General features: G+C 47.8%; 83 protein-coding genes, 2 tRNA genes, 3 rRNA genes and 2 pseudogenes (2 of these 90 running past the window's edge). 44 read left to right on the forward strand and 46 right to left on the reverse strand.

Annotated features, from left to right (window positions below; genetic code table 11):
• A protein-coding gene (locus OXH18_RS04815) for an alpha/beta hydrolase (RefSeq protein WP_268611275.1) crosses the window boundary here: on the forward strand, positions 1-613 show its final stretch. 1,256 nt of this gene lie to the left of the window's left edge; only the last 613 of its 1,869 coding nucleotides appear in the window; its start codon lies off the left edge, out of view; its stop codon occupies positions 611-613.
• On the opposite strand, the gene OXH18_RS04820 is transcribed toward OXH18_RS04815, so the two are convergent.
• Entirely contained in the window at positions 610-993 is a 384-nt protein-coding gene (locus OXH18_RS04820; RefSeq protein ID WP_268611276.1) for a hypothetical protein, read from the reverse strand. The genes OXH18_RS04815 and OXH18_RS04820 overlap by 4 nt on opposite strands.
• A gap of 256 nt (positions 994-1,249) precedes the next feature.
• Between OXH18_RS04820 and OXH18_RS04825 the strand changes: the two genes are divergently transcribed.
• Positions 1,250-2,377 carry a hypothetical protein gene (locus tag OXH18_RS04825; RefSeq protein WP_268611277.1) on the forward strand — a complete coding sequence of 376 codons (1,128 nt, stop codon included), beginning with the start codon at positions 1,250-1,252 and terminating at the stop codon, positions 2,375-2,377.
• A 17-nt stretch (positions 2,378-2,394) separates the two neighbouring features.
• On the opposite strand, the gene OXH18_RS04830 is transcribed toward OXH18_RS04825, so the two are convergent.
• The gene (locus tag OXH18_RS04830; protein WP_268611278.1) at positions 2,395-3,132 is read right to left on the reverse strand and encodes a dienelactone hydrolase family protein; all 738 of its coding nucleotides are present in this window, start codon (positions 3,130-3,132) and stop codon (positions 2,395-2,397) included.
• Positions 3,133-3,424: 292 nt separating this feature from the next.
• On the opposite strand from OXH18_RS04830, the gene OXH18_RS04835 reads away from it, so the two are divergent.
• From OXH18_RS04835 to OXH18_RS04845, 3 genes are all read left to right on the forward strand, one after another.
• Entirely contained in the window at positions 3,425-4,414 is a 990-nt protein-coding gene (locus tag OXH18_RS04835; protein WP_268611279.1) for a GntR family transcriptional regulator, read from the forward strand.
• Positions 4,415-4,559: 145 nt separating this feature from the next.
• Positions 4,560-5,351, forward strand: coding sequence for a hypothetical protein (locus OXH18_RS04840; protein ID WP_268611280.1), 792 nt, complete (start codon positions 4,560-4,562; stop codon positions 5,349-5,351).
• A gap of 446 nt (positions 5,352-5,797) precedes the next feature.
• Positions 5,798-7,228, forward strand: coding sequence for a LuxR C-terminal-related transcriptional regulator (locus tag OXH18_RS04845; RefSeq protein WP_268611281.1), 1,431 nt, complete (start codon positions 5,798-5,800; stop codon positions 7,226-7,228).
• A gap of 142 nt (positions 7,229-7,370) precedes the next feature.
• On the opposite strand, the gene OXH18_RS04850 is transcribed toward OXH18_RS04845, so the two are convergent.
• Complete coding sequence (locus OXH18_RS04850) at positions 7,371-8,468, reverse strand: potassium channel family protein (RefSeq protein WP_268611282.1); 1,098 nt, start codon at positions 8,466-8,468, stop codon at positions 7,371-7,373.
• 380 nt (positions 8,469-8,848) lie between these two features.
• Between OXH18_RS04850 and OXH18_RS04855 the strand changes: the two genes are divergently transcribed.
• A complete protein-coding gene (locus tag OXH18_RS04855; protein ID WP_268611283.1) occupies positions 8,849-10,186 on the forward strand; it encodes a ferredoxin reductase family protein in 1,338 nt (445 codons plus the stop codon).
• A gap of 50 nt (positions 10,187-10,236) precedes the next feature.
• A complete protein-coding gene (locus OXH18_RS04860; protein ID WP_268611284.1) occupies positions 10,237-10,377 on the forward strand; it encodes a hypothetical protein in 141 nt (46 codons plus the stop codon).
• 27 nt (positions 10,378-10,404) lie between these two features.
• Here OXH18_RS04860 and OXH18_RS04865 read toward each other — a convergent pair whose 3' ends face one another.
• The 4 genes from OXH18_RS04865 to OXH18_RS04880 form a co-directional block, all read right to left on the reverse strand.
• Positions 10,405-11,712: a TldD/PmbA family protein gene (locus tag OXH18_RS04865; RefSeq protein WP_268611285.1), complete on the reverse strand. Its 1,308-nt coding sequence runs from the start codon at positions 11,710-11,712 to the stop codon at positions 10,405-10,407.
• A gap of 30 nt (positions 11,713-11,742) precedes the next feature.
• A complete protein-coding gene (locus tag OXH18_RS04870; protein WP_268611286.1) occupies positions 11,743-12,288 on the reverse strand; it encodes an outer membrane protein assembly factor BamD in 546 nt (181 codons plus the stop codon).
• Between the two features lie 139 nt (positions 12,289-12,427).
• Complete coding sequence (gene argB / locus OXH18_RS04875; protein ID WP_268611287.1) at positions 12,428-13,321, reverse strand: acetylglutamate kinase; 894 nt, start codon at positions 13,319-13,321, stop codon at positions 12,428-12,430.
• Positions 13,322-13,792: 471 nt separating this feature from the next.
• Positions 13,793-13,990, reverse strand: coding sequence for a hypothetical protein (locus OXH18_RS04880; RefSeq protein ID WP_268611288.1), 198 nt, complete (start codon positions 13,988-13,990; stop codon positions 13,793-13,795).
• A gap of 248 nt (positions 13,991-14,238) precedes the next feature.
• Here OXH18_RS04880 and gloB point away from each other — a divergent pair, with 248 nt between their 5' ends.
• Positions 14,239-15,012, forward strand: coding sequence for a hydroxyacylglutathione hydrolase (gene gloB / locus OXH18_RS04885; protein ID WP_268613127.1), 774 nt, complete (start codon positions 14,239-14,241; stop codon positions 15,010-15,012).
• A 41-nt stretch (positions 15,013-15,053) separates the two neighbouring features.
• Here gloB and xth read toward each other — a convergent pair whose 3' ends face one another.
• A complete protein-coding gene (xth, locus tag OXH18_RS04890; RefSeq protein WP_268611289.1) occupies positions 15,054-15,848 on the reverse strand; it encodes an exodeoxyribonuclease III in 795 nt (264 codons plus the stop codon).
• 296 nt (positions 15,849-16,144) lie between these two features.
• Between xth and OXH18_RS04895 the strand changes: the two genes are divergently transcribed.
• Positions 16,145-16,549, forward strand: coding sequence for a YkvA family protein (locus OXH18_RS04895; protein ID WP_268611290.1), 405 nt, complete (start codon positions 16,145-16,147; stop codon positions 16,547-16,549).
• A 50-nt stretch (positions 16,550-16,599) separates the two neighbouring features.
• On the opposite strand, the gene OXH18_RS04900 is transcribed toward OXH18_RS04895, so the two are convergent.
• Positions 16,600-19,026, reverse strand: coding sequence for a ribonuclease R family protein (locus OXH18_RS04900; RefSeq protein WP_268611291.1), 2,427 nt, complete (start codon positions 19,024-19,026; stop codon positions 16,600-16,602).
• A 475-nt stretch (positions 19,027-19,501) separates the two neighbouring features.
• The gene (phoU, locus tag OXH18_RS04905; protein WP_268613128.1) at positions 19,502-20,113 is read right to left on the reverse strand and encodes a phosphate signaling complex protein PhoU; all 612 of its coding nucleotides are present in this window, start codon (positions 20,111-20,113) and stop codon (positions 19,502-19,504) included.
• 382 nt (positions 20,114-20,495) lie between these two features.
• Between phoU and psaM the strand changes: the two genes are divergently transcribed.
• Together psaM and OXH18_RS04915 are read left to right on the forward strand one after the other, a co-directional pair.
• The gene (gene psaM / locus OXH18_RS04910) at positions 20,496-20,591 is read left to right on the forward strand and encodes a photosystem I reaction center subunit XII (protein WP_268611292.1); all 96 of its coding nucleotides are present in this window, start codon (positions 20,496-20,498) and stop codon (positions 20,589-20,591) included.
• A 354-nt stretch (positions 20,592-20,945) separates the two neighbouring features.
• Complete coding sequence (locus tag OXH18_RS04915) at positions 20,946-21,428, forward strand: slr1601 family putative cell division protein (RefSeq protein ID WP_268611293.1); 483 nt, start codon at positions 20,946-20,948, stop codon at positions 21,426-21,428.
• Positions 21,429-21,625: 197 nt separating this feature from the next.
• Here OXH18_RS04915 and OXH18_RS04920 read toward each other — a convergent pair whose 3' ends face one another.
• From OXH18_RS04920 to OXH18_RS04930, 3 genes are all read right to left on the reverse strand, one after another.
• Complete coding sequence (locus tag OXH18_RS04920; RefSeq protein WP_268611294.1) at positions 21,626-22,651, reverse strand: ABC transporter permease; 1,026 nt, start codon at positions 22,649-22,651, stop codon at positions 21,626-21,628.
• A gap of 41 nt (positions 22,652-22,692) precedes the next feature.
• Entirely contained in the window at positions 22,693-24,366 is a 1,674-nt protein-coding gene (locus tag OXH18_RS04925) for an ABC transporter substrate-binding protein (protein ID WP_268611295.1), read from the reverse strand.
• 224 nt (positions 24,367-24,590) lie between these two features.
• Positions 24,591-25,004, reverse strand: coding sequence for a VOC family protein (locus OXH18_RS04930; RefSeq protein WP_268611296.1), 414 nt, complete (start codon positions 25,002-25,004; stop codon positions 24,591-24,593).
• A gap of 184 nt (positions 25,005-25,188) precedes the next feature.
• Between OXH18_RS04930 and OXH18_RS04935 the strand changes: the two genes are divergently transcribed.
• Positions 25,189-25,710, forward strand: coding sequence for a phosphoribosyltransferase (locus tag OXH18_RS04935; protein WP_268611297.1), 522 nt, complete (start codon positions 25,189-25,191; stop codon positions 25,708-25,710).
• A gap of 52 nt (positions 25,711-25,762) precedes the next feature.
• On the opposite strand, the gene OXH18_RS04940 is transcribed toward OXH18_RS04935, so the two are convergent.
• Positions 25,763-27,916, reverse strand: a complete 2,154-nt coding sequence (locus tag OXH18_RS04940; RefSeq protein WP_268611298.1) for a CHASE2 domain-containing protein — start codon at positions 27,914-27,916, stop codon at positions 25,763-25,765.
• 157 nt (positions 27,917-28,073) lie between these two features.
• On the opposite strand from OXH18_RS04940, the gene OXH18_RS04945 reads away from it, so the two are divergent.
• The gene (locus tag OXH18_RS04945) at positions 28,074-28,943 is read left to right on the forward strand and encodes a shikimate dehydrogenase (protein ID WP_268611299.1); all 870 of its coding nucleotides are present in this window, start codon (positions 28,074-28,076) and stop codon (positions 28,941-28,943) included.
• Between the two features lie 172 nt (positions 28,944-29,115).
• On the opposite strand, the gene OXH18_RS04950 is transcribed toward OXH18_RS04945, so the two are convergent.
• The 8 genes from OXH18_RS04950 to OXH18_RS04985 all read right to left on the reverse strand — a co-directional run bounded on the left by OXH18_RS04950 (position 29,116) and on the right by OXH18_RS04985 (position 36,965).
• Complete coding sequence (locus OXH18_RS04950) at positions 29,116-30,252, reverse strand: GUN4 domain-containing protein (RefSeq protein WP_268611300.1); 1,137 nt, start codon at positions 30,250-30,252, stop codon at positions 29,116-29,118.
• A gap of 42 nt (positions 30,253-30,294) precedes the next feature.
• Complete coding sequence (locus OXH18_RS04955; protein ID WP_268611301.1) at positions 30,295-31,035, reverse strand: ABC transporter ATP-binding protein; 741 nt, start codon at positions 31,033-31,035, stop codon at positions 30,295-30,297.
• Between the two features lie 69 nt (positions 31,036-31,104).
• Positions 31,105-31,644: a hypothetical protein gene (locus tag OXH18_RS04960; protein WP_268611302.1), complete on the reverse strand. Its 540-nt coding sequence runs from the start codon at positions 31,642-31,644 to the stop codon at positions 31,105-31,107.
• A gap of 217 nt (positions 31,645-31,861) precedes the next feature.
• Positions 31,862-31,978, reverse strand: a 5S ribosomal RNA gene (gene rrf / locus OXH18_RS04965).
• Between the two features lie 79 nt (positions 31,979-32,057).
• Positions 32,058-34,938 (reverse strand): 23S ribosomal RNA (locus tag OXH18_RS04970).
• 178 nt (positions 34,939-35,116) lie between these two features.
• Positions 35,117-35,189, reverse strand: a tRNA-Ala gene (locus OXH18_RS04975).
• A gap of 88 nt (positions 35,190-35,277) precedes the next feature.
• Positions 35,278-35,351, reverse strand: a tRNA-Ile gene (locus OXH18_RS04980).
• Between the two features lie 118 nt (positions 35,352-35,469).
• Positions 35,470-36,965 (reverse strand): 16S ribosomal RNA (locus tag OXH18_RS04985).
• The 16S, 23S and 5S rRNA genes sit together here with 2 tRNA genes alongside, the layout of an rRNA operon.
• A gap of 774 nt (positions 36,966-37,739) precedes the next feature.
• On the opposite strand from OXH18_RS04985, the gene OXH18_RS04990 reads away from it, so the two are divergent.
• Complete coding sequence (locus OXH18_RS04990) at positions 37,740-38,039, forward strand: RNA recognition motif domain-containing protein (protein ID WP_268611303.1); 300 nt, start codon at positions 37,740-37,742, stop codon at positions 38,037-38,039.
• A gap of 133 nt (positions 38,040-38,172) precedes the next feature.
• Here the strand turns inward: OXH18_RS04990 and OXH18_RS04995 are convergent, their stop codons facing one another.
• The gene (locus OXH18_RS04995; RefSeq protein WP_268611304.1) at positions 38,173-38,370 is read right to left on the reverse strand and encodes a hypothetical protein; all 198 of its coding nucleotides are present in this window, start codon (positions 38,368-38,370) and stop codon (positions 38,173-38,175) included.
• Between the two features lie 151 nt (positions 38,371-38,521).
• The gene (locus tag OXH18_RS05000; RefSeq protein ID WP_268611305.1) at positions 38,522-39,334 is read right to left on the reverse strand and encodes a PAS domain-containing protein; all 813 of its coding nucleotides are present in this window, start codon (positions 39,332-39,334) and stop codon (positions 38,522-38,524) included.
• 421 nt (positions 39,335-39,755) lie between these two features.
• On the opposite strand from OXH18_RS05000, the gene OXH18_RS05005 reads away from it, so the two are divergent.
• Both OXH18_RS05005 and OXH18_RS05010 read left to right on the forward strand, forming a co-directional pair.
• Positions 39,756-40,232: a PadR family transcriptional regulator gene (locus tag OXH18_RS05005; RefSeq protein WP_268611306.1), complete on the forward strand. Its 477-nt coding sequence runs from the start codon at positions 39,756-39,758 to the stop codon at positions 40,230-40,232.
• A 258-nt stretch (positions 40,233-40,490) separates the two neighbouring features.
• Positions 40,491-41,447, forward strand: a complete 957-nt coding sequence (locus OXH18_RS05010) for a hypothetical protein (RefSeq protein ID WP_268611307.1) — start codon at positions 40,491-40,493, stop codon at positions 41,445-41,447.
• Positions 41,448-41,509: 62 nt separating this feature from the next.
• On the opposite strand, the gene OXH18_RS05015 is transcribed toward OXH18_RS05010, so the two are convergent.
• Positions 41,510-42,583, reverse strand: coding sequence for a dipeptide epimerase (locus tag OXH18_RS05015; RefSeq protein WP_268611308.1), 1,074 nt, complete (start codon positions 42,581-42,583; stop codon positions 41,510-41,512).
• Between the two features lie 312 nt (positions 42,584-42,895).
• On the opposite strand from OXH18_RS05015, the gene OXH18_RS05020 reads away from it, so the two are divergent.
• The 5 genes from OXH18_RS05020 to OXH18_RS05040 all read left to right on the forward strand — a co-directional run bounded on the left by OXH18_RS05020 (position 42,896) and on the right by OXH18_RS05040 (position 51,554).
• Positions 42,896-44,830 (forward strand): hypothetical protein, encoded by a 1,935-nt coding sequence (locus OXH18_RS05020; protein ID WP_268611309.1) that lies wholly within the window; start codon positions 42,896-42,898, stop codon positions 44,828-44,830.
• 138 nt (positions 44,831-44,968) lie between these two features.
• Positions 44,969-46,303, forward strand: a complete 1,335-nt coding sequence (locus OXH18_RS05025) for an AAA-like domain-containing protein (protein ID WP_268611310.1) — start codon at positions 44,969-44,971, stop codon at positions 46,301-46,303.
• A gap of 414 nt (positions 46,304-46,717) precedes the next feature.
• Positions 46,718-48,904, forward strand: coding sequence for a sensor histidine kinase (locus tag OXH18_RS05030; protein ID WP_268611311.1), 2,187 nt, complete (start codon positions 46,718-46,720; stop codon positions 48,902-48,904).
• Entirely contained in the window at positions 48,901-49,272 is a 372-nt protein-coding gene (locus OXH18_RS05035; RefSeq protein WP_268611312.1) for a response regulator, read from the forward strand. Before OXH18_RS05030 ends, OXH18_RS05035 begins: the two co-directional genes overlap by 4 nt.
• Positions 49,273-49,334: 62 nt before the next feature.
• Positions 49,335-51,554 carry an AAA-like domain-containing protein gene (locus OXH18_RS05040; RefSeq protein WP_268611313.1) on the forward strand — a complete coding sequence of 740 codons (2,220 nt, stop codon included), beginning with the start codon at positions 49,335-49,337 and terminating at the stop codon, positions 51,552-51,554.
• 60 nt (positions 51,555-51,614) lie between these two features.
• Here OXH18_RS05040 and OXH18_RS05045 read toward each other — a convergent pair whose 3' ends face one another.
• Complete coding sequence (locus tag OXH18_RS05045; protein ID WP_268611314.1) at positions 51,615-51,851, reverse strand: hypothetical protein; 237 nt, start codon at positions 51,849-51,851, stop codon at positions 51,615-51,617.
• 249 nt (positions 51,852-52,100) lie between these two features.
• Here OXH18_RS05045 and OXH18_RS05050 point away from each other — a divergent pair, with 249 nt between their 5' ends.
• The 4 genes from OXH18_RS05050 to OXH18_RS05065 all read left to right on the forward strand — a co-directional run bounded on the left by OXH18_RS05050 (position 52,101) and on the right by OXH18_RS05065 (position 55,359).
• Positions 52,101-52,952 (forward strand): ABC transporter ATP-binding protein, encoded by an 852-nt coding sequence (locus OXH18_RS05050; RefSeq protein WP_268611315.1) that lies wholly within the window; start codon positions 52,101-52,103, stop codon positions 52,950-52,952.
• On the forward strand, positions 52,909-53,775 hold the full coding sequence (locus OXH18_RS05055) for an ABC transporter permease (RefSeq protein WP_268611316.1): 867 nt from the start codon (positions 52,909-52,911) through the stop codon (positions 53,773-53,775). Before OXH18_RS05050 ends, OXH18_RS05055 begins: the two co-directional genes overlap by 44 nt.
• Positions 53,776-53,800: 25 nt before the next feature.
• Positions 53,801-54,283 carry a MarR family winged helix-turn-helix transcriptional regulator gene (locus OXH18_RS05060; protein WP_268611317.1) on the forward strand — a complete coding sequence of 161 codons (483 nt, stop codon included), beginning with the start codon at positions 53,801-53,803 and terminating at the stop codon, positions 54,281-54,283.
• Positions 54,284-54,915: 632 nt separating this feature from the next.
• The gene (locus tag OXH18_RS05065; protein WP_268611318.1) at positions 54,916-55,359 is read left to right on the forward strand and encodes a hypothetical protein; all 444 of its coding nucleotides are present in this window, start codon (positions 54,916-54,918) and stop codon (positions 55,357-55,359) included.
• A gap of 23 nt (positions 55,360-55,382) precedes the next feature.
• On the opposite strand, the gene OXH18_RS05070 is transcribed toward OXH18_RS05065, so the two are convergent.
• Positions 55,383-57,812 (reverse strand): AAA family ATPase, encoded by a 2,430-nt coding sequence (locus OXH18_RS05070; RefSeq protein WP_268611319.1) that lies wholly within the window; start codon positions 57,810-57,812, stop codon positions 55,383-55,385.
• Between the two features lie 461 nt (positions 57,813-58,273).
• Here OXH18_RS05070 and OXH18_RS25450 point away from each other — a divergent pair, with 461 nt between their 5' ends.
• The 6 genes from OXH18_RS25450 (at position 58,274) to OXH18_RS05095 (ending at position 65,494) form a co-directional block, all read left to right on the forward strand.
• Positions 58,274-58,804: a MauE/DoxX family redox-associated membrane protein gene (locus OXH18_RS25450; RefSeq protein WP_390904379.1), complete on the forward strand. Its 531-nt coding sequence runs from the start codon at positions 58,274-58,276 to the stop codon at positions 58,802-58,804.
• Between the two features lie 63 nt (positions 58,805-58,867).
• Positions 58,868-59,428: a peroxiredoxin family protein gene (locus OXH18_RS05075; RefSeq protein ID WP_268611320.1), complete on the forward strand. Its 561-nt coding sequence runs from the start codon at positions 58,868-58,870 to the stop codon at positions 59,426-59,428.
• 509 nt (positions 59,429-59,937) lie between these two features.
• Positions 59,938-60,564 carry a S26 family signal peptidase gene (locus tag OXH18_RS05080; RefSeq protein WP_268611321.1) on the forward strand — a complete coding sequence of 209 codons (627 nt, stop codon included), beginning with the start codon at positions 59,938-59,940 and terminating at the stop codon, positions 60,562-60,564.
• Between the two features lie 257 nt (positions 60,565-60,821).
• Positions 60,822-62,666 carry an ABC transporter ATP-binding protein gene (locus tag OXH18_RS05085; RefSeq protein ID WP_268611322.1) on the forward strand — a complete coding sequence of 615 codons (1,845 nt, stop codon included), beginning with the start codon at positions 60,822-60,824 and terminating at the stop codon, positions 62,664-62,666.
• Positions 62,667-62,778: 112 nt separating this feature from the next.
• A complete protein-coding gene (locus OXH18_RS05090) occupies positions 62,779-64,119 on the forward strand; it encodes an efflux RND transporter periplasmic adaptor subunit (RefSeq protein ID WP_268611323.1) in 1,341 nt (446 codons plus the stop codon).
• 166 nt (positions 64,120-64,285) lie between these two features.
• Positions 64,286-65,494, forward strand: coding sequence for an ABC transporter permease (locus OXH18_RS05095; protein WP_268611324.1), 1,209 nt, complete (start codon positions 64,286-64,288; stop codon positions 65,492-65,494).
• Positions 65,495-65,497: 3 nt separating this feature from the next.
• Here OXH18_RS05095 and OXH18_RS05100 read toward each other — a convergent pair whose 3' ends face one another.
• From OXH18_RS05100 to OXH18_RS05115, 4 genes are all read right to left on the reverse strand, one after another.
• Positions 65,498-66,160, reverse strand: coding sequence for an HAD family hydrolase (locus OXH18_RS05100; RefSeq protein ID WP_268611325.1), 663 nt, complete (start codon positions 66,158-66,160; stop codon positions 65,498-65,500).
• 128 nt (positions 66,161-66,288) lie between these two features.
• Complete coding sequence (locus tag OXH18_RS05105) at positions 66,289-66,813, reverse strand: DUF2243 domain-containing protein (protein ID WP_268611326.1); 525 nt, start codon at positions 66,811-66,813, stop codon at positions 66,289-66,291.
• Positions 66,814-66,988: 175 nt separating this feature from the next.
• A complete protein-coding gene (locus OXH18_RS05110) occupies positions 66,989-67,978 on the reverse strand; it encodes an aldo/keto reductase (protein WP_268611327.1) in 990 nt (329 codons plus the stop codon).
• Between the two features lie 21 nt (positions 67,979-67,999).
• Positions 68,000-69,937 (reverse strand): ABC-F family ATP-binding cassette domain-containing protein, encoded by a 1,938-nt coding sequence (locus OXH18_RS05115; protein ID WP_268611328.1) that lies wholly within the window; start codon positions 69,935-69,937, stop codon positions 68,000-68,002.
• Positions 69,938-70,092: 155 nt separating this feature from the next.
• Here OXH18_RS05115 and OXH18_RS05120 point away from each other — a divergent pair, with 155 nt between their 5' ends.
• From OXH18_RS05120 to OXH18_RS05145, 6 genes and pseudogenes are all read left to right on the forward strand, one after another.
• The gene (locus OXH18_RS05120; RefSeq protein WP_268611329.1) at positions 70,093-70,899 is read left to right on the forward strand and encodes an alpha/beta fold hydrolase; all 807 of its coding nucleotides are present in this window, start codon (positions 70,093-70,095) and stop codon (positions 70,897-70,899) included.
• Positions 70,884-73,748, forward strand: a complete 2,865-nt coding sequence (locus OXH18_RS05125; protein ID WP_268611330.1) for a PAS domain-containing sensor histidine kinase — start codon at positions 70,884-70,886, stop codon at positions 73,746-73,748. The genes OXH18_RS05120 and OXH18_RS05125 overlap by 16 nt, the downstream gene beginning before the upstream one ends.
• Positions 73,720-74,163, forward strand: a complete 444-nt coding sequence (locus OXH18_RS05130) for a response regulator (RefSeq protein WP_268611331.1) — start codon at positions 73,720-73,722, stop codon at positions 74,161-74,163. Before OXH18_RS05125 ends, OXH18_RS05130 begins: the two co-directional genes overlap by 29 nt.
• A 5-nt stretch (positions 74,164-74,168) precedes the next feature.
• Positions 74,169-76,076 (forward strand): hybrid sensor histidine kinase/response regulator, encoded by a 1,908-nt coding sequence (locus OXH18_RS05135; protein WP_268611332.1) that lies wholly within the window; start codon positions 74,169-74,171, stop codon positions 76,074-76,076.
• A gap of 231 nt (positions 76,077-76,307) precedes the next feature.
• Positions 76,308-76,571 (forward strand): hypothetical protein, encoded by a 264-nt coding sequence (locus OXH18_RS05140; RefSeq protein ID WP_268611333.1) that lies wholly within the window; start codon positions 76,308-76,310, stop codon positions 76,569-76,571.
• Between the two features lie 267 nt (positions 76,572-76,838).
• A pseudogene (locus OXH18_RS05145) lies at positions 76,839-77,320 on the forward strand (transposase).
• Positions 77,321-77,348: 28 nt separating this feature from the next.
• Here OXH18_RS05145 and OXH18_RS05150 read toward each other — a convergent pair.
• The 3 genes from OXH18_RS05150 to OXH18_RS05160 all read right to left on the reverse strand — a co-directional run bounded on the left by OXH18_RS05150 (position 77,349) and on the right by OXH18_RS05160 (position 79,199).
• The gene (locus tag OXH18_RS05150) at positions 77,349-78,257 is read right to left on the reverse strand and encodes a pentapeptide repeat-containing protein (protein ID WP_268611335.1); all 909 of its coding nucleotides are present in this window, start codon (positions 78,255-78,257) and stop codon (positions 77,349-77,351) included.
• A gap of 314 nt (positions 78,258-78,571) precedes the next feature.
• Positions 78,572-78,844, reverse strand: coding sequence for a hypothetical protein (locus OXH18_RS05155; protein WP_268611336.1), 273 nt, complete (start codon positions 78,842-78,844; stop codon positions 78,572-78,574).
• A 226-nt stretch (positions 78,845-79,070) separates the two neighbouring features.
• On the reverse strand, positions 79,071-79,199 hold the full coding sequence (locus OXH18_RS05160; protein ID WP_268611337.1) for a hypothetical protein: 129 nt from the start codon (positions 79,197-79,199) through the stop codon (positions 79,071-79,073).
• A 483-nt stretch (positions 79,200-79,682) separates the two neighbouring features.
• Here OXH18_RS05160 and OXH18_RS05165 point away from each other — a divergent pair, with 483 nt between their 5' ends.
• Entirely contained in the window at positions 79,683-80,618 is a 936-nt protein-coding gene (locus OXH18_RS05165; protein WP_268611338.1) for an ABC transporter ATP-binding protein, read from the forward strand.
• Positions 80,615-81,394, forward strand: a complete 780-nt coding sequence (locus OXH18_RS05170; RefSeq protein WP_268611339.1) for an ABC transporter permease — start codon at positions 80,615-80,617, stop codon at positions 81,392-81,394. Before OXH18_RS05165 ends, OXH18_RS05170 begins: the two co-directional genes overlap by 4 nt.
• A 61-nt stretch (positions 81,395-81,455) precedes the next feature.
• Here OXH18_RS05170 and OXH18_RS05175 read toward each other — a convergent pair whose 3' ends face one another.
• The 3 genes from OXH18_RS05175 to OXH18_RS05185 form a co-directional block, all read right to left on the reverse strand.
• Positions 81,456-82,850, reverse strand: coding sequence for an alkaline phosphatase family protein (locus OXH18_RS05175; RefSeq protein WP_268611340.1), 1,395 nt, complete (start codon positions 82,848-82,850; stop codon positions 81,456-81,458).
• A gap of 134 nt (positions 82,851-82,984) precedes the next feature.
• Entirely contained in the window at positions 82,985-83,815 is an 831-nt protein-coding gene (locus tag OXH18_RS05180) for a hypothetical protein (RefSeq protein WP_268611341.1), read from the reverse strand.
• A 217-nt stretch (positions 83,816-84,032) separates the two neighbouring features.
• Positions 84,033-92,045: a type I polyketide synthase gene (locus OXH18_RS05185; RefSeq protein WP_268611342.1), complete on the reverse strand. Its 8,013-nt coding sequence runs from the start codon at positions 92,043-92,045 to the stop codon at positions 84,033-84,035.
• Between the two features lie 278 nt (positions 92,046-92,323).
• Between OXH18_RS05185 and OXH18_RS05190 the strand changes: the two genes are divergently transcribed.
• On the forward strand, positions 92,324-92,887 hold the full coding sequence (locus OXH18_RS05190; protein WP_268611343.1) for a pentapeptide repeat-containing protein: 564 nt from the start codon (positions 92,324-92,326) through the stop codon (positions 92,885-92,887).
• 27 nt (positions 92,888-92,914) lie between these two features.
• Here OXH18_RS05190 and OXH18_RS25160 read toward each other — a convergent pair whose 3' ends face one another.
• Positions 92,915-101,497: a cadherin domain-containing protein gene (locus OXH18_RS25160; protein WP_290428436.1), complete on the reverse strand. Its 8,583-nt coding sequence runs from the start codon at positions 101,495-101,497 to the stop codon at positions 92,915-92,917.
• 336 nt (positions 101,498-101,833) lie between these two features.
• Here OXH18_RS25160 and ilvN point away from each other — a divergent pair, with 336 nt between their 5' ends.
• Positions 101,834-102,352: an acetolactate synthase small subunit gene (gene ilvN, locus OXH18_RS05210; protein WP_268611344.1), complete on the forward strand. Its 519-nt coding sequence runs from the start codon at positions 101,834-101,836 to the stop codon at positions 102,350-102,352.
• 171 nt (positions 102,353-102,523) lie between these two features.
• Here ilvN and OXH18_RS05215 read toward each other — a convergent pair whose 3' ends face one another.
• The 6 genes from OXH18_RS05215 to OXH18_RS05240 form a co-directional block, all read right to left on the reverse strand.
• Positions 102,524-103,327: a TPM domain-containing protein gene (locus tag OXH18_RS05215; protein ID WP_268611345.1), complete on the reverse strand. Its 804-nt coding sequence runs from the start codon at positions 103,325-103,327 to the stop codon at positions 102,524-102,526.
• 298 nt (positions 103,328-103,625) lie between these two features.
• Entirely contained in the window at positions 103,626-104,255 is a 630-nt protein-coding gene (locus tag OXH18_RS05220; RefSeq protein ID WP_268611346.1) for a DUF948 domain-containing protein, read from the reverse strand.
• A gap of 9 nt (positions 104,256-104,264) precedes the next feature.
• Entirely contained in the window at positions 104,265-104,639 is a 375-nt protein-coding gene (locus OXH18_RS05225) for a YtxH domain-containing protein (protein ID WP_268611347.1), read from the reverse strand.
• A 126-nt stretch (positions 104,640-104,765) separates the two neighbouring features.
• Positions 104,766-105,302 (reverse strand): hypothetical protein, encoded by a 537-nt coding sequence (locus OXH18_RS05230; RefSeq protein WP_268611348.1) that lies wholly within the window; start codon positions 105,300-105,302, stop codon positions 104,766-104,768.
• Positions 105,303-105,575: 273 nt separating this feature from the next.
• Positions 105,576-107,381 carry an ATP-binding protein gene (locus OXH18_RS05235; protein ID WP_268611349.1) on the reverse strand — a complete coding sequence of 602 codons (1,806 nt, stop codon included), beginning with the start codon at positions 107,379-107,381 and terminating at the stop codon, positions 105,576-105,578.
• 250 nt (positions 107,382-107,631) lie between these two features.
• Positions 107,632-107,856 (reverse strand): hypothetical protein, encoded by a 225-nt coding sequence (locus tag OXH18_RS05240; protein ID WP_268611350.1) that lies wholly within the window; start codon positions 107,854-107,856, stop codon positions 107,632-107,634.
• Between the two features lie 413 nt (positions 107,857-108,269).
• Between OXH18_RS05240 and lepA the strand changes: the two genes are divergently transcribed.
• From lepA to OXH18_RS05255, 3 genes are all read left to right on the forward strand, one after another.
• Complete coding sequence (gene lepA / locus OXH18_RS05245) at positions 108,270-110,075, forward strand: translation elongation factor 4 (protein ID WP_268611351.1); 1,806 nt, start codon at positions 108,270-108,272, stop codon at positions 110,073-110,075.
• Between the two features lie 1,002 nt (positions 110,076-111,077).
• Positions 111,078-112,955 carry a DUF4347 domain-containing protein gene (locus OXH18_RS05250; protein WP_268611352.1) on the forward strand — a complete coding sequence of 626 codons (1,878 nt, stop codon included), beginning with the start codon at positions 111,078-111,080 and terminating at the stop codon, positions 112,953-112,955.
• 108 nt (positions 112,956-113,063) lie between these two features.
• Positions 113,064-113,306 (forward strand): hypothetical protein, encoded by a 243-nt coding sequence (locus OXH18_RS05255; RefSeq protein ID WP_268611353.1) that lies wholly within the window; start codon positions 113,064-113,066, stop codon positions 113,304-113,306.
• Positions 113,307-113,346: 40 nt separating this feature from the next.
• Here OXH18_RS05255 and OXH18_RS25455 read toward each other — a convergent pair whose 3' ends face one another.
• Both OXH18_RS25455 and OXH18_RS25610 read right to left on the reverse strand, forming a co-directional pair.
• Entirely contained in the window at positions 113,347-115,038 is a 1,692-nt protein-coding gene (locus tag OXH18_RS25455) for an AAA-like domain-containing protein (protein WP_449369403.1), read from the reverse strand.
• 36 nt (positions 115,039-115,074) lie between these two features.
• Positions 115,075-115,343, reverse strand: a pseudogene (locus tag OXH18_RS25610) (cache domain-containing protein) (its annotated part continues 358 nt past the right edge of the window); the annotation flags it as partial.

Raw genomic sequence — 115,343 nt, forward strand, 5'->3', positions numbered from 1 at the left:
TCTGTCGCTGTTACTTCAATGCCGTGCCCTCAATCTTCCTCAACCTTTGCCAGATCTGCGCGATCCTCGCATCAAAGCGGTTTTGGCCATCAACCCGATCGGCAGCAGTCTTTTAGGTGAAGCCGATTATGCCAACATTCAGGTTCCAGTCATGATAGTGAGTGGTACGGCTGACACGATCGCCCCTGCCCTGCCCGAACAAATTCGTCCCTTTACTTGGCTGCAAACGCCCGAACGATATCTGTTGCTTCTACAGGGAGGAACCCACTTCTCATCGATCGATGTTCCTGATCCAGAAGCCTCACTGTCTCAAGGAACACTCGTGCAGTTACCGTCTGAAGTGGTGGGGCCCAATCCGCAAATTGCCCATCTCTACCTTCAGAGTATCGGACTGGCTTTCTTGGGTCTGCATGTGGCAGGTGACTTCACTTATCTGCCGTATTTAGAGGCATCCTACGCCAGATATATTGCCGAGGCCTCGCTACCAATCAGCCTGGTGCACGTGCTGACCCCCGATCAACTCATGAAAGCCATAGAAGAGCAAACGATCGAGCTGGTTTTGCCTAGTACCAGCGCCACGTTACGCCAAAGGGATGCTGAGACGAAGCCCTAGTAGCCCAAGTATGTCTTCGAGAGGTATCTGACTAGACGGTTGAGGCGATTCGTGGGCACCGCCGCATCGATACTCTCGTTTGCTAGCGAAATTCCCAACATGGCCGCAAAGTCCTCATCCGACATTTCGCCCGCCTGGTGTTTCTGAAACGCATCAACGACAGTTAATAATTCGTCTGCCGAGAACGAAAAGCCATTTTGGGCTGCAAACTCAGCCACGATCGGGGCACGCTCTCCCAGGGCTTCGGACTCCGCCGGGTCTAACTCAGTCTCGCTGCTGATATTACCGTCCCCAACACCTAGCAAATTCTCTAGCTGTTGCTGCAACGCTTCATCTTCAGCCGTTCGTTGCATGAACTCTAGCACTGTCGCAGTTGCCATACCAAATACGCTCTATTCGATAGGTCGCCAAAATTATATCAATCCTACTTGCAAACACCGATTAACAAAAGCTGAAGTTCTATCAAAAGGAAGAAAGCTGCGCAAGACTCGTTCAACTCAAAACCAGCATGATAAAACGAAAAAGTTCCATCTAAGGGCCGAGTCAATCGAAGGTGGCGATGGCAGAGCGGGGAGTTGGAGGATTGTTCCCCAAACAACCTTGCCCGGAAAGTTCAGCAATAGTTGAGGGTGCACGATGACTGTAATCACCTATTTGTTATACGGTGACAACCGGACATATCAGTTGGAACTCGCTTTTAGTGTGCTATCCGCCCTGCGGTTTTTGCGCCATCAAGCCGACTGTACCATTAGCGTGATCAGCGATCGAGACGACATAGGCTTTGATTTACCAATCGATCGGATTGGTGTATCTGCGCAGGAAATTGCAGATTGGACTCAAGGCGGAGTTTATCCTCATCGCGCCAAGATTCTTGCTCTAATGAAGGCGATCGACCATTATCAAGCACCCACCGTCTTGATTGACACAGATACCTATTTTCTCAAAAATCCACTGGAATTATTCCAGTTTATATCACCTGATGCATCACTCATGCATAACTTTGAATGTACGATCGGAGATCATCGGCTTTGGCAACCTATGTTCAACTCGTTAGAACCGGAAAAGTTAGAACAGATATATCAGACAACTAGTAATGACATCCAAATTTCCCCGCAATTGCCGATGTTCAACTCTGGCGTAGTGGGAATCGATATCAGCCATCGATCGCTTCTAGACCAGGCACTTGCACTTCTCGATCGGTTTTATGAAGTCTTTCCCGTATTTAATACTGAGCAATTTGCTTTAGGAGTCGTCTTGAGCCAAGCCACAAATCTATCGATTTGTCCGCATTTGGTTAAACACTACTGGGGATATGAGCGACGCTTTATTCATACTCAATTAGCAGATTACTTGCAGAATTACTCAATTAATTATTTAGACACCTTTTTGGAGACATTGCCGAACTTAGAAATCGGCTATCCGCCCAAGCCATGGAGGGCTAAACTGGCTGCACGATGCTTGTCTCTATTGCACGGATGGAATCAAGACTATCGCTTTGCTTACTTGGCATATCGCAGTGCTTTGTACTATGCCAAAACTAACGTTCCCTATGCCAACATTTGGGCACAAATTGCCCGTCGATCGATCGATCTTTGCTTAGAAAAACACCCTGAACTGCAAGCAACCGATCGGAGTTTTCAAGCTTTTCAAACACAAACACAGCACTACTTCCATGAATTTAGTCCCACGAACATCAGTAGGTTGAGGTGGATGCAACCCAATACTCAACAGCAGTGGCAGACGCTTTGGCAGCTACGATCGTAAATTTATAAGGTTCGAGCTTATAGGGTTCGACCAAAAAGTTCTAGCACCTGTTTCCAGGCATCGGCCGCGGACTCAGGATCATAGTCCGATCGCTGGTCGCAGAAGAAACCATGTCCTGCTGGATAGCGGAAAAGCCGATAGCGAATCGCGTGTTTTTGCAGTTCAGATTCAATTTGATCTACCTGCTCGTTGGGAATTAGCGGATCTTCTGTGCCAAAAAACAGGTAGATTTCCCCTTGAATCTCGGCTGTGCGCGTAAGAGTGGGAGCACCACCACCGGGTGTCATCGTGGCAATGCCACTGCCATAGAAAGCGGCCGTAGCCCGGATATCTGACAGGGTTGCGGCTAGATAAGCTACATGACCACCAAAGCAAAACCCGATCGCCCCAATGGACCCGGGCTTCACCAAGGGCAAGGATTGCAAATACCCGATCGTCGCCTGTAGATCACTTAGCAATTCATCCGCTTTCGTTTGCTCTTTATATTTTCTGCCCGTTATAACATCATCGGGACTATACCCCACTTCAAACCCTGGAGCCACACGCTGATAAATTGCTGGAGCGATCGCCACATAGCCTGCTTTGGCAAACCGCTCAGTGACATCACGGATGTGGGCATTGACGCCAAAAATTTCTTGAATCACAATCACGGCTGGAAAGGTCCCCGTTGCTGTGGGATGAGCCAGGTAAGCATCCATGTGTAACTCGCCATTGGAAACTTTCACCCAATCTGCGTATATTTCCTGACTTGTCATGCAAACACCGCCCTTTGTTTGACTGATTGCTAGGTTGCCTTTCGTAGTCTACTGCATTGGCAACGATCGAAATCTAGCCCTTGTAAAATTACTCTTTTTGCAAAATGTAAGATGGATTTAGTTCCCTTTCTTAAGTTCCTTTGCTAGTTCCTATATCGAGGTCAATCATTCACAGCAACTCTTAAGTGCCAAATTGTGCCTAGTTTAAGCTGTAGGTCAGCTAGGCGATTGGCAGTAGAATAACCTGAGTTAAACGCGCTAACTGCTCAATACGAGCACCTTGGAGGCTTCTATGGTTCGGTTTCACATCCAATCCGACAGTGACATCCCGGCATCCACACAGCTATACAATCAAATTCGCTTTGCGATCGCGTCCCGTCAATATCCCCCTGGTCATCGATTGCCCAGCACTCGACAATTAGCAATGGAAACTGGGTTGCATCGCAATACGATTAGCAAGGTGTATCGTCAACTAGAGCTAGATGGCATTGTCGATGCCCACGCAGGATCAGGCATTTATGTACGTGCCCAAGGCGACGAAGGGGGCAACTCTAAAGTTCGCTCTCCGTTAATGGAGCGATATCCACAGGCGCACAAATTAGTGCAAAAAAGTTTAGACGAATTGCTGAGCCAAGGCTGCTCTTTGACCCAAGCTAGAGAATTATTTTTGGCAGAAATTGACTGGCGATTGCGCTGTAGTGCGCGGGTGTTGGTGACGGCACAAAAGCAGGACATTGGTGTGGGCGAGTTGATGGCCCAAGAACTGGAGAAAGCACTACAAATTCCGGTTCAATTAGTTCCCCTTGAAGAATTGGGGCAGGTGCTCGAGCAAACTCGATCGGGTACGGTCGTTACCAGCCGTTATTTCATCGGAGATGCCGAAGCGATCGCCTCTCCCAAGGCGGTGCGCGTGATTCCGGTAGATATCTATGACTATGGGGCAGAAATTCAAAAACTGCTGAAGCTACCTAAAGATAGCCGGTTGGGATTAGTAAGCATCAGTTCTGGCATTTTGCGAGCGGCCGAAGTAATTGTACACAGTTTACGGGGCGAAGATCTGCTGATTATGACCACTCAGCCACAGGATCAGTTTAAGCTGACTGCCATGGTGCGCAGCGCCCAAACCATTTTCAGCTTTGATCAAGCAAGTTGCACAGCCGTGAAAGCAGCCGTAGCCGCCTCGCGTGAAGATTTGATTCGTCCGCCTCAACTCATCTGCTGTGAAAACTATATTGGCGAAAAGTCGATCGCACTGTTAAAACGAGAGTTGGGATTAGAGTAACCGAGAAAATCCGGCAAATCTTTACAGAACTTTTAGAAACAAGCTGCCTTTGATGAAGTTGCAGCTAAGTTCGATTGGAAATGTCCTGCTAGCTTCAAGGTTTTCCGTATATCTTACAGGGGCCGCATCATTCTCACCTGGCTCTATGCAAAGACATATTATCCTAACCAATGGGCGCAGTGGTAGCAACTACCTTGTGAATCTACTCAATTCTCACCCTCACGTCATCAATTATGGAGAAGTGCTTGGGGATTGGATGCTTCCTTATAAGCTGCATAAACGCTTTAAGCTAGGAGGCAATTCGGTTACAGAGTATTTGGATTATATCTATTCAAGCAAGGTTTTTTTCTATTCGGCACAAACCTATTCAGCATTTTCTCGCCTGCGTAACCAGAAGCAACCCAGAGTTAAACATTGGAATCAGATTCAAAGCATTGGAATTAAAGATTTTTCGATTAATTTTCAGAAACGACAACTTCAATCCTTTTTTCAGCACCAGAGCGATATCTTAGTGATTAATCTCTATCGTGAAAATGCTCTGAAGCGAGTACTATCACGGTTTGTTATGAGACGAACGGGTACGATTAAGGTAGAACAAAACCAGGGCAATGTTCGGGAGAAAATGTACATTCCGATCGATACAGTTTTGCACGATCTAGCAATATTTGAACAGGAAACTCATGATCAATTTGAGTTGATTTCTAAGCTGCCTGCTCGAAACGTTTTGAATATCCGCTATGAAGACTTATTTGAATCTGAACAGGCACAAAACCACTACAGAGACAGAATTTTTGAATTTCTTAATGTGGAACCAGTGAGTGTTAAAAGTAGTCATCGCAAAATTCTATCGGACGATTTATCTACTGTTGTCAGCAACTATGAGGAACTGTATACAGCTTTAAAGGAAACTAGTTTTTGTAAATATCTGCATTCGTAAATTCTGCCTTCGCAAAGGTAGTGGCGGGTGATTTTGGCAGGGAGCCTGTCATGTGTGTCACCCTTGCCCTACATTCCTCTCTCCACGGGCGATTCATTTGCCAGATCTTGTCAGCCGCCCTTACCCGTTGTGTTTCCCTTCTCTCCGAGTGCTGGGAGCCGGGGTGGGGAGATGAGGGGGTTCGGGGTGCAAAACCCAATGTCATTAGGCTAATAATAACTGAAACGATCGTATTGCACGTTCTACCTTTACTTTTAACCTTTCAGGCTCATTCAGCAAAACTTTATCGGCTTGCACAGCACCACCAAGTTTTCAGAACTTGTAAAGCGCAATAGAATGAAACAGATGCAGTAGCCAGACTCGACGATCGCATTAACGGTAGTGTTGGTTACAGGCCAAGACTGCAATTCGCGCCTCAATGAAACTGGTGCTGTTTACATTGCTGATTGTTTCAACCGTTGATTGTGTCAGAACCAGCCACTGGAATTCTAGACTCGATGCGCCTACTCGTTGGCTTACAGCGAGTCAGTGAGTTGGTGCAAAGTTTTAGTGGCTGTTTTGATCCCAACAGCATCGCTAAGCGAGCAACCGATGGACTAGTCAAAAAATTTGACTGTGCGTTTGCCCGAATCTGGTTAATGGAACCCGATGGGGCTGCGCTACGGCTCGTTGCCTCATCCGGCATGTATACCAATACCAATGGTTTTTTTAGCAAAGTTCCACTAGGCGCATTCAAAGTAGGAAAAATTGCGCAGAATCGGATTCCGTTTTTAAGCAATAATTTGGCCGATGAGCCGTGGGTGAAAGATCGAGACTGGGCGATCGCTAAGCAAATTACTGGCTTTGCCGGCTACCCTCTCGTCATTGACGATAAGGTGATTGGAGTTTTGGCAGTGTTTAGCCATCAGCCTCTATCGCCAGAATTTTTAGAAATTTTGCAAGGACTCTGTACCACGCTGGCCATCACCCTAGAAATTAGCATTCATCTTCAGCAACCTGGTTCACCCAGTTCAGTCATCACCTTTGCGCACACGCCGCTTTCAGAGCAACTGTCTCAAATTCTTAGCCACACCCGCTTTATTTTGGTAGGAACCGAGCGCCCTTTGTCCCCATCCTTTGCGTTTTTGCTGTTGCGATCGGCAGAGATTCTGCAAACCATGGACTGTTCCTACTGTCGCTTCAGCTATGGATCTGAGCAAATTACGCTGGAAGCCGTTGTTTTACCTCAAACTGAACTCCACCACTTGCGAGATTGGGTTACATCTCGCTTCAGTGACCTGCTGTTGGCAGTCACTTATTTGGGCGGAACGCTACAAACCTTCATTGGTGCAAATCAAAATGTGGTTCAGGTAGTACTACAACTTCCTTATCCCTGTTGTCCGCTTGGCCCTTGGATTCGGATTCACTGTCAACTGCCGCTATTGCAAACCGCCTTCACCCAACTAGCCTATCAAGCAGGATTAATGTTTGGTAGCTTGGAGGATGCTCAAATTCCCTTACTAACAGATGATCCTAAACAAGCGAGTGCAGCCGTCAGCCCTGTATTGTGGATCGCCCACAATCGCTTCATTCCTAAAGGTATAACCGCCAAACTCGATTTAACGACCACCGCTACTCAATTGCGATCGGCCATAGAAGCGGTGATGCGGGGGGAAACTTGGGGCCTAGAAACGACGATAGAATCACCCCGGCAATCTCTATCTGAACGTGAACAGGAAATTTTGGAGTTATTGATGCAAGGCGCACGCGATCGCGATATTGCCACAGCGCTTCACATTAGTGAACGCACCGTAAAATTTCACATCAATAATCTGCTAACCAAACTGAATGCTCGCACGCGCTGTCAAGCGATTTACCACGCGATTGAAAGTGATTGACTGAACCAATGATTCAGTGGAGGGTATGTCACGGTTGCCCATCTAACTCTCATTGTCCTTTGGCAGAGGGATTGAGCAGGCGACAAACGTGAAATGAATTTCGGCATAAAAATTTCGACGTTAAAAATTTCGACGTAAATTCCTACCTTAATTTTGTTCGCTGAAGTTCACTGAAAAATATCTCGTATCGATCGTACTCCATGTAGTGAATGAGTTTACAAAGATAGGGTTGCCATTCGTACCGTAAGGAAAGATATAGTTCAATACCTGCTTCTAAATCGGGATTTGTTTCAATTCCCTCCTGCTGTAACCGTTTAATCGCTGTACAATAATGCTCTCGCCATAGTCGCTCGTTATAATCTCGTTCATCCGAGCGGGCATTAGGTAACAAGGCATGACAAACTTGTTCTAGTAAATGTAATCCGCCACACCAAAGTTCAGCCGTGGCAGCAGACTCGACAATCGATCGGTATTTGTTAGAATTTAATGCGCTTTGAATCAGAGTTGCTAAATCCATTGCCAGATACATAATGCGAGGAAGCGCATAGTAACTTTGACGGAAGCGAAAGTAGAGCAGCACTGAATAGGTATTTTGGGATTCCAGGAGGTTCATCAATTCCCTGGCAATGTTGGAAATATCTTGCTGAATGTTGTTGAGGTTATCACCCGCGGCAAGGCGCGCGAGGAGTTCAGCCGAACTAGCTGTATCGTTTGTGCGGTGGTGCAGGCTGAGCGCAAAGGTGTTTCGCCGAATCAACGCACTGTAAACTGACAAAATATAGGTGATGGTCAAAGTAAAAATTGAAAATCCTAACGCCGCTTGCAGGAACATGAGTAAACGGTAAGTACCTGTTTTGGGAACAAGATCGCCTGTTCCTAAAGTGGTGAGAGAATAGCCGCTGTAGTAAAGGGCGGTAGCAAAATCTGTTGGTGTTTGTCCTTCGCTAGCTTGAATAGCGGTTCCTAATCCGCTCCAAACAATGAGAGCAAATCCTAAAACCAACAACAAAACCCACATAACTACGATCGTGAGGATGATAGCCGAACCACTATAAGTCAGCAATTGATTCCGTTGCTTTGGAAAAATTTGAGCAACACCGCGAAAAATATACCAAGTTGCTCTGGCAATTTTCGCACTGAGCAAGCTACTTTCGATCCGTGGATGTAACACTGTTAAATAAATATCTAGGAGGGCTAGAAGAATCAATCCAACGCCCACAGTTTGCACAAAAAAGTTCACAGTCTAGTTTCTCCTGCACGGATCAAAGACAGCACATACCGACCTCAATGGCGATCGTCCATTCACTTTTAAATCACATTTACTACTAATACTGAACCTGCATGAAGACAGAAATCTAAAGGACAAAATTTAATGAGTCATGAATGAAGGGAAAATGTTGGAGTCGTTGGAGTCGCCTTTAAAGTTCCAGTCCTACCGCCAGCGAGGATAAACCAGTTTCAGTAAGACACTTGGATTGGTCGGGATTAGATTCCTGCCCCTTTGTGTTCCTCTGCCCCGCTTTATGCTAGGTGATTAGTATTAGCAAGTTTTTTATCGGTTCAAGTTATACCAAGTCTTAAGGCAGCATTCAGGTTATACGGAGATGGAGATAGGGAGACATGAGAAGCCTTCTAATGCGGAGTCCGATCGCAATTGCTTTCTTCTGGATTGTGGCTTATGTGTTGATTGCAGTCCTACCGCTGTTTATTCTTTTGATTTATCCACCACTGGGCGGACGTGGCTTTTGGGTTGAATTTTCTGTTGCCCTCGGGTTTATTGGGCTGGCCATGATGGCGCTTCAGTTCGTGATCACAGCCCGCATCAATCGCATTGAAGCCTCCTATGGGATTGATATTTTGCTTCAGTTTCATCGCTTTACATCGATCGTTGCTTTCGTCTTTGTGCTGGTTCATCCAGTGATGCTGTTTGTGGTACAACCTGAAACGCTGCAACTGCTGAATTTTTTCGAGGCTCCTTTACGGGCCAGGCTTGCCGTGCTAGGAACGTTAGCGTTCATTGCTCTGGTCGTAACTACAATTTGGCGCAAGCCCTTGCGCATTCCCTACGAACCGTGGCGTCTGTCTCATACCATTCTGTCGGTGTTGGCATTGGTGTTGGGGTTGGGGCACGCTCTACTAGTAGGTAACTATTTGGGGCTATTTTGGAAGAGTGTTTTGTGGGCAGCGATCGCCATTACGGCGCTGTGGTTGATTGTCTATGTCCGGTTGATAAAACCCTGGCTGATGACCAGACGCCCCTATTTGGTGGAAGAAGTGATTCCACAACGAGGCGATGTATGGACGCTAGCGTTGCGCCCGTGGGGACATGATGGCTTTAAGTTTCAACCAGGGCAGTTTTCTTGGATTACGCTGAACATCACCCCCCTCAGTATGCGAGAACATCCTTTCTCGATGTCTTCGAGTGGAGAACATCCAGAACGGATCGAATTTGGCATCAAAGCTTTAGGAGATTTCACCAGTCGCATTAAAGATGTAAAACCCGGTACAAAAGCATACCTTGATGGGCCCTATGGGGTGTTCACGGTCGATCGCTATCATGATACGGCTGGGTTTGTATTGATTGCGGGCGGTATTGGCATTACTCCGATGATGAGCATGTTGGTAACAGCGGCAGAACGAGGTGACGATCGCCCTTATTTGTTAATCTACGCCAGTAAAGCCTGGGACGATATCACCTATCGAGAAGAGTTAGAGAATTTAAAAGAGAAACTGAATCTTACCATCGTTCACGTTTTGCGCGAACCGCCCGAAGATTGGTCGGGTGAAACAGGATACGTCGATCAAGAATTACTCGATCGCTATATCCCTAAATTCCGTGGCTCTCGTCAATACTTTATCTGTGCAGCCCCACGCATGATGGATCAGGTCGAACGCGCCTTACACGATCTGGATGTTCCGGTAACGAATGTACATATGGAACACTTCAACCTGGCTTAATTCTCCATAGCCCCTATCATATCAACACTCAATGTTTGGCTTTTATTCCTATGCGATACAGTATTATGCTTCAACTCGTCAGCCTGATTACCCTGGTGCTTCTGGGTAATGCCGCCTTCTTTGCTTGGATTCAGAATCGAGCACTTCCAGATCAGATCAATTCCGGTGAAGTGACCCCTTCACAGCCCTAAGAAATATAGGACGGGTGGTGGACTTCCCTATTGCCGAGTCGCTACGCCCAACTGGCTAAACAGAAAGCTGGGCAGATAAGAGCCACCACCTACCCATTCGGGGGTATCACTGAGATCAACCAAATGCTGAAATGCTTCAAAGACGCTGCCAGCCACCATTGTATCTTTAACGCGCCCAACAATTTTTCCGTTTTCCACCTTGTAACCCAGCGCCAAGTTCACTGAAAATTCTCCAGCTAATTGGTTTGACTGCCCGGCTCCTAACACTTGATCAACAATCAGTCCTTCGTCCATGCTGGCAATCAACTCTGCGGTAGAAGCACTGCCTGGGGCAACACAAAGATTGATTGGACTTGGGCTTGGTCGCGATAGCCCGCCCCGAAAGCCGTTGCCCGTAGACGATCGCTCTGCCCTCGCTGCCCAGCGCCGATCCCAATAAAACCCCACGACCGTTCCATGATCAACATAAGCCTTACGGCTGGTGGGTGTACCTTCATCATCAAAAGTGCAAGCGTTAACGCCCAAGCTGGGATCTTCAAACAGTGTCAGCCGTGAATCAAACACGGTTTGTCCCACTTTGTCAGTTAGGGGAGAGGCCTTTTGCAGCACCGCTTGCCCCGACAGCAGCGTACTAAACAACCGCCCTAATGTGCTGGCGGCCGCTTTAGGTGTGAACAGGACGGGATATGAACCACTGGTAATAGTGGCGTTGCGCTCGGCTCGACGAAACTTTTGCAACAGATCGTTGAGCAACCGATCGTAATCGACGGGTCGATCGCGAGCGACATCAAACGTATAGGGCTGAAGGAAATCCTCGCCGCGCACTAAATTTCCAGATAAACTGGCGCTCAGGGTTTGGCTCGATCGCTCGGCATACACATCTTTGTCGGTGACAAGTTTGATCGTGCCCGATCGCACCTGAAATCCCACGTCTACGAGAATGTCGGGGTTATACTCATGTACCGCTCGAATTAAATGTTCGCCAGTTTCCACCAAGGCTTCGGTGCTAGGGGTATGGCTCGATCGGCCATTGCCATCCCAACTGTGAAAATTGGCAGCAAACTCAAATTCGGCCGGGCTACCGATCGCAGCCGTTTGAACAGCAGCGTCTACCAAATCTTCTAGGCGTGTTAGATCGGTGGAACTGGCAAATCCTAAGCGTCCCTGACAGATTACTCGCAGCGCTACCCCTTGAACCGCTTTTGTTTGTAGCGACTTCAGCCGATTATTTTCAAAGTCGATCGGTGTTGACTGGCTGGATAGGTAGTATACCTCCGCCGCATCTGTACGGGGTTTGGCCAAATCAAGAATTTTTTCGAGGGTGGAATCATTCATGGGTAAGGGGGGCGAAAGGAAGGAAAACTTTTAGCTAAACCAGATTAAACCACCGATCGTCAGTCCAATTAGAACCAGAGCAATCCAGAGAAAGCTATTGTCTTTGGTGTTAACCTGGCTCAGGTCTATTTCTTCCGGTTCGGGCTTGGGACGTGGACGAGGTGGGCGTTTAGGAGATACATCGTATCGAGTCGCGATCTGATTGTCGCCATTGGCAGCCTCAATCTTGCTTAAATCGGGAATTTTCGTCAGCCATTCCTCCCGGCGCTTTAGTTGCGGCGCTTTGAGGATGTATAGCATGCGGCGGCTTTGTTTACGGGTTCTGAGATGGGGATGGGTTCCCAGTTTTTCGCACAGGGCGATCGCTTCTGTAGATTGGCCAGCCGCCTGATAGGCATTCACCAGCCAAATTTGAACCTCTCCGCCCAAGGAGGATAGCGGCCCAGACAGGCTGACAGCCTTCTCTAGAGCTTCTACCGATTCACGATAGCGCCCGCGTTCAAACGCGTTGCGCCCTGCTTGGTAGAAGTCCTGCGCTAGCTCCGTTTGATCTAGTTCTGAATGATCTGCTGTCACGGTTCTTGAAAAAATGAGGATTGGGGAATCGGAGTTAGGAATCGGGGTTGGGGGTGGCTCACTCACTCATTCCACCGTTCGACTGCCACTCATGGTGCAGCCCATCAACTCCTTTCCATTCTTCCTTTCCTTTCTATCTTCACTTAAATTCGGCTGAAGCGACGATCATCGAACCAATCCCTGAATCAGTGAAAACTTCTAGCAGCAGTGAGTGAGGAATGCGGCCGTCAATGATATGAGCCGCTTTGACGCCCTGGGCCAGCGATCGCACACAGCAGTTAACCTTGGGAATCATGCCGCCAGACACCACGCCTTCTTGAATCAGTCCTCGTGCTTCTTGAATGTCTACTTTGGGGATGAGGGTGCTAGGGTTTTTATAGTCGCGTAGAATACCTGCTGTATCGGTCATCAAAATCAGTTTTTCGGCTCCGAGGGCAGCGGCAATTTCTCCGGCCACCGTATCGGCATTGATGTTGTAAGCTTGTCCTTGCTCATCGGCAGCTACACTCGAAATCACTGGAATATAGCCATCGCGCACCAATGCTTCAATCAATTGCACATTTGTAGCAGTGACTTCTCCAACAAAACCAATGCCTTCATCGCCTTGCGGCCGGGCTTTGATGAGGTTGCCGTCTTTGCCACACAGTCCAACAGCCGCACCACCCGCTTGGTTAATCAACGCGACGATTTCTTTGTTGACCCGTCCTACCAATACCATTTCTACCACATCCATGGTGGCGGCATCTGTCACCCGCAATCCGTTCTTGAATTGTGGCTCAATTCCCAACTTGTCAAGCCAAGAGTTAATTTCTGGTCCACCGCCATGTACCAGAACAGGGCGCAACCCTACACAAGACAAAAACACGATATCTCGCATGACTTTGTCTTTGAGGCGGCTGTCTTTCATCGCGGCACCACCATATTTAACAACAATGATCCGTCCTGCAAAGCGTTGAATATAGGGCAGGGCTTCGCTAAGTACCTGGACACGGGCGGTCGCCGTTTCGTAAAGAGCTTCGATGTTGGTTGTCATGGGGGGCAGAAATCAAGAAGTAGCTTTCGTTTAATCGCTTAGTGTAGCAGTCCTCGATCGTATCTGGTGTTCGATGTGATGCAGGGGATGAGGGTGAATTATCGCTTCATTATGACGTTATTTGAACTAATAGTGTAGAGAAAGGCAATCAAGCCGGGATACGGCCTGCCGCAAGGTCAACGACGTACAACCAAGAAGTACAACCAACATTGATCCTGTGATTTTCAAGAACTTCAGCAGTTTTGCCAACCATGTCCCCTCATTCCCCGCCCCCTGCTCCCAGACGGGGCGAAGGAGAGTCGAACCGATTGAGGGGGTTCAACGTCCCTCTTCGGCTCTAGAAAAGGGATGTAGGGTGAGGGTCATCGAGGCTTGTCAGTCAATCAGCCTGATGCCATTGCGCAGCCAACAGTTGAGATTGGCACAAGATGATATTAACGTTACTACTTTAGTGATTGCCTGGATTCTTGATTAGCGAATTAATTTCACCCGTCCTGTGCATAGATAATCAAAAACGCGGTTGATTTGGCGACGATCGGCTTCATTCATCTGTTGATTACTCAAAAGTGCAGATGCTAATTGAAAATGCTGGGTTTGGCTCATTTGTCCAGTGCAAAGGATTTGTTCAACTAATGGCGTAATGTCTCGTTGCCACAATTTTTGAGTCATGGTCATTCCAATTCCTCTCAAAGCGCGATCGTCCTTCACAAAGTGCTCGTCACAAAATGTGTAACTCGTAGAAGTCCCTGTGTTTCAATGGCATGTTTTATGGTCTGCCTAACTCTAGGCTCAAATTTGAGAAGTGACTATGGGCAAAGTTCGGATAGTAAGATTACCAAGCATTCCATAAAGCTTTTAACGCTTGCCTAGATTTGCTCAGCAAGGTGACAATTTGTATAGGAGTTCTGAAGAGAATGATGCAAATCTACCGCCTTCCGGCATTATCGGACAATTACATCTTTCTGCTGCACGATGCCGATCGCCAGATTGCAGCCGTTGTTGATCCAGCAGAGGCAAGTTCTGTGTTGCAGCAGTTGCAGCAGTTGGGAGCGTCACTCGTTGCCATTTTCAACACCCATCACCACGGAGATCACGTCGGCGGAAACACGCAACTGCTCAAAGCATTTCCACAAGCCACCGTATATGGAGGCATTGAAGATCGCGGCAGAATTCCAGGACAGCATGTATTTCTACGGGAAGGCGATCGAGTCATGTTTGCCGATCGCTCGGCCGAGGTACTGTTTGTGCCAGGTCATACCCAAGCCCATATCGCCTACTATTTTGCGCCGGTGCAATCGGACGAACCAGGGGATTTATTTTGCGGAGATACCTTGTTTGCGGGCGGCTGTGGACGCCTATTTGAGGGCACACCAACGCAAATGGTGCAGTCTCTTAGCAAGCTTCGATCGTTGCCCGATCAAACGCGCGTTTGGTGCGCTCACGAATACACTCTCAAAAATTTGCAGTTTGCCCTCACCGTAGATAGACAGAATTCCGACTTGCAATCTCGGTTTGAAACGGTAAAAGCGATGCGGCGGCGCGGCGAAGCAACGATTCCATCTCTGTTAGCGGATGAAAAACGCACCAATCCCTTTTTGCGGTGGGATCAGCCCGTCCTTCAGGCAGCGGTCAATAGCGACGACCCCGTGCGAACCTTTGCTCGTTTACGGGGAATGAAGGATCAGTTTTAATTTGAAAGATTCAGTTTTAACGAGTCTTGCATTTGCCCTAATCAGCAAGGGCAATCAAGCTCAACAATAACTGGAGTGTGATCGCTGGGTTTGTCCCAGGTGCGCGGCAGGATATCGATCGTACATTGTTTGGCGCGTTGGCTCAATTCAGGCGAAAGATAATGATGATCAATGCGCCAGCCAGCATTGCGGCGAAACGCGCCGGTGCGATAGTCCCACCAAGTAAATTGATTGGTCTCTTGGTTGAACTGGCGAAAACTATCTACAAACCCTAAATCAATTAAAGCTGTTTGCAACGCTTGTCGCTCGGCTTCAGACGCCATGATATGGTTCGCCTTGCCCGTCGGATCATAAATATCGCGATCGTCGGGTGCAACATTGAAATCACCACAGACCAGCACATGAGTATCTTGAGCCAAGCGAGTTTTCAAGTAATCGCGCAATACCGATAGCCAGCGCAGTTTGTATTGATATTTCTCGCTTCCGACTTCTGAGCCATTGGGTACATAAAGATTGACGATGCGAATGCCGTTCAGCACGCCTGTAATCACGCGCTTTTGTTGATCCAAATCCGCGATCGTGTCTCCTAAGATACAGGCAAACCCAGTATCCACCAACTCTAGAGGAACACGGCTCAACAGCGCCACACCGTTGTAAGATTTTTGCCCCGACACATAGATCTGATACCCCAGTTCGGGCGGGAGGACTGGAAAGTCTTTGTCCACTACTTTGGTTTCCTGCACACACAGCACCTCCACCGGATTAGACTCCAGCCATCGAATCACGTGACTCAGCCGGCTGCGAATGGAATTAACGTTCCAGGTAGCAATTTTCATGGGCGATCGATTCAGCGAAATGGAAGAGTAGTAAATCCGAGCATCGGGACGTTCAAAATATTTTAGGATGTTTGGGAATGGGCGATCGGGAATCGGGTTGAGTCCTGAAGCAAACGTGAATCTCCCAGTTTCCCTACCGGTTTAGTTTCAGGGGAGCCTGTCATGTTTGCAAGTTGCGGCATTCGCCCTCATGCCCCAACCCCTGCTCCCATGAAAGTCTGGAAATCTCCTGCTGACAGTCCCCAATGCCTTTAGCTCTGCGCTAGTCTTGGGAGAGGTAGATGTGAGGTAGCAACATGGCCACTCCCAATGGACAGTATTCGGAACAGGATTTTTGGCGAAAGTTAAAGGATTTTGCCGTTTATGCAGGCAAAGAGGTGGTTGAGAAAGCACTAGTGCTGTTTTATGCAGCGCAACGCCCTGAAACCCCTGTTTGGGCAAAGACAGTCATATACGCCGCGTTGGCATATTTTATTTTGCCCACCGATGCCGTTCCCGATTTTATTCCTGCTGCTGGCTATAGCGATGATTTAGCTTCCCTAATTGCTGCCTTGGGAGCGGTTGCCATCTGCATTACCCCAGAAGTGCAACAAGCCGCTAAACAGAAAGTGGAAGATTGGTTTGGCAAGGCTCAATCAACTTCTGAAACCGCGACCGCTTCTCCATCGAATGATACCCCCCGAACCATTCCGATCGATTGAGGTAGCAGGATGAAGGAGCAGTTGGTCTGGCATCCCTTATCTGGTTCCACCTATTCTTCTTCATCATAGGCATCAACCTCGTCATGGTCATTTTCGCCGTTCTCATCGTGTTCCTCGTCATCGGGAAGTAACGGCTCTTCTGGCTCATCTTCATCTGAAGCTTCGCTACCACCTCCCACCGCGACCAGATCAATTTGCTGGCGATAATAGTCCACGCTTTTCACCTGAACTTCCACTCGATCGCCCAACTTATATTGCTTGCGGTTTTTACGTCCCACTAGTTTCTGTTGGCGCGATCGATATTCATACCAATCATCTTTGAGAGAACTGACGTGCACAAGGCCTTCCACCAACAGTTCCTCAATTTCAACAAAGAAGCCGTAGGATTGCACCCCAGTAATCAACCCGTGAAAGATTTTACCTGTGTGCTGCTGCATAAATTCGGCTTTTTTCAGCCCTTCAATATCCGATTCGGCTTCTTGCGATAGTTTCTCTTGCTCAGTGAGATGCACCACCACGGCAGCAAAATTCTCCTCCAGTTCTGCCTGAATATCGGTCGGCAACACGTTCCAATTAATTTGCCCATGGCACGAACTGCTGCGTAGGTTCACCCGATCTTTCGATCGCGTGGTGCGGCGATCGCGCCCATATTCAAAGATGGCATGGAGTACCCGATGCACTAACAAATCGGGATAGCGTCGAATTGGAGAGGTGAAATGGGTATAGCCGTTTTCGATTGCCAGCCCAAAGTGCGGTCCGGGGGTAGTGCTATAAATGGCGGGCTTAAAGGTAGACAGCAGTAAATAGGTCAGCACTTTCTCCACCTTAGATTCAGCAAACTGGCTCACTAACCGTTGATAGTCGCGAGAATGCACCGCATCTTCCTGCTCTAGGTGAGCGTCAATGCCCATATTGCTAACCAGTTTGAGCAATTCTTGCACATCACTGGGATCGGGCGGACGATGCACTCGGTATATGGCTGGCACTTGCAACGCTACCAAATGAGATGCCACCAGTTGATTGGCTAGTAACATAAATTCCGTCACGATCGATCGGGCTGGCAAGAAAGACGACACCACCATCGCGCTCAATGCGCCTTCGTCATCGTATTGAAACTTGGCGGAAAGAAAGTTGCTCAGTTCGGGGTTGGCTTCATTGGGAAACAACTTTTCGGAGAGGTTGAGATCAAACGCGCCCCGCTGATGCCGTTGGGTGCGTACCGCTTGGCTGAGGGCAAACAACCGATCAAGCATCTCAAACACTGACTTGAATTCTTGCAACTCGTCTAAGCTTGGTAGAACGTAAGTGGATGCCGTTGCCTCTGGATCAACCGCGTTGTGCCGTTGCACGATTGCTTGGGCTTGCTGATAGTCGAGCCGATGATCGACTGAAATCACCGTGGGTTGAATCTCAAATTCCAGCACTTCGCCGTCAGCATTTAGCGTCACCAACACCGACACCGCCAGCCGATCGTGCCCCACTAACAGCGAGCAACATTTGTGCACAGGTTCTGGCAACATCCGCAATACCCGGTCGCCCAGATAAATCGACGTGCCGCGTCGCCGTGCTTCAATATCTAAGTCCGAGTCCGGCTCGACATAATACGACACATCCGCGATGTGAATGCCAACCCGCCAATTGCCAGATTTGGTCTGCTCAAGGGTGAGAGCATCATCGATCGCGGGGCCAGTTGCTGTGGGCGGGCCGTCAATTGTAATGGTGGGCAGATGGCGCAGATCGACTCGTCCTTTAATGTCTGCTTTTCGTAACTTTGTTGGCAACTTTTTAGCCGCCGCCAGCACATCGTCAGGAAAGTCACGCGGCAGATCATGTTTGCAGCGAACAATTTCAAATTCGGAGGCCGCCTCTGCATCACTGCCCAGAATTTGAGCGACACGCCCCAAGGGAGGATATTGTCCCAGTGGATAGCGCAGAATTTCCACATGCACTAGCTGATCAATCGCTTCGGCTAAATTAATGCCATTGGCTTTCAACTCCACTTCAAATAACAGCCGATCATCCAGGGGCAGGGCCCGATAGTGTTCCTCGATCTGCTTGACCCGTGCTAGCACTGATGAATTAGCTCGATCGAGAATTAAGCGCACTTCGCCTTCAGGACTACGCCGACGAGTACCTTCTTTCGTGACGCGAACCAACACCCGATCGCCATTCCAAGCCGTGTTCAAATGGCTTTCGCGAATGTAAATATCTTCTGCTCCTTCTACGTCCTGAATTGCAAAACAAAATCCCTTACTGGAACAACGCAGCCGCCCTTCTACTACGTCATCTTCAAAGACACGCCGATATTTACCCCGTTCCTTCACCAAAATACCAATGCGTTCTAGCGCATCCAAGGCAATTTGCAACTTGCGGAGACTGTTTTCGTCTTTGCAGTTGAGCTTTTTTTCTAACGCCTTGGGGGCAACCAGTTTATCATCCGTAAAGTTTGCTAACAGTTCAGCAATTGAAAATTCCATGTAGCGATCAATCCTCAAATGGGTTGGTTTAACTTCCTGACTCTGCGATGAAACTGTAAGCCAATTGCAACTAGCTTGTGAGTTTCCAACGACTTTAGGGAGTTGAGTCCAACTTGACTAGGAGAACCACCTTACCCTGTGACAAGCGCCGCAGTGTCGTTTCTCAAGTAGAGACCGTATCCCCAAAGACTCTCCACATTCGCAATTGTCACTAGGGCAGTGGCTCCAAGCTTGGAGAAGTCAGACCAGCTAACCACGAAGTGACAACACGGCCAGAGGACAGTGGTAATGAACACCGACTTGAGTGAACGATGTTTGAAGGGTGTGCAAAATTCTCGCTCAATTTTGCACTTTCTTCATTTTATTCAGACTTTCGTACGAAGGAACATGGATTTCGGAAGTATTTTTTGGAAAGAATTTTTTGAAGCAAATTTTTAGCGTGAATTTGGCGCAATCTTCGTAATTTTTCGCAATTCTATCGTTGCCCCGTGACAATATATGCAACCCGTTTGCCGATATTGGTGGCGTGATCGGCCATGCGTTCGAGATGGCGAATCACCAACACTAGCAGTACAAATGGTTCGATCGATCCTTGAATATCAGTTTGACGAGCCAACAGATTGTAAAGCGATTCATAATCCGAATCCACTGCATCGTCTTTCATCTTGATATCCAACCCTGATTCGGCATCCATATCTGACAGGGCCGCTAACCCCATTGCCAGCATTGCTCGGCAGCGATCGAACATAATTTGCACACGTCCCATGCAGGGATGCACCGGATAGGCAAATAGTTTAACGGCAATTTCACCCAAATCTTCAGCATAATCGCCAATGCGCTCTAAATCTCGAATTAACTGCATCAGCGCACTGAGAAGGCGCAGATCTTGAGAAACAGGTGTCTGCAAGGCAATCAGACTGACACAATCTAGCTCAATTTGACGATACAGCTGATCGATTTGCTTGTCTTGAAGCACAATTTGGTAAGCGGCTTCTAGATCTTGCTCGAATAATGCCTTACGGGCCAACCAGCAGGAATTTTCTACCAGAGCACCCATTCGTAAAACATCCCGTTGGACACGTCGCATCTGGCGTTCAAACTGAATCCGAATCGGTTTGGAGCTTTCCAAGGGAGCACTCCTGAGCAGATTTCATCTAATGTTCACATCGAGTGTGGAGAGTACACAGCAAGCTGGCTTTCCAGTCCTCACCAAACTTCCTACCTATTTTATTCCCGCCGACTAGTTGGTAAAGCTAGTAGGACTCTCAGATTAGCGAACTCTCGTTTCGACATGCAAGCCTCGATCGGGCGGTCGCAGAAATTTTATCCTTCTGTTACATCATGTGACAAATGGTTCCAGAGTGCAGTGATTTAGCCGACATTAAGGAACGTTGGCCTGTGTCTGCTCTTTTTTAGAGAGGAGATGCTAGCCGCTAAAAAACGCACCTTGATATAGGAGTTTTCTAGCCATGGATCTATCAAATACCCAAGTCTACATCGCGCTGGTCGTGGCGCTAATCCCCGCTGTCCTTGCCTTCCGCTTATCGACTGAACTGTACAAGTAGCCGCAAGGAATGAAGGATGAGGGATAAAGGATGGGTAGAACAAGATCTGACTGTATCCCCTTCCCCCTTCATCCTTTCTTTTTCGCTTGCTAGTTTTGTCGAGAGGGACTATTCTTGAGGCGGTTTTTCAATTCGCTATTTTGTTTCTCTAGAAAATTTTGTTGAAATTGGGTATGCTTCAGTGGTAGCTCTCTGTGATAAAGAGAGCCTTGTTTAGCATTTGAATTTTCCCAAGGGCAACTGGGGCCTTTGGCATGAAAGGCTACATTGAACTAGTCCAAGCTGAAGTGGCTGACCTACTCAATGATTCACTGATTCTCGCTATACCGCCGTTTATTCCGCAGGTGTCTTGACATGAGCGCACAACCCTCTCGCCGCCTTTCATCTCCGTCTCAAGCTTCGCGGCAGCCTTCCGATCGGGCAGTGGCTCGTGTGCGCCGACGATCGCCCCGCCAGTCTTATCAAGCCACCGCGATTGAGGTTTCTGCCCGCTTGGGTGTGAATGTCTTACTTGGAATCATTGCAGTTTCTACCCTAGTGAAGCTAGTGCCATACAATCTATCGCAACAGCAGCAGTTAGAGGAAGCACGGTCAGAGGTGGCGAAACTAGACAAGCGGGTTGATGAACTGCGAGCAGAATTCGATCGGCATTTTGATCCCCAGCAGTCGATGCATGTCATGCAAGAGCAAAGCGCCCGGATGAATCCTAATCAACGACAAATCATCTGGTTAGCACCCAGTGCTACCACGGCTCAGCAGCCAGAACGCTCCCCATCCGAAAAGACAATGACGCCGATCGAAGGGAGCCAACAGCAAGCATTTTGGTTGAAGCGATAGAAATGGGGTTAGGGAGTAGGGATTGGGTAATTGGGAATGAATAATTGAGATGTTGGAATGATAGGTGTAGCGCGGAAAGTTAGGTTCGATCGAACGGCTGAAACCTAGCAGCCGCTCTTTTACTGTAAAAGCAAACGACTCATTCATGCATGGTTTATATTTTAGCCTTCATCCCCTCTACCCTTTCTCGTCAGCCTTTAGTACCGAATTCTGGGATCAACATAGGCATTTAAAATGTCAATTAGGATGCTGGACAGAACGACAATGACTGACAGAAACACCATAATTCCTTGAACGACGGGATAGTCGCGCTGGGAAATGGCTACATAAAGGCGGTTGGCTAGCCCTGGCCAAGAAAAGGTGACTTCGGTGAGAAGTGCGCCGCTGAGCAGGGATGCGATCGTTAATCCCAAAATGGTGATCACTGGGATCAACGCATTTTTGAGAGCATGAGCCAGCACAATGCGCCGTTCTGGAATGCCCCGGGCCCGTGCCGCTTCTACATAGTCTGATTTGAGCGTTTGTTTGAGGTTGACTCGTACAATTCGCTCAAAAATACCGCTAATCAGTAGCCCCAAGGTGAGACTGGGCAAGGTGAGGTAGTAGAGACTGGTGACAAACTGGTTGAGGCTGCCGCTCAGTAAACTATCGATGACATATAATCCTGTTGGACCTTGCGGAGCTTGTAGGGAAATGGGAAAGCGCGTGCCGATCGGAAACCAGTTGAGTTGCACTGCAAAGATCAATTGCAGAATCATGCCAAACCAATACATCGGTACGGCATAGGTAACAATGCCAAACAAACGACCGCCGACATCTAAGCTTGTATTTGGTTTAGAGGCAGCCAGCACGCCTACCGAAATGCCTACCCCTACAGCTACAATGGCGCTGAAAATAGCCAACTCTACAGTGGCGGGGAAGTGATTGCCAATAATTTGCCACACGGTTTGCCCCTGCGTGGCGATCGAAGTTCCCAGATCCAATCGCAGCAAATTGCCCAAGTACCGAAAATATTGCACAATCAGCGGCGCATCTAAGCCCAATCGTTCCCGCAAGACTTGTTTGGCAGCCTCCGGCGCACGGGGGCCCAACAGTGCATCGATCGGATCACCGGGGGTCGCTCGCATCAGCAAGAAGATCAGCGTCGTGATCACCCAGATCATCAATGGAGCCAGCAGCAAGCGCGAAAGCACATAGTAGCGAAGGGCGGTAGAACGGGACATGGAGGTTGGGAGTTAGGGGTTAGGATTGGGGTGAAAATACATCAGGCTGGCTGTTTCTCAATTTGCCAGAGCAAGAATTGCTGCGTTGGCTGAATTTCTACGCCCTCTAGCCCTTGTCTGGCAAAGACGTAATCTTTATTCTGCCAGAGCGGAATATACGGCACATCTTTGGCCGTTAGCGCTTGCAGTTCCGCGAATAGGGCTTCTCGCTTGGTTTCGTCTTGTTCGGCAATTTGCTGTTTCACAAGTTGGTTGGCTTGTTCGCTGTAGTAGAACGAACCACCTGCTTGGGTTTGTCCCGCTTCACAACCGGTCTCTACCGATCCCTGATCGCACGACAAGAAGGGTGTGATGAACGTGTCGGCGTCATAGTAGTCGGGATACCAATCCAACAACACGGTGGGATAGGTTCCCTTGTCCAGGTTGTCAAAAATCGTGGCAGATTCAGTCGTGTTAATTTCTACATTCACCAAACCGGGCAGCTTCTGTTCGATCGATGCCTTGAGCGTCGAGGCCACTAAGCTACGAGCCGTTGAGGTAGACGAGTGCCAAATTTCCAGCGTCAGTGGATTCGCTTCCGAGAAACCAGCTTCCGTTAACAGTGCTCTGGCTTTGTCAGCATTGCCGTCCCCGTATTCGGTTTCAAACACGGGTTTATAGGTGGGGAAGGTATTGGGCAAGAGGCTGTAGAGTGGTTCGGCTTGACCTTGGAACACCCGATCGACTATTAACTTGCGATCGATCAGGGCCGCAATCGCCTGTCGCACTCGCACATCATCCAGTGGTTCGCTTCTTTGATTCAGCACCAAATAGTTGATGGTATTGGTTCCGGCTTCAATCACCTGCCAACCACCTTGATCGGCCTCACTCACTAGCGATCGAATCTGATCTGGGTCAAGGGTTTGATAGGCCACATCCAGCCCACCCGTTTTGAAGGTGTTGAACAGGTTAGCCGAACTGCTGATTACCTGAATATCAATGCCTTGATTCGCAGGTTGTTCGCCCCAGTAATTTTCGTTGACATCCAGCTTGATAGCGTCGGTACTGAAGGACGCCAGCTTATAGGGACCTGTGCCAATGAAAGTATCCGGTCTGAACTGACCTGCGCCCACTTCATAAGAACTCGGGGGTACCGGGGTAACGCCTGAGAACGCTAACAGTGACGGAAAAGCAGCAAACGGTTGCTTCAATGTAATGGTTAGCTCATACTCACCCGTCACTTCTACCGATTCAATTTGATCGGCCAGTAAGAACGCGGGACGACCACCGTTTTCCATAAACCGCTGCATGGAAAAAGCCATGGCTTCTGCATTAAAGGGGGTTCCATCATGGAAAGTGACGCCTTCTCGCAACGGAATCGTGTAGGTTAAGCCATCATCGCTAACGTCAGGCAATTCGGTGGCTAGTTGCGGCACAAGCTCCGTTGTACCTGGCTCATAGGTATATAACCGATCGCCCAAGTTATAGAGCAAGATTCCTGGAAAAATCTCATAAACATCCGCCGGATCGAGGGTTTCCGCCTTCAGCGTTGTGCCGATCGTCACCCGCCCACTATTCGCCGCTGTATTGCTGCTATTTGTACTTGAGCTTGGTTGATCCGAAGCCGTGCCACAACTGACAACCAAAATCAAACAGAGACTGAACAAACTCAAGAACTTTAGTATCGATCGCCGCGATCGATACACCGCCCTAGTCCACACCAAAAACCCGTTCATAAAATTGGCCCACCTGACATTCTAAGTTGAGTGTAACTGCCGCTAGTCAGTGACACGTTGTGAGTATCAACCACCGACCATCAAGCTGATCTGCGATGATAACTCAGAAATTTATACACTGCTATGCTCAATAACTCAATATTGGGAGTTGGGGAATAGGGAATGGGGAGTCGGGAATGGAGAATAGCGGAAAGTGATTATCCCTTGACAATTCTTTGCCACAACTAGGGCACGATCGGCATGTGTACCAGTTCCAGCTTGATGCCGTCTGGGTCAGTAAAGAACACGGCATAGTAGCCGGGCGCGTACTGGTTATATTCGGCAGGCGGGTCGAGGATGGTGGCTCCAAGTTGCACTAACAGTTGATAAAGCTGATCGACCTGTTCACGACTGTCGGCGTTGAAGCCAATGTGATGTAAGCCGGGTGAATAGCGATCGTGGATAGGATTAGTGCAATCAGGTTTAGCAGAACTGATGAGAATTGCCCCAGCCGTTTCCAACCACCACATCGTATAGGTTTCGGTGCGTTCTACAGGTTGATAGCCCATAAATTGCAAAATGGTATTGTAGAACGGCTCAGACCGATCGCGATCGCTTACGGTTAAAGATAAATGGTTCAAGCTGCCCAAGCTGGCCATAGATAGCTACCTCTTGCTTTGTGACCCTACCCTATTACCCTATGCCAAATCTTGTTTCAGTTCATCTGTACTAATTTGATGACGGGTTATCTTTATTTCTTCAAACTAGACGGTATAGACAGTACAAGCAGAGGGGCAAGCAGTTGTATGATGCTTTTCAAGCTTGCGATCGGTGAAACCAACTATGTCAGATTTATACGTCTCGTGGTCAGACTATTATCAAAAGATTGAGCACCTTGCTGCTAAAGTCCATCAGTCGCAGTGGGAATTTAATCAGATTGTTTGTTTAGCCAGAGGTGGCTTGCGCATTGGCGATATTTTGTCTCGCATCTTTGATCAACCCTTAGCTATTCTATCCACCTCTTCCTATCGCGGTTCCGGCGGCAAAACGGCTCGTGGCACGATCGTATTTTCTCGCGATTTAACAATGACAACCCCGCATTTAGGTAGCCATATTTTATTGGTTGATGATTTGGTCGATTCGGGAACCAGTCTGCAAAAAACGCTGATTTGGCTCGATCGAAACTATGGCTTCTATGTTGAAGAAATTCGATCGGCTGTGTTGTGGTACAAAGCTTGTTCAGTGATTGAGCCTAACTATTATGTAGACTATTTACCCGATAATCCGTGGATTCATCAACCGTTTGAACAGTACGAAAAAATGAATCCGGCGGATCTGATTCAGCTATGTTCTCCAGCGTCCTAACCCACTGGTACTCGCTCTCACGCCGAATGATGGACGGATGAAGGTTCACTGATTAGGGATTCGATCGCAAAGAGATAATCACCACACTAGCAAGGATGACAGCCACACCTGGAGCAATCACAGGCATCCAAATATAACTAATAAACAACAGACCACTAACACCAACACAAAGGCTGATGACAACGGCAGTTCCAATGCTGACGGCAATTGGGTGTCGCAGCCACAGTGCCATGCTGCTGCCAATCGCAGCCCAAGCGGCAATCCACAGCAGTTCTGCCCAATCTGGCACAAAGCGGAACAAGGGACGGGCATCGAGTACTGTTCGCAGCAGTTGGCTCACCATTTGCGCATGCAACATCACACCAGGCATATGATCGGCCGCTCGTCCAGCGCTGTAGGGCGTGGTAAACACGTCTTTGCTGCTGGCAGCAGTGGTGCCAATTAAGACAATCTTGTCCTCGATCAGAACCGGATCAAACTGACCTTTGAGGATATCTGTGAACGCAATAACAGGAGCCGGGCTGGTTGGCGCTTGATAGTCCAGCAGAATTTGATATCCTCCCGCATCTACTTGGTGATAGCCGCCAGCGTGGGGGTCTAAGGGAAAAAAAACAGTTTCTCCCAGTTGCATTAAGTCGGGATAGGCGGCACTGTTGCGCGGAGTAATGCCCTGCTTGCCCAGGTAATTCAACGCTAGTTGCACCGCGAACGATGAAAACGAACCCGTTGCGGTCGTAGCAAACATAAGATTGCGACGAATCACTCCATCCCCATCGACCACCACATCGCTAAAGCCAATGCGATCGATCGGCACACCGGGAGGAGCCGGAATTTCAACCCCATCCTGGCCCAGTTTAAAGATGGCCACAACATTGGAGGATTGAAGCTGTTGCAATAGCTCTGCGCGTCCTGGCTCTTGGGGCAATTCTCGCAGCAAATCTAGCCCGATCACGCTGGGTTGATACTGTGCTAAGGTTTCAATCACCCGTGCTACATCGCGATCAGACGGTGTTGGACGTTGCAATGTTTGCAAATCTTGCTCGGAGATCTCTACGATCAGCAGGCGGGAGTCGAGTCCTGCGGCCGGACGCCATCGCACCAGTCGATCGTAAACCGCCAGTTCTGGTACTTCTAGCCAGCCGAGTTGTCGGCATCCTATCACCAATCCTGTAATGGCAAGCGAAACGAGGGCCAGATGACAAGCAGTTGGTATAAATCGCCTCGATCGGCGCTTTGGCACACCGTCCAAGCGCGTTTTTGGCTGCATCCGTAGAAAGGTAGCTTGCTTAGAAGGATTTACCTGGGTAAAAGGACGCTGAAACATCGATCGCAATCGCCGACGGTTTACTGGAATGTGGGTGCGATCGATCGTCGCAGTAGACAATTCTTGCAATGCCAAGAGCACGTCTTGCGTTGATTGAAACCGTTGGCTAAAGTGATAGCGCACCATCTGGTCTAGAATGGCAGCAAAACCAGGACTGAGGTTGGCATAATCTCGCCAAATCAGTTCCCCCGTATCGGGATCAACGGGTAGCTGAGTTGGATGTAGTCCTGTCACGGCTTGAATCATCGTAACGCCCAAGCCATAGATATCGCTGCAAAAGCGTGGCTGTCCTGCCAACTGTTCGCTGGGGCTGTAGCCACGTGTGCCAATACCAACAGTGAAGTTTGTCTGTCCAGAGGATTCCTGCAACTGGGCATTGAGTTGCGTTTGAATTTCTTTGACAGCCCCAAAATCGATTAACACAATTTGGTTATCTGAGCGGCGACGAATCAAATTGCCTGGTTTAATATCCCGGTGAATTACCTGGTTGCTGTGCACAAATTCTAAAACAGTGAGCACATCTTGCAAGATGGCGATCGCCTGGATTTCGTTCAACTTGCCGCAGGTAGCAAATTCATAGCTGAGAGCAATCCCGTCAATGTACTCTTGGACTAAATAAAATTCGCCAGCGTCCTCAAAAAAATTCAAAAAGTCAGGGATTTGTGGATGCTGCCCTAGCCGTCGCAGCGTTGCTACTTCAGTATCAAACAACCGTCGTGCTGTTTCTAAAAAACGTGGATCTTGGCTGGTTGGCTTAAACTGCTTAACGACGCACTGGACTCGGTCTGCATGATGCATATCTTCTGCTAGGTAGGTTTGCCCAAATCCACCTACCCCCAAAACAGCTATCACTTGATATCGCGCTCCTAGCAGAGTTGGCATAGTGCGTTAACGGTGTTTGTCTACTGATTCTGGCACATGCAGTGGTGGGAATTGAGGATTAAGGGGTAGGGATTGGGGGATGAGCCAGGATTACAATGAGTTCACGGTTTAGAGTTCACGGTTTACCTCACCACCTTTTACTTCAGGGTTCCTCAGAATGATTACTGGTAAAACAAAACTTTTGGGGGTAATGGGCTATCCTATCGAGCATTCCTTGTCGCCAGTGATGCAAAATGCGGCGATCGCCGCAATGGGACTAGATTATACCTATGTACCATTCGCCGTAACGCCTGATCAGTTGTCTGTGGCGCTCGAAGGGCTGTGGGCGATCGGGGTGCAGGGGTTCAATGTCACCATTCCTCACAAGCAAGCGATCCTGCCGCTGTTGCAGGAAATTTCCCCGGTTGCTCAGGCCATCGGAGCGGTCAACACAGTTTGGCGAACCGAACAGGGATGGTGTGGTACTAATACAGATGTCATAGGGTTTTTAGCACCGTTACAACCTCATCAACGCGACTGGCAATCAACCCCAGTGATCATTCTGGGCAATGGTGGGGCGGCTCGGGCGGTGGCGGCGGGTTGCCTACAATTAGGCTGTCAGCAGGTGCAGATCGTGGGGCGCGACCTTCAAAAACTTCAAGCGTTTCTCCACACTTGGCGATCGAGCAAAGACTCAGAAGCGAATCTCTATCCCTTAACCGTGCATTTGTGGGATGATTTACCAACGTTGCTTCCTACGGCTGGTTTGGTGGTTAACACCACTCCGATCGGCATGGCTCCCCATGTCCAAGCGTCTCCCCTAACAGAAGCCGAACTGCAATCTTTCTCACCCGATTCAATTGCTTATGATCTGATTTACACACCGCGCCCTACTCAATTTCTTCAGATGGCCCAAGCTCAGGGAGCAACAGTCATTGACGGACTAGAAATGTTAGTTCAGCAAGGAGCCGCCGCCTTACATCACTGGCTACAACAGCCTATACCCGTAGAAGTAATGCGCCGATCGTTGTCAGACGTATTAGGTTGAGCTTGCTGAAATTCACCGAAATCCAATGAACTGATATCGCTTTAACTGATTTAAGCGACACTTCCCCTTGATCAGGGGAGGTTGAGAGGGATCTCATCTGTCGCATTCACAATTGAAATTGAACGAAGAGTCAGTACGAGAGTCATTTAGCCCAATTCAACTCAAACTCGGCTCAGCGCAACTTGTCACAGTCCTGAAGCTTTTTCATCATAGCTACAATCAGGTCTGCATCCACACGGCAGCCACCTCGCCCCGTCCCCAATCCGCCAAACTGTAGCGTTCGCCACCAGGGAATTCTCCAATACCACAAGGCTGGTAGATGCCCTCTCGGAGCCTCTGGTGTAAAGATCAATTGACTATAGTACTTATGAAAATGGGCACCCCGCTGCCACCACCCGATCGCCTTGCTAAATTCCAAGGCTTTTGTATAGGTGGCTTGAACCGAATTAATGAAATCGGGTTCAGTCGTAGGAATCTGAGTATAAATTTCGTGTTGGCTATAGAAGCCAAAGTGTCCGTTGCTGAACTGATGCCACAGTTGACCAATACGATTGAGATCTTTACAGGGCAATTCTTCAATCGCATTCACATCTAACCATCCTTCTTCTCGGCGATCGGCTAGGGACAGCAGGAGATCAAACGTTGCTCGATCGGCCTCTCGCCAAGCACGGTTAGCTAGATGCTGGTGCAACTTGGTGTAGGCTTCCGGTAACTGAGCCGTGACCGACAACGAGGAAGGGGATTGTGGTGATTGAAGTTCTGTAGGCGGTAGGCTATGAGTTGTAGGAGAGGGAGGTTGGGTCATGGCAGACTCGTCGTAGGCACGAGAGTTCGCGGCGAATTGAGTACTTTTTATACTTTTTAAACGATCGGCTAGCACCTGTTGCTCTGCTTGGGCTACATCTTGCCCATCAAGGCGCAACTCTCGCTGTAATTGCCACAGCCGATCCTGGGTGGCTTCGTCTGCTAATTTATTAGCATCGAGAGCTTGAGCAAACACGTTACGATAGCGTTCTAATTTAACGGCATAGTTAGGATCGGGCAGGCTGGCAGCTTGTGGAGCGAATTGTTCCTCCGTTTGGGGATCACGGCTAGCTGGTCTCAGTCCATCTGCTGAACCTAACGTTTGTCCTAAAAATTTTTGGTATGCATTTAATACCCGGTGCTCAATCGCCTCAGCCGCTTGAGAAGAAACGCCTAAACGCTCGCGATGCCACTCCAGATGCGATCGTTCGCCTTCAATGTCTCCTCGATTATTTTTAACGAGCCGCTTGACGATATCCAGATACTGGCGTTCTGCTTCCGTCATTGATTGGCCGCCTCCAGCCCTACCATCTTGATCAGTTATACGCTATTCCCACCCTTCTGCTGCATGGGTTTCTGCATCAATTAATTGTTGCTTAATCTCTAACCAATCAGTTTGACGCAGAATTTTGTCTTGAACTAGCTTGCCCTCCTCAAGCTGTAGCACTCGATCGCAAAACTGTTCAGCTACGTCTAGCTGGTGATTCACCATCACAATCGTTATTCGGTGATTCTCGGCCAAATCCGTCAAGAGATTGATTAAGTAACGACTGCGTCCGGCATCCAATGCTGAAGTGGGTTCATCCAGTAGCAAAATCTTTGGTTGCATGATCAGTGCTCGAGCAATTGCCACCCATTGTCGTTGCCCAACAGATAATTGCAATTCTGTCCGTCCTAACCAATCTTCGGGCAGGTGCAATCGTTCCGTCCAAATGGCAACCTGCTGTTGAATCATTGAGCGTGAGATTCGTTTCAACGTTAATGGATATTCTAACGCTTGCCGTACAGTCATCCCCAACAGTTTTGACTCCTGCGGCACCATTACAATCTGCTGACGTAGCTGAGTAGGTGGAATCTGACGAATCTCGCGTCCTTCAAAGAAAATTTGCCCCTGTGTTGGGTCACCCAATCGGTTTAAAAGACGTAACAGCGAGGTTTTGCCTGCTCCAGAAGGACCGACAATCGCTACTCGATCGCCTGCTTTCACTTCAAATGAAACATCTTGCAGCAAAGGGTGTGAACCAACTGAAGCTGTCAAGCTAACGTGCTCTAGAAGAAGTTGCGACATGTGCACAGAAAGGCTAAAGAATCAAGGCTCAGGTACATTTGCGATGTCATCGTATAATTCTTTCACCCTTCACCCTTGAGCAATGGCTGTCAAGATCGTCCAGACATCGATCGCCAATAACAGCAGCGTAAACACAAGTAAAATGAAGTACATCCACGGTTGAGACAATGGCTTCACATCTGTCGTATCGATCCCAGTCTCAGCTTGGATTCGTCGCACTAGTTCCGCAAAACCTGCCACGCGCATCGGCAACAGATAGGCTTCACCCGACTCACTGAGAAAATAGTAAATAATGCCACCCTGTCCAGTCGATCGGGGCTTCAATGCTTGAATATCGGTCCAGGATAAAACCCAACCTTTACGAAACACCTTGGGAACCCAACCAGGATAGGTCACTTGAATTCCGCGATCATCCACAATAACCCGTTCACAAAGTGCCGCATAAAGCAGGAGAAACCCAACTGCAACTCCTGCCCAAAGTAATGCAGGAGACACAGAAGCTTCCGTCGCTGCCGCTAGCCACGGCAATGGTAAAGTTAAAGCTAAATAAAGCAATAACAACGTTGCGCGAACGATCGGTGAAAGGCGAAATGTGCGTGTATTGGACATGGTCTCACTTAAATCTGGTCTCTTGGCGGAGGACAATACAGTAGACACAACACTCTTCAGTTAAAAATTTCTCCTCTAATCTAAACTAATCTCTGCGTTCCGACAGACCATTTAGACAATCTCTAAACAATAGATTTTGACAAAACACCCCAACTCCTCCTTTTAAAACCAAAGCAGCCGAGGTTTGCTGTGTAGCAGACCTCGGCTGTGAATAAGAACCTGGCATCGAGCTATTTTGGCAGGACGCAGCCGTCCAACTATCTTCGCCGCAGGTGCGTTTCACTCCTCAGTTCGGGATGGATGAGGGTGGGTCCACACCGCCATAGACACCAGGAATGGGCGTTGTGCTCAATCACAACCCAGAAGGCTGCATAGCAAGGCAGATAGCATGACCACAGTAACCTATCGACGTTAAGGTCAAGCCCTCGGTCTGTTAGTATTCCTCGACTTCATACATTACTGCACTTCCATCTAGAACCTATCAACGGGTGTTCTCCCCGTGACCTTACTGGCTTGTGCCATGAGAGCACTCATCTTGAGGTGGGCTTCCCACTTAGATGCTTTCAGCGGTTATCCACTCCGCACTTGGCTACCCTGCGTCTACCGTTGGCACGATAACAGGTACACCAGCGGTGCGTTCCTCCCGGTCCTCTCGTACTAAGGAGGACTCCTCTCAATGCTCTTGCGCCTGCACCGGATATGGACCGAACTGTCTCACGACGTTCTGAACCCAGCTCACGTACCGCTTTAATGGGCGAACAGCCCAACCCTTGGGACGTACTACCGCCCCAGGTTGCGATGAGCCGACATCGAGGTGCCAAACCTCCGCGTCGATGTGAACTCTTGGCGGAGATCAGCCTGTTATCCCTAGAGTAACTTTTATCCGTTGAGCGACGGCCCTTCCACTCAGTGCCGTCGGATCACTAAGGCCGACTTTCGTCCCTGTTCGAGTTGTCACTCTCACAGTCAAGCTCCCTTATGCCTTTGCACTCTCAGGCTGATTTCCAACCAGCCGGAGGGAACCTTTGCGCGCCTCCGTTACCATTTAGGAGGCGACCGCCCCAGTCAAACTGCCCACCTGATACTGTTCCCTTCCCGGATCACGGGTAAGGGTTAGAATTCTAGCTCTGCCAGAGTGGTATCTCACCGTTGGCTCCACACCTCCCACAAGAGATGCTTCTGCGCCTCCCACCTATCCTGCGCAAGCAAAGCCCGAACCCAATACCAGGCTACAGTAAAGCTTCATAGGGTCTTTCTGTCCAGGTGCAGGTAGTCCGTATCTTCACAGACACTCCTATTTCGCCGAGCCTCTCTCCGAGACAGCGCCCAGATCGTTACGCCTTTCGTGCGGGTCGGAACTTACCCGACAAGGAATTTCGCTACCTTAGGACCGTTATAGTTACGGCCGCCGTTCACCGGGGCTTCAGTCGCCAGCTTCAGCTTGCGCCTGACCGACTTCCTTAACCTTCCGGCACTGGGCAGGCGTCAGCCCCCATACTTCGTCTTGCGACTTCGCGGAGACCTGTGTTTTTGGTAAACAGTCGCCTGGGCCTCTTCACTGCGACCACCTCGCGGTGGCACCCCTTCTCCCGAAGTTACGGGGCCATTTTGCCGAGTTCCTTAGAGAGAGTTATCTCGCGCCCCTGAGTATTCTCAACCATCCTACCTGTGTCGGTTTCGGGTACGGGCAATTTGACGTTAACGTGGTTCGAGCTTTTCTTGGAAGCCTGACATCACACACTTCGGGGACGTATCCCCTCGGTCTCACGCCTCAGCTCGGAGCGTTTTCGCCGCTCCTCATCGCCTCGCACGCTTGCACCAGTAACCATCTTCTGGCTGTGCTAGCCTTCTCCGTCCCTCGGCACAACGTCAAATCGGTATCGGAATGTTGACCGATTGTCCATCGACTACGGCTTTCGCCCTCGCCTTAGGTCCCGACTAACCCTCCGCGGACGAGCCTTCCGGAGGAACCCTTAGGATTTCGGGGCATTGGATTCTCACCAATGTTTTCGCTACTCAAGCCGACATTCTCACTTCTGCTTCGTCCACACCTGCTTCCGCTGATGCTTCGCACTACTACAGAACGCTCCCCTACCGATTAACTTACGCTAATCCCACAGCTTCGGTACGTCATTTAGTCCCATTCATTTTCGGCGCAGGAGCGCTTGACCAGTGAGCTATTACGCACTCTTTTAAGGGTGGCTGCTTCTAGGCAAACCTCCTGGTTGTCTGGGCACTCCCACCTCCTTTGCCACTGAATGACGATTTGGGGACCTTAGCTGGTGGTCTGGGCTGTTTCCCTCTTGACGATGAAGCTTATCCCCCACCGTCTCACTGGTTGTGTGTCCACTGGGTATTCAGAGTTTGACTCGATTTGGTACCGCTCTCGCAGCCCGCACCGAATCAGTGCTTTACCCCCCAGCTATAGTCACAACCGCTGCGCCTCAACACATTTCGGGGAGAACCAGCTAGCTCCGGGTTCGATTGGCATTTCACCCCTAACCACAGGTCATCCGCCGATTTTTCAACATCGGTCGGTTCGGACCTCCACTTGGCTTTACCCAAGCTTCATCCTGCCCATGGTTAGATCACCCGGGTTCGGGTCTATAAACAGTGACGCTCGCCCTCTTCAGACTCGCTTTCGCTTTGACTTCGACATATTCGTCTTAATCTGCCACTGCCTATAAGTCGCCGGCTCATTCTTCAACAGGCACACCGTCACCCGTTTAATCGGGCTTCGATTGCTTGTAAGCTGATGGTTTCATGTTCTATTTCACTCCCCTCCCGGGGTTCTTTTCACCGTTCCCTCGCGGTACTGGTTCACTATCGGTCACACAGGAGTATTTAGCCTTACGAGGTGGTCCTCGCAGATTCACCCGGAATTCCACGTGCTCCGGGCTACTCGGGATGCAGCTAGATGCGTTAAGTTTTCGACTACAGGACTTTTACCTCCTCTGGTGCACCTTTCAAGTGCTTCGTCTAACCGCTCGCGCTCTTGTTGCTGTCCCACAACCCCGACAGTTAAAACCATCGGTTTAGGCTGTTCCCGCTTCGCTCGCCGCTACTAAGGGAATCGCGTTTGCTTTCTCTTCCTCGGGCTACTAAGATGTTTCAATTCGCCCGGTTCGCTCGTGTCATCCTATGTATTCAGATGACCGTTTACTAGGGTTGCCCCATTCGGAAACCGCCGGATCACTGCTTGCTTCCAACTCCCCGGCGCATATCGTCGGTAACCACGTCCTTCTTCGCCTCTGTGTGCCTAGGTATCCACCATCAGCCCTTTCTAGCTTGACCATGTCAACATTGGTATCTGTTGTTGCTACCTGACTATTTCTTGCTATGCAGTTTTCTAGGTCCTGGCTGGATAGCATCCAGCAGTCTCTCTTGCGCGCTTCCCTCAAGCCTCAAGACCAGGTGCTGAATGTCTCCTAATAACTACTCAATAACTACTCACCTTGGGCGGTAATCCCAGTGGAGGTTAGCGGACTCGAACCGCTGACATCCTGCTTGCAAAGCAGGCGCTCTACCAACTGAGCTAAACCCCCATGTCGAAGATTGAATCCGGAAGATTCAAAACCAAAGAAAATCAGGCTCTCTTCTGTTTCCCTTCTTCCCTCTTCCCTCTTGCCAAGGTGGGCCATCCTGGACTCGAACCAGGGACCTCACCCTTATCAGGGGTGCGCTCTAACCACCTGAGCTAATAGCCCATGAACCGAACCAGCTAGTTTGAAAGCCTCTGCACCACTGCCTGACCGACCTTGGGATGACCAACTCTTACCTTAATCGCACGTCGCTTTCAGGCGTAGAGTCGGGAGGTCTCCCTATAAAGGAGGTGATCCAGCCACACCTTCCGGTACGGCTACCTTGTTACGACTTCACCCCAGTCATCAGCCCTGCCTTCGGCGTCCTCCTCCGACAGAATCGGTTGGAGTAACGACTTCTGGTGCAACAAACTCCCATGGTGTGACGGGCGGTGTGTACAAGGCCCGGGAACGTATTCACCGCAGCAATGCTGATCTGCGATTACTAGCGATTCCGACTTCATGGAGTCGAGTTGCAGACTCCAATCCGGACTGGGATGGGGTTTCTGGGATTGGCTCACCGTCGCCGGATCGCAGCCCTCTGTCCCCACCATTGTAGTACGTGTGTAGCCCTGGCCGTAAGGGCCATGATGACTTGACGTCATCCCCACCTTCCTCCGGCTTGTCGCCGGCGGTCTCCTTAGAGTTCCCACCCGAAGTGCTGGCAACTAAGGACAAGGGTTGCGCTCGTTGCGGGACTTAACCCAACATCTCACGACACGAGCTGACGACAGCCATGCAGCACCTGTCTCACGGTTCCCGAAGGCACCAATCCATCTCTGGAAAGTTCCGTGGATGTCAAGGCCAGGTAAGGTTCTGCGCGTTGCATCGAATTAAACCACATACTCCACCGCTTGTGCGGGCCCCCGTCAATTCCTTTGAGTTTCAGTCTTGCGACCGTACTCCCCAGGCGGCGAACTTAACGCGTTAGCTTCGATACTGAGCTCCGAAGTGAGCCCAACATCCAGTACCCATCGTTTACAGCTAGGACTACAGGGGTATCTAATCCCTTTCGCTCCCCTAGCTTTCGTCCCTCAGTGTCAGTGCAGACCCAGCAAGGCGCTTTCGCCACCGGTGTTCTTCCCAATATCTACGCATTTCACCGCTACACTGGGAATTCCCCTTGCCCCTATCGCACTCTAGCTGACCAGTTTCAACTGCCCTTACGGAGTTAAGCTCCGCGCTTTAACAGCTGACTTGACCAACCACCTACGGACGCTTTACGCCCAATAATTCCGGATAACGCTTGCCTCCTCCGTATTACCGCGGCTGCTGGCACGGAGTTAGCCGAGGCTGATTCGATAGGTACCGTCAGTCCTTCTTCCCTATCAAAAGAGGTTTACAATCCACAGACCGTCTTCCCTCACGCGGTCTTGCTCCGTCAGGCTTGCGCCCATTGCGGAAAATTCCCCACTGCTGCCTCCCGTAGGAGTCTGGGCCGTGTCTCAGTCCCAGTGTGGCTGGTCATCCTCTCAGACCAGCTACGGATCGTCGCCTTGGTAGGCTCTTACCCCACCAACTAGCTAATCCGACGCGAGCTCATCCTCAGGCAATAAATCCTTTCACCTCTCGGCATATGCGGTATTAGCGGTCGTTTCCAACCGTTATCCCCCTCCTAAGGGCAGATTCTCACGCGTTACTCACCCGTCCGCCACTAGATTCCGAAGAATCCCGTTCGACTTGCATGTGTTAAGCAGACCGCCAGCGTTCATCCTGAGCCAGGATCAAACTCTCCATGTTGTCTTGAGTTTGTTGGCTTCTTCATCCACTACCGCTGAATTATCTGAACTGGCTATTCACCCAGTCCCTTCAACAGTAGCTCCTTTTCAATCCCTCTTCGAAACTCCCTCCGAAGAGTCATTTACTTTTACAGGCTCTTGATGCTATTCTGGCTTTCAAACTATTTATTTATCTAGGTTCGGCGCGCCTTGAAGGCATTCGCTCCGCTCTCGCTTCGCTTCGCCCCTCTCGACCGCTTTACCAAGATAGCTAACTCTGCTCAGATTTGTCAACGGTTTTATCAAGTTTTTCCGAAATTCGCTTCAATCCTTGAATTAGTCTGGTCTTACGACATTAAGTTTCGATCGCTTACAAGCGTCAAGCGAAGCATATTCTGAGAAGCATGAAACACTATTGGGGTGCCCAGTTACCGACTCCTCCCAACCTTCCATTATTAGTGAGAGGAACTGCGGACGGTGGGGTTAATTCTATGCAACATGACCAAGGATTGGTATTAGCAGGAGGAAATAGAAAATGTGGGTGAAGTGCAACGTTATAAACAACGTTATAAACAACGTTGTATTTGTGCAGAGTTGAACCGTGAAAGTAGAACAGTGCGCTACTCGTCTTGGCTAAAGCTTAGATGTAGATTGATGAATGTGCTCCCCAGTATCAGCATTCCTGTGCTAGGGTCATGAAGAATTAGTTTTGTGCGGCAGTTGACTTTTCAGGCAATTTTCCGGAGCTAGTTCCTTTATTGTTTTACTATTGTCTTTGACTCTCACAATTTCTTCCATGTCAATTTACGTCGGCAATTTATCCTTTCAGGTTACTGAAGAGGATATCACTGAGGTTTTTACAGAGTACGGAACTGTCAAGCGGGTTCAAATTCCGACCGATCGCGAAACGGGCCGTGTCAGGGGGTTTGCTTTTGTTGAAATGTCGAGCGATGCTGAAGAGGCTGCGGCTATAGAGGCGCTCGACGGTGCAGAATGGATGGGGCGGGATTTGAAAGTGAATAAAGCTAAGCCTCGTGAAGAACGACGACCAGCAGGTGGTGGTTGGGGTAACGGCAATCGTTCTCGCCGCTACTAACTCAGTTCTAAGCCAGTGTAGAGACTGAATGTATTTGAACAATTATCACCAATAGTCAAGAGTTAAAGAGGGTCAACCAACGTTCACCCTCTTTAACTTTTTTATTAGCATTATTGAATCCAAGTGAATAATTCTACTCAATCGATTCTTCATCATCTAGCTCTAGCTCTGGATATCGTTCTAGGATTTTAGTAATCAATAAGTAGAGTTCCTCAATGATAGTGAAGCCACCATCAGCGCCTACCTCTAGAGAAAGCTGATCGATCGCGCTGAGGGCTTCTCTAAGACAACTGCTTGCTTCAGGAGTCAATGCTTCAAAGTCAGTATTCATGATGTATCCTCTGATTTGAGCGGTAGTTGAGCAATGGAATGGTGAAGCTGTGTGCAGCAGAAAAGCCCAAACTGCAACCAGTAACTTCTGTTCGCTGGTGAGGATGTCCTCGTTGTCTAAGGAGTCTTAATTCCCATGATCTTGGAAATGCTTAGCTAATCAATAGCTTGCGCCATACCTTCCATCCTTGTACCAGAAGTTGCATCAGCGTTGGGTCTTCAATTTTGATACCAATGCAGGAAACCTCAGTTAATTCTTGAGTGGCGCTATAGATCGGCACATTCACCCATAAAATCCAATAGCGATCGCCGTTACAATCCCGATTTTCATTGATGTTAAGACTGTGAGATTCAGGAACCGTGCAAACCGATTGTAGCAATGTCACTAACGATCGGCCGCTACTTTCGGTTTCTGGAACAAACGATGTCGTAGCAGGTTGATGTAGCACGTCTTCTGCTGTAAAACCAAGCACCATTTCGGCTCCATGACTCCAAGCGGTCACTTCTGCTGTTGAACTACTCAACCTCACTTCAATTTTGTTGGTATGTATTCCGACATTACCTGTGATCCGATGCAACCAACCCAGCAAATATTTCATCAACCGCCCATACAGCGGCAGTGGAGCAAGCGAATGAGAAAGCGACAAAAATTGTTCCACTCCATAGGCCAAAAGACTAATGCCCCGCCGCCAGCGACAAACGTTCAAGCGACAAATTCCCAGGAGAATCGATATTCCCCAAGGAACCGATTGCAGTAAAATTTGAAGCTCGCTTCTGCTCTGGTCTTGCCATTTCTGCCGCTGATCAATGTAGTCCGAAATCATACCTTCAACATAGTCATGGTAAAGCGGGACGGTATGGTCTTGAACTGACAGCAACCAAGCTTTAACAAAGCTGCCGAACTTCCTTAAACACCAAGCAGATATTTGATCGAGCAAGCTATGCATCAAATTCTCGCGTGACAAAGCAAAAAGACGCTCCTTGTTAATCAAAATTTCAACCCATAGGCAAATGATGCAATTTACTAGACTGAATAGCGATTTTCGTCAACGGGAAATGACCTACTGATTTAATTAATTACATATCTATCAAAAAAGGATAAATTGACACAATAAAAATATGAGATTTCTTAAATTGATGGTATGTTGATTATCGAATTTGTATAATATAACGATGGACATCTCACTCTAGTGAGCAAATACGTCAGATGTCTAGCTCATGACTACCTGGCGTTGCTTCGCTGTCTTGTCTGATCAAAGTCTGATCGGATATAGTCTGCGGCTAGTTTGGTTCATTGGCTCGATTGATGAACCCTTGAGTTCAATCAATGTTTAGTGTTGCTGACAATCTGTCCCATCAGGGCAACTCTCAACCAAAGGAGGATACATGTTCAACGAGACAGCTTCTTCAGTCAACAAAGTGGAGCACAGCAGCCATTTTGCCAGTCCTGAAGAGGTGACGACTACTCGCAAGGACGAAAAGAAACTTAAAGCGCATCAGGAACAGGTATCGCATCGCCAGTTTGCCAAAAAGGATGCATCTTACGAAGACATTACCATTTCCAAATTGGAGGAGGAAATTCTCAACCTATTGGCAGGCAAAGAGTTGTACGGTTTACAGATTATCGAAGCATTCGCAGAGTCAAGTAGCGGTAAGCGGACGATCGGTGTTGGTAGCCTCTATCCGACCTTAAACCGGCTGGAAGAAAAAGGACTAGTCAACTCTTGGATGAAGGATCGTCCGGCAGATGAGCGAGGAGGAGCGAGAAGAAAATACTTTCGCATCACACAGCTTGGGTTGATGGTCATGACTGAAGCTGAGAAATTCCGTAGAAAGCTCTACGAGTGGCGACCTGCAACCTAATAGTGCCGCATCTGCCCTCTGTTTCAATGCGTTAAATAGCTGCTTAGGACAGCCACGGCATTGGAGCCGTCAGCAAATTTAGGACTTGTGCTTTTCTGGCATACTCGTCGTTGGGTAATTTTATCATCAATTTACAGACAGCAACTCTGCTGTCTTATTTTTTTGATAATTATTCTTCTTCTCAAGAATTGGCATCTGCGAGCAAATATCAAAAATATATAATATGATCATGGTATCGCTTGATTCTCAGGAGGGGCGATGCGATTTAAATTGAAACTATTCCTTCCAAAGCTTCGGGTCAAAATCGCTGCTTTCCTGGCAATCGCCATTGCTTTTGCCTCAACTTTGCTCTTAGTCGATCGCTATCAAGTCCAACAGCAGTATCAAAATCAGGAATTTATCAGCCAAATTAACGCAGCTTGGCTGGCTGGGAATTATCAAGATTGTATAAACAAAGCACAACAGGTGGCTCTAAATTCACCCGTTTCCCAAGAAGCTCAGATGCTATCGCAGTTTTGTCAAGATGCGATCGATCGAGCAACCTTAGCGTCTGCCAGAGCGTTGGCTACCGTCGATCAATTGGAACGAGCGATCGGTCTTGCAACCAGTATTTCTGCCGATTCTGCTCACTTTGCAGCGGCTCACCAGGACATTGAAACGTGGTCGGTTCACGTGTGGGAACTAGCCCAACGCTACTATTGGTCTGCCATTGATCAATTAGACCTTGCCGTTACAACGGCGAATAGCATTCCTGAACGCTGCTCTATTTATCTCACTGTGCGGCAACAGGTTCAAGCGTGGCAGCGAACTTGGGAAACGAATCAACGCCATTGGCGGGCGGCTGACATAGCGATCGAGATAAATGATCTAGAACAAGCCGCAACCGAATTGGCGCATGTGGTGAAGCATCCCTACTGGGACATGCGAATTCTGCCGTTGATTGAGCGACTTCAGGCGAAACAGCAGCAGTATCAAGCCCTGGTCATGGAGATTCAGCGACACCTACAACAAGGAGAGCTAGAGGTAGCCAGAAACAAAACCAGTCAGCTTCCGCTGACAGGGGCATTAGGAGAAAAACGAGCAGAGCTAACGGCTGCGATCGATCGAGCAGAGGCAAGAAAATCGCCCAACATGGTCCCTTTGGAAACCGTCGTCGGGGTACTGCTGCTATTCTTCGAGATATTGATCGAAATTGGGGCACGGCGAGTTAGATAGCCACTTAAATTGATCGTTCCCTGAACGCTATTTCTAACCGTGGGTTTCATCCTTGCGTTCGTTTAATGTTGTTTCTCTAATGTTGTTTCTCCATCCCTTGCCATCACTCCCAAGCCCGGACTGTTATTGGGAACGAGGCAACCTGCTTGCATAAACGCGCCCACAAACGGATCGTCGCGTAAGTTGAGATGGCTATCAAGATCAAGGTGATCGGCGAAGGGGGCAAGGTGAGCAGCGGCAGTATTAGACAGGGCACTGTCGGAATAGCAGCCAAACATAATTTGCAGACCGCAGGCTTTTGCAGTATGAATCATACGCCAGGCTTCGCTTAATCCGCCCGACTTCATCAGTTTGATGTTGATACCATGCACTCGATCGGCCAACTTGGGGATATCAGCACTTGTAAAGCAGCTTTCATCGACAAAAAGGGGCAGCGGAGATTGTTGATAAAGGTGCGGCAAATCATCCTCTTGTCCACGGGCAAGGGGCTGTTCTATATAGGTGATGCCCTGTTCAGCCAACCAGTGGCTCATAGTAATAGACTCGTCCAAACTCCAACCACCGTTAGCATCAATGCTCAGTTTTGCGGCAGTAGGGGCAACCGCTTGAACTGCTTTCAGCATGGACTGGTCGGCGGCGATGCCTGCTGGACTACCCAACTTGACTTTGATAGCTTTCACGACAGTGGTTTGTTGCCAATCAAGCAGGCGTTGTTGGGCTGCTTCGGGTGAACTAATGCCGATCGTCACAGAGGTAGGTCCAATCTGCTGGCGATCGAGTCCCCACAGTTGCCACAGCGGTAGCCCCACTCGTTTGCCCAACCAGTCATGTAACGCCACATCTAAAGACGTGCGGACAGCAGACAGAACATGTTCTGCTTGTAAGAAGCGATCAATGGCTTGACGATCGTAGGGAGTATAATCTGATAGCTTCGGAATCAGGGCTTGAAGCTGTGCCAACAAGGTTTCGGTGAGTTGAGGCTGCTGACCGATCGAAAAAGGTGAAGCCTCTCCCCAGCCAGCAATGCCTTCATGCTCGACCATCACCCACAGGTTGGTACTGGTGGCTGTTGTTCCTCGACTGATGGTGAGTGGAACGCGCTTATGAACGGTAAAGGGTTTAACTTGAATTTGCATGGGGTGTCAATCTAGAAACGGCTGGCAGCCTAGGCAAATATGATAGGATGGATTGCAATTTCAAAATACTTTACAAGATACTTGAAATGGTGCTCGACTACAAATAATTGGCTACAAATTAGTCATAAACTAATCATTGAACTATGTCTTATACAACGTTTCCAAACTCATGACATTTATATGGATTTCGTAAGGGCATTTTGAAAACGCTCTGATAGTTAGATTAAGGTTGGCAAATCATGCCTGAATTTAGCAACGCTGCTCATTTATTAGTAGTGGAGTGCAAAGTTAGGTTGTGCAAGCAATAAATCAATGAAATATAACCTTCATGTTATTAATGCTATTAAATCGATCGCGTTTCGCTACCCAAATATTGTTTGGGGATTATTGATTTTTTCAACCTGTTTATTTGTGTACTTGAGCAACGGTAGTGATTTTTTCCTTGGCTCTAGTGACAATATTCCTAACTCGCTCCTTGCATTCAATTGGCTAGAAAATCAAACATTAGACTTCAATCGCTTCCAAAATAGTTATCCCTATTTAGGCGGTGAATCTCCTTATTTCTTTGCTAAAGGATTGAATGGTGAATTGACCTCGCGTTATCCTATTGGAACCGCAGTCATTACCTTTCCTTTGTATGTTGGCTTTTACTTGTACTTGAAATTAGATACCTTAGTGCAAAGCATAAGGATTGGACAACCTGTTGATTTCATAGACATTGCCAGTCAGGACTTTAGAATTTACCGAACTAGCTTTAGCAAGCTAGCAGGAGCGATCGCAACAGCGTTTTCTGTTGTGCTGTTCTACTTCACAGTTCGACTCAAATTTAGTCAGAGCATTGCCCTCATTTCAACTTTCATCTTTGCCTTTGCCACCTCTAGTTGGGTATTGAATTCGCAAGATTTGCGACAACATACGATTTCTAATTTAGTATTAATCACTATCATTTTCTGTCTCATGAAAGCCGATCGGAGACAGGGAAAGGCTCGACGAATTTTATTGTTGTTGGCAGGTATATTTTGCGGACTATTGCCCAGTGTGCGCGTAACTAGCGGAATTTTTTCCTTGATGGCTGCCCTCTACACCCTCTCTGCCTTTCGCAAAGAAGCTATTTTTTTTCTGTTGGGTTTGCCCAGCGTGCTGCTACATTTCGCTTGGAATGCCTACTATTTTGGGTTTGACAATCTAATTTCAGGTGGCTACGTTGAGCAGTTTGAAAATCGCCCGTCAACGTACAAATTTACCCTGACGCAATTTCGCACTGCTGCACTTGGTCTGTTGATTAGCCCCAGTGAAGGATTGTTTGCTTATTCTCCGGTGCTGTTGTTTGCCATTCCAGGAGCCTATCAGGTGTTTCGACACCGCGCCGGACGCGACGAAAAACTGCTGCTGTGCCTAACGGTAGCGGCGATCGGGTTATTTATTAACTACGGCTTTTATGGATCTTGGGCGGGCGGTAGCGATTCCTATGGGTGCCGCTTTTTAACCGATACATTGCCTGTTGCTTGCTTGCTGGTAGCTTATTGTCTAGCCGCTATAGTAAGACCGATCGAGCAGGTCACGCTCGATCGCCACCGACCTGTTGCCACAACCAAGCTGGCTTCTGGCTTGCTCACACTTTTTCTAGTTACAACTCTCGTTTCTACAGGCATCCAAGCAATCGGAGCCTATAGTTCTACTGATTGGGGCGCGTCGCCAATTCCAGTATTGGCCGATCGCAGTAGACTGTGGCAGCTACAGGATAGCCGAATTGAACGCCATTTTCGCAATTTGCTGATCCGCATTCATCCTCCCATTCACGATCGGAAACAGTATGTGCGCGGGTTGGATGGGCGCGTTAATAAAGTAGAAGTACTAGCCCAAGGCAATGTCACTGACATCAGCAATGGATTGGTGATCGAATCAAAACGGCGCAGGCTGGTTCGGGCAACACTGGTCAATACTGGCACATCACCCTGGTTTGGTTATCAAACTGGCATGGTGAAACAAGGGGAAACCAAGCTGCGCGTTCACTTTGTCGATGCTAATGGTAACAAGTTCCCTCCCCGTGAAAGCCGCTGGCTCAATATTGCTGGAATGCCAACCTCTGGAGAAACAACCGAGGCGATCGGACGAATTATGTTTCCCAGAGAGCCAGGAACTTATCAAATGGTGTTTGATGTGTTCGCATGGGGCTTGGATAATGCTCCAAATAAGAACAAGCCACCAGTCTATGCGCTTGATGTTACGGTTGTCCCTAGAAGTTAGCTGTGACTCAGATAGGACAGAAATGTCAGGAATGATGGCGCATTTCATTGGAAGTGATTGTAATAGGTTCATGCATCACAACTGCCGCTATAGTGGGCTAAACCTTGTTGTAGGATCTGTCTGCTGCACCACTTGAACATGGCACAAAGTTACCCATCAAAACGTCGCCGCCGCCGGGGGGTGGTTCTCACAACCCACGGATTGCAGAAGCTCCAAGATGCTAAAGAATTGGCGGAGCTAGAAGAGAACGCTGGCAATCGCTATACTCTAGAGGCACTGAGTGAACGCACAGGTCTAGCTGTAGATACTTTGATGAAAGTGTTTGCGGGTGAGGCAGGGGTAGATCGACAGACATTGAAATTATGCTTTAAAGCGTTTAATTTGCAGTTAGAGACCGCAGATTATCATTATCCTGAATCCGAACCTCCAGAGAAGTTAAAGACAGAATCGCTCCAATCGTTGAGCGAGCCAGAATTACCAGAAGGACAAGTGCCGCTTGGCTCTGTGTTTTACATGGAGCGACCGCCGATCGAAGCGGACAGCTACAAAACCATCTTGCAACCGGGTGCTCTGATTCGCATTAAGGGACCGCGCCGCATGGGCAAAACCTCGCTGATGGTACGAGTGCTCGATTATGCTGCTCAACAGCACTATCAAACGGTGTCACTCAGTTTACAGCTTGCCGATCGCCAAGTTTTTCAAGATTTGAACCGATTTTTGCAGTGGTTCTGTGCCAGTGTGGGGCTAGGGCTTCAGTTACCCAGTCGCTTGACAGACTATTGGGATGATCTATTTGGCAGCCAAATTAGCTGCAAGATGTATTTTGAACAATACCTATTGACCGCCATTGCCCATCCGCTTGTTTTGGGACTGGATGATGTCGATCGCCTGTTTCAATTTCCTCATCTAGCCAGTGACTTTTTTGGGCTATTGCGCAGTTGGCATGAAGAAGGCAAAAACCGGGAGATTTGGAAGAAATTGCGGCTGGTGGTAGTCCATTCTAATGAGGTTTATATTCCGTTAGAGGCTAATCGATCGCCGTTTAATGTCGGGCTGCCTATTGAACTTAAACCGTTCACTGTGGTACAAGTGCAAACGCTCGCCAATCGATATGGCTTGTCGTGGTCAGTAGAAGATGCCAAGAAGTTGATGGATCTGGTTGATGGTCACCCTTTTCTAGTGCGCCAAGGGTTACATCATATTTGGCACAACAATGTCACCCTAGATGAATTAGTTCAAACACCAGCCAGTGGAGAAGGCATCTACTACGAGCATTTACAGCAACAGTTGTGGTATCTTCAGCAACAACCAGAACTAGCTGAGGTGTTTGCTCAAGCGCTGACACAATCATCCACAGAGTTCGATTTGGTGCAGTTGTCGAAACTGCAAAGTATGGGATTGGTTCATCTACAAGGCAATCGACCCGTTCCAAGCTGTCGATTATATCGTCAGTATTTTCAGTCTCATCGATAGAACAGTGTCTTCAATTACATACAGAATTCAAGCGGAGTCACAAGGGAGTCTGTCATGTTTCCTGTCACGTTTTGTCGTCCTTACCTTAACTCTGATTTAAATAGCACGCACACCAGATTCCCCCACCACCTGCGGCACCTCCCCTTACTAAGAGGTTGAGAAGGAGTTCGCTCTAGCTTCCCTTCTCTCTGCTTGGAAGAAAAGGGTGGGGGAAATGAGGGCTAGACTTACAAACGTGATATGCCCCAGTCAAAACGTTGTCAACGTTTAGGATTTTAAGAAAGTTGCTTAAGATCGGAAAAACTGGCTTATCTTAGGTGGCTTCCCGCAAGTTCCACTCCAATAATTGAATTAATCTTCTCTCTAAGAACAAACCGTATGATTGATCACCGCTAGGGGATCTGTGTACTGCTCATGGGACGTTTTTTTCAACGAAGACTGGTTCAGCCTGCTTATCCTGGTTCCCTGCGAACAATTTTGATTGCAGCGTTTGTGCTGCAAATTCTAGGCCCTGTTGGACTCGTGGGCTATCTCTCATTTCGCAATGGGCAAAAGGCTGTGGAAAATTTGGCGAGTCAGCTAGTGGATGAAGTGAACGATCGCATCGATCAACATTTAACTGATTATTTGAATACCCCACAGCAGATTAATCAATTCAATTTATTTGCTCTCAAAGAAGGATTAATTCGGCTAGAAGATCAACAGCGCCTAGGACGCTACTTTTGGAAGCAAATGCAAGTATTTCCGAATGTTAGTTACATTAATTTTGCCAACGCAGCGGGTGAATTTGTGGGCGTAGGTCGAGAAGATGATGGCGAACTTTTTATTGAGATCATTGACACAAACCATCCAACCGAATATTACCGCTATCGGTTAGATGCGCAAGGAAATCGGCAACAGTTTTTGTGGTCTGAAACCTATAACCCCCATATGGATGAATGGTATAGTGACGCGGTGGCGGCTGGCAAACCCGTTTGGAGCACCATTTATCAGTGGAATGATCAGCCGGAGATCTTTTCGATTTCATCAAGCTATCCGGTTTATGATGAGCAGCGCAACTTAGTTGGCGTAATTGGTGTAGACCACATTCTGTCGCAAACAAATGACTTTCTTAAAAGTTTAGATGTGAGTCCATCAGGCAGAATTTTCATTTTAGAGCGGAATGGGCTGGTGGTGGCTAGTTCTAGTGAGGAGCAAGCTTATGTGCAGATCAATGGCACCTATCAACGGCTCAATGCTGCCAAAAGTCAAGACCCGTTGATCCAAGCTACGACTCGGTATTTGGTTGAGCGCTTTGGTACTCTCGATCAAGTGGTTCACACTCAATTACTACACTTCAATCTGGAGGGCGAACGTCAGTTTGTGCAAGTATCGCCGTGGAACGATCGCTATGGACTCGATTGGCTGGTGGTTGTCGCCGTGCCCGCCTCAGATTTTATGGGACAAATCAATGTCAATACTCGGACTACGATCGGGTTGTGCCTTTTAGCCTTAGTATTAGCCATTGCGATCGCTATCTTTACGGCTCGGTGGGTGACGCAACCAATTTTACGCCTTAATGCTGCCGCCAAAGCTATCGCTAAAGGAAAGTGGGACAAAACAGTATCTATTCAGCGTCGTGATGAATTAGGGGAACTAGCAGATTCCTTTAACGAAATGGCCAGGCAACTAGAAGAATCTTTTACGACGCTAGAGCAAAAAGTAGAAGAACGGACTCATATCTTGTCGCAAACGTTAGAACAACTAAAAACTACACAGGCTCAAATTGTAGCTCAAGAAAAAATGGCGTCCCTGGGAGCTTTAACCGCAGGCATCGCGCACGAAATCAAAAATCCATTAAATTTCATTAATAATTTTGCAGAATTATCGGTGGAATTGACTGAGGAATTAGTTGAGGAAATTAAACGAAGCATTAATTGCGTAGATGAAAATGCTCGATCGTACATGGATGAGTTACTGATGGACTTGCACCAAAACGCTCAGAAAATCCATGAGCACGGCAAGCGAGCAGACAAGATTGTGAGAAGTATGTTGATGCATTCACGAGGAGAGCGATCCGAACGCCAATTAACAGACATTAATGCACTGTTAAATGAATCTGTGAATTTGGCATACCACGGAATGCGAGCACAACATAGCTCATTTAACCTTGCCATCAAACTGGATTTTGATGAAATAGCGCCAATGAAGGTTGTAGCATCAGATATGAGCCGTGTTTTCTTAAACTTAATTAATAATGCCTGCTACGCTACCCACGCTAAAGCAAAGCAGCAACGGAACCTCACTGACGCGTCCTATATCCCCCAACTAACTGTCAGCACTCGCGATTTAGAAACACACGTCAAGATCTATGTCCGCGATAATGGTTTGGGGATTGCTCCTGAAATTCAAACAAAAATATTTGAACCTTTTTTTACCACCAAGCCGGCTGGTGAAGGAACTGGGCTGGGTTTGTCAATGAGCCACAAAATTATCGTGCAGGAACATCAGGGAAAAATTCAAGTTGATAGTGAATATGGGCACTATACCGAGTTTATTATCACTTTGCCAAAAACGATCGAACTCCCAACGCTAATTGAATCGAGGAGAGACGCAGAATGAAAAGAGTCATGATTGTGGATGATGAAAAGGATGTGGAGGTGTTGTTTAAGCAGCGGTTTCGCAAAGAAATTAAGCAGGGACAGGTTGAATTTTGCTTTATGTTTTCGGCCGAGGCAGCACTAGATTATTTAAAACATCATTACCCTGTTTGCTTAGCGTTAATTTTAACAGATATTAATATGCCGGGTATGAATGGACTTGAACTACTTCGGATCATTAAAGAAAGTTTTACGGATTTAACAGTGATTATGGTGACAGCCTATGGAGATGAACAAAACTACCAAACAGCCCTACAATACGGTGCAGATGATTATATTCATAAACCGATCGAGTTCGATCGCCTAAAAGCAAAAATATTTGAATCTTAATTACACCTTGAAAAATTGAATCAATCCCTTTCTTATCCTTTATTCTTTCGCCCTTTTCTTTCATGCCCTCTAAAATTTTAGTTGTGGATGATGAATCAGATTTGGAGATTCTCATTCGACAAAAATTTAGGAAGCAAATCCGTCAACAAGAACTGAATTTCGTGTTTGCCCGCAATGGACTTGAAGCCCTACAAAAAGTGCAGGAAGAACCGGATATCGATGTGGTGTTGACAGATATTAATATGCCTGAAATGGATGGACTGACGCTATTAACTGAACTGAAAGCGGCTCATCCCTTAATTAAGGCAGTGATTGTTTCGGCCTATGGTGATATGGAAAATATTCGCGCAGCTATGAATCGTGGCGCGTTTGATTTTCTAACAAAACCGATCGATTTTCAAGATTTAGAAATTACAACGAGCAAAACATTAGAATATGTGCAGCAAATCAAGGACGCGCTTGAACAAGAACGTTTAGCTCGACAAGCACAAACTGAACTACTGGTTCACTTGCGGCAAGAAATTGATATTCGTCAGCAAACAGAAGAAGCATTACGGGAAAGTGAAGGGCAATTAACGCAGTTTTTGGAAGCATTACCTGTAGCCATTGCGGTACTCGATATTCACGGCAAGCCTGTTTACAGCAACCATTTAGCTGAAGAATTATTGGGGCGAACGAGCGATCCCAATGCCCCAATTGATTCCATTTCGCAAGTGTATCAACTGTACCGTGCAGGCACAGATCAACTATATCCAGTTGAAGAACTATCGGTAGTGCGAGCCTTGCAGGGCGATCGACATACCACAGATGATGTTGAAATTCGACAAGCTCATCGCGTGATTCCCGTAGAAGCGTGGGCAACCCCAATTTACGATCAAAAGGGCAATATCGCCTATGCGATCGTGGCATTCCAAGACATTACGCAGCGACGACAAGCAGAATTGGAACGAGTACGATTCACGCAAGAACTGGAACGTAAAAATCAAGCGTTGCAACAAGCAAAAGATGAATTGGCGATTGCCAATCGAACGCTAGAAGAAAAAGTACAAGAACGAACTCGCGAATTGCTCCAAACACTGGAAATTCTGAAGGCAACTCAGGCTGAACTGGAAATTGAAAACGCACTTCTAAGAAGCGATCGACTGCCTTCTAGCTATGATTATCAAGTGGGTGGCAGTTTACCGATGGATGCACCAACCTATGTGATGCGGCAGTCCGATCGGCATCTTTATCATGCGTTGAAGCTAGGTGAATTCTGCTATGTTCTCAACGCTCGTCAGATGGGAAAATCAAGCCTGCGAGTTCAAATTATGAAACGGCTGCAAGCTGAAGGAATGGTGTGTGCAGCGATCGATATTTCAGAAATTGGCAATCGCCAAACAACGTTAGAGCAGTGGTATGCGGGGCTAGCGTATGGACTATCAAGCAGTCTTGGATTGCTCAATCACGTCAATATTCGGACTTGGTGGCGAGAACATGCCTTTTTGACGCCCGTGCAGCGATTGGGTGAATTTATCAACACTGTTTTGCTAGAAATCATTCCAAATAACATTGTGATTTTTATTGACGAAATTGATAGTGTACTCAGTCTAGATTTTGCCACGGATGATTTCTTTATTCTGCTGCGAACTTGTTTTAATCGTCGCGCCGATCAACCGCGCTATAAACGATTAACCTTTGTGTTGTTGGGCGTGGCAACTCCGTCCCATCTCATTCAGGACAAGAATCGGACTCCATTTAATATCGGACAGGCGATTGAACTCAATGGGTTTCAACTACACGAAGCTCAACCGCTACTGCGCGGACTCACCGATTATGTCCATAATCCTCAAGCTGTATTGAAAGAAATTTTAGCTTGGACGAACGGTCAACCTTTTCTAACACAAAAGCTCTGTAAACTGGTGCGCCATGTCAATCATCGAATTCCAGCCAGCAAAGAGCCTGAGTGGATTGAGCAATTGGTTCGCTCGCAGATCATTGATAATTGGGAAGTGCACGATGAACCAGAACATTTGAAGACCATTCGCGATCGAATACTCAATAACGATCGGTTTAGCCCTGATTTAGTAGTGCGACTGCTGCATCTCTATCAGCGTGTTTTGTGCCAGGAAGCAATTCCTACTGATAATGGCTTTGAACAAACTGAATTGTTGTTGTCTGGACTGGTGAGCAAGCGCGATGGTCAACTGCTGGTAGCAAATCGGATTTATGAAACGGTGTTTAGTTTAGAATGGTGCGATCGAGAGTTAGCAAAACTGAAGACGCGCCATGAGTTGTTATAGTGACCGTTTCTCCGTCAAACTCATACCGAAAGAATTATTCAATGGCTGACCGAATTTGAATTACCGCACAGTGACCGTTAGCGTGAGATCGCTCATTCCCCAAATTTCAAAAAATTGACGAAATAAGATTTGGCTAGCCGCGGTCAAATCGCCGTCAGGCCCAATGACACCACCTTGAATTAACTTTCCCCCATCAGTCTTCAGGTGTAATCGCCATTCACCGTTATCATCTTGCTTCAGCAGCAGCGATCCATTGGCCAAAACTTGCCCTGCTCGACTAATAATTGCACACCGCATACCTGTCCCGTTCCTGTTAAAACAACCCCACAACCTCTTTAGACAGTCACTCGATGCTAACCACTCTCTAGCAACCGGATGAATCAACCTTTTAGCTAAAAAAAGATTGCTCAACCGAAGTACCGCCAGTCCAATCATTACTTCGATGACTATCTATCCTCAATTAGTTAACCACACCAAGGGGAATATCCCAACACTATGCCGTTCTAATTGTTAGACTATCTAAATGTTGATGTTAAAAATACGTTTGTGGCAAGACTCACTCGAAGATCTCAGCCCCTAGAGGCGCTTGGTATGGTCGGCAGTGCGGCGGTAGAAATGCGATCGTTAACCCGCCATTTTGGTAAGTTTACGGCGGTTGATGATCTCAATTTAACGGTGCAGACTGGCGAAATTTTCGGCTTGTTGGGACCCAATGGGGCAGGAAAAACTACGGTAATCAAGATACTGACAACGCTGCTTCCTCCTAGCAGTGGACAGATCTCTATCTCTGGTCTAAATTTGGTGCGACAATCGGCGTTGGTGCGGCGGGTGATAGGCTATGTGCCGCAAGCGCTTTCGGCCGATGGTAGCTTAACTGGTTACGAAAATCTGCTGATTTTTGCCAAACTGTATGATATTCCTCGGGAACAGCGAAAACACCGAATTGCAGATGTGCTGGAACTAATGGGGTTGCAAGCAGCGGCCCATCGGTTGGTGCGGCAGTATTCGGGCGGCATGATCCGCAAGCTGGAAATAGCCCAAGCCATCTTACATCGTCCCCGCGTCTTGTTCTTAGATGAACCGACTGTTGGACTCGATCCATTAGCCCGTAGCCAAGTTTGGGAGTTGGTGACGCAGCTTCAATCTAATTACGGCACGACTGTGGTTCTGACGACTCATTTTCTAGAAGAAGCCAATTATCTCTGCGATCGCGTTTTAATCATGCATCAAGGACAGGCAATTGTTACAGGAACGCCTAGCGATCTAAAAGCTTCACTGGGCAAACCTGACGCAACGCTCGACGATGTTTTTATTCAATATACAGGTGATCCATTAATGTCAGGAACGAACTATCATGAAACCTCAAAACTTAGACGCACGACCCAACGGTTGGGCTAGCGATCGGCCGGGTTGGCAATCAAGCAGTTGGCGATCGATTGGAATGAACAGCATTGAACTGGTGCAAAAAACGGCAGTGGCAGCAGAGTTAGAGATTCGCAAGCTGCGTCATGATCCAAGTGATTTGGTACTGCGATCGGTGCAGCCAGTGTTGTGGCTACTGATTTTTGGGCAGGTGTTTACTCGGGTCCGAGCCATTCCTACTGATGGACTGCCCTATCTTGACTTCATGGCGGCTGGTATTTTGGCCCAAAGCGTCTTGTTTGTCGCTATTTTTACGGGCGGCATGTCAATTATTTGGGAACGGGATTTAGGGATTGTTCACAAATTTTTGGCTAGTCCAATTCCACGAGTGACCTTAGTCCTAGGTAAATCAGCCGCAACGGGGATTCGCAGCCTTTTTCAAATTATCGTCATCTATGGGCTGTCGCTACTGCTAGGCGTTAATCTCAATCTCAATCCGATTGCCGTTCTGTCAACCGTTCTTGTGGTGTTACTAGGTTCTGCCTGCTTTTGTACTTTCTCACTGATTATTGCTTGTTTAGTACAAACGCGAGAACGATTTACCGGAGTGGGACAACTACTAACCATGCCGCTCTTTTTTGCCAGTAATGCCATTTACCCTATCTCGCTGATGCCTGGGTGGTTACAGGTAGTCTCGCAAATTAATCCGCTCACCTATCAGGTAGATGCCTTACGAGCCACAATGTTAGCAGAAGGTTCCAGTACCTATGGTGTGGGGGTAGATGTGTTCATTCTGTTAACAATCGCTACTGTGCTAACGCTGATCTGTAGTCGGCTCTATCCCCGTGTTGCGCGCTAACCTAAGTGGAGCAAAGAGCATACAGATGGGCATACAGCGATCGGTCTCAACCACCCTATCGGAAACCTGTGCAACTACGCTGATGGAAACTGTGCCGTTGCTGATGCAGGTGATTCGAGCCGACATGCGGGCAATTGGGGCAACAACGCTTTCAGTTCCCCAATTTCGCACGCTGGCATTTCTCGATCGGCATTCGGGAGCTTCGTTGTCTGATTTGGCCGACCATTTGGGTGTAACGGCGGCAACCGCCTCCGCTACGGTTGAAAGGCTGGTGCAACAGAATTATGTACAGCGCCTTTCCCATCCCCAAGAGCGTCGCAAAGTAGTATTAAGCCTAACTGAAGTTGGACTGCAACACCTCCAGCAGGCGCGCAGTCAAACTCGTCGTCAGATTGCGGCTCTTCTCGATCGATTGTCTGAGGATCAACTGCTGCAAATTGATCAAAGCTTACGATCGCTGCAACAAATTTTTGAACTGAGGTTAAACGATCCTGAAAGCAGCGCGTAGGCAGAGCTTTATAAATTGGATGAAGGATAGAATGGAATGCCTGCCAGAACAGGAGTTATGAAACTAAACTTGTCCTAATTACCTCTGCAACGGTTATCCATCCCAAGCACTTGTCATACTCCATTTCAAAGCCACCGCTGAGTTGAACCTACCAACGGCTGGTGTCTTTTTTATATTTAGTTTTTATAGTCAGCTTTTATATCCAGCCTGGGTGTGCATAAGACCAATCAGCCAATCGTTGTAAAGGCAAGCAACCGTTCAAACAGGCAAGGGGGCGTTGCTTTTTTCTTTGAGATTGCAGTTTTGTGAATCTATCGTGGTAATCCCATGAAAGCGAATTTTCTCACTCGAACCAACAAGTTGGCTGAAAGGAGGAATGAATCTGTTTTTAATAAATTTTATTGTGTCAACAAGAGTATATGCTGATTAGCTGACAACACTCGATTCCCCTCACTTTAAATCTCTCTCCCAGAGTAGGAGAGGGACGTTGAAAACTCTCAACTGTTTCAACTCCCCGTCGCCCAAGGTTGGGAGAAGGGGTTGGGGGATGAGGGGGTAAAGAAAAGAGTTGTCAGTCAATCAGGGATACATGTTCAACCTATCATCTTCGTTTTTCATCGGAGGACATGACAGTGCGAACCGATTTGAATACGATTGCGAGCCATCAAGGATTTCAAAACACGCTAGAACAAATAAATTTTGCACCTGTTGTTGATGTTCTTTGGTCGAAACACCAATGGACACCGCTACAAATAAAACAAGGAATTAATCAGTACAAGCAATTGCTGTTTCTACTGTACTGCTATCCCCATGAAGCAATCGTCCCCGATCGAGAGACCGATCAAGTAATCCATGCGCATATTTCAACTAAGGATCAATACATGGCCGATTGTGAGGTATTATTCAATCGAGCTTTAGAGCACGAACAGGGGTTTGGAACACGAGGCAACATTGATCAACTGGCTTGGCTATATACATTCCATCGCACTCAACGTCGGATAGCGCAGCAGTTTCATCAAGAGCCAACACTTTGGCTACACCCCGCATACTGCGTACTACGCCCAGAACCAACGTAGGCACCAGCACATAGGATCGTTACTTACCCCGTCCCAATTTGCAGAGTTTGAAGCAAGCTATTCAGTTCTCTGGCTTCTGAAGGCATATCTAACCGTCTGAAACAATTAATGGCTTCTATTGCCCAGTGTTGAGCCGCCGCTCGATCGCCTTGAGCCATGGCTAAATTCGCCAGCGATCGCTGATAGAAGGCTGTTTGATAAGTGCCACGCTCAGATTCAGCAATCTGTAGCCCTTGCATCAACAGGTGAGTCGCTACAGTCCATTTCCCTTGCTGAATGGCAATATCTGCTAGCCAATTACGACTGCGCCAGATTACCCGCTGCCAGTTTATAGCTTGGGCACAATCTAAGGCAGTTTTAAAGTGAAACTCGGCTGATTCATACGCCCCTGCATGAAACTGTACCCGTCCTTGGTAGTAATGAATTCGGCTTAGCTGCAACAACCGTTCTGTCTCACTTAAAGGATGCCGTTCCAGTAGTTGCATCGCTTGTTCAAACCACGGCTGAACGGTTTCAAACTGCGCTTGATGAACCCGCAGTGCCATGATGTTAACCGCTAGATTTAATTGAAATTCTAAGCTTTGATGATGGCGTAGAGACCAAGCTTCGACATAAAGACGATCGGCTTCCTGAAAATATTCGGGTTGTCCCAAGGCTGTCAGCAGCCAACCTCGACTGGACATCACCTCGGCAGCAACAGCCAGATCACGCTGTTGAGCCGTTTGAATCAGCCAATCCATCCATTCAAAGTGCTCATTCCAACATTTCGATCGGTCTTTACGATCGCCTCGAAGATAAATATGTGCTTCAAATGATTTCCAGAGTGTGTAGAGTTCGTTGTATCGTCCTTCATGCATACACCATTCAATTATTGGCTGAATGTTACCCCATTCTGCTTCTAAAACATCATCTTGAGTTTTCCAATCCCACCCATGTTCTCTTTTGTGCGTTTGAGCTAATTTCAAACACCAATTGAGCCAGCGCTCTCGAATGTTCTGCTCGAATACTGGATAGTTTTTTAGTTCTGCGATTGCATATTCACGAGTTAGAGGCAATAAGCTGTAAAGATTGCTATCAAGTACAATCAAAGATAATTCCTGAAGTTGAACCAAAGCTCGCTCTACAACGTTTCCTGATGAATTTTCGATCGAAGAAACATTTGAAAAATCTTCTGGCAGCGAAAGTTCAATCCACATCTCTCGTGAAATTGGTTGTGTAAATAATGAAAGCGACATCAATAATTGATGAGCGAGTTGTCCTTGAATGAGCGCAACTGAATGTTCAAAACAAAAGCGAGCTAAATCTCCATTTGCTTGTGTCAACTGCTCTAAAACATAGTCTGCTGAATATCCACCTGCTATTTGTCCAACCGCATAGTGAATGGCAATCGGAATTCCACCTGTTCGTTCATATAGTTTATATAGATTAGTTTCAGTAAGAGTAATTTTCTTTTCCTGCGTTTCATGATAGATGAGTTGCAAGGCATCAGTTTTAGTGAGAACAGATAGATGTAGCGGCAAAAAAATTCCTTGCTTGCGCGTGGTAATAATAGCTTTGACTGTCGGAGGCAAGTCGCAGTATAAGAATGACAAAACATCTTGTGGGTTTTCGATCGTTTCCAGATTGTCGATGATCAACAGCGTCTGAAAACGGGCTAGTGCATCTTTTACAAGTTCGATTTGATCTTCAATGCTTTTACCCGTCGTATTAATGTCACCCAAGACACGAGCAATCTGTTGAATGATGTCCTTCAATGTCCGCTGAGGACGGCTAATTCGTTGCAGCAGGCTGAAGGAGGTTAGGAAATGCTGTTTGGCTGATGTGAAAACGATGACATCAAATGTTGGAGCTTTCTGAAACCAATCATCAGCACTATGAGCCGCACATAGACATCGGTATGCAACTTCTACGACTAAAGAGGTTTTCCCAACTCCACCAATACCATCTACGCTTATTAGACGCGCTCTATGTTGAGGTGAAAGTAACTCTAAGAGTTGAGCGATTTCCTGTTCTCGTCCAACAAATGTACTACAAGTGTGGGCTGGCAAATTATGCCGGGTAGAGGTCGAGGAGGTAGATAATGCAACTGAATTTGGCGATAGTGAATTTTCATAAGGCTCTAATGCACCGATCGAATCGGATACTCGATTGCGTTGCTTCGTCCGATCGATCGGTGGCTGCATTAAATTCTTTAAGTTCTTCAACACCAAGGGAACAGTTCTGATACTAACCTTTTGCCCGGTTGCTTCTGATAACAATTTCCAAAGTTCTGGGCAGAACAGTCGTTGCACTGTTAAATCCGAATAGCCCTCCAATCTAACCTCTTTTAATTTTCTACCATCAATAACTTGTTTAAGGATTTCTTTCTGATGAATGGTTAAAGTTTTACCAGTTGCTACGGACAAACATTCATCAGCAATCTCTATTAGTTCTAGAATTTCGGAGATGCTCATAATGACTTTTAAAACCCTGTTTTTGCTTAGAATAGCTTGAATTATTTGAAAAATTTGATAAATACAACTTTTTCTCAATATTTCAATTGAAACTTATGATTTTTTTGAACAAAATCATTTTCTTCATTTTTTATCAAGTCTTCTCCATTCAATTGAAGATTTTGAATTACATGCCTAAATATGATTGATATTTTCTGCACAAAATGAACTATTTATCCAGTACTCTGCAAGGATAGGACAGATAGATTCCTCAGTGGCAGAGCGGTAACAGCAGGTTCAGTGACAGAAACGATCGATTCTCTTACCACGTTTGAGTAATGGGATGCTTCGTTAGCCGAGGTAAGTAGTTTGGACTAGTCCAAAGATCGCGTGAGCATTCTGTACAGATGAACGGGTAGTTAGAGTGCTACATTCCACTGAGATTTAGGCTTGTGCAAATTGAATTTGTGCGACAGGAATATATGTACTACTCATATTTGTTTATCTTTTGCAGAACTTTAGTTTTTTCTGTATTTACAGCATCTTGTTTCTTTAAGGTGAAAAATTTTTCCCGCTTTGTTCTTACAATTCATCGCTTTGAGATTCTACCAAGTTCGATTGTAAAGATTACTGGTATCTCTATTGTAGGATTAGAGTTACTAGTTATTGGTTTTCTATTCAGCCATTCATTGATCGCATTTGGACTAGCAACGGTTTTGTTAATTCTATTTACATTGGCTTTGATCTCAAGTTTGTGGCGTAACCTTAAGATTCAATGCAATTGTTTTGGAACGAGTCAACATCCCATCTCTTCGATCGATTTAGTACGAAACGCTATCTTTCTAGTGTGTTCCAGTGTCGGTGGTTGGTTGGCGCTTCAACCCCACATGCAGGTAAAACTCTCATTTGTAGATTCAGTATCCGCTAGCTTCATAGCTCTTATTTTCACACTAGTATTGTCAAACTTAAGTGAGCTTTACTACCTGTATGATCCTGCCAAGGTGCGGAGCTAGATATCACGTTAGGAATCGATTTGACTTAGAAATTTACTTCGACTTGTACGGAGAAAAATTGTAATGATGTCTTTTTCTATTGCAAATTCAATCTTGCAGTGGAGTGCTATCCTACTCAATCTGCTGCTAACCATTGCTCTGCTACGCCAATTTAATCAGCTTTCTGATTCAATAGCAGAGTTTAGCGGTATGGAATCTGGATTGGAAACAGGAAGCCGTGCCCCGGATTTTGAAGCAGAGACATTGACAGGAGAAACCCTAACATTAGCAGATTACATGGGGAAAGTGGTATCTTTTATCTTTGTTTCAACTCACTGTGACGCCTGTATCGATAAGTTTCCTGCCTTAAATGCCTTTGCTGATAAAGCGAAGCAAGCAGGAGTAGAGGTGGTGCTTGTCAACACCGACGACGACAAAGGTACGATCGCAGGGCTAGTTCAGAAGCACGGAGTATCACTGCCAGTTTTAGTGGCCCCTATTGAAAGTAATCCGTTTGCCAGAAATTACCGTGCCGAAGCGGTTCCTTCATACTGCTTACTGAATCCAGACAGCTACATTGAATCGGCTGGATTACTTGGGCCCAAGTGGGAGAAGCAGATAACACAAGCTTGGACAACTGTGTGATTCCGTCCATGAAGAGAGGTGCAATCAAAGTATAACCTGATTTGAGAGATTAATTTGATACGGAATAGGCTACTGTATGTAGTAATTTCGTCACGCTAGGTATCATTCACCAATGAAGGATAAGCCCCATGAACAAGCTAACAAACAAGCTATTTAGCAAGGTACTTGATCTGACTCAAGCCTCCAACCCCCTGGTTAACCTTGCTGATGCACTTTTGAGTCATTTGGTTCGCAAGGATACGGCGGCTGCGTCCTGCTACATTTCCTACGGTAGGTGCTTCTACAGCTACTACTATTATGCATATATTCAGCGCCGTTGGAGGTGCTGTTATACCTGGTGGGGTAGACGCTGCCGCTATTTAGGACTCTACTACTGCTAGGGTGAGACCGAGACGGTTAGCACCTGGGCTAGTTCTATATGCCTATGGCAGGTGGGTCGCTAGTGGCAGCCTACCGCTAGCGATCTGTCTTAAAACAACTTACGAGTGAACTCGTTCCACCGTAAATCAATGCAACTCATTGGAATTGTAGTTATTGTTAGTTTGCTGATTGGCGTAGGAGCAACTGCGTTCCTACGCTTTTGCTTCACTATCACAACAGTCTGTGGCGACAGCATGTCCCCCGCCTTAGAAGATGGCGATCGACTACTGACCTTTAATCTTTTGCCTCACCTTTGGTTGCAACACGGGCAAATCGTAGTTGGGGAATTAGAAATGCTGAACGTGTCACCTGCCATCAATCACGCATTCTCAGAATATATCAATACGTCAGAACCGGGGGAGTTAGATCTCATTCCGTCTGAAGCGGAACTGCTTGGTCAAGTCGATGTAAAAGTAGAGATGGAACCAGAGTCCTCTAAATTCATCAAACGCATTGCTGGCTTATCAGGCGATACAATCACGATTTCTCTCTCTAGCTTACATGCATTTATGCAAGCCATGCTGAAAGAGCAAGGTAATGCTGAAGGCAATGTTGTTTGGCAGGTGCCAGACAATCACTGTTTTGTTCGGGGAGACAGTTTAGTTTGCGCAGATTCATTATTGGTTGGTCCAATTCCAATCTCTGCCATCACTGGCATTGTGATTCTGAAGTTACCACATGCATCATCAAACAGCTTGACTCAACCATTGCTTTAATGGATTAACTCGTTTAAATCACAATCCTTTGGACCGTTTTTGTGTAAATGTTGAAAACCCTTGCCGCGTCACAAATTTCGGTCCTCTTCCTCAATCCCTCTCCTAACGTGAGAGAGAGCTTTCAATCCGGTTCCCCTTCATCCTTTTGGGGAGAAGGGGTTAGGGGATGAGGGCAGCTTGGCACAAAAGCGTCCGGACTACTCAAATTACTCAAATTTTTATTCTTTTTCGGATTACACAAATAGAGTGATATTGATATGTGGCACTTTCTACAATCCGTTACGCAATTGGTTAAATTCGTTTGGCGATCGCATCCACTTGGTTGTGTAGTAGCAGTCATTCTAACAATCTTACAGGGTTTAATTCCGCTGGCTAATGCCTGGGTTCTCAAAGTCTTGCTTGACTGGTTAGCAGAGCAATTTGCTGGGCAGAAGGATATTATTAATGAGCAATTGATGGGACTGCTGATTGCCCAAACCGTATTGATTGTGACGGCGGCAATGTTACCAAATGTCAGTCGATATCTAAACGCAGAACTGGGGCGACGGCTCACAATATCCATTCAATCCTCTGTTTATCAGAAAATTAATCAGTTCCGTGGTATCGCTCACTTCGAAAATCCAGAAGTTTACGACACAATTCGGTTAGCTGAAGAAGGAGCAGAGCAAAGTTCTGGACAAACGTTGCAGGTTCTCACAGACTTAATTCAATCCCTGGTGACGCTCTTGAGTTTTGTCAGTGTCTTAATTTCCTTTAACCTCTTCTTAGCCAATCTAGTCCTGTTGGCGGCTCTGCCGCAACTGATTACCCAACTTCAGATCGGACGACAACGATTCGGTTTGGCATATGAACTTAGCCCCACGGAGCGCCGCAAGCATTACTACAGTTTTTTACTGTCCGATGTTTATGCAGTCAAAGAGGTGCGATTGTTTGGATTGGGAACGTACTTTCTAGACAAGCTACTACAGCTATATCAACGTACTCACCATGCAGAACGCCAGCAACAACAACGGGAACTTCGTTGGGAATTGGGATTAAATATAATATCTAGTATCGTTGCCAGCATTGCCTTTGTAATTGTAGTCTCTGCTGCTTTCGCAGAGCGGGTGTCCTTGGGCGACATCATGCTATACGTTAACGCTGTCACCTCAGTGCAAATGGCATCCGGTCGTTTGATTGGAGCGATCGCAGGCTTGAGTGAAGGAGTTTTATTTTACTCTTTCTTTGAGAAACTGTTAAATTTATCACCCGATCTCCCGGTTCCAGCTACACCCTATCCTGTTCCTTCGCTTTCATCCGGTATTGAATTACGGAATGTGTCGTTTCGCTATAGCGATCATCATCCCTGGATTTTACGCGATGTAAATTTGCAAATCCCGGCTCATCATTGTTTGGCGCTAGTCGGGCTGAATGGTGCCGGCAAATCAACGCTAGTGAAGTTATTAACGCGATTGTATGACCCCACGATCGGACAAATTTTGTGGGATGGCATTGATATTCGCGAATTCGAACCAGATGAATTTCGTCGCCATATCAGCACGATTTTTCAAGACTTCATGCACTATGATTTGACCGTGCGAGAGAATATTGGACTCGGAGATCTAAGCCGCATTCAGGATATGCCGTGGATACAAAAAGCGGCAAAACAAGCCAATATTCATGAAGAGATTTTGCGCTTACCGCATGATTATGAAACAGAAATTACTCGCATGTTTGCCGAGGAAATGACGGGAGAAAAAGCAGCAGGGATTGATTTGTCGGGGGGACAATGGCAGCGCATCGCCACGGCTCGGATGTTTGCCCGTGAAGCCGATTTGCTGATTTTAGATGAACCCACAGCGGCCCTAGATGCCCAAGCAGAATACGAAACCTATAGCCATTTCAAACAACTGATGGCCGATCGCACCAGTTTGTTAATCTCTCACCGCTTCAGCACGGTGCGGATGGCCGATGCCATTGCCGTACTGGAAGCTGGCCGGATTGTAGAATATGGCTCTCATGAAGCGTTGATGCGATCGAATGGCACCTATGCTAAACTCTATCGTCTGCAAGCTGAGAGCTACATGGATTCACCGCAGCCTCATTCACCAGCATCAGTATAGATCTAGAGCATCTGATAATCACCGAGATACCTGCATCTCCAATTGCATCATTAAATTTGCAGTCATTGAGCCTGAATTTTGCGTCAAGTTTGCTAGCCTATTGGGATAGTTTATGCAACATTTAACTCTGAAAAACGTGAAGCTGCCAACGCGCTGGGTCACTGGAGTTTTGCTTTCCGGTTTGCTAGGCTTTTTGGTCTACTTAGCTGTGGTCGTGCGTCAGTCAGCCTCGCAATCCACTGTGCAGTTAGATACTGTTGAAGTCACAACGTCCGATTTGACAGTGCGCTATCCGGTTAACGGTGTGGTGCAAGCCGTGCGAACCAGTAAGCTGAGTCCCGATCGCGAAGGACAAATTATTGAGTTGTATGTTGAAGAAGGCGATTCAGTGGTGCAGGGACAAGTCGTTGCCCGCATGGATAGCCAGGAAGTGCAGGCACAAGTGCGGCAATATGAAAGCGCACTAGCTCAAGCCCAAGCAGAGCTAGCCCTTAAACAAGCGGGGAATCGTCCTCAAGACATTGCCGAAGCCGAAGCAAGGGTGGCCACCGCCGAGGCAGAAATTGCTCAGGCCCAAGCCAAAGCAGTTCGCACTCAGGAAGAATTACAGCGCAACCAACGCTTGGCCGAGCAAGGAGCGATCTCGCAAAGTCAATTAAGTGAGTATGTGGCCGAAGAACGAGAAGCCTTGGCAGCCCTGGAAGCGGCTCAGTCCAGATTACGAGAACAGCAGCAGAACCTCGATCGCCTACGGGCAGGAACTCGCAGTGAGGAAATTGCTCAAGCCGCAGCCCGGGTGGCCGAAGCGCAAGCACAGTTGCAATCCTATCAAACCCAACTAGCCAATACAGAAATTCGAGCACCATTTTCGGGCATCATTACGCGACTGTTTGTTCAGGAAGGAGATTTTGTTACCCCCACAACATCAGCGTCATCTGACGAAAGCGCGACTTCGGCTTCGATCGCAGAACTATCATCTGGGCTAGAAGTAGAAGTGAAAGTGCCAGAAGCTAGTATTGGGCGACTACAAGTGGGACAACTAGTGGAAGTTCGCACCGATGCTTTTCCCGACGAGGTATTTCAGGGACGCCTGCGCTTGATTGCACCGCGAGCTATCAAGGAAAATAATATTACCTTTTTTAGAACTAAAGTTGAACTAATTAATGGACACGATCGCTTGAAACTGGGAATGAATGTAAAGCTGGACATTTTAGGACAACAGATTAGGAATGTATTAGTGGTTCCCTTAGCGGCAGTGGTAACACAACCTAATGGCGAGACGGGTGTATATGTATTAGATGAGTCGAATCAAAGCCAACTGCGATCGGTGAAGGTAGGTGTCACTGCCGAAGATCAAATTCAAATTATTGAAGGTGTGGCTGAAGGAGAACGCATTCTGTTAAGCTCACCGACTGATCAATCAGAACCTTCAGAAATTAGTCCGGCTTTTTAAGCACTCTGAATAATGAGCTAAGTTTTTTAGGCGTTGCTGAATTCATGTATGACCTGATAACCTTTATCCCGACTGTAAGGGTGTTTCGCGAAACGTACCTACGAGATTTATACTTCCAAGCAGCATCGCCGTTTTTTATTACTTAAAACAAACGATTACCAAAACGATGAACATACTAGAGAACGCCAGAATTGCCCTAAAAACTTTAGTGAATAACAAACTGCGCAGCGGTTTAACGATGCTAGGAATTCTGATTGGAAATGGTTCAATTATCCTTATGGTAGGTATTGTCCAAGGAGCACAAAACTATACCTTGAAGCAAATTGAATCCTATGGCGTTAATCTACTCAGTATCTTTCCAGGAGGCGGTGAGGTTGGTAGCTGGAGCGCCGAGGAGACCTGGAGATTGGTGCTAGCCGATGCGGATGCAATTCGCAGCTATGCTCCTGCTGTAGACCGAGTAGCCCCTCAGATCTCGTCATTTCAGCTTGCTACCTACCGCGATCGCAGCACGCAACCGAACATCACGGGCACAACGCCTGATTTCTTGTTTGTGCGCAATTTTCGAGTAGCGAGTGGACGATTTTTTGATGAAACCGAGCAACAGCAGAATGCAGCGGTGATTGTCCTTGGTTCTATTCCGGCGCGTCAGTTGTTTGGGCATGAGCATCCTTTGGGGCGCGATGTACAAATTAACAACATCAGCTTTCGTGTGATCGGTGTGTTGGAATCGAAGGGATCGCTCAATGGCATCAACCAAGATAATACAGCACTGGTGCCAATTACGACGCTGGCGGCTCAAGTCGATGGACGATCGTCTCCCTATGGTATTCCGCTAGATTCCATTGAACTTTCGGCAAATGATCCGCAAAGTGTGAAAGCCGCCGAGTTTCAAGTCACCAATCTTCTGACGCGCCGTCATGGTAAGAAGGACTTTACGATCGAAACTAATAAATCGTTTCAAGACTTGGTCAATCAAGTGGGAAGCGTTTTGAGTTTAATGTTGGGTGCAATCGCCAGCATTTCGTTGGTGGTGGGCGGCATTGGCATTATGAACATTATGCTGGTGTCTGTGACCGAGCGAACTCAGGAAATTGGAGTCCGCAAAGCGGTTGGAGCGACCCAGCATGTCATCTTGATGCAGTTTTTGATTGAGTCGATTGTTTTATCAGTAGCAGGCGGCTTAGCGGGTGTTGCGCTGGGTGTTGGAGGGGTCGCGTTGGTGTCGCTTGTGACGCCGCTTACGCCTACGGTGTCGATCGTGGCGATCGTGGTTGCTATCGGTGTTTCCGGCAGTATTGGTTTGATTTTTGGTGTCGTTCCGGCCCAGCGGGCGGCTCGGCTTGATCCGATTGTGGCGTTGCGCAGTGCCTAAGTCTCATTGCGCCAACGGTGATTGATCATAGTGCTGCAACAGGTCGGCTGGATCGTTGTAAATGGCGATCGCCCCAGCTAATTCATCGTCGCTAAAACCACCACATCGCATGGCAATCATCCTAACGCCTGCCTTGCCCGCTGCCTCAATATCGTAGGGAGTGTCTCCCAGCATTACCACCTGATTGGGATCAAACTTGCTTTTCTGTAACGCCGCTTCAATGATACCTGGAGCGGGTTTTGATTCATCGGCATCAGCAGAAGTTGTCGCTTCATGCAATAAGTCATCAACCTGGGCCGCCTTCAGCAAAAGATCTAATTCTTCAGGTTTTGCAGAACTGGCGATCGTTAATTTTAATTCTTCTGCTTGCAATTTCAGTACTAGATCGCGAGAACCGTTGGCAGACACAATTTTCTGTCCTAGTTCGTTCAAAATCAACGCTTTACGGCGATCGGCGATCGCTTTACCATCCCCATCTTCATCATTTAAATCAGGAACAAGTAGAGGAATCACATGATCTCCACCCATACCCATTAGCGGTCGAACCTGTTCAAAGGCAATATCGTAACTAAAGGCAGCAAACGCTTCTACCCACGCCTGAGCATGAATATCATTGCTTAAAACGAGTGTTCCATCAATATCCAAAATAACACCTTGCAAAGCCATGCTCATTTCTCCTAGGGTTAGCGAACGTGGTTAATACCAACTGCAATGGATTCAAATATTACTTCAAACATTAATTCAAAAATTGGTTTCAAACTTGTTTGAAATGGTTATTGCCAAACTATTTCTCATTATTTACCCACCTGAGCCGCTCGATTCGATTGCACCAGAGCCAGCCCAATCAGCACCAATATTACACCCGATGCTAAAAAACTCAGATCCCACAGCAGTTGATTGGGACCCGGCTTAAGGTGATGAATCCCCAACAGATGATGATCGAGAATGCCTTCAACGAAATTAAAAACGCCAAACCCAATCAGCATTGCTCCTAATAACACCCGCCCAGACCAAGAAGGTGACTGTTGACCAGCCCGCCATAGCAGAAATAGTCCTAATAACGTCATCAGCCAGTCAAATAGATGAAACAAGCCATCGCCAATGGTGTTTAGTTCCAAACCAGCTACCGTCATATCGGTTTTGATGCTAGAAAACATGTGATGCCATTGCAACAGTTGATGAAATATGATCCCATCAAAAAAGCCACCTTGCCCCACTCCCAGCACTAGCCCTGCCACAATTAGCGGACGATCGCTCGTTCGATTATGATTTTCGTCAAGCGTAACGTTTGGTTGGGATGCAACATTAGGAGAATTCATTATGCTTTGTCTCAATCTTGTTTCAATTTCATTTCAATAGCGCTCTCAACAATCGCGCTGCTATTTTGAGCCTAGCGTTCTCATTGCAATCATGCCCCTATCTAAGGAAGCAAAAAAGAGCCAAACTCAATCGAATTGAGCAGAAAACCAGTAATCGCCATCACAATGCACCGCTTTATCGAGTTTGAAAGATATTTTGCACCATTTTTTTGTTGCTATTTGTCGCGGCTCGATCAAGTTCTGCGATTTCTCCGTCGCTGAGTTGCCAACCCAACGCACCCAAATTTTCTTTGGCTTGTTCGATCGTTTTTGCTCCAGGAATTGGCAGGGTTCCTTTGCAAATGCACCAGTTCAGCGCCACCTGTGACATACTTTTGTTTCTGTCCTCAGCAACATCGCGCAAGCAAGCTAACAGCGATTGAATGCCAGGTAAAAGTTGTCGAAACAAAATACCACGAATGCCTCTAGGAAAGGGTCCATTTTCTGAATATTTACCCGTCAACAACCCTAGCGCGAGAGGACTGTAGGCAATGAGCTTAATACCCAGTTCATCACACAGATCTTTTAGCCGTAATTCTGTAACTGGATAAGTCGATAACAGGGAGTACTGTACTTGCAGGGTGGCGATCGGAACATGGCGCTCGGCAAAGCGTTGATGCACCCATTTCAACCGTCTAGGCCCATAGTTGGATAATCCCACTCCCTTGACGGTTCCCTGTTCATACAAATCCGCTAATCCATCCAGTAATGCTTTTTCTTGCCAGGGGGCATAGTTGGCCGTAGACCAGTGCATCTGCACCAAATCTACCGGCCTACCCAACCGTTTTGCAGAAGCTTGACACGCCGAAATCATCGATTGCCGGGTTAACCGCCAGGGATAAGCCGCCAGTTTCGTTGCGATACAAATTTTTTCACTATTAATAGTATTCGCCGAGCGAAGATAATCGTGAGTAAATTGCCCCAACAGTTTCTCACTTTGTCCATTTAGCCGTCCGGTGCCATAGGAATCACCTGTATCAAAGAAGGTGACACCTTGATTCACACAAAGATTGAACACAGCTTGCAGTTGAGTGTTCATACTTTCGTCATAGCCCCAGAGCAGACGATTTCCCCAAGCCCAGGTTCCACAGCCCATTAATGGCAGAAAAAGCGATTCTTTTGTCATAGTTGATTTACCCTAATTTAGTTATTCTGCATACTCGGATAATTCCAACCATCGTTCAGTTGCAGAATCGATCGCGTCAGTCAATGCTGCCAAGCGTTCGGTTAATTTCTGCATTTCTGTAAAGTTACTAGGAGGGTGATTATAAAGCAAATTTTCAAGTTCGGATTTCTCTGTTTCCATCTCAGAAATTTGATTTTCGAGGGCTTCGTATTCTCGCTTTTCTTTAAATGATAATCTTCGTGGCTTATTTGACTTTACGGTAGCAGAACCAAGCATTTGGGCAGAGCTTGTGCTTCGGCTTGCTTTCTTTGTCTTTTCTTGTTCCTTCTCTATCTTCTCGATTTCTGCTGCTTCGGCTTTTTTACAATCCAAATAAACAGAATAATTACCAGGATATTGCTTAAGATGGCCATCCTCCTCAAAGGCAAAAATGGTATCTACTGTGCGATCGAGAAAATAGCGATCGTGAGATACAACAATGACACAGCCATTAAAATCTTCTAAATACTCTTCTAAAACGGCAAGAGTTTGCACATCTAGATCGTTCGTTGGTTCATCTAAAATTAGTACATTGGGAGCACTCATCAACACTCGTAGCAGAAATAGGCGGCGTTTTTCACCCCCAGATAGTTTATGAATCGGGGCATATTGTTGACTAGGCGGAAACAAAAATCGCTCTAGCATTTGTGATGCTGTAATGACGCTGCCATCGGCAGTTTTGACCAATTCTGCTATGTTTTTCAGATAATCGATTACTCGTTGATTGCTGAATTGGGCTAGATCATCAGAATGTTGATCAAAATAGCCAATATGAATTGTCGAACCAATTTCAACGGTTCCTGCATCGGGTTCTACCCGCCCAGTGATGATGTTCATCAACGTAGATTTACCCGATCCATTGCTGCCAATGATGCCAATTCGATCTTCAGGATTGAATAGGTAAGTGAAATCCTGAATGAGCGTGCGTTCGCTATAGGTTTTATAGATGTTTTTTAACTCAATTACTTTCTTACCAATACGCCGACCAGCCGTAGAAATTTCGACTTTGCCTTGCGTTTGCTTAAATTCTTGCTGCTGCATATCGCGAATGCGATCGATCCGCGCCTTTTGTTTAGTGCTACGGGCCTTGGGGCCTCGCTTCAGCCATTCCAACTCACGTCGTAATATTCCTGCATGTTTTCGCTGACTACTGACTGCCGCTTCTTCAGCTTCGGCTTTTTTTTCTAGAAAGTAGGCATAATTGCCCGCATAGGTATAGAGATCCCCCCGATCGATCTCCAAAATTCGATTCGTAACCCGATCGAGAAAATAACGATCATGTGTAATCAGCAGCAGCGCACCCCGATACCGATTTAAATAGCTCTGTAACCATTCCACCGATAAAGCATCCAGGTGGTTAGTTGGCTCGTCCATCAACAGCACATCCGGATCAGATAATAAAGCCGTTGCCAACGCGATGCGTTTGCGATAACCGCCAGAAAGTGCGCCAATTTTAGCCTCAAAATTTTCAATGCCCAATTTGCTTAAAATCACCTTGGCATGGGTTTCAAGTTCCCAAGCGCCCACAGCATCCATGCGCTCTGATAGGTTGGACAGTTGCGCCATCAGCCCGTCTAAATCACCTTGCCCATGCGCTAACTTATCCGATAATGCTTCGTATTGCCGCACCAAGTCCATCTGCTCACCCGTATCGGCAAACACCTGCTCTAGCACCGTGCGATCGGCGTCCAAATCGGGCTGTTGCGGCAGGTAAACAATTTTGACGCCGGCATTAACCCACAATTCGCCACGGTCGATTGGCTCTAGTCCTGCAATCATCTTGAGTAAGGTAGACTTTCCAGATCCATTGGTGCCAATTAGCCCCACCTTGTCGCCTTCTTCCAGGCTAAAGCTGGCATTCCGCAACAATTCCTTAATGCCAAAATCTTTCTGAACCGATCGCAATGTCAACAGTGCCATGAGCCTTTCAAGTTCTATCCCCATCAGTCTAGCGCCTGCTGCAAGTTGGTTGAGCGGGTAGCGATCGGGAAGATTTACAACAGAATCTGAATCTGTCAATCTAACAGATAAATCTAAGATCTAGACTGAGGAAAAGCGTTGCTAAGAGCGAACTCATGCGAAGCAGTGTCATAAAACGAAACTCTGTGCATTTGCTGGGGCAAGGATCACAAACCATTGTCTTTGCCCATGGGTTTGGTTCTGATCAATCGGCGTGGCGACATCAAGTTGCTGCATTTCAGGATACTTATCGCATCGTTCTATTTGACCATGTGGGGGCGGGGCAATCTGACCTGTCAGCCTACAGTCCGCTTCGTTACAGTTCGTTACACAGCTATGCTGAAGACTTGTTAGAACTGTGTGTGGAATTAGAGCTATCTCAAATCATTTTGGTGGGGCATTCCGTCAGCGGCATGATTAGCTTGCTAGCGGCGCTTGTAGACCCGAAACGTTTCAAACAACTGATTTTTGTTGGTGCATCTCCTCGCTACCTGAATGATGCGGCGGCTGGTTATGTTGGGGGCTTTGAGCAAGCTGATCTCGATGCGCTCTATGCTGCCATGTCTTCAAACTACCATGCCTGGGTAAGTGGCTTTGCTCCGTTGGCCATGGGCAACCCCGATCGGCCGGAGTTGGCGTTAGAATTCGCTAAAACCCTCTCTGCCATTCGCCCAGACATTGCCCAAGCGGTTGCCCGCGTGATTTTTCAATCTGACCACCGAGCCGAGTTACCAAAGCTTATGGTTCCGACGGTGATTCTGCAATCCAGTGATGACATTGCCGTTCCCACCTGTGTGGGGGAATATATGGCGAATTGGATTCCGTACTCAACTCTCATTCATATCAACGCCAAAGGACATCTACCTCACCTGAGTGCTCCTGATGAAGTCACTCGAACCCTTGCTCAATGTTTCGTCACCTAGTTTCACACGATAGGATAGCTACTCGATCGATCAATCGGCCCGAGCGGTTGCCGACGTTTACCCCTGCGGTGCTAGGTTTAACGATCGCGCTTTTGGGAATTGCCGCGTTAGCTGGAGTGGCTCCACTGTTGCTGCTGGCTCCAATCTGTTTTGCCAGTTGTACCCTGTCTCGACACTCGATCGCTGTTGCGGCTGGCTGGCTGGGTGTGTTGCTGCTGACTTCATTCGTCATGCCACGGTTTGTGGTATCAAGCATGGCTGATCCAGCCTCTCGCGCAATCAGTGCAGTTGGGGTGGTTGCTTTGTTGAGTCCTTGGATACGGCAATGGCTTCTGCGACAAGAATGGGAAAGGGTGACGCTAAGTACGTTGGCATCTTTAACCCAAAGCGAAAGGGCTACGAGTCCTGAACAGTCGCTTGCCTCTGCTCTTAGAATCGTGCACGATGTCGTAAATGCAGATGCGGCTGTTGTCTTGCGGCAACTGGATGATGTCACAGCAGAAGCGCTGATCTGTTTGCCAGAAACTGTTTTACCGACGCGCTTGGTCGCACCAACCCTGTTTGAAGAGGCAATGACCCGCAACTGTAGCTGCTACTATCCAAACTATGCAACTGCAACTAAGGCAGCCCCGTTGCTTTTGGCTCAAGGGGTGAAGTCGGCGATCGTCTTGCCCCTAAAGCAACCGGGAAATGTTCGAGGCGCAATGCTGTTGCTTTGGCAACGACCCACCCAGTTTTCATCAAACCTCAAATACTATATTGAATCTCTTCAGCAAGGATTAAGTAATCTCTTGCGGTTTCAAGATCTGACCCTACATCTCGAAAAGCTTCAGGCTCGGTTCATTGCAATTTTAGAGACCATTCCGCAGGGAGTCGTATTTATTGACGAAGGGGGGGAACAAGGTTGGCTCAATCAAACGGCCGCTACCCAACTAGGATTGCCCCAGGGTCTAGTTGAGCCGATCGCTATTGCCCAAGCCATGACAGCGCTACGCCAACGATCTAACCATTCAGAAGAACTGGCGCAGCAGGCAGCTCAATTCTTTTCACAGCCTCATGTGGAAATTCGCAATTGGCAATGGCATTTCAGTCAGCCTCCACAGGTTTTGAGCTTGTCTAGCACACCTGTCCATTCCCGTCATCTACCGGGGCGGCTTTGGGTGCTAACGGATATCACCGAACAGAAACAGGCAGAAGTGGCGCTGCGTCAGAGTGAGGAGCGGTTTCAGTTAATTGTCCGCGCTACAAATGATGCTGTCTGGGATTGGGATATGCTCTCCGATCGGGTTTGGTGGAACGAGGGCATGACTACGTTGTTTGGCTACTCGCAGGACGAGATAGGAACAACTGCTGCTTGGTGGCATGACCACATTCATCCAGACGATCGGGATCGAGTGATGTCAGCAATTCAAACTGCTCTTGAGCAAAATGGCCAGTCATGGTCAGCCGATTACCGATTCTGTTGCTCTGATGGAACCTATGCCTATGTGTTCGATCGCGGGTATGTGGTTCATGCAGCAGACGGAAAACCCATTCGGATGTTGGGCGGCATGACAGACGTCAGCGATCGCATACGCGCCCAAGACGAATTAGAACGCCAAAATCGACGCGCACAACTGTTTGCCGAAGTCACGCTAAAAATTCGGCAATCGCTGCAAGTTGAAGAAGTGTTGCAGACAACGGTGGCAGAAGTACAAAAAATTCTGAGTGCCGATCGAGTCCTGGTGTATCGTCTGTGGCCGGACGGCACAGGCAGCAGTATTGCCGAAGCGGTTTTACCGGAATTGCCCTCAGTAGTGGGACATGTTTTTCCAGAAGAGGTGTTTCCTGCGGAAATGCGACAGCTTTACTTTCAGGGACGAATTGGTTCAGTGGCAAATGTAGAAAATGATCAAGACATTGCTCCTTGTCTGGTGGAATATCTGCAACAGTTCCACGTGAAAGCAAAGCTGGTGGTTCCAATTATTGCGAAAGAAGAACTTTGGGGGCTTCTGGTGGCGCATCAGTGTTATCAGCCCCGACAATGGACTGATTATGAAGCAGAATTGCTGAAACAATTGGCCAATCAGATTGGCATTGCCCTAACGCAAGCACAACTGCTAGAGAGGGAAACTCAGCAGCGTCAAGAACTAGCGCGTTCTAATACAGAATTACAACAATTCGCCTATATTGCCTCTCACGATTTACAAGAACCGCTACGTATGGTGACAAGTTATTTGCAATTGCTGGAGCGGCGCTATAAGGGCAAATTAGATGATAGTGCTGATGACTTTATTGCCTTTGCGGTGGATGGCGCAACGCGAATGAAGGTCCTGATTAACGACCTGCTGACCTATTCTCGGGTTGGCACCCATGGCAAATCATTTGAGCGCACAGATTGCACAATGGTAGTAAGACGGGCAATGGCGAATCTTCAAATTGCGATCGAAGAAAGCAAAGCCATCATTACCTATAGCACTTTACCAACTGTACAAGGAGATGCAGTTCAATTAACTCAACTGTTTCAAAACTTGATTAGCAACGCAATTAAGTTTCATAACGAGGTTCCTCCTGTCATTAAAATTCAAGCAGAACTCCAAGCGCAGGAGTGGTTATTCTCTGTGCAAGATAACGGGATTGGCATTGAGCCGCAGTATGCTGAGCAAATATTTGTGATTTTTCAACGGCTTCATCGCCGCACAGATTACACAGGCACAGGAATTGGATTAGCCGTTTGTAAAAAGATTGTAGAACGTCACGGTGGACGCATCTGGGTTCAATCGGAATTGGGGCAGGGTGCAACGTTTTACTTTACGCTTCCCATATTAGGAGATTCCTATCATGAGCGGGAATACGAGCCGTCCCATTGAAATTTTGTTAGTTGAAGATAGTCCTGGGGATATTCGTCTGACGCAGGAAGTTTTGCGCGATGGCAAAATTTACAACAACCTCAATGTAGTGGAAGATGGTGTGCAAGCTTTGGCGTTTCTTCACAAAGAAACTCCTTACGAAAAGGCCCCTTCGCCTGATCTAATTTTACTTGATCTTAACTTGCCTAAAAAAGATGGGCAAGCCGTTTTAGCAGAAATAAAGACCGATGAGAAATTGAGGCGAATTCCTGTTGTTATTTTGACAACCTCTGCGGCAGAAGATGACATTATCAAAGCTTACGATCTTCACGCCAACTGCTATATTTCTAAACCGATCGATCTGGATCAATTTATTCAGGTTGTAAAGTCAATTGAACAATTTTGGTTAACCATTGTAAAATTGCCGCCGGAGTAAGAAAAATGGAGGAACAATGCATCACAATTCTTCTGATTGAAGATAATCCAGGTGATATTCGTTTGTTGCAAGAGTTGTTGTATGAAGTCACCTCGGTGAAATTTGAGTTAGAAATCGCCGATCGTCTCAGTCACGGGTTGCAGCACCTGAGTGAGCGTGCTTTTGATGTGATTCTATTAGACTTGACCTTACCAGATAGCCAAACTCTCGATACATTTGTCAAATTGTATCAATGTGTGCCAGAAGTGCCGATCGTCGTCATTACAGGTTTAAACGATGAAACGCTTGCGCTTCGAGCCGTTCAAGAAGGAGCACAAGATTATCTTGTGAAAGGGCAAGTTAGTAGTGATCTGTTGGTTCGATCCATTCGCTATGCCATTGAGCGCAAACGGACAGAACAAAAAATTAGTGAGCAAGCAGCATTGTTGGACATTGCAACAGATGCCATTTTAGTCAGAGATTTAGATAACAAAATTCTATTCTGGAACAAAGGGGCAGAAAGACTTTATGGCTGGAAAGCAGGTGAAGCGTTAGGGAAAAATGTGAGTCAATTGCTATACCAATCCGCTTCATCTCAATTCCAAAAAGCTCAAACCCAGTTAATGCAACAAGGCGAATGGTATGGAGAACTTAATCATGTCACTCGTGATGGTAAGGCGATCGTTGTGATCAGTCGATGGACGCTCATGCGAGATGAACGCAACCAACCCAAATCAATTCTTGTCGTCAGTACTGATGTGACTGAGAAAAAGCAGTTAGAAGCTCAATTTCTGCGTGCTCAACGGATGGAAAGCATTGGAACCTTAGCCAGTGGTATTGCTCACGATCTCAACAATATTCTGACACCCATTCTTGCGAATGCTCAGCTTTTGCAAATGCGACTCAAAAACCTAGATGATCGCAGCCAACGAATGTTGAAGACGATCGAAACGAATACTAAACGAGGCGCACTTCTAGTGCAGCAAGTTTTATCATTTGCCCGTGGAGTTGAAGGTAAACATACTGTTCTGCAAATTAAACACATTATTCGAGAAGTTCAGCAGGTTGTTGAACAAACTTTTCCTAAATTCATCACAATCCAAACAGAAGTTTCTAAAGATCTTTGGACGGTTACTGGAAATAGCACCCAGTTACACCAGGTTCTAATGAATCTTTGTGTCAATGCCCGCGATGCAATGCCTGAGGGCGGGATATTGAAAATTACCGCTGAGAACTTCTTCATTAATGAAGCATACGCTCGCATGAATCTGGAAGCAAAAGTGGGTGCATACATCCTTGTGACTGTCTCAGATCAGGGAATTGGCATTTCACCTGAAATTATTGATCGTATTTTTGAACCATTCTTTACTACGAAAGAGATTGGTAAAGGAACTGGCTTAGGACTTTCAACAGCCATCGGCATTATTAAAAGTCATGGTGGGTTTGTCACTGTCGCAAGTTCTGTCGGTAAGGGCACTCAGTTTAAACTATTTCTACCTGCTATGAATGTCATGGAACCCGTAGAAGTACTTGATCAACGCATTCCTAGTGGGCATGGGGAACTTATTTTAGTAGTAGACGATGAATTCGCTATTCGCGAAGTTTGCCAATTGGCCCTAGAAGCATATGATTATCGCGTTCTCATCGCTGAAGATGGAATTCAAGCCGTTGCTCACTACATTGCTCATAAGTCTGAAATTCATCTCGTGTTAGTAGATATGATGATGCCCGCGATGGATGGTGCTACCACTATTCGTACACTTCAAAAGATCAACCCTCACGTTAAGATCATTGCAGCCAGTGGATTAACATCTAGTGATCAAATTGCGATCGCCGCTCAGTTGGGCGTTCAAACGTTTCTACCCAAACCTTACACGGCTGAAGAATTAGTGAAACTTGTCACCAATGTCCTACAAACTGAGGCGTCTTGCTAGTGCGATAGTTCTGATTTTCAACAAGTGATTCGATCGAGCCTTGCCGACTTCGCCTCTATATATTTCTGATGAAAGCAACCCTTCCTATTAATTTCATATTTTTTTCCACTAGATTGTCACCATAGTGACTCAAAGACTTCAAGCCTTCAGCCGGATTTGGTAGGTCTTGGTCAGGATAGTCGCTTTGCAGCGCTTGTTGTTTTGCTTTAAAACAGCGCCAGGAATCAGGAGATGCAAGCCCTTCTTCAGCAATCTCATCGGCTTTATCAGCGGTTGCAGCCTTGGCTGATTTTCAGTCTGGCAGTTCAGACTATTGCCGCATTTGTGGAATACCTGCCGAATCTGGTCATTGTTGCCTTGATTGCGGTTTTCACCCGCTACATCATTCAATTTGTTAAACTCGTTATCGCCGAATTAGGACGAGAGGATGCCTATTCCTGGTTTTATCCAGAATGGGTACAGCCGACGAACCAACTGGCGACCTTTTTTTGGTAGCTGACTTATGGGATGCAACGGCAGCGGCGTTTAGCCTATCAACTTTCCAGTTCTGCCTGCACAAGGCTGGATCAGAGAACATCATTAGAAGACTGAGAACTGCCTGTCTGTGCTGAATCTAGCTTGTATTCTATTGTAGCCATAGGGTTAGAACAGACCCTGGAGAGGCTTGGCAAATGATGGGCACCTCGAAAAATTTGTTAAGGAGCGTCTTGAATTGAGACTACTGTGAGATCATGGTCATGGTTGGAACAGGGGGAACTTTCAATGAGTCAACCTGGATTTTGGGACTGGGAAGACCGTCAAGAGAAACTGAATCAGAAAAAAGATTTACTGGTGAGGCTCAATGAAATTGTTCCTTGGCAGTCCTTTCGCCCAACCTTAGAGAAAAGCCATGACAAACCCCCTAAGAGCAATGCGGGTCGTAAAGCAATTGACGCAGTTGTGATGTTTAAGTTACTGGTACTGCAACAGTTGTATAACATTAGCGACGAAGAACTAGAGTCCCAGGTAAGTGACTGTCTATCCTTCATGCAGTTCATGGGGTTTAGCTTAGCCGATGAAGTTTCCGATGCTACAGTCGTTGTCAAAAGTCGAATCGAGACAAATCCAAAACTCGTGCCAAAGTCGAGCATGTGTTTGGGCGATGAAGGATGCAGATGGGGGGCAAGTTACTCCGTTCGACTGGCTTAGTCCGAGCGAAAGCATCCCTGGAGTTGAAAAACTTCACCTACAACAAAGCAGCATAGCTCATAGAAAAACGTCGTGACACTTACTTCAAGGATGCAAGATACCGTCCGGCATCATAGTATCTCGCAGATTCGTAGTCGTAAGATTAGTATTGAATAGATTAGCCCGACTGAGCCTGGCTCCAGCCAAGTTCGTCCGATGTAGATTGGCTCCTTGCAGATCGGCCTCGGTGAGGTTGGCGTTGCGCAGGTCAGCCCTGGACAGGTTGGCTCCACGGAGTTTGGCTCCCTGCAAGTTTGCCCCCACCAAGTTGGCACGGCTGAGGTTGATCCAACTTAGATCGGCTCCTATTAAATTGGCTTCGATGAAATTGGCAGCAAAGGCATTTGCTCCTACTAATTGCGCGTCTATCAGAATTGTTTTGTAGAAGCTGGCCTTAGATAAATTGGCTTCCATGAGTTCCGATCGCCGCAAGTTCGCACGGCTGAGGGTAGCTCCACTGACGTTGACGGCAATCAGCAAGGCTCGATCGAACTCAGTGCGGGTCAAATTAGCGTCGCTCAGGTCGGCTCGGTTCAAGTTTGCGCCCCGCAAATCTGTACCAATCAAATCGGCCAGGCTAAGGTCAGCATCCATCAGTTGGGCTTCACGCAGATCGGCACCGCGTAAACTGGCACCGCGTAGATCGGCTCCCGTTAAGTTTGCTCCAATTAAATGGGCATCTATCAATTCGGCTTCGGTAAGGTCAGCGTGGGTCAGGTCGGCTTCATAGAGATTGGCTTTGCTGAGCTTAGCATGACGCAGGGTTGCATTCCGTAGATTCGCTTCCAGAAGATAAGCACGTTTCAGATCTGTGTAGCTGAAGTCACCCCCCTGGAGATCGAACCCGCGTAGGTCCGCCTCGCTTAAATCTGGCTCAAGCTCAGGATGTTTGACTCGCCAGTCACTCCAAGCGGCAGTCCCCCATTTTAACAGCGCCAAATGTTCTGCAACCATCTCTACGATTCCTATCTCTCATCGAGAAAGGATTGAAACTCATTAGATACGAGTGTACATGAACAGAATGGCGATCGGGGCAAGGTAAAGAGAAAGCTCCTTTACCTTATCGGAAGAATTTCAAAATGCCCTAGCTGCCTGTAGAGAAAAAGTAGAGAATGATTCTATACCTTGACAGGCTGAACCTGCCGCTGTTCGTAGAATCTGCAAACCTTAACTAATTGCCCCGCTGCGATCGCCACCTCCCAATCTCAAGTATCACCCGCATAAAATGAGACACGTTTAGCTAAATTGATGGAAGGTTGATTTAGCAGCTATACATCGGTTGACGGGTTCTCGCTATCTCGCATTAGATCTGAGCGCACATCCCGACGATCGTCAAGCATCTGTGGCGCAACGGCTGGGTTCGTCAGCAACTCTTGGGGATCACGATCGGAACCACCGCCATAGACCAGTTCCCTTACATCTACTATTTTTGCCTCTATGTTCATTTCTTGAGTCGCGCCATGCTCTGCGTCATGTTCCTCGACCATATCTGCTTGTTCAGAAGATCGCTTTGTGTTCTCATCTCTGACTTCATGATTCATTGATACCTCCAATGACTACTTCAAAACGTCAAGCTGCTTTAGCTTAGGCAACTAAAAAATTGTTAAACCATGGAAAAACTCTATTCTTAAAAGCAACTTAAATGAGTGCCAGACTCTACTTAAACAAGTTCTACTTATTGAACATCTTGGCTCTCATGTTGCTGTGCTGTGCTAAGAATAGAGTTTTCTACCTCCGATTCAGAATCTAGATATTAGTTGAAGGTGTTTAGTTCTGCTGTCCCAAGCTAGGATGGACTGAGGGATTAGAGATAGTAGCTTTGACAGTGCCGATTGGCGAAAGATTTTTGGGGGGTTTTGCGCCTCGTTGATAAGGAATCAAAGGTCGAGATTTCATAATGCGTCAGACAGATAACTAGACAGCTCAATTACTGCAATAGTTCTAAGCTAACCATTGATTGATCGGATTGGGTTCTTTCTTTCGTTAGATTTTGCAACTCTACCCAACAATCGGGCGCGTAAAGGTGGGCAGTGCCCACCCTAGCTAGACAAACCTCGATCGTCACGAGTTCAACGTCTACATCAAAGAACTATCCAAGAACTTCCGCGAACTATTGATCACCCTATACCAGCCAATTGGTCAGCACCCAAATTCCTATCAGAGATAAGAAAACCACTAACCAGGCTCTCCAAGTCGGCATTGGCTTTTCTCCTAAACGCTACCTTTCTATGATGCCAAGTTCGCCACTCTCTTTGTAGTATAATGTAGTATAGTGTAAGATCACTATTGTCTAATAGTAGGATTACATGCGCTCGGTAGCACTGTACTCTACTGGTAGTAGTCTGCAATTGACACTCGTATTGTGATGGTTATAACACTATGCACACAACCCATGTACCAACCGAAGTGGAGGCTCTTGTCGCCTATGATCTGTGGAAATTGTACGGCGATCGACCCGTTGTACAAGGGGTTAGCTTTACGCTAAATCCAGGAGAAATTGTAGGTCTTTTGGGACCCAATGGAGCCGGTAAAACTACAACGGTGGGAATGCTATATGGAGCGGTGGCTCCCAGCCGTGGGTTTGTCAAGCTTGGATCAACTCAGGTGCAGAGCAATGGTCGCTCAGCGCGAGCAAAAATGGGAATTGTGACACAGGAAGATAACCTCGATCCAGATTTCTCAGTGATTGAGAACTTGATTCACTTTGCCCATCACTATCACATTGTCGGTAAAGCGGCTCGCGAACGAGCTGGTGAACTGTTAGCAACTGTAGATTTACAAGAGTATGCCCGTCAATCGATCGATGAGTTATCAGGTGGTATGAAGCGGCGTTTAGTCTTAGCTCGAGCACTGATTAATCAACCACAGGTCGTATTTTTGGATGAACCAACCACCGGGCTTGATCCCGATGCGCGTCAGGAGTTTTGGAAGTTGGTGAGTTATCTCAAACAGCAAGGCTGTAGCGTGCTGTTGACAACGCACTACATGGACGAGGCTCAACGCCTGTGCGATCGGCTATTGTTGCTGCAACAAGGACAGGTAATTGACCAAGGTACTCCAACTGAGCTAATTGCCCGCACAGTAGGTCGGGAAGTGGTAGAACTTGAAGGGGTTGATCAGGCTCAGTTACACGCGGTTGTCAAACAAGCTGGAACTTGGTATCGACCGTTTGGCAGTGGGTATCTCGTTGCTCTGCCGAGCGAGTCTACTCATTTGTGGGAACAACTCAGTTCCCTGCAACCGCACCGCTTGACCCGTCGCCTAGCTAACTTAGAAGACGTATTCCTTCATCTCACAGGAAAAGTACTGCAATGAAATCACCATCCTTCACTGTTTGGGGCGTTTACTCGGTTTGGCATCGCCATGCCAAAGTGTATCAACGTACCTGGTTAGTCAACTGTCTTCCTCCCCTCTCAGAACCGATCGTCTACCTAGTGGCTTTTGGCTATGGACTGACTCCACTGGTAGGAGACGTAATCTATGGGAATCAAGCTGTGCCTTATCTTCAGTTTATTGCACCCGCCATGATGGCGATCGGAATTTTGTTTCAGTCGTTTTTTGAAGGAGCTTACGCTAGCTTTATTCGCTTAAATTTTCAGAAAACCTGGCAAGCCTTACTGACGGCTCCCTTAAGCTTCACAGATGTGTTTGTAGGCGATTGGCTCTGGGCAACAACCAAGGGCATGATTGCCGGAATACTTACTGGATTAATTGCGGTCATTTGGGGCTTATATTCTGGCTGGAATTTGTTCCTATCTTTACCAATTATGCTGCTGGGAAGCATGGTATTTGGAGCAATGGGGCTGCTGACGGCTGGCTCGGTTCGCCAAATTGATCAAATCAACATTCCTATCTTTTTGTTGATTATTCCCATGTTTACCCTTTGCGGCACCTACTTTCCTCGCGATACGCTTCCTCCTATCTTGAACCATATCGCTACTGTATTGCCATTATCTTCTCTCATTGATCTTCTGCGTTGGAATTTAGGCTTATCAGCGTGGTGGTGGCTCCAAGTTCTGTGGCTTGTGAGTTTGATGATTGTTTTTGTTACCTTGGCGGTTCGCAAAATCTATCCTTTGTTAATCAAGTGATTTGTTACATCAGGATGGTCATTTGCGGATATTAAGCCCCATACTTTTGTTCTACTTAAACTTACCAGTTGAGAACTTTACCACGCAATCCGGCAGGAGCAGCGATACCGTATCGAGCCAGTAGGGACGGCAAAATATCATAGAGTTGTGCATTCTCGATCGCTTGTCCTTGTTTAGGCTGATTAGGATCATAGAAAATCATGAGACCATACTGAGCATGGTTGGCATCATCCGGACCTGTATCGTTATCGGTGGTATGCAAAGCTGAATGCCCAACTGTCCCGATCGAACGCCAGGCTAAATCTGCGAAATATACCAACAGATCGGGAGCAATACCGCGCACTTTCTGATAGATTTGCTGCGGCTTAAACGCTTTTGTCCCAAGGATCTGTCCTTCTGGATCGGGAATCGTTGCTAGTTGCTCTGCTAAGCGCGATCGTTCTGTTTCGTAGTCTGCTAAGGGAATAATGCCCTGCGGTTCTCGGCCTTTAACATTGAGAAAAATGCGCCCATAATAGCCACCCGCCCCCCAAGCGCGAGTTTGGCTCCAGTCCACCTCAAGCTCATCCAGCGAAGTTGGTTCAGTCGGCATCGATTTTAGCACCAGATAGCCTTGTTGAATCAGCCATTCGTTCAAACAGACTCCGCCCAGCAACGGTCGTGCTCCGTGATCGGAAACCACTAACACAGCCGTATCAGGGCTGCATCGGTTTAGTAGTTCACCCACCCGCTGATCCACATAGCAGTAATAGTCATGAATGGCGTTAGCGTAGGGCGAATTTGGTTCGTGTTGTGGATGGCTAGCGTCCATCGATTTCCAGAACGAATGATGAATGCGATCGACACCCATATCAACCAGCATCAGAAAGTCGGGAGCTTCTTGCTCAATCAGCTTTTCAGCCAGCGTAAATCGCTGGTCACACAATTTATAGATGTTGCTGAGAATCTGAGCCTTGTCGTTCGATCGAAAATCAGGCACATCCAACATAAACTCTGGCATCCATTCCTTGATTTGATTAGCCAATTCAGGGGGATGAGTAAAGGGCGCATCTTGCCCGCGCGTAAGAAAACAGGAGACCAGTAAACCATTCACTGCATATGGAGGGGATGTACCTGGAACACTGAGGGTAACAACCTTCCAACCCTGTTCACCCAGAATGTCCCATAAGCGCGGAACTTTTACAGCGCGTCCGTCCGAAATCGACATACTGCTATAGCTGCGATTGCTGCGGTTCCGGAAGCCGTAAATACCCAATTCACCAGGATCGCGTCCACTCATCATGCAACTCCAAGCTGGAACGGTAATGGCTGGAATACTGCTCTCTAGATGACCATAGCTGCCGTGTGTCATCAATCGGGACAGATTCGGCAAGTCCGATCGCCAGCGATCGAAAACCAGCGACGGTTCCATGCAGTCTAATCCAATGATGATAAGTTTTGGAGAGGCAGATGACATGGTGCAAGCGTCCTCAGCAATGTTTGTCTAATTCTAGCGTTCATCTTTGCATAAGCTTGGGGAGCCAGAAATCAGAAATGCTTCTGACAACTGACTCCCGGAATTGAACTTTAATTACTTCTACCTAGCGAGATTTACTTCTCTAGCGGATAGATTTCATTCGCTACGATAACAGGTCTATCAGCATAATCTTGCTCAAGCTGCTGTTGCAATTCAGCGTCCCAACCAAACTGCTGCTGAAGCGCCGCTGCATCAAAGGGGCTAGGTTCGCCTGTTACGACCACCCTATCTAGCTCATCAGGATTTTCTTGTAGCGGTTGCTGGCTTAGCACCAAAATCTCACCCCCGCCTAATCCGTCACCTGTCAGTCGATAAGTATTAGGACCCAGTTCCTCAATACCTCCTTCAAGAGCGATCGTTTGATTGTAGAAAGCATCTGGGTTGTCGCTCAATTCATTAGGACTGGGGGACAGGGCCGCTGTCTCAGCCACAATTAAGGGTCTGCCTTCATAATCGGCATAGTCAGTTTCGGGAATAGTGAGATTAAGTTGTTGTGCTTCGTCAGCTGTGAACTGACGGACTTCTCCAGTTACTTGAATACTGTCAACAACATCATCTTCGGCTGGCAATGCAAAACCTTCTGGTAGCACAACCAAAATTTCCTCTCCGTTGAAGAACCCTTCACTTTCCAGTTCCACAACATTTGTGGTGAGACGCTCGTTAATGTCACCACGAATGGTCACTGTTTGGCCTAACAACTCTTCTGGATTTTGCGATACATCTTCCGAAGTAACAGGAGCTTGTGGTTCTGTTTGAGCTTCAGTTTGTGGCTCGGTTTGAGGAGCAGTCTGAGTCTGGGTTTGCGGCTGTCCACAGGCAGCTACGATCGCAGCCATTAAGACCAAGCCACTACCCAAACCGAGCTTAGTGCGATTAAATTTGCGTGTGTTATGTGATTCAACCATGGAATTACCCTCCTATTCAGCATTGCAGGTTAGAGAACGAAACAGACAAGTGAACCAATGCTGCACGTCTGTTCAAACTAGTTCACTGTTCACTAACCTGCATCTATGCTCTGAGCTACTGCTTTGTTTCATTAAGTCTAGGTTAAGGAATGTTCTGCTTTGTGCCGTCTTCCTAGAGGGAGACTCTAAATAATTTCTGCCTAAAGTGGCAGAAACGCTAAATGTGCTGCTCCGAAGTATTCCCTATTCTCTCCACCCAGTGAATGGCATCGGCTACTCGATCGATTGTTTCATGAATTTGCTCTTCACTGTGCAGACAAGAAACAAAGAAGCGTAACCGGGCCGCATGGTAAGGAACCGATGGATATACCATTGGCTGAACATGAATACCTTGTGCCTGTAGGCGATGGGATAACTGCACGGCTTTGTGTGGTTCACCGACAATCACAGGAATAATCGGCGAATTGTGGCTAGCCCCTGTGTTAAGGTTGTGTTGTTTTGCTAAGGTTAAAAACAAATTGGCTCGATCGTGTAATTGTTTTACTCGTTCGGGTTCTTGCTTCAATAAGCGAATGGAAGCAAGGGCCGCCGCTGCGTTAGCTGGAGACATGCCCACGCTGAAGACAAATCCTGGTGCGGTATATTTCAGATAGGTGACGATCGCTTGGCTGGCGGCAATGTAGCCACCGCAGCTAGCGAATGATTTGCTCAGAGTTCCCATCCACAAATCTACCTGCGTTGAATCCATTTGAAAGTGTTCAGCGACGCCTCGACCCCGGTTTCCCAAGACTCCAATGGAATGGGCTTCATCTACCAGCAATAAGCTTTTGTAGTGGTGCTTTAGACTGACAATTTCTGGTAATGGTGCAATATCACCATCGGTACTATAAAGGCCCTCAATAGCGATTAAAGTTTTCTCATAATGGTGACGATGCTGGGACAAAATTTGTTCTAACGATTGCCAATCATTGTGAGGAAAATTCATTACAGCCGCCCCAGACAAGGCACAACCCTCGCGAATGCTGTTGTGGCTGAGGGCATCACAAAGAATCAAATCTCGTTCACCCAATAAGTGTCCAATCGTGGTGACGTTAGTGGAATGCCCGCCAACATAAGCAATGCAATCTTCAGTTCCTAGGAAGCTAGCAATTTCTTGTTCTAGTTCTCGGTGAATGGGGCGTTCTCCCGACACAACACGACTTGCGGAAACCGACGTACCATAGCGATCGATTGCAGCTTTCACTGCTTGAATTACGATCGGATCTCCTGACATGCCTAAATAGTTGTAGCTAGAGTAGTTAATTAAGGTTTGATCATTGACACAAGTTGTATCTCTAGCTGTTCCTTGTTGCACAACAAAGAAAGGATTGCCCAGTTCTTTTAGCCGATCTAAATCTTTTTGAAGATTTTGATATTCTATAGATTTATCAAACTGATAATATCCTTCAGGGATATACGATAACTGGGCTGAATGAAGTAGTAGAGGCAGAGCGGACTGAGTGGAGTTGGCTGATCGATCACTTTTGGATTCAATATGTTTGGATTGATTAGACTGATCTTGGTTTAATCGGTTGATTTTGTATATATCTGTCGATGAACTAGATGGAGACAAGTTTGATCCTGCAATGGTAATAGGGATTTCCAGGATAGTTTTCAGCAAATGGTTCGCCAATAATTCTACTGTGGGATAATCGAACGTCAGAGTCTGGGGAATGGTATAGTTCAAACTAGTTTGCAACCGATTATTAAATTCCACTGCCATAAGAGAATCCATGCCCAAATCAGCAAAATTCTCCTGTGGATCAATCAAGTCAGGGGAGCTAAATCCAAGTACTTTGGACAATTGCATCCGCAGATGATCTTGTAGTAGCAGCAATCGATCGCTCGGTCCCATCCTCTCAAGCTGTTGCAACAATTCCGATCGCGGTTGTGTCGTTGAGGCGGTTGAGGCAATCCGTGTGGTTGATGCCAAAGCTGACAGAAAAGTAGATGATGCCATTGGATTCGCCTCTAGAAATATTGCCCAGTCCACAGGCAAAACACCAACTTGAGTATGACGTTGTCTCAGTAGCGTTTCTAGCACCTGCAATCCTTGTTGTGGGTCAATTTGCTTCAGTCCTTGCGACGATAGTCGGGACTGATAGCGATCAGTCAACTCGGCTGCCATACCGCTCTTAGCCCAAGGTCCCCAGTTAATGCTCAGACCGGGTAGCCCGATCTGACGGCGATGGTGCATGAGCGCATCCATGAATGCATTCGCAGCCGCATAGCTACCCTGTCCGGGTGAGCCAAGCAGCGACGCGATCGAGGAAAAGCAAACAAAGAAGTCCAACGGCAGATTTTGCGAAGCTTGATGCAGATTCCATGTGCCCGTCACCTTAGGAGCCAAGACTTGCTGGAACCGCTGCCACGATAGCTGCTGCAAAACTCCATCATCCAGCACGCCTGCCGCGTGAATAATGCCCCGAATTGGCACAGTGGAGCTTAACAAACGATCGACTTCTTCCCGTTGCGATATATCAGCTTGAGCAATCACAATATTAGCTCCAGACTGCTCTAATTGCTGAATCGTTTGCATGGCTGAGGCTGAGGGCGATCGACGGCTAGCTAAAATTAAGTGCGTTGCGCCCTGCCGTACCAACCATTGCGCTACCTGCAATCCCAGCGCTCCTAATCCTCCTGTGATCAGATAACTACTCTCAGATTGGACAATCCACGCAGATGCAGGTGGGGGCACCGTCAGCACCACTTTGCCAATGTGCTTCGCTTGTGCCATATAGCGAAAAGCCGCAGGAGCCGATTCGATTGGAAACACCGTATGGGGTAACGGATGCAAGCTGCCCTGATCAAACAACGGCATCAAGGCTTGCAGCAGATCAGCGATCATTGCGGGAGTTTGACGCGCCACCTCCAGTAAATCGAACGGAAAATAGGCAACGTCCGATCGTGCTTGTCGTACCTGCTCGGTGCTCCAGATACCAATCTTGCCAATTTCGACAAAGCGCCCCTTGGGGGCAAGAATAGCCAAACTTTGGGCAATAAAATCCCCGTTGAGGCTATTTAGCACCACATCCACGCCACGTCCTTGGGTAAGACGCAAAATCTGATCGGCAAACTCCAAATCACGAGAATTGAATAGGTGGGTGATACCAATCGATCGCAAAAACTCCCATTTACTAGGGCTGGCGGTGGCGTAAATCTCTGCGCCCACCGATTTGGCTAGCTGTACTGCTGCTTGTCCCACGCCGCCGGCCGCTGCATGAATCAGTACCCGATCGCCCCGTTGCAATTTTGCCAACCGACATAGCCCATAGTAGGCCGTGAGAAATGTGGTAGGAATCGTGGCTGCGGCCACCGGACTTAGTGCGCGGGGTTTCCGTGCTACAAATCGGGCGTCTACCGTAACAAACTGCCCTAAACTGCCGATCGCGGGGGCTGCGATGATTTCATCACCAATCTGAAAATCCGTTACGCCTGCTCCCACCGCTACAACTCGTCCAGCACATTCGCCCCCAAACGGAATTTCATTGGCATTGACAACACCCACCTGTTCCAAGTGTGGCTTCAGCATTCCCAACGCATTCAGCACATCACGAAAATTCACACCCGCTGCACTGATTTGAATTTCGATTTCACCAGGTTGGGGCGATCGGCGATCGGTAGAAATAAGAGCTAGGTTGTCGAGCACGCCATCATTAGATGTTCCTAAGCGAAATGCAGGTGCATCAGGAATTTGAAGAGCGTTTCCAGGGGGATAATTGCGATCAAATGGAACCAACTGAGCAACATAGCGAACGCGGTTACGATAAGCAATTTGATTTGTCGAGATTACTTTTTTTGAATAATTATGATAGATTTCTTGTAAAATCAGAGCGACCAGAGATGAACCTGGATGTTGATTGTAAGATGCATCTATATCAACACAAACACAATTCAACTCTGGATGCTCTAGTTGAATCACTCGTCCTAAGCCCCAGATACTAGCTTGCTGAATTGATTGCCGCGGGGTAGTTACCATCAATGGCTCGGCCGTCACGCTTTGAGTTTCCTGTGTGATTAGCCACAATCGAGACAATCGTACAGATTTTGTCTGTCCCCAGGCTTGAATCAAATGAAGAATACTGCCACAACCCAATTCTTGAGCCGTTTGCAGCGCCAACAGCCCATCCTCATGACTGGTCTCACAAGATTCTGAATCTAAACTCCATAGGTGAATCACGCCGTAAGCATCTGCTGTGGTTGCAGATAAATTAGACAAATTGGTAAACAACTGCTGGAATTCAATCGCCTTAGTTGGATCAATTACGATCGGATCAATTGTCAACGACTGAGCCACGCGCTGTGGTAGCGAGGCTGAAGCAGAGGATTTCGCAAACACTAGCACACATCGATCGCCCTGTGCTTGTAGCTGATCAGCCAGTGTTGTACCAACGCCTTGCCGATCAGCAAAAATCAGCCAGTGTTGAGGCGTGCGAAAACCATCACGATTCTGATTGGTTTGTTGATCAGGCAGCGGTCGCGGTTGCCACTCTATTTGATAGAACCATTGCTCAGTAGTAACACTGGGCCACAATGGATTGGAACTAACTAACTGGTGCAGCGAAGCAAATGCCACGAATTGCAAGGTTAGTCCTTCAATTTCAGCGACGATCGCGCCTAATTCATTGAATAGCTGTAAATTCGCTTTCAAAGATCCAGCATAAGAGCCATTTGTAGCGGGTTCAAGCGTCACATGACTCCACGCACTTTTTCCGGCAGGGCGATACACCTGTAATCGATCGATACTAGTAGGTAAATAGGTGCCGCGATCGAGGGGGGGTAAGATAGCAGCAATCGTTTGAAAACAGGCATCTAGTACAGTTGGGTGAAGGTAGTAACAATCGGTATCCGTTCGGGTATCTGGCAACTGAATTTGGCTGAATGCTTGTCCAGCTTTATGCCAAAGTTGAATGATTCCTTGAAATTTCTCACCGTAGTGTAATCCTTGATTTCGTAATTGTTGATAGTAACTATCTCGATCGACCGCAGAATTAGAAAAGCTTGTTCTAAGTTCCGCGAAATGCATTGCCGATTTTGATGGTTTTTCATGAGTTGCGATCGTTCCAGTTGCATGACAAGTTGCCGTGTCAGCTTGATTCAAATCAGCGTCAAAACTGAAAATCTTAAATAAATATCTTGTGCCCTCTGGAGCAAGCAAAATTTGTATAGTTGTGAATGTCGATGAATGCAGCAACAAGGGTTGTTCGATCGTTAATCGTTCGATTGTCAATTGTTCCGTCTTCATCACCTGCTGGCCTGCGGCTAATGCCATCTCGACGTAAGCGGCGGCTGGAAAGACGGGTTGCCCTAGCACGCAATGATCGCGCAAATACGTGGGATGTTGGGCACTGACTTGAACCTGAAAACGCAACTCTGAGCTTCCAGCTAATAGCAACCGCTCTCCCAACAATGGATGAAATGATGTTAGTTCATTATTTGATTGCGATCGATTTCGCATTCCCGGTAATATCGCTTCGTCCCACCAGTAACGCTGGCGTTGAAATGGATAAGTTGGAATAGGTAGAATCTGTTGAGTGGTATTAGTATTATTCGTCAATTGAGTCCAATCAATTGGAGCACCATTTCCATATAGAATTCCTAAACTTTGCAATAGCGTTTGTTCATCGGATTGCCCAGGACGAAGACTCGGTAGCCAAATTTTCTCAGGCTGTGGTAAACAGCCCCGCGCCAATCCTAAAAGCGTTGGACTAGCACCAATCTCCAGAAATACTTGATAGTTCTGTTGATGTAGGGTATTCATACCGCGACTAAATTGCACAGGCTGACGAATGTGCTGACACCAGTAGTCAGGTGTTGCAACGTCGCCAGTAATGAATTGCCCTGTAACATTCGATACTATTGGCAACTTAGGCACATCATACTTCACCTTAGCTGCTACTTTGGCAAACTCAGCTAATATCGGTTCCATCAACGGAGAGTGGAAAGCATGGGAGACATTCAGACGAGTGGTTTTGATACCTTGAGTTTGAAGCGTGTGTTCAATCGCCGTAATTGCCTCTTGATGTCCTGAAATGACTGTGCTATGCAATCCATTCAAGGCTGCGATCGACACAGTAGAATGATTGACAAGATGTGATCGAACCGTGGTTTCATCCGCTAGAACCGATAGCATTGCCCCATTTTGAGGTAATGCTTGCATCAAGCGCCCGCGTGCCGCAATTAGTTTCAATCCATCCTTCAAGCTGAAGACTCCTGCCACACATGCCGCGACGTATTCCCCAACACTGTGCCCCATAACAGCCGCTGGTATAATCCCCCACGATCGCCACAATTCCACCAAAGCATACTCAATCGCGAAAAGGGCTGGCTGCGTGTAAATTGTTTGATTTAAAGTAGTCGCTGAATCAGTAATAAAATGATTCTTTTTGCTGTTCTGTTTCTTTTCTTTCTTTTTGGGTTTTTTGTTTACAAGATTGAGATCTGGGTAAAGCACAGATAGCAACGATCGATCGAGTTCCGATTGCAAAATGGCATCACAGCGATCGAGCGCTTGGCGAAATACAGGTTCTGTCTCATATAATTGCCGCCCCATGTCTACATACTGTGAACCTTGTCCTGTGAATAAAAACACCAGTCGTGGTGCTCCGTCCGTTGTCACATGATGAAAGACACTGGCTGCTTCAACACCAGTTGCAAACGCACTCAACTGCTGCTGTAACTGCTCCACCGATTCCGTCACCACCGCCAGCCGATGCTGAAATCTCGATCGCTTTGTATTTGCCGTAAAACACAGATCATCGATCGTTGTTTCTGGATGGGCTTGCAGAAACTGAACATAGCGCTGCGCCATCTCTCTCAACGCCGCCTCATTCTTTGCAGAAAGCGTTAACAGATGCCAACCCCGATGCCTGTTTCCTGTCCCCTGTTCCCTTTTTCTTTGCCTAACTGGCGCAGCCTCCACGACCACGTGCGCATTCGTGCCACCAAAGCCAAAGGAATTTACTCCTGCTAAAGCTGGCTTAGATTGAGGGGTCCAGGGCGCAAGTTTCGTCTGTACGCGCAACGGCAAGGTTGCAAAATCGACCTGTGGATTGGGAGTATTAAAGTGTAAGCTGGGCGGAATTTGACCCTGTTTCAGCGATAATGCTACTTTAATCAAGCCAGCTACCCCTGCGGCGGTTTCTGTATGACCAATGTTTGTTTTCACCGAGCCGATCGCACACGGGCAATTGGGTGCACGTCCGTCAGACAGCACGGCTCCTAACGCTTTAAGTTCAATCGGATCACCCAGTTTAGTTCCAGTTCCGTGGGCTTCCACATACTGCACTTGTCCGGGCGACACTCCAGCTTTGCGGTAGGCTTCGCGCAACACGGCGACTTGGGCGATTGGGTTAGGAGCGGCCATGCCATTACTGAAGCCGTCTTGGTTCACCGCACTGCCGCGAATAACGGCATAAATTGGATCGCCATCCCGCAAAGCTTGCGACACGGGTTTTAGAACAACAACCCCTGCGCCTTCACTGCGCACATAGCCATCGGCACTGGCATCAAAGCTTTTGCAGCGCCCCGCAGATGACATAAAACCGCCCTTGCTAAAACCGATCGTCACGGTAGGCAGCAGCAACACATTCACACCACCTGCCAAAGCCAGCGTTGATTCACCACACCACAAACTTTGACAGGCCAAATGCACCGCTACCAGTGATGACGAACAAGCCGTATCGATCGCTAAACTCGGCCCTTTAAAATCGAACACATAGGAAATGCGATTGGCCGCAATACAGTTGCCCGTTCCCGTTGTGGCATAGGGATCATTGACCGGATCTTGCCACAGCATAATTGAATAATCGTGCGTCCCAATACCGATGAACACCCCTGTCTGAGAGCCGCGTAACTGCTCAGGAATCTGTCCTGCATCTTCCAAGGCTTCCCACGCTACTTCCAACAACAATCGCTGCTGTGGGTCCATACTGTAGGCTTCACGGGGAGCAATGCCAAAAAACTGTGGATCAAATCGATCGATCTGCGGCAAGAAACCGCCCCAGCGCGTATTGGTTTTGTTGGGCTGCGATCGATCGGAATCATAAAACCGATCGACTTCCCAGCGCGACGGAGGCACTTCTTCAATCGCGTCGATGCCATCTCGCAACAGTTGCCAGAACGCATGAGGCGACTCTGCGCCCGGATAACGGCATCCAATTCCAGTAATGGCGATCGGTTCTAGGGGCATGGGGATCAGTGGTTGAATTGACAATAATCAAAAATCAATTCTCACCACAAATCCTGAACATAATTCAGATCTTATAAATCTTTAAAGCTGTGAGGAGTTTCTCGTCATCCTGCTTGTCTGTAGCTTCACCAATCCATCAAGCGTGTTATTCAACAAATAGTGCAGAATCCTGCTTAGGTATAACTTGTCTGTGCAGAAATCGTCCGATGGGGAGGTGATCTAGCCAAATCTAACTCGATAACGTTATAGCGAAGGAATAAAAAAGAGCGAAACGTTTCATGGCACTGAACCAAAAATTCTTTAATCTCCCTTTTCATAAGCAGTTGAAGGGAATGGCAATTGGGCTGCTAGTTGCGGGTGTTGCGCTTGGCTGTTCCCCAACTCCGACGCAAACCGTTGAACCTGAGGCTGATACATCTGCGCCAACTGCACCTCAACCAAATACTGCCGTACAGCCAACTGCACCAAATTCCGATGTTGCTCAATCGCCTGCCACAACCGATCGGCAAGCCTTAATTGATCAGTTACTATCTACTCGCCAGTGCCAGGGATGCGACCTGCGAGGAGCGAGATTAGAAGCGGCAGACTTAAGTGGAGTAGACTTGAGCAACGCCATTTTGATCGATGCTGATTTAGAAAGGGCAAACCTCAGCAACGCCAACCTGAGCGGAGCCGATCTAACCTCAGCTGACCTAGAGAATGCTAATTTGACAGGAGCCAATCTCAATGGGGTCAATTTCACCAACGCCGATTTAGAGGATGCTAATCTGACTAATGCAGATGTGACAGGAGCAAACTTCACTGGAGCCGACCTGGACGGTGTGATTGGGCTTAATCGCTAAGGCTGAAGTCTAACGATCAGAGCACAATCAAAGCACAATAGCAATGTCTGTTCGCCCTAAGTTTGGTCGATTTGACAGTTTAGCAACTTGGATGGCTGAAGCTCCACCGACGCCATCGGGATCGAAGAACAACACACCTGCCGATCGATCGTAAATAAACCGATCACGGCTATCAGTGGCGCGACTCCCCAAAACGAATTGATGGGACTTGATTTTCCCCCGATTCAAGTCGCGCCCAAATCCTTGCCGAGAAATTTGAATCGTGTCATCCGCTGGATTGAAGTCTTTAATGGTATCGCGGCTTTTTTTCGCTTGCAAAATCACAAAGCGATCCTTGCCCTTCCCCCCAGCGAGTACATCTCGACCGCTGCCCCCGATTAGCCGATCGTCGCCCTTGCCCCCGATTAGCCGATCGTTGCCATTACCGCCCTGCAAAACATCGTTGCCATCACCACCCAGCAAGCGATCGTTGCCACCCAGCCCCAGTAGGATGTCATTGCCGCCATTGCCAAGCAACTGGTTATTCATCGCATTTCCCGTAAGAGCGTTGTTGAGGTCGTTGCCTGTACCAACCATCGCTGTACCGGTCAGAATTAAATCGTCTAGTGGTGATGCCAATGTCCAATTTACGGACGCCATCACAGTCTCAAAGCCACCGTTCACGTCTTCAACAATGACATCCCTCACACTATCAACCACGTAAGTATCATCGCCGAACCCACCCATTAGCGTATCGTCACCAGCGCCGCCATCCAAGCGATCGTGACCCGCATTGCCAATCAGAACATCATTGCCACTGCCGCCAACCAGCACGTCATTTCCGCGTCCACCCGTTAAATGGTTGCTGCGACGATCGCTGCCCAGCATGGTAACACTGCCCGTAAACCTACTGAAATCGAACCATTCAAACTGAGTGATAGTGGTGTTACCTGTGAGGATACCACTGAGTTGATTCACCGGATTATCGACCTGCACCCAGGCTGTCCCGGCTCCATCTTGCAGCACAAACGTATCCAGACCATCTCCACCGCTGATTTGATCGTTCTGTTGCAGGTAATCTAGAATGGAAAATAGGGTATCATTGCCAGCTTGGGTGTTGATTAAGTCTGTGGCTGGGGTCGTCACCAGTTGATCATCATTGGGAGTACCCTGATTCAACAGATTCACTGGCGTTAGTTGCACCGTTGTCTCGGCTGGTTCGCTACGAACTGTGCCATCACTGACCGAAAACACAACCGTTCGTGTGGTGCGATCGGGTGTAGGCGAGGAATTGTAATAGCGAACGCTGCGCAAAACCCCTAAATACGTGGCAAGGGAAGCAATGCCGTTCAGGTTGAGGGTGGAGCGTTGACGATCGTAGCGGGCTGTAATCCCAGTATTCTGGATCTCAACGAGTAGTTCTTCGGTTTGCCAGTTGTGCGGATTAGTGATCACGACTTGCGCTGAAGTTAATACAGAGCCATTGGGATGGGTGAGTCGGGCATCGGATGATACGATCGACACCGCCGGGCCGGTCACCACAAAGGTGCTACGAAAGTCGAGTCCATTGTCTGCGCCGTTGAGATCCAACACAGGTAGCGTTAGGCGGCGATCGAAGCGAATTGGGATGGCTGCTGTGTGGCTAGGCGTGATCCCATCTGTCACCGTCAGTTCCACTATGCGGAAAGCAGGAGTGGGGACGGTGCTGAGGTTAGCATATTGGATTGAACGTAGCGCTGTTCGGTAATGCCTCAGGGAAGCTGTTCCCGTCAGGCTTAATACCCCCGTAGCGCTGTTGAAGCGGCCGGTGATGCCGTTTTGATCTTGAAACAACAGTCGATCTTCGCCGGGAAGATATCCGTTGATGACGAGCGTAGCGCCCGTAAGATTGGTGTGATCGGCATCGCGCAAGTTTAGCCCCGGATCGAGGGTGATGGTGCGGGTAGATTCAGTAACGAGGACAGACTGAACAGATGGGATAACAATCGGGGCATCGTTGACAGAGACCACTTGCAGCAATCGAGTGGCGACAACGCTAGTGGCAGTGCCATCAGTGACGGTCACGCGAATGGTGCGGCTTTTGGTATCCGGGTTCTCACTACTGTTGGCGTAGGTGATTGATCGCAGCGCTTGCTGATATTGGGCGATCGAGGCAGTTCCTGTCAGGGTGAGAATGCCGCTGGCAAAGCTGCCACGAATCCCGTTCTGATTGACAAAGTGAAGGCGATCTTGATTGGCGACGTAGCCTTCCAGGACGATCGTGGCTCCGGTTAAGTTGCCGCTGTCGTCGATTACCCGCATGGCAGCATCGAGGGCGATCGGACTAGCGTTTTCGCGATAGATCAAGACGTGATCGGTCAAGTTAACCACTGGAACCGAATTGGCGGGCAATAGGCGAACGGTGCGACTAGCCGGGCTACTGCTGGCTTCTCCATCTGATACCGAAAACTGAATCGTGCGGATTGTTTGACTGGGATTGTTGCGGCTGTTACTGTAGGCGATCGATCGCAGTACCGCCTGATAGGTGGTGACGGGGGCGCGTCCCGTGAGCAGCAGGGTTCCCGTAGCGTTATTGAAAATGGCGCCAATATTGCGATCGGGGCTGGTAAACTCCAGGCGATCCTGTCCGGCTACATAACCATTGATGGTAACGGTAGCGCTTTCTAAAAAGAGGCTATCTTCGTCACGCACGGTGAGGTCAGCATCGATCATCAGCGTTCCAGCATTTTCTGGGTAGGTCAATTCTCCGGTGGAGGTGGTGACAATCGGCGCGTCGTTGATTGGGACGATGCGAATCGTGCGAGTGGCAACGCGGCTAGTGACCTCACCATCGGTGACAGTAACGCGAATTAACCGATCGCCCGTACCCGGATTGTGACCATTGTGGATATATTGGATCGATCGTAGCGCCGTCTGATAAGCCTCGATTGTAGTCGTGCCCGTTAGTCTGAGAATTCCCGTCGTTGGGTCAAAGCTGCCGTTGATTGCTCCTTGATTAGTGAACAGTAACCGATCGCCCGCCCGGTAGCCGCCAATGGTGATCGTAGCTCCAGCAAGGGTAGCACTGTCGGGATCTCGTACCAGAATTGCTGCATCGACCAGAATTGCATCGCTGTCTTCGGTGTAGGTCAGTACATCTGACGCCGTTGTCACAATCGGCGCTTCGTTGACGTTGTTGATGGTGATAGTGAACTCTTTGTCGAAACTGAGACCGCCGCGATCGGTAGTGCGAACTTTGATGCGGTAACTGGGCTTCGTTTCAAAATCGGGGTTAGCCCGAAGAATCAGCTTATTGCCGCTGATGATAAAGGCGCTGTTGTCCTGAAAGCCTGAAACAAGACTGTAAGTATGGCTGTCACCAGCATCTTGATCGATCGTGCTGAAAGTTCCTACTTCACTATTGTCACCGACATTTTCGTTGAGTTGGGCATTGCTGAGCCGTAGATCGCTGGGGGCATCGTTGACGTTGTTGATGGTGATAGTGAACTCTTTGTCGAAACTGAGACCGCCGCGATCGGTAGTGCGAACTTTGATGCGGTAACTGGGCTTCGTTTCAAAATCGGGGTTAGCCCGAAGAATCAGCTTATTGCCGCTGATGATAAAGGCGCTGTTGTCGGCAAATGTAGCACTGTCGATCAGGCTATAGCTGTGGCGATCGTCCGCATCAGGATCGATGGTGCTGAAGCTGTCCACTTCCGCATTGACTCCCACATTCTCATTCAGTTGAGTGTTGCTGAGAGTAAGGTTGGTGGGGGCATCATTGCCATCCAGGACAGTGATCGTGAATTCTTTCTCGAAAAACAGCCCGTCGCCATCGGTGGTGCGCAGTTTGATCCGGTAGCTGGATTTGGCTTCAAAATTAGGGGAATTAATTAGAATCAGTTGATTGCCATTGATGCGAAAAGCACTGTTATCGGGTAAATTCCCCACGAGTGTATAGGTATGGCGATCGCCCAGATCGAGGTCGATGGTGCTGAGGCTGCCGACTGCAACATTATCGGCCACGTCCTCGCTGACTTGCGTGTTGCTGAGCCGCAGATCGGTAGGGGGACGATCGAGGCGATCGTTGACTGTGATCGTAAATTCTTTGTCGAAAAATAGCCCTTCCGCATCAGTGGTGCGGATTTTGATGCGATAGCTGGGCTTAACTTCAAAGTTGGGCGATTGCCGCACTATCAAGCGGTTGCCGCTAACTGCAAACGCACTGTTATCACCAAACCCGTTAATCAAACTGTAGGTATGGGTATCGTCTAGATCGGGATCAGTCGTTGTCAGCGTGCCGACGGTGACATTATCGCCCACGTTCTCATCGACATCGGTGCGGCTGAGGCTAAGGTTCGTGGGAGCATCATTGCGATCGTCTACAGTAATGGTGAACGTGCGATCGAAAAATTTGCCGCCCGCATCGGTGGTACGAACTCTGATCGTGTAGATAGGTTTGACTTCAAAGTTGGGGGAGTTGATCAGCACCAATCGATTGCCGTCAATACGAAAGGCGCTGTTGTCAGGGAGATTGCCGATCAGGGTATAGGTATGGGTGTCGTTGCGATCGGGGTCGGTGGTGGTAAACGTGCCCACTGTATGGTTATTGGCAACGTCTTCATTGACGCGGGTGTTACTTAAGTTCAGTCCGATCGGTGTTTCGTTGGTGTTGTCGATCGTGATCGTGAATTCTTTTTCAAAGAACAGCCCGTCGCCATCGGTGGTGCGCAGTTTGATCCGGTAGCTGGATTTGGTTTCAAAGTCAGGGGCATCTCTCAAGATCAGCTTGTTGCCCTCTAGTCGGAAGGCGCTGTTATCCGGTAAATTACCCACCAGCAAATAGGTATGTCGATCGCCCACATCCGGATCGGTGGTCGTCAGCGTACCCACTTCAGCATTGCTGCCTGCGTCCTCATCAAGGCGGCTATTGCTTAGCGTCAGGTCAGAGGGGGGGCGATCGGGGCGATCGTTTACAGTAATGGTAAATTCGCGTTCAACAAACCGACCGCCGCTGTCGGTTGAACGAAGCTTGATCCGGTAACTGGGCTGAGCTTCAAAGTTGGGCGATCGCAGCACAATTAGCCGATTACCATCGATACGAAAGGCGGCATTATCGGGATAAATGCTGTTGTTGACAAACGTGTAGGTGTGGGTATCACCTCGATCGGGATCAACGGTGCTGAGGGTAGCTACCGTGAAATTATCCCCCACGTTCTCATCCACGTTGGTTCTGCTGAGATTCAGCGCGGTGGGCGTTTCCCCTGTGTCTTGGACGGTGATGGTGAAGGTACGGTTGAGGCTTTTACCGCCTGCATCTGTCGTACGAACTCTGATAGTGTATTCAGATTTCGTCTCAAAATCGGGCGAGTTGATCAGAATGAGCTTGTTGCCCTCAATCCGAAACGCCGCGTTGTCAGGATAGGTGCTGTTACTGGTGAAGGTATAGGTATGGGTATCATTGCGATCGGGATCAGTGGTAGCAAACGTACCAATTTCAGTATTCTCTCCCGCATTTTCCGCCACCGTGCTGTTACTGAGCACCAGAGCAGTAGGGGCTTCGTTGACGTTCTCCACCACGATCGTAAAGGTCTGCTCCCAGAACAGATTGTCATCATCGGTAGAGCGTACCTTAATGCGGTAACTCGGCTTCGTTTCAAAATCGGGCGAGTTGATCAGAATGAGCTTGTTGCCCTCAATCCGAAACGCCGCATTGTCGGGGAAATCTGACGTTCCAACAAAAGTATAGGTGTGTTGCGTATCATCAGGATCGGTGGTGCTGAAACGACCAATTTCCTGATTGTTGCCTGAGTTCTCGACGATGCGATCGTTGCTAAGGCTGATGCCGGTAGGACGACCAGAAATTGTATCGTTGACGGTGATCGTAAAAGTACGATCGAGGAATTTGCCGCCTGCGTCGGTAGTACGGACTTTGATGATGTATTCAGGCTTGGTCTCAAAGTTCGGCGAGTTAATCAGGATCAGCTTATTATTCTCAATCCGAAACGCCGCATTGTCGGCAAAGTTGGTGCTGTCAATCAGCGTATAGGTATGGGTATCGCCTGCATCTGGATCGGTGGTTTCAAACGTACCAACCGTAAAGTTATTGGGGATACCTTCGTTAACTTCGGTATTGTCTAAGCTGAGTGCGGTGGGCGTTTCATTGACATTGGTAATACGAATGGTAAATTCTCGCTCAATAAATAGTCCCGCTCTATCCGTTGTGCGAACCTTAATTCGATACCGATTTTGTACTTCAAAATTTGCCGAGTTAATTAGAACTAGTTTGTTTCCTTCAATCCTAAATGCTGAATTATCAGGATAGGCAGTCGATTCCGCAAAAGTGTAAGTATGGGTATCGCCTGCATCCGCATCAGTGGTTGAAAAAACGCCAATTTCTTTATTGTTTCCGGTATTCTCAGCAATTCGATCGTTGCTTAACGTCAAATTCGTAGGAGCGTTAGCTGCTGTGCGATCGACTGTAATTGTGAACGTGCGGGTAAAACTAGCTCCCCCAGCATCGGTGGTACGAACTTGAATCTGATAGGAATTTTTGCCCGATGGCGGTGGACTGATGAGAATCAGCTTATTGTTCTCAATTCGAAAGGCAGCATTGTCTGGGTTGGTGCTGGTATTGACGAGGGCGTAGGTATGGGTGTCGTTGCGATCGGGGTCGGTAGTGGTAAAACTGCCCACCTCGAAATTACTGCCGACGTTCTGATTCACCGTCGTTTTGCTTAGCGTCAGGTTCGTGGGCGCTTCGTTGACATTTGTGACTTGGATCGTGAAATCCTTTTTGAAGCGCAACCCCTCGGCATCGGTGACAGCAATGCGAATGTTGTAGGTGTCCTTGGTTTCAAAATCCAGCCCAGCATTCACCACCAGCTTGTTGTTGACAATCCGGAACGCTCCGTTGTCGGCTAAGTTGTCTACTAATGAGTAAGTTAGACCCGACGGGCCTTCAGGATCTGTGCCGGTCAGCGTGCCAATCTCTGTGCCGATCGCCGCATTTTCCGCCACAACCGTATTGCTTAGGGTCAAATTCGTCGGTGCTTCGTTGACATTCAGTGTGGTGATGGTCAGGTCTTTCGTCAGCGTGCCGCCCCTGCCATCATCGGTTTTGATCCGAACGGTATAAGTGGGCTTGGTTTCATAATCCAGCGGACCATTGACTCGTAGTTGATATTGTCCCGTGCTGAGTCTGACGATTTTGAATGTGGCATTGTCCACCGCACCCGCCACCAGGGTGTAGGTATGAGTATCGCTTGTATCTGGATCGATCGTGCTGAGGGTACCGATTACCGTCTCTACCGCTGCATCTTCACGGACTTGGCTAGCACTTAAGCGAATATCCGTAGGGGTACGATTGGCCGTAGACGGAACCGTAAACCGACGAGCAAACACACCATTTCCTTGATCACTCGTTGCAGGATTGCCAGTAGTCTGATCTTCACTCGTCCAGCCGATGATGAAATTACCGTTGCCATCGATCGCGATCGACGAAAACTCTTGGTTTCGCAGCGTGTAGGCATTGGCCGAAAAGACCCCTTCCCCCCCCTGATCGCGATCGAGCACATTGCCGTTGGCGTCATAACGACGGTAGAGAACATCATTGCCACTGCCCGAAACTGCACTTGTCCAGGTAATGGTATAGTTGCCGTTGGCATCCATCGCCACCGCCGAATATTGCTGGCTGCCACTAACAACATGGTTGACTCGCACATCGGCTACATCTTTCTCAATGCGCTTATTGGCAGCAGACTCATCAATTTTGAAGCGACGCGCATAGACCCCCCACCCGTTGCCATCCTGACCGTCACTTGACCAAGTGATGACAAAATCGCCGTCGGCATCGATCGCTACACTAGGATGCTTCTGATCGTTGGTCGTGTAGGTATTAACGCGAAACTCTCCCCCCAATTTGTCGCCATTCGCCGCGAAGATTTGAGCATAGATCCCCGATCGACTGCCGTCTTGCCCCTCACTTTCCCACACCACCACAAACCGCCCTTGGGCATCGACTGCGACTGATGAATTGCGCTGATCGCCCGTTGTAGTGCTGTTGACTAGAATTTCAGGTCCTAGAGCAGCACCCGTGGCACTATAGAGGCACGTGTAGACATCGGAGTGATTATGGGTTCGTGATGTCCAGGTAACAATGAACCGTCCGTCCGCCAGAGTAGCAATATCTGAATCTTCCTGATTGCCCGTCGTCGTCGTGTTGACCAAAAATGTTGATCCCTGTGTGGCTCCAGTGCGGCTGAAGCGTTGAGCGAACACCCCAAACCCATCGCGATCGAGTGGTTGATAGAAGGCATAGCTAGACCATGTGACGATAAAATCCCCATCCGCATCCATCGCCACCGCCGCCGAAATTTGATCGCCTGTCACCACATGCCCCTGATTCACTAAAATCGGGCCACCTTGCGCCACGCCATCTTTGTTGTAGCGTTGGGCATACACACCCCAGCCCACGGGTTCAGCGGGATCATCCTGCCCTTGGCTTGACCACACCACCACAAAATTTCCCTCGGCATCGGCAGCAACAGCGCGAGTCGTGCGATGATCGGTTGAGGAAAAAGGCCCGTAAGTAACCTGACTATTTTCGGTAGTCGTATTTACTCTGAATTCATTACCGGGAGTGGCTGGCATGGTATGAATTCCCCTCAGCGTGACAGCAGGACATAGTGAATTGGTGAATCAATCCCTATAAGCAGGCTACCCATTGAAGTCAAATCAGTTACACATCGAGTACAGAACTTCGGTATTAATAGATGACAAAGAGACCGGAAAATGATCGATTTCTGACCATTTTGACGGTTGTTTTAAACGGTTAAAAAGACAAGCTATGATAAGGGACTAGACCTACGGTTAACGTGATTAAATAAACAGCTTTACGGATGACATTCAGCGATTCGTTAGAAAACCTCGGTAAAGCAATTTGTCGTATCTGTAATTTTGCTTATTTCTCAGAAAGGATGGTGACGGATGAAACATACACTTTCCGTATTAGTAGAAGACGAAGCTGGCGTTTTAACTCGTATTGCAGGATTGTTTGCTCGGCGAGGCTTTAATATTGAAAGCCTTGCTGTTGGCCCAGCTGAACAGGTAGGAATCTCTCGAATTACGATGGTGGTTCCGGGGGATGATCGCGCCATCGAACAGGTGACCAAACAGCTTTATAAACTTATCAATGTTATTAAAGTGCAAGATATTACCGAAGTGCCGTGTGTCGAACGAGAACTGATGCTGCTGAAGGTAAATGCCACCAGTACCAATCGATCGGAAATTATCGAACTAGCACAAATTTTTCGGGCCCGAGTTGTCGATGTAGCTGAAGATTCCTTGACCCTGGAAGTGGTTGGTGATCCTGGGAAAATGGTGGCGATCGTGCAAGTTTTGAATCGGTTTGGTTTGCGAGAAGTAGCCCGTACTGGAAAAATTGCCTTGATGCGAGAATCAGGAGTAAATACAGAATACCTCAAGTCTCTAGAAGCACGAGTATAGGGGAAATTAGGGGCATTGTGACCTGTGGGCACTGTCCCCAATCCCCTTAACTCTCAATTCTTTGGGTTTTACCACATCAGTTGTTAACCAAGCGATTGACCGGAGAGCGCTGGCAGAAATGTTCAACCTACCATATTTTAGCTTTATCTCTTTATCTCAAACTCACGTTTTCTAGGTTTCCGACGTAGAAGAAGCATTCAACATAGGAGATAGGTAGGCAACCAAAGCCCCCAAAACAAATCCAGCAATATTGCGGAAGAGCGGTAACCAATCCGCCGTACGCGTTACAACTGGGCCAATACCAAATGCAATGAAGAGAATTCCCCACAAAGGCGAAAAAATCAGGGCCCATTGCCACGAAAATGGTTTTCCTGGTTCACGCGGTTGAGCCGCAAAGCCAAACACCAAGCCTCCAATCACCGAGGTCACCAGCGTCAGAATCCACTGTTCTCTGGGTAGACCCGGCACAACTTGACAGCCCCCTTGACGTAAGCATCCTTCTAGAGATCCTAAGGCCTCTAAGATCGAAGCATCTTCACCGTTGTCTCGCACAAAAAACTGATTGCCATAGCGGGTTTGGAGTTCAATCCAAAATGTGCGGGGTAATAACTCAAACAATGCATCGCCTACGCTGAAATTGAGGAGATTACCGCCTCTTGGATCGGCCACAAGCATAACGCTGCGATCGTCGAGACCCCAAAACTCTTTCACAGCGCGACCAGGAGTACGATCAAACTGCGTCAATACTCTCAGTTTCCACCCAGTTTCTGCCTCGAACTCATCGAGTTGTTGCGCCAGATTTTGCTCTTGAATATCGGTAAGCGAATCTGCCAGATCAATCACAGGCGTATAGTGATCGGGCAGCAACTCGGGGTTATCGTAGGCCTGTGCGACAGGGGCAATGACCCAACTCAGCAGAACAATCGACAGGGCAATCAGGCAACTAAACAGTTTTGACGGGTGGAAGTGTAGCATCGACAGATCCAACTATCCTCAAGGTGAAATATTAATAGATCACTACGAATACCAAGAATCATCAATGATTCTTTACACTTGTTAATATAGCTCTCATGTTGATCATATAGCAAAAAGCGGAGGGTAATGAGTAAGCTGAATGCTTAACAAGAAGTACAAGAAGTACGTAGTATCGCCAATCTATAGCTCAGCACCGAACGTGCCTTGCCCAAGCTTAGAAACAGATCAATCCGCTTTACAGTTCGATTCAACCAGGTTGAATTGAAATCGTGGCTGTCTCATTTTCGTGACTCGTTGCTTAAAACTCATCAAGAGATGGTTCCTGAAAAGAGGTAGCCCGATCGCTTCGCTCGTCTGAGTTGACTAGCTCATCCTGTAATTCGTTCGGTGCTTCGGTGTAGCTGTTGCGATGGTAGGGGCTGCTGTAGGCATGGTAGCCTTGGCTTGCTGCCTCCATAGCAATTCGAGAGTCAGCCGGTAGCCGACTGCTAGATTCGTGAGGGCTGAGGTCATGCGCTAGGTCATGAGTTGACATCGCTCCCTCACGCGATCGTCGGGTAGCCGATGGACGGTTAAAGGATTTCCAAGCGGCCTTAAATCCTGCAACAACACTCCGAGTCGTCACCTGGGCCTGTTGGGCTTGACGCTTGACACCGCTTAAACTTTGATCGAGTTGTTGCACAATTCGTCCAGCGCTTTGCACCCCTTCACTCACATCGTCCGTTAGGTTATTAATTTCCATACCTGTTAGCCGGATGGACTCTAAAGTAGGAGGTAACTCTCGACTGAGGGTATCAAATAGCTTTTCAGCACTCCGAGCTGCCCGCGACAGTTCTTGCAATGCCGGAAGCGCCGCTACCAGAACGGCCGTTAAGCTCACTGCCACTAACAGAAGAGATAGCCCTAGCCAAAAAAGAGGATCAACCACAGAATTTGCCTATTTCGTACCGGAATCGTGGACAGAAGGGTGGGGTTCTGCGGCAAGGGGCGATTCTACCTGTTCAAGTTCTTGTCGCCGGCGTTGAGACGCTTCTAGCCCAACCGCGATCGCCTCCCGCAAGCGGGAGAGGGTTTCATCCCAGTTACGTAATGCCGAACCAGAGAGGCGATCGGCTTGCAATTGCACACTGCTAGAGAGATCTTCGGCTAATTCGGGTAAGGCATCAGCTGATTTTTTCAACAGTTGCCGCGTTTCTCGCCCTGCTTTCGGTGCTATCAAAAGACCTGTAACCGCACCAATCATGGCTCCAACTAGAAAGCCTCCTACAAATAATCCTGATGATCCTGTCGATTCTGAGCGGTTGTCTGACATTGCTGCTCATCCTTGGCACTAGCTTTTACTAATAAGTAAACTCTACTCGAAGCCAACTCAAAAACGGACTGAAATTGCCAAGCTCTCTTCTAAGTTCTTTTTCGATGTCGTTGCCCATTGGGAAGATTATGCGATGGGCAACTTTCTGACAGAGGTAGAGGAGTCCTGCATCGCCTTTATTCCCAGCCCTGCTTCTCTCACTCCTTCCTCGTCCAGATGGGGGAAAGGAGGGTTGGGGCGGGGCGGGTCAGATAATCGCATATCGTGTGAATATTTGCTATGGTGAACTCGTTTTTGCCTCGATCGGGCACTAGTGCAAGAATCAACTTTATGTCTTGCGTAATATCCAGTATGATACCTAGCCTGGCGGTTGACATAGTATCGCCAAACCCACTGCCCTAAGCCCAGCAACGACAACACCTGTTGTACTTGCTGCAATTGCAAAATCAATAAGCGATATCGCTGCCGGAGTTGAAAGCTACCCATCTGTCCAGAGCCGATCGCAACGGGTGCATTGCACAAAACTCGATGTGTTGTATGATTTGCCAGCGTTAGAACATCTGCTGCCTTCGCTAAGACCGATCGCAACCGACACAGTTGCCAAGCCATATACAGGCACAGGAACGCCAGCACCCCATTCAAAAGTAAAACGATCGCTATCATGATTCAAGGCATTACTTCACAAGCGTGGCACAATTGCGCATCGCTGGCTCGATCATACCTACAGATGCCCGTGGCTGGCATCGAATTTTTCTGAACTCAAAACTGATCTTGAAAAAGAGCAGCCCCACCGCATTACCTAAAGGTGAAACAGATGAGGCTGGAGACGCAGTTAGGAGGTATCTGAATAAAAGAGTATAGGGAGAAATGCCAGATGGGTTTTCTTTTAACAAGTTCTTAAGCTGTTCTAGAAATTGGGGGGCAGGGAGTAGGGGGTTACATCAGCAGATCAACGGAGTCAGCGATCGGCGAGGTAATCATTACTGGATCTTGATATAGCGGAACAGTGAACGTGACGGTTGAACCCAAACCTTCACCCATGCTAAAGAAATTGACAACGCCGCCCATCGCTTCCACCAGCTTTTGGGAAATGGCCAACCCCAACCCAGTACCGCCATATTGCCGCGTGCGGGAACCATCGACTTGGCTAAAAGTTTGGAACAGTTTGTCTTGCTTTTCTAAGGACACACCAATGCCCGTATCCGCTACGCTAATTTTCACCGTACCCGGTTTTTCTTCCCCCTGCACCACGACTTTACCCGGAATCACCTCGGCACTGATGGTGATGCCGCCTTCATGGGTAAATTTGATGGCATTGCCCACTAAATTCAACATCACTTGCAGTAATCGCTGATAGTTGCCATAGATCACCACTTCATCACGGGTAGCAGGAGTCAGAATTTCGAAGGACAAGTTCTTTTGCTGAGCTTGAGGACGGGTGAAATTTTCTACATCAGTGAGCAAATCATCTAACTCGATCGGGTTAAGATCAAGCTGCATTTTGCCAGCCTCAATCTTAGCGATATCTAGAATGTCGTTGATGATATTGAGCAAGTGAATTGCCGATCGATAGGCTTCTTGAATGAACTGGTTTTGCTCTTCTGGATCATCAGCCATACCGTCCATAATCAGCTTCAGGAAGCCAATCATGCCATTTAATGGGGTGCGCAGTTCATGAGAGGTGTTGGCTAAAAATTCACTCTTAAGCCGAGAAGCCGCTTCCGCTTGCCGCCGGGCTTCTTCTAATTCCTTGTGTTGCTGCCGCAGATTTTCGTTAGCGCGTTGCAGTTCGGCAGCCAAACTGCGGGTTTCTTCCAACAGCGTCACATAGGTCACCCCTGCTCCCACCTGTTGGGCAATTTCTTGTAATAATTCAATTTCTACATCGTTCCAGCGCCGCAACTGCTCTGGTTGATGCAGAATAATCAAGCCATTTGGCTGATCTTTGTAGGTTGTAGGAATCGCCAGCCCAGACGATACATCGACCCCTAGTCCATCAAAATCGATTGGCACGGGGCGCAGAGTCGTCAAAGCTTGCCGGAGTCGAGTGGCCGTCTCCAAGGAAAACTCAGTTCCAAGCATAGAGGGTAACGAGGGATGGCGGTACTCGGCCAGTACCTTTAGAACAGGTTCGTCTGGCTTGTAGGGACAAATTAAACATCGATCGACTTCTAGGGCTTCTCCTAAACCATTTACGGTCTGTTGCCAAATGCTTTCAAGGTCAAGACTGCGGCGAATATTCCAAATAACTTGATTCAGTCGTTTTTGATACCGAAAATGGTGCGATGAGTCAGATTTCAATAAGCGATCCACCAGTTCTAGCGCTCGGCTTTCGGAGACATTACAGAGAAACTTGCCTGTTACCACAACCAGTTTGGCGGCTCCGTAAGGCGTTAGGATGGGGCTAATTGTCAGATCGAAAGCAAAATACTGATTGGTATAGGTAAACGGATACTCAAAGCTAACCGGAACCAAAGACTCTAGTACCTGCTGTACTTGCTGCACATAGGATTCGGCTGAAACAGGCGAGAATCCTTGATCAACTGGTTTCCCAATCACTTGGTCTAGGCAGAGATTGTATCGCTCTGCGGCATTCCAGTAGAACGAGAGACATCGCCCCGCTGTGTCTTGCGTCAAAACCAGATCTGCACCCGATGCCGACAACAAACTATCGAATCGACATGACGCCGCCGAATGGGTTGGTTCGGTTGTAGAAGAGGAGCGATCGCTGGGCAAGGTCATTAGCGTGGGACTGCAAACGGCAAGATGGAAGGTTTGATTTTCCAGAATTGACCCTGAGGTAACCGAAGCAACTGCAACGGTGGATGTTCAAGAACAACTTCCAGATTCAACACTCAAGGTGAGAATTCCCGATTCCAAGAATCCAATCGCCTCAAGTTGATGAAAATGTTCACGGAAAAGTAGCTAAAAAGCCGTTGAATAACGGAATGAGAGCAAAACCACTCTCGACGCTGCTGCACCCCCTGCTTGACTAGTCATTCCACTCACCCTTAGGCGGAACAGGAGGATTTGGGCGCATGGTGCGAGTCAAATCATCGTCCCGGCGACTTCCACCCCCCAGCCATTGTCGCACAGCAACCTCAATGACTTTACTGGGATCACTCGTGAGGTGGCGAATCTGCTCCAGAAGCTCAGCATCAATTTCAATGGAAAGATTCACTTTGCCAGGCTTAGGTTGAATAGCAGGATCGTTCATAGGTTGTTGCAGGCTCTTTGGAGCAAGGTCTAAACAACAAAATTTCTATACACAGTGGGGAAGAACAAGGAAACTCACCTGGTTCTGCTGACCTTGATTAATCGAAGTCAAATCCCTACCTACATTAAACATCATTCGACTTTCAACTAGGTTAGCTGAGAACAGTGAATGAGGATAGAAAAGATGGGAACCGGTCGTGAATGCATAAATACAATGCATAAATAATGCATAAATACGTGAACGAAACGCATAGAGAAGCGATCGAGCTTTCGAGCTTTTTTCTTCTCGCCGTTAGCCTGCATTCTTGATCCTTTGTGTTGCCAACCCTAATCCTCAGCCTTCAAACTACTGACTGTTGCAATCGAAAGGATTACAATATCTTAAGCATCTCATGCTGCCTATCTAAGAAATCTATGACCGACGTACCTGTTTCTCGCATTCGCAACTTTTCGATCATTGCTCACATTGACCACGGCAAATCCACCCTGGCCGATCGCCTGCTGCAAACGACGGGCACCGTCAGCGCGCGCGAGATGAAGGAACAGTTCCTCGACAACATGGAGTTGGAGCGTGAACGTGGCATCACAATCAAACTTCAAGCCGCCCGCATGAAGTACACGGCTCAAGATGGGCAGGACTACGTTTTGAATTTGATTGATACACCGGGACATGTAGACTTTTCCTATGAGGTTTCCCGATCGCTGGCTGCCTGTGAAGGGGCGTTATTGGTGGTGGATGCTTCGCAAGGGGTCGAGGCCCAAACCCTGGCAAATGTATATTTAGCTTTAGAAAATAATTTAGAAATTATTCCTGTTCTCAACAAGATTGATTTACCAGGGGCAGAACCGGATCGCGTTAAATCAGAAATTGAGGAAATTATTGGTCTAGATTGTAGTGGGGCAGTGTTAGCTTCGGCGAAGGAAGGCATTGGTATCACTGACATTTTGGAGTCGATTGTCTATCTGGTACCGCCGCCACAAGATACTGTCGAAAAACCGTTACGAGCGCTGATCTTTGATAGCTACTATGATCCCTATCGGGGCGTAATCGTCTACTTCCGCGTTATGGATGGTACCCTGAAGCGGGGCGATCGGATACGGTTGATGGCATCGGGTAAAGAATACGAAATTGACGAGTTGGGCGTACTGTCACCCACTCAGGTTCAAGTTGAAGAACTGCACGCAGGGGAAGTGGGATACTTGGCCGCCGCCATTAAAGCGGTGGAAGATGCCCGAGTCGGGGATACGATTACTTTGGCTGGTAAACAATCCTCGATCGAACCGTTGCCTGGCTATACCGAAGCTAAGCCGATGGTGTTCTGCGGACTGTTTCCCACCGATGCCGATCAGTTTGAAGACTTGCGAGAAGCCCTAGAAAAACTGCGCCTCAACGACGCTGCTCTACAGTACGAGCCAGAAACCTCTAGTGCAATGGGGTTTGGTTTCCGCTGTGGCTTCTTGGGGTTATTGCACATGGAGATTGTCCAGGAGCGACTGGAGCGGGAGTATGACCTCGACTTAATTACCACGGCTCCTTCGGTTATCTACCGCGTCACCAAAATTGACGGCGAAGTAATTTATATTGACAACCCCAGCCTGCTGCCCGATCCGCAATATCGCGAGATGATCGAAGAACCCTATGTGCAGGTAGATATGATCACACCCGAGGAGTTCGTTGGGCCGTTAATGGAATTGAGCCAGAGCCGGCGCGGTGTGTTCAAGGACATGAAGTACTTGACGCAAGGCCGGACAACCCTCTCTTACGAAATTCCCCTGGCAGAAGTAGTGACAGATTTCTTTGACCAAATGAAATCCCGCTCGCGGGGCTATGCCAGTATGGAGTATCACTTGATTGGCTATCGCGAAAATCCGCTGGTGAAGCTAGATATTTTAATTAATGGCGATCGGGTTGACCCGCTAGCCACAATCGTGCACCGCGATAAGGCTTATTACGTGGGTAAAGCGTTGGTAGAAAAACTAAAGGAATTGATTCCTCGCCATCAGTTTAAGATTCCAATTCAGGCGGCGATTGGGTCACGCATTGTTGCCAGTGAACATATTCCAGCGCTGCGTAAGGATGTATTAGCGAAGTGCTATGGTGGCGATATTTCCCGAAAGAAGAAATTGCTGCAAAAACAAGCTAAAGGAAAGAAGCGCTTAAAGGCGATCGGAACAGTAGATGTGCCACAAGAAGCATTTATGGCGGTGTTGAAGCTTTAGTGGCTAAACTCCATTCACACTACCGGGTTTAGCCACTTTATTGGGCTTACGGCAGTTGGTGTCTCTCATTGACTGCCTCTTTCTACACTATTTGGTCTAAGAGGTTGTTTGAATATCCAACCCTTCAGACAATGTGTGTGAGAACGCTGCCCCCTCGCTATAGCGTTTTATTTAGGTTTCAAGGTGAGTAGGTGTTAGCGAAGCCTTCCGAGAAAAAATCACGGCGCAACAACGCACTTCACCTAAACTAAGCCGTTAAGCAAGAAGATTGTGTGTTCACTTTACCTCTGAGGATTTGCTAATTTTTCAGCAGATCTGGATAATCGTTCCAGCGCTTCTGTTTGTTTTTCGATCTGCTTCGTTTGTTTCTGAAGTTCTTCCAGTTGCCTAGATTGAGACAGTGCATCACTAGTGTGGGGGATAATATACTCACAACCCGACACAAAGACGCAAATGCACAGAATGAGCACTAGAACATAACGCATTTGCTGTTTCCTCCTACAACCATACATTTCACTTGATGACAGCTTGATCGTGTCGTAAAAGTCTGTCTTCAACTTGGCTCACTCCAGTTATTCTTACGTCTATCATAGGTACGATTTTTGTTTTGTCGGAATCATTCTTCGCAAGTAAGACAGCATAATACTCATTCATCCACTTTTTGCTAAACCTCTACTGAATCGTCAAGGTTTGGCACAAGCAAGCGATCGCTTATTTCGTCAAATTGGATACAGTATTTGAAGTCCGATCGATTGAAGGGTATCCAAAGAGTGAACAAAGCTGATTTAATGAAAGCTGATTTCATCACTCGTTCAAATCATTATCTCTATGGAATGTGTCTTCAAAGTCTCCTTCTTGTCCCTACGTGCGGTTATACTTAGCTTGATTTTGTTTTGTATACTAGGATGTCTTAGTCTAGTTTCGGTTATATCTCTTTATTATTCATTTTATGACCTTAATTCAGAGTTCACTGAAGCATCAATAGCTCCAGTAACGGACGTTATGTTTATTGATTCTAGAATTGTCCATCATGAGATATTAGCCAGAGGTGTTAGACCGGGAACGGCTGTTTATACGCTCTCATCTGAGCATGATGGTGTAAGTACCATTACTCAAGTTTTGTCTCGCTATGGCAATTTAAGAGCGTTACACTTGGTATCGCATGGGCAAGCTGGACAGTTTCAGTTAGGCAATCAGGTGATATCGCCGGACAGATTTGCGCACTATCAATCGCACTTAGTTCAGTGGCGCTCTGCCCTATCAGCGTCAGCCGATGTGTTGGTTTATGGCTGCGAGGTCGCTGTGGATCACGAGGCGTGGTTACACCAATTAAGTCAGGTCATTGAAGCCGATGTGGCTGCTTCAACCAATTTGACAGGCAGTGCACAGCTAGGCGGAGATTGGACCCTGGAAGCTACAACTGGGCCGATCGAAACTCCGATCGCTTTCTCCGAGTCTGCCCGTTCAGCCTATGAAGGGGTGCTTAAGCAAATTACTGTCACCACGACAGACGATGCAGGTACGGGGTCCTTGCGCTGGGCAATTGAGCAATCTAACACGTCTCTGGAAGATGATTTCATTGATTTAAGTCAGATCAGCGGTACAATTCGGCTTCAGCAAAGCCTGCCCGCGATCAGAAGTAATTTAACGTTGGCGGGCAACGGGGATGACATCATCAGCGGCAATCAGTCACATCGCGTTCTATATGTTGATCGAGGCAATGTGGCGATTCGTAATCTTACCATCGCGGATGGGCTGGCGCTCGGTAGTCATGGTATCGATGGGGCGGGTGGTGCAGCCGGTCTGGGGGGCGGCTTGTTTGTCAACAGTGGTCGTGTGATGCTGAGTCAGGTGACGTTTGTGAATAATCGAGCCGTCGGCGGTGATGGCACTGTGCAAACCGAGACTGGCGAGAACTCGGTAGAAGACGAGGGACGATCGGCAATGGCCCTGCAAACGACGATTGCGGCTGACAAAAACCGCTTGACTGTCAGTCAAGGGGGAATTGTTGGAATTAACGGCATCAGCTTACCCGATCTCGACCGAGTGGCGTTGGGCGAGCAGGGTGTTCGCATTGACAGCAATCGAGATCAGTATCGGGCCGATCGCGGGGCAATTGCGGGGGTGAATGGGATTGGCATTGGCGGAATTGGGACGATCGCTTTTGGCGGTGGCGGTGGGTTTGGGGGCTTTGGCAATGCCGGCAATGGCGGCAATGGCGGCAATGGGGGGACTGAAGGCGGCAATGGCGGCAATGGCGGCAATGGCGGTGATGGGGGAACGGGTGTGTTCAGTACGTTCGATATTTGGGGCAAGCAGGGAGTAGGAACAGCCGTATTTGGCGGTGGCGGCGGTTTCGGGGGCTTGGGCAATGCGGGCAATGGGGGCGAAGGCGGCGATGCAAAGGCTCCGATCGCAGATGGCGGCAATGGGGGACAGGGAGGGAGAGGCGGCAATGGGGGCTTTGGTGGCGGTGGCGGCAGCGGCGGCAGCGGCGGCAATGGCGGTATACTGAGCACACCGGGAGCATCAGGAATGCCGGGGGATGGGGGCTTTGGCGGCGGGAATGGTAGCACTGGCGGCGGCGGCGGTGCTGGTTTGGGGGGGGCAATCTTTGTCCGATCGGGTAGCCTCACCCTCTATAACACCACCTTTGAACGCAATCAAGCGATTGGGGGGGCAGGAGCAAACAACGGGCAAGGGAAAGGCGGCGCTATTTTTATCGTGACTGAAGCGTTGAAAGATCACGCCAAGGTAGCAACCACTCCCCAAGTGATAGCATTCGATCGATTGCCCACTTTCGTCAATAACCAAGCTTCGCACGCGGATGATCATGCGATGGATAATCCGGACGTATATGGAATAATCGCAGTGCATTGAGGCAGCGGGGACTTGGAGATGGGGAATGAGCAATTGAGTGATGGCTTTAACAGACACAGAGGTGGCAATCCAGTTTACTAAACAAAGAGCATTTTTCAGGTTCAAGGTATGGATGCGTTACCACAGGCAATTGATTCACAAACGGTTTTGGTGATTGCGGCAGTTGCAGTGTCGCTGCTAGCGTTGCGCTTGGTGTTTCGAGTTTTAAATGTAGGGCTAGGGCTAATTTTAGCGATTGTGGCGATCGTGCTGATTCTGCAATATGGATTTGAGATTAGTCCACGGGAATTGTGGTTTGAGATCGGTCAATTACCCCAAGAACTCATGCGATTGGTTAGAAATTTTGGCTAACTTGTACGCTGCATCCTTTTCTCCTGATATCCACTCGGTGTCACTGAGTTAACCGCTGCAACATACAATCAATCCAGCGATCGTCAAAGATCAGTGCATAAATTCGGTTGTGTACGGTCAAAGTGGTTTGCTGTTTGATGACTAAACCACATAACAGCAATTCCATAGGTTCAACGGTGGTCGGGTCAACAGCTTCACCGTGCCAAATCCGGCGATAGAGTTGCAACCGTTGGATGACCTGTGCATCTGGATTCAACAACCGATCGCGAATGGTTCTTAAATGTTCTGGTTCATCCTGGGCTTCCCAGTTCTCGACAATACGAGTTTGCACAAGTTCCTCAATCCAGCTTTGTTCATTGAATTTGACAGATGGTGTGTCAGCATCGCGAATTAATTTACAAACTTTTTGAGTTAAAAAGGGTTGCCCATTCGTCCAAGCCAAAATTTCTTTCAAGATTGCTTGCGGATTTTCTACTTTTTCGGCTAACCCTTGCAGCAACGGTTGTGCTTCATGTAGTTGAAATCCCTTCAGTTGAATTGCTTGCCCGATGTTGAATGGTGTTCGGGTTTTATCATGAATCAGTTGAGATGGCGTTGCTACACCAAATAAAACAAAGGTGAGGCGATTGTAATTTGCATCATCGGCTCGTTTGTTGTAACAGGAGCGCAGCCAAATAAAAAAGTCATCGGTGGGGAACTCTAGATTGAGCACACTATCAATTTCGTCAATAAAAATGACAATATTAGTGTGAATTTCTTTGAGCAAGACTTGATGAACAAATTCACTCAACCGCTGTATAGGTGAAAGCCAGTCTCGATCGCGCCACCAATCGCGAATATTGACTGTTCCCACCAAGTGAAAGCTGCTAGCTAAGATATAGACCAACCCCGCATACCAACGTTCTAACGTAAGTTGATGATTGCCGATTTCAGAAATATCGATCGCCGCACAGACCGCTCCTTCTGCTTGCAAGCGTTTCATCATCTGCACCCGCAAACTTGATTTTCCCATCTGTCGAGCATTCAACACATAGCAGAATTCTCCTCGCTTCAATGCTGCATATAGGTGACGATCGGCTTGACGCACCACATAGGTAGAAGCATCCATGGGTAAACTGCCTCCCACCTGATAATCATAATTAGAAGGCGATTCGGAACTACGTAACAGCGCATTTTCAATTAATAATTCAGCCTGAGTTGCTTTGAGAATTTTTAAGGTTTCAGATAGTTCCTGCGTTCGTTCTTCAACTTTTTCTTCAAGAGTACGGTTATATTCCTCTAGATTTCGTCGAGAAATCCGCAATTGATTTGTCATTTGGTTAAACGATCGCGCCAAAATTCCAACTTCATCCTGAGTAGACACTACGGCTGTTGAAGATAGATCCCCAGCCGCAACTTGGGTAGCGGCCTGACTTAACTCTAGAATTGGTCGAGTAATTTCACGCGACAGCCAATACACCCCACTTGCCAACACTCCCGCCGACACCAGACCAACACCAAAAATTGTCCGGGCCAACTGACGAGCCGGAGCAAACGCCTCTTCTTGGTGAATTTCAGCCAATAGCGCCAAATTGCGTCGCTCGTTCCAGCGATAAACGCCGATGACTGGAATGTTTTCATAGTTGAGATATAGCCCAGACCCATTATTGCCTGCTACCGCTCGATCGATACCCTCTGTGTGAACACCGCGTGGATAGCTCTGTCGTCCAAATCGCTGTCCAGATACAAACACGTTAAATTGATCGACTAGGTAGGTTTCACCGCTTTGCCCTAATCCAATTCGCTCTTGAATGATTTCATCCAACCGATCGAGATTGAGATTGATTGCCATCACACCCATTGGCTGCTGAGTAATAGTATCCCGCAACGGTGCAGCAATCGTCATAGTTGGTTTGGCAGTAATTGGCGAAGGGTACACATTTTGAATAAAGGTGCGGTGTTGCCCTTGCAAAAAATAGCTGTCTCGAATGCGATAGAGTCCTTCAAGGGCAGGATTGGTAGACAGCAGAATCTTGCCACCTTTGATCGACAGCAGCG

Origin of the sequence: Thermocoleostomius sinensis A174 (genome assembly GCF_026802175.1) — a bacterium.
Taxonomy (GTDB): Bacteria; Cyanobacteriota; Cyanobacteriia; order Elainellales; family Elainellaceae; genus Thermocoleostomius; species Thermocoleostomius sinensis.

Bases quoted from the DNA above. Each gene is read 5' to 3' on its own strand.
- OXH18_RS05160 (WP_268611337.1), bottom strand. From the start codon at position 79,199: ATGAAATCTCGACCTTTGATTCCTTATCAACGAGGCGCAAAACCCCCC.
- OXH18_RS04930 (WP_268611296.1), bottom strand. From the start codon at position 25,004: ATGGCCAGCTTGGGCAGCTTGAACCATTTATCTTTAACCGTAAGCGAT.
- OXH18_RS04895 (WP_268611290.1), top strand. From the start codon at position 16,145: ATGGCCACTCCCAATGGACAGTATTCGGAACAGGATTTTTGGCGAAAG.
- OXH18_RS04995 (WP_268611304.1), bottom strand. From the start codon at position 38,370: ATGAATACTGACTTTGAAGCATTGACTCCTGAAGCAAGCAGTTGTCTT.
- OXH18_RS05005 (WP_268611306.1), top strand. From the start codon at position 39,756: ATGTTCAACGAGACAGCTTCTTCAGTCAACAAAGTGGAGCACAGCAGC.
- OXH18_RS05100 (WP_268611325.1), bottom strand. From the start codon at position 66,160: ATGGCTTTGCAAGGTGTTATTTTGGATATTGATGGAACACTCGTTTTA.
- OXH18_RS05230 (WP_268611348.1), bottom strand. From the start codon at position 105,302: ATGATAGCGATCGTTTTACTTTTGAATGGGGTGCTGGCGTTCCTGTGC.
- phoU (WP_268613128.1), bottom strand. From the start codon at position 20,113: ATGCGACGTGTCCAACGGGATGTTTTACGAATGGGTGCTCTGGTAGAA.
- gloB (WP_268613127.1), top strand. From the start codon at position 14,239: ATGCAAATCTACCGCCTTCCGGCATTATCGGACAATTACATCTTTCTG.
- OXH18_RS25450 (WP_390904379.1), top strand. From the start codon at position 58,274: ATGTACTACTCATATTTGTTTATCTTTTGCAGAACTTTAGTTTTTTCT.
- OXH18_RS05025 (WP_268611310.1), top strand. From the start codon at position 44,969: ATGGCACAAAGTTACCCATCAAAACGTCGCCGCCGCCGGGGGGTGGTT.
- OXH18_RS05045 (WP_268611314.1), bottom strand. From the start codon at position 51,851: ATGCGGTGTGCAATTATTAGTCGAGCAGGGCAAGTTTTGGCCAATGGA.
- argB (WP_268611287.1), bottom strand. From the start codon at position 13,321: ATGACAACCAACATCGAAGCTCTTTACGAAACGGCGACCGCCCGTGTC.
- OXH18_RS05130 (WP_268611331.1), top strand. From the start codon at position 73,720: ATGAGCGGGAATACGAGCCGTCCCATTGAAATTTTGTTAGTTGAAGAT.
- OXH18_RS05235 (WP_268611349.1), bottom strand. From the start codon at position 107,381: ATGACCTTGCCCAGCGATCGCTCCTCTTCTACAACCGAACCAACCCAT.
- ilvN (WP_268611344.1), top strand. From the start codon at position 101,834: ATGAAACATACACTTTCCGTATTAGTAGAAGACGAAGCTGGCGTTTTA.
- OXH18_RS05180 (WP_268611341.1), bottom strand. From the start codon at position 83,815: ATGGTTGAATCACATAACACACGCAAATTTAATCGCACTAAGCTCGGT.
- OXH18_RS04955 (WP_268611301.1), bottom strand. From the start codon at position 31,035: ATGTCGCAACTTCTTCTAGAGCACGTTAGCTTGACAGCTTCAGTTGGT.
- psaM (WP_268611292.1), top strand. From the start codon at position 20,496: ATGGATCTATCAAATACCCAAGTCTACATCGCGCTGGTCGTGGCGCTA.
- OXH18_RS05030 (WP_268611311.1), top strand. From the start codon at position 46,718: ATGGGACGTTTTTTTCAACGAAGACTGGTTCAGCCTGCTTATCCTGGT.
- OXH18_RS05110 (WP_268611327.1), bottom strand. From the start codon at position 67,978: ATGACAAAAGAATCGCTTTTTCTGCCATTAATGGGCTGTGGAACCTGG.
- OXH18_RS05165 (WP_268611338.1), top strand. From the start codon at position 79,683: ATGCACACAACCCATGTACCAACCGAAGTGGAGGCTCTTGTCGCCTAT.
- OXH18_RS04820 (WP_268611276.1), bottom strand. From the start codon at position 993: ATGGCAACTGCGACAGTGCTAGAGTTCATGCAACGAACGGCTGAAGAT.
- OXH18_RS05155 (WP_268611336.1), bottom strand. From the start codon at position 78,844: ATGAATCATGAAGTCAGAGATGAGAACACAAAGCGATCTTCTGAACAA.
- OXH18_RS05080 (WP_268611321.1), top strand. From the start codon at position 59,938: ATGCAACTCATTGGAATTGTAGTTATTGTTAGTTTGCTGATTGGCGTA.
- OXH18_RS05170 (WP_268611339.1), top strand. From the start codon at position 80,615: ATGAAATCACCATCCTTCACTGTTTGGGGCGTTTACTCGGTTTGGCAT.
- OXH18_RS05240 (WP_268611350.1), bottom strand. From the start codon at position 107,856: ATGAACGATCCTGCTATTCAACCTAAGCCTGGCAAAGTGAATCTTTCC.
- OXH18_RS05225 (WP_268611347.1), bottom strand. From the start codon at position 104,639: ATGTCAGACAACCGCTCAGAATCGACAGGATCATCAGGATTATTTGTA.
- OXH18_RS04960 (WP_268611302.1), bottom strand. From the start codon at position 31,644: ATGTCCAATACACGCACATTTCGCCTTTCACCGATCGTTCGCGCAACG.
- OXH18_RS05250 (WP_268611352.1), top strand. From the start codon at position 111,078: ATGTTTATTGATTCTAGAATTGTCCATCATGAGATATTAGCCAGAGGT.
- OXH18_RS05255 (WP_268611353.1), top strand. From the start codon at position 113,064: ATGGATGCGTTACCACAGGCAATTGATTCACAAACGGTTTTGGTGATT.
- OXH18_RS05085 (WP_268611322.1), top strand. From the start codon at position 60,822: ATGTGGCACTTTCTACAATCCGTTACGCAATTGGTTAAATTCGTTTGG.
- OXH18_RS05015 (WP_268611308.1), bottom strand. From the start codon at position 42,583: ATGCAAATTCAAGTTAAACCCTTTACCGTTCATAAGCGCGTTCCACTC.
- OXH18_RS05010 (WP_268611307.1), top strand. From the start codon at position 40,491: ATGCGATTTAAATTGAAACTATTCCTTCCAAAGCTTCGGGTCAAAATC.
- OXH18_RS04855 (WP_268611283.1), top strand. From the start codon at position 8,849: ATGAGAAGCCTTCTAATGCGGAGTCCGATCGCAATTGCTTTCTTCTGG.
- OXH18_RS05105 (WP_268611326.1), bottom strand. From the start codon at position 66,813: ATGAATTCTCCTAATGTTGCATCCCAACCAAACGTTACGCTTGACGAA.
- OXH18_RS05090 (WP_268611323.1), top strand. From the start codon at position 62,779: ATGCAACATTTAACTCTGAAAAACGTGAAGCTGCCAACGCGCTGGGTC.
- OXH18_RS04840 (WP_268611280.1), top strand. From the start codon at position 4,560: ATGCAAAGACATATTATCCTAACCAATGGGCGCAGTGGTAGCAACTAC.
- OXH18_RS05175 (WP_268611340.1), bottom strand. From the start codon at position 82,850: ATGTCATCTGCCTCTCCAAAACTTATCATCATTGGATTAGACTGCATG.
- lepA (WP_268611351.1), top strand. From the start codon at position 108,270: ATGACCGACGTACCTGTTTCTCGCATTCGCAACTTTTCGATCATTGCT.
- OXH18_RS05120 (WP_268611329.1), top strand. From the start codon at position 70,093: ATGCGAAGCAGTGTCATAAAACGAAACTCTGTGCATTTGCTGGGGCAA.
- OXH18_RS04950 (WP_268611300.1), bottom strand. From the start codon at position 30,252: ATGACGGAAGCAGAACGCCAGTATCTGGATATCGTCAAGCGGCTCGTT.
- OXH18_RS05140 (WP_268611333.1), top strand. From the start codon at position 76,308: ATGCAAGCCCTTCTTCAGCAATCTCATCGGCTTTATCAGCGGTTGCAG.
- OXH18_RS05060 (WP_268611317.1), top strand. From the start codon at position 53,801: ATGGGCATACAGCGATCGGTCTCAACCACCCTATCGGAAACCTGTGCA.
- OXH18_RS05075 (WP_268611320.1), top strand. From the start codon at position 58,868: ATGATGTCTTTTTCTATTGCAAATTCAATCTTGCAGTGGAGTGCTATC.
- OXH18_RS05040 (WP_268611313.1), top strand. From the start codon at position 49,335: ATGCCCTCTAAAATTTTAGTTGTGGATGATGAATCAGATTTGGAGATT.
- OXH18_RS04900 (WP_268611291.1), bottom strand. From the start codon at position 19,026: ATGGAATTTTCAATTGCTGAACTGTTAGCAAACTTTACGGATGATAAA.
- OXH18_RS04915 (WP_268611293.1), top strand. From the start codon at position 20,946: ATGAGCGCACAACCCTCTCGCCGCCTTTCATCTCCGTCTCAAGCTTCG.
- OXH18_RS05185 (WP_268611342.1), bottom strand. From the start codon at position 92,045: ATGCCCCTAGAACCGATCGCCATTACTGGAATTGGATGCCGTTATCCG.
- OXH18_RS04860 (WP_268611284.1), top strand. From the start codon at position 10,237: ATGCGATACAGTATTATGCTTCAACTCGTCAGCCTGATTACCCTGGTG.
- OXH18_RS04825 (WP_268611277.1), top strand. From the start codon at position 1,250: ATGACTGTAATCACCTATTTGTTATACGGTGACAACCGGACATATCAG.
- OXH18_RS05035 (WP_268611312.1), top strand. From the start codon at position 48,901: ATGAAAAGAGTCATGATTGTGGATGATGAAAAGGATGTGGAGGTGTTG.
- OXH18_RS04865 (WP_268611285.1), bottom strand. From the start codon at position 11,712: ATGAATGATTCCACCCTCGAAAAAATTCTTGATTTGGCCAAACCCCGT.
- OXH18_RS04925 (WP_268611295.1), bottom strand. From the start codon at position 24,366: ATGAACGGGTTTTTGGTGTGGACTAGGGCGGTGTATCGATCGCGGCGA.
- OXH18_RS05215 (WP_268611345.1), bottom strand. From the start codon at position 103,327: ATGCTACACTTCCACCCGTCAAAACTGTTTAGTTGCCTGATTGCCCTG.
- OXH18_RS04835 (WP_268611279.1), top strand. From the start codon at position 3,425: ATGGTTCGGTTTCACATCCAATCCGACAGTGACATCCCGGCATCCACA.
- OXH18_RS04920 (WP_268611294.1), bottom strand. From the start codon at position 22,651: ATGTCCCGTTCTACCGCCCTTCGCTACTATGTGCTTTCGCGCTTGCTG.
- OXH18_RS05190 (WP_268611343.1), top strand. From the start codon at position 92,324: ATGGCACTGAACCAAAAATTCTTTAATCTCCCTTTTCATAAGCAGTTG.
- OXH18_RS05135 (WP_268611332.1), top strand. From the start codon at position 74,169: ATGGAGGAACAATGCATCACAATTCTTCTGATTGAAGATAATCCAGGT.
- OXH18_RS05070 (WP_268611319.1), bottom strand. From the start codon at position 57,812: ATGAGCATCTCCGAAATTCTAGAACTAATAGAGATTGCTGATGAATGT.
- OXH18_RS05055 (WP_268611316.1), top strand. From the start codon at position 52,909: ATGAAACCTCAAAACTTAGACGCACGACCCAACGGTTGGGCTAGCGAT.
- OXH18_RS04830 (WP_268611278.1), bottom strand. From the start codon at position 3,132: ATGACAAGTCAGGAAATATACGCAGATTGGGTGAAAGTTTCCAATGGC.
- OXH18_RS25160 (WP_290428436.1), bottom strand. From the start codon at position 101,497: ATGCCAGCCACTCCCGGTAATGAATTCAGAGTAAATACGACTACCGAA.
- OXH18_RS04945 (WP_268611299.1), top strand. From the start codon at position 28,074: ATGATTACTGGTAAAACAAAACTTTTGGGGGTAATGGGCTATCCTATC.
- OXH18_RS05125 (WP_268611330.1), top strand. From the start codon at position 70,884: ATGTTTCGTCACCTAGTTTCACACGATAGGATAGCTACTCGATCGATC.
- OXH18_RS04935 (WP_268611297.1), top strand. From the start codon at position 25,189: ATGTCAGATTTATACGTCTCGTGGTCAGACTATTATCAAAAGATTGAG.
- OXH18_RS05095 (WP_268611324.1), top strand. From the start codon at position 64,286: ATGAACATACTAGAGAACGCCAGAATTGCCCTAAAAACTTTAGTGAAT.
- OXH18_RS05115 (WP_268611328.1), bottom strand. From the start codon at position 69,937: ATGGCACTGTTGACATTGCGATCGGTTCAGAAAGATTTTGGCATTAAG.
- OXH18_RS05150 (WP_268611335.1), bottom strand. From the start codon at position 78,257: ATGGTTGCAGAACATTTGGCGCTGTTAAAATGGGGGACTGCCGCTTGG.
- OXH18_RS04880 (WP_268611288.1), bottom strand. From the start codon at position 13,990: ATGACTCAAAAATTGTGGCAACGAGACATTACGCCATTAGTTGAACAA.
- xth (WP_268611289.1), bottom strand. From the start codon at position 15,848: ATGAAAATTGCTACCTGGAACGTTAATTCCATTCGCAGCCGGCTGAGT.
- OXH18_RS04940 (WP_268611298.1), bottom strand. From the start codon at position 27,916: ATGCCAACTCTGCTAGGAGCGCGATATCAAGTGATAGCTGTTTTGGGG.
- OXH18_RS04990 (WP_268611303.1), top strand. From the start codon at position 37,740: ATGTCAATTTACGTCGGCAATTTATCCTTTCAGGTTACTGAAGAGGAT.
- OXH18_RS05020 (WP_268611309.1), top strand. From the start codon at position 42,896: ATGAAATATAACCTTCATGTTATTAATGCTATTAAATCGATCGCGTTT.